Annotated in this window: 77 protein-coding genes; 56 read left to right on the top strand and 21 right to left on the bottom strand. The window is 73.1% G+C overall.

Annotated features, from left to right (window positions below; all coding sequences use genetic code 11):
• Positions 1-670 precede the first annotated feature (670 nt).
• The 5 genes from nrdH to NF338_RS05475 all read left to right on the top strand — a co-directional run bounded on the left by nrdH (position 671) and on the right by NF338_RS05475 (position 6,239).
• A complete protein-coding gene (gene nrdH, locus NF338_RS05495; protein ID WP_264029869.1) occupies positions 671-916 on the top strand; it encodes a glutaredoxin-like protein NrdH in 246 nt (81 codons plus the stop codon).
• Positions 917-997: 81 nt separating this feature from the next.
• Positions 998-1,429 (top strand): class Ib ribonucleoside-diphosphate reductase assembly flavoprotein NrdI, encoded by a 432-nt coding sequence (gene nrdI, locus NF338_RS05490; RefSeq protein WP_021480850.1) that lies wholly within the window; start codon positions 998-1,000, stop codon positions 1,427-1,429.
• Positions 1,399-3,585, top strand: coding sequence for a class 1b ribonucleoside-diphosphate reductase subunit alpha (nrdE, locus tag NF338_RS05485; protein WP_412846172.1), 2,187 nt, complete (start codon positions 1,399-1,401; stop codon positions 3,583-3,585). The genes nrdI and nrdE overlap by 31 nt, the downstream gene beginning before the upstream one ends.
• A gap of 137 nt (positions 3,586-3,722) precedes the next feature.
• Positions 3,723-4,703: a class 1b ribonucleoside-diphosphate reductase subunit beta gene (gene nrdF, locus NF338_RS05480; RefSeq protein WP_047232915.1), complete on the top strand. Its 981-nt coding sequence runs from the start codon at positions 3,723-3,725 to the stop codon at positions 4,701-4,703.
• Between the two features lie 285 nt (positions 4,704-4,988).
• Complete coding sequence (locus NF338_RS05475) at positions 4,989-6,239, top strand: alpha/beta hydrolase (protein WP_264029868.1); 1,251 nt, start codon at positions 4,989-4,991, stop codon at positions 6,237-6,239.
• Here NF338_RS05475 and NF338_RS05470 read toward each other — a convergent pair.
• The gene (locus NF338_RS05470) at positions 6,178-6,738 is read right to left on the bottom strand and encodes a phosphoribosyltransferase (protein WP_264029867.1); all 561 of its coding nucleotides are present in this window, start codon (positions 6,736-6,738) and stop codon (positions 6,178-6,180) included. The genes NF338_RS05475 and NF338_RS05470 overlap by 62 nt on opposite strands.
• A 147-nt stretch (positions 6,739-6,885) precedes the next feature.
• Positions 6,886-7,857 (bottom strand): FKBP-type peptidyl-prolyl cis-trans isomerase, encoded by a 972-nt coding sequence (locus NF338_RS20970; protein ID WP_318782967.1) that lies wholly within the window; start codon positions 7,855-7,857, stop codon positions 6,886-6,888.
• Between the two features lie 252 nt (positions 7,858-8,109).
• Between NF338_RS20970 and NF338_RS05460 the strand changes: the two genes are divergently transcribed.
• The 3 genes from NF338_RS05460 (at position 8,110) to NF338_RS05450 (ending at position 10,167) form a co-directional block, all read left to right on the top strand.
• Entirely contained in the window at positions 8,110-8,415 is a 306-nt protein-coding gene (locus NF338_RS05460) for a hypothetical protein (protein WP_264029866.1), read from the top strand.
• 33 nt (positions 8,416-8,448) lie between these two features.
• Positions 8,449-9,300: an alpha/beta hydrolase gene (locus NF338_RS05455; protein WP_239576727.1), complete on the top strand. Its 852-nt coding sequence runs from the start codon at positions 8,449-8,451 to the stop codon at positions 9,298-9,300.
• 78 nt (positions 9,301-9,378) lie between these two features.
• Complete coding sequence (locus NF338_RS05450) at positions 9,379-10,167, top strand: alpha/beta fold hydrolase (protein WP_264029865.1); 789 nt, start codon at positions 9,379-9,381, stop codon at positions 10,165-10,167.
• Between the two features lie 41 nt (positions 10,168-10,208).
• On the opposite strand, the gene NF338_RS05445 is transcribed toward NF338_RS05450, so the two are convergent.
• Together NF338_RS05445 and NF338_RS05440 are read right to left on the bottom strand one after the other, a co-directional pair.
• Positions 10,209-10,655, bottom strand: a complete 447-nt coding sequence (locus tag NF338_RS05445; protein WP_264029864.1) for a hypothetical protein — start codon at positions 10,653-10,655, stop codon at positions 10,209-10,211.
• 3 nt (positions 10,656-10,658) lie between these two features.
• Positions 10,659-12,083, bottom strand: coding sequence for a hypothetical protein (locus NF338_RS05440; RefSeq protein ID WP_244286222.1), 1,425 nt, complete (start codon positions 12,081-12,083; stop codon positions 10,659-10,661).
• A gap of 377 nt (positions 12,084-12,460) precedes the next feature.
• Between NF338_RS05440 and NF338_RS05435 the strand changes: the two genes are divergently transcribed.
• From NF338_RS05435 to NF338_RS05425, 3 genes are read left to right on the top strand one after another with little or no spacing between them, the layout of a single operon-like run.
• Positions 12,461-13,654: a hypothetical protein gene (locus NF338_RS05435; protein WP_264029863.1), complete on the top strand. Its 1,194-nt coding sequence runs from the start codon at positions 12,461-12,463 to the stop codon at positions 13,652-13,654.
• Positions 13,651-14,688 (top strand): hypothetical protein, encoded by a 1,038-nt coding sequence (locus NF338_RS05430; protein ID WP_264029862.1) that lies wholly within the window; start codon positions 13,651-13,653, stop codon positions 14,686-14,688. The genes NF338_RS05435 and NF338_RS05430 overlap by 4 nt, the downstream gene beginning before the upstream one ends.
• A gap of 20 nt (positions 14,689-14,708) precedes the next feature.
• Positions 14,709-15,659, top strand: coding sequence for a tetratricopeptide repeat protein (locus NF338_RS05425; protein ID WP_264029861.1), 951 nt, complete (start codon positions 14,709-14,711; stop codon positions 15,657-15,659).
• 295 nt (positions 15,660-15,954) lie between these two features.
• Here NF338_RS05425 and glgB read toward each other — a convergent pair whose 3' ends face one another.
• A complete protein-coding gene (glgB, locus tag NF338_RS05420) occupies positions 15,955-18,186 on the bottom strand; it encodes a 1,4-alpha-glucan branching protein GlgB (RefSeq protein WP_264029860.1) in 2,232 nt (743 codons plus the stop codon).
• A gap of 88 nt (positions 18,187-18,274) precedes the next feature.
• On the opposite strand from glgB, the gene NF338_RS05415 reads away from it, so the two are divergent.
• From NF338_RS05415 to NF338_RS05370, 9 genes are all read left to right on the top strand, one after another.
• Entirely contained in the window at positions 18,275-19,291 is a 1,017-nt protein-coding gene (locus NF338_RS05415; protein ID WP_264029859.1) for a LacI family DNA-binding transcriptional regulator, read from the top strand.
• A 169-nt stretch (positions 19,292-19,460) separates the two neighbouring features.
• Positions 19,461-20,768, top strand: coding sequence for an ABC transporter substrate-binding protein (locus NF338_RS05410; RefSeq protein ID WP_264029857.1), 1,308 nt, complete (start codon positions 19,461-19,463; stop codon positions 20,766-20,768).
• 81 nt (positions 20,769-20,849) lie between these two features.
• Positions 20,850-21,788: a carbohydrate ABC transporter permease gene (locus NF338_RS05405; RefSeq protein WP_264029856.1), complete on the top strand. Its 939-nt coding sequence runs from the start codon at positions 20,850-20,852 to the stop codon at positions 21,786-21,788.
• 47 nt (positions 21,789-21,835) lie between these two features.
• Complete coding sequence (locus NF338_RS05400) at positions 21,836-22,702, top strand: carbohydrate ABC transporter permease (protein WP_264030048.1); 867 nt, start codon at positions 21,836-21,838, stop codon at positions 22,700-22,702.
• On the top strand, positions 22,699-25,221 hold the full coding sequence (locus NF338_RS05395; RefSeq protein ID WP_264029855.1) for a glycoside hydrolase family 2 protein: 2,523 nt from the start codon (positions 22,699-22,701) through the stop codon (positions 25,219-25,221). Before NF338_RS05400 ends, NF338_RS05395 begins: the two co-directional genes overlap by 4 nt.
• A gap of 35 nt (positions 25,222-25,256) precedes the next feature.
• A complete protein-coding gene (locus tag NF338_RS05390) occupies positions 25,257-26,498 on the top strand; it encodes an AGE family epimerase/isomerase (protein ID WP_264029854.1) in 1,242 nt (413 codons plus the stop codon).
• Entirely contained in the window at positions 26,495-28,375 is a 1,881-nt protein-coding gene (locus tag NF338_RS20965) for a PfkB family carbohydrate kinase (RefSeq protein WP_318782965.1), read from the top strand. Before NF338_RS05390 ends, NF338_RS20965 begins: the two co-directional genes overlap by 4 nt.
• A gap of 302 nt (positions 28,376-28,677) precedes the next feature.
• Positions 28,678-29,958: a cellulase family glycosylhydrolase gene (locus NF338_RS05375; protein WP_264029853.1), complete on the top strand. Its 1,281-nt coding sequence runs from the start codon at positions 28,678-28,680 to the stop codon at positions 29,956-29,958.
• A gap of 106 nt (positions 29,959-30,064) precedes the next feature.
• The gene (locus NF338_RS05370; protein WP_264029852.1) at positions 30,065-31,411 is read left to right on the top strand and encodes a cellulase family glycosylhydrolase; all 1,347 of its coding nucleotides are present in this window, start codon (positions 30,065-30,067) and stop codon (positions 31,409-31,411) included.
• Between the two features lie 99 nt (positions 31,412-31,510).
• Here NF338_RS05370 and NF338_RS05365 read toward each other — a convergent pair whose 3' ends face one another.
• The 3 genes from NF338_RS05365 to NF338_RS05355 form a co-directional block, all read right to left on the bottom strand.
• Complete coding sequence (locus NF338_RS05365; protein ID WP_264029851.1) at positions 31,511-33,064, bottom strand: aminoglycoside phosphotransferase; 1,554 nt, start codon at positions 33,062-33,064, stop codon at positions 31,511-31,513.
• Between the two features lie 80 nt (positions 33,065-33,144).
• On the bottom strand, positions 33,145-34,938 hold the full coding sequence (gene treS / locus NF338_RS05360; RefSeq protein WP_264029850.1) for a maltose alpha-D-glucosyltransferase: 1,794 nt from the start codon (positions 34,936-34,938) through the stop codon (positions 33,145-33,147).
• Positions 34,935-37,040 (bottom strand): maltotransferase domain-containing protein, encoded by a 2,106-nt coding sequence (locus tag NF338_RS05355; RefSeq protein WP_412846162.1) that lies wholly within the window; start codon positions 37,038-37,040, stop codon positions 34,935-34,937. The genes treS and NF338_RS05355 overlap by 4 nt, the downstream gene beginning before the upstream one ends.
• A gap of 171 nt (positions 37,041-37,211) precedes the next feature.
• On the opposite strand from NF338_RS05355, the gene glgP reads away from it, so the two are divergent.
• Entirely contained in the window at positions 37,212-39,809 is a 2,598-nt protein-coding gene (gene glgP / locus NF338_RS05350; RefSeq protein WP_264029849.1) for an alpha-glucan family phosphorylase, read from the top strand.
• Between the two features lie 52 nt (positions 39,810-39,861).
• Here the strand turns inward: glgP and NF338_RS05345 are convergent, their stop codons facing one another.
• The 3 genes from NF338_RS05345 to glgX all read right to left on the bottom strand — a co-directional run bounded on the left by NF338_RS05345 (position 39,862) and on the right by glgX (position 45,340).
• Positions 39,862-41,118: a hypothetical protein gene (locus NF338_RS05345; RefSeq protein ID WP_264029848.1), complete on the bottom strand. Its 1,257-nt coding sequence runs from the start codon at positions 41,116-41,118 to the stop codon at positions 39,862-39,864.
• 85 nt (positions 41,119-41,203) lie between these two features.
• The gene (locus NF338_RS05340; protein ID WP_264029847.1) at positions 41,204-42,958 is read right to left on the bottom strand and encodes an FAD-binding dehydrogenase; all 1,755 of its coding nucleotides are present in this window, start codon (positions 42,956-42,958) and stop codon (positions 41,204-41,206) included.
• A gap of 126 nt (positions 42,959-43,084) precedes the next feature.
• Positions 43,085-45,340 (bottom strand): glycogen debranching protein GlgX, encoded by a 2,256-nt coding sequence (gene glgX, locus NF338_RS05335; protein WP_264030045.1) that lies wholly within the window; start codon positions 45,338-45,340, stop codon positions 43,085-43,087.
• A 204-nt stretch (positions 45,341-45,544) separates the two neighbouring features.
• On the opposite strand from glgX, the gene NF338_RS05330 reads away from it, so the two are divergent.
• From NF338_RS05330 to NF338_RS05315, 4 genes are all read left to right on the top strand, one after another.
• Entirely contained in the window at positions 45,545-46,360 is an 816-nt protein-coding gene (locus tag NF338_RS05330; protein WP_264029846.1) for an electron transfer flavoprotein subunit beta/FixA family protein, read from the top strand.
• A gap of 13 nt (positions 46,361-46,373) precedes the next feature.
• On the top strand, positions 46,374-47,381 hold the full coding sequence (locus NF338_RS05325) for an electron transfer flavoprotein subunit alpha/FixB family protein (protein ID WP_264029845.1): 1,008 nt from the start codon (positions 46,374-46,376) through the stop codon (positions 47,379-47,381).
• 8 nt (positions 47,382-47,389) lie between these two features.
• Positions 47,390-47,929 carry a hypothetical protein gene (locus NF338_RS05320; RefSeq protein WP_264029844.1) on the top strand — a complete coding sequence of 180 codons (540 nt, stop codon included), beginning with the start codon at positions 47,390-47,392 and terminating at the stop codon, positions 47,927-47,929.
• Positions 47,930-48,103: 174 nt separating this feature from the next.
• Positions 48,104-50,239, top strand: coding sequence for a PhoX family protein (locus NF338_RS05315; protein WP_264029843.1), 2,136 nt, complete (start codon positions 48,104-48,106; stop codon positions 50,237-50,239).
• A 75-nt stretch (positions 50,240-50,314) separates the two neighbouring features.
• Here the strand turns inward: NF338_RS05315 and NF338_RS05310 are convergent, their stop codons facing one another.
• Complete coding sequence (locus NF338_RS05310) at positions 50,315-51,361, bottom strand: aminoglycoside phosphotransferase family protein (protein ID WP_264029842.1); 1,047 nt, start codon at positions 51,359-51,361, stop codon at positions 50,315-50,317.
• Between the two features lie 220 nt (positions 51,362-51,581).
• Here NF338_RS05310 and NF338_RS05305 point away from each other — a divergent pair, with 220 nt between their 5' ends.
• Positions 51,582-52,865: a cysteine desulfurase family protein gene (locus tag NF338_RS05305; protein WP_264029841.1), complete on the top strand. Its 1,284-nt coding sequence runs from the start codon at positions 51,582-51,584 to the stop codon at positions 52,863-52,865.
• On the top strand, positions 52,862-54,040 hold the full coding sequence (gene mnmA / locus NF338_RS05300) for a tRNA 2-thiouridine(34) synthase MnmA (protein ID WP_264029840.1): 1,179 nt from the start codon (positions 52,862-52,864) through the stop codon (positions 54,038-54,040). Before NF338_RS05305 ends, mnmA begins: the two co-directional genes overlap by 4 nt.
• Here the strand turns inward: mnmA and NF338_RS05295 are convergent.
• Positions 54,013-54,441, bottom strand: coding sequence for an ester cyclase (locus NF338_RS05295; protein ID WP_264029839.1), 429 nt, complete (start codon positions 54,439-54,441; stop codon positions 54,013-54,015). The genes mnmA and NF338_RS05295 overlap by 28 nt on opposite strands.
• A 173-nt stretch (positions 54,442-54,614) precedes the next feature.
• Here NF338_RS05295 and NF338_RS05290 point away from each other — a divergent pair, with 173 nt between their 5' ends.
• From NF338_RS05290 to NF338_RS05275, 4 genes are all read left to right on the top strand, one after another.
• Positions 54,615-55,664 carry a hypothetical protein gene (locus tag NF338_RS05290; protein ID WP_264029838.1) on the top strand — a complete coding sequence of 350 codons (1,050 nt, stop codon included), beginning with the start codon at positions 54,615-54,617 and terminating at the stop codon, positions 55,662-55,664.
• A 169-nt stretch (positions 55,665-55,833) separates the two neighbouring features.
• Positions 55,834-56,607, top strand: coding sequence for an HAD family hydrolase (locus NF338_RS05285; RefSeq protein ID WP_264029837.1), 774 nt, complete (start codon positions 55,834-55,836; stop codon positions 56,605-56,607).
• Complete coding sequence (locus NF338_RS05280) at positions 56,604-59,081, top strand: glycoside hydrolase family 65 protein (protein ID WP_264029836.1); 2,478 nt, start codon at positions 56,604-56,606, stop codon at positions 59,079-59,081. Before NF338_RS05285 ends, NF338_RS05280 begins: the two co-directional genes overlap by 4 nt.
• Before the next feature lie 500 nt (positions 59,082-59,581).
• Positions 59,582-59,917 carry a hypothetical protein gene (locus NF338_RS05275; protein WP_264029835.1) on the top strand — a complete coding sequence of 112 codons (336 nt, stop codon included), beginning with the start codon at positions 59,582-59,584 and terminating at the stop codon, positions 59,915-59,917.
• Positions 59,918-59,924: 7 nt separating this feature from the next.
• Here the strand turns inward: NF338_RS05275 and NF338_RS05270 are convergent, their stop codons facing one another.
• Positions 59,925-62,111 (bottom strand): prolyl oligopeptidase family serine peptidase, encoded by a 2,187-nt coding sequence (locus NF338_RS05270; protein WP_264029834.1) that lies wholly within the window; start codon positions 62,109-62,111, stop codon positions 59,925-59,927.
• Positions 62,112-62,319: 208 nt separating this feature from the next.
• Here NF338_RS05270 and adhE point away from each other — a divergent pair, with 208 nt between their 5' ends.
• Together adhE and NF338_RS05260 are read left to right on the top strand one after the other, a co-directional pair.
• The gene (adhE, locus tag NF338_RS05265; RefSeq protein WP_264029833.1) at positions 62,320-65,064 is read left to right on the top strand and encodes a bifunctional acetaldehyde-CoA/alcohol dehydrogenase; all 2,745 of its coding nucleotides are present in this window, start codon (positions 62,320-62,322) and stop codon (positions 65,062-65,064) included.
• A 206-nt stretch (positions 65,065-65,270) separates the two neighbouring features.
• Positions 65,271-67,499, top strand: coding sequence for a hypothetical protein (locus tag NF338_RS05260; protein WP_264029832.1), 2,229 nt, complete (start codon positions 65,271-65,273; stop codon positions 67,497-67,499).
• Here NF338_RS05260 and NF338_RS05255 read toward each other — a convergent pair.
• Positions 67,478-68,254: a response regulator gene (locus NF338_RS05255; protein ID WP_264029831.1), complete on the bottom strand. Its 777-nt coding sequence runs from the start codon at positions 68,252-68,254 to the stop codon at positions 67,478-67,480. The two genes, NF338_RS05260 and NF338_RS05255, sit on opposite strands and share 22 nt — an antisense overlap.
• Complete coding sequence (locus NF338_RS05250) at positions 68,251-69,474, bottom strand: sensor histidine kinase (RefSeq protein WP_264029830.1); 1,224 nt, start codon at positions 69,472-69,474, stop codon at positions 68,251-68,253. Before NF338_RS05250 ends, NF338_RS05255 begins: the two co-directional genes overlap by 4 nt.
• Before the next feature lie 176 nt (positions 69,475-69,650).
• On the opposite strand from NF338_RS05250, the gene NF338_RS05245 reads away from it, so the two are divergent.
• The 3 genes from NF338_RS05245 to NF338_RS05235 all read left to right on the top strand — a co-directional run bounded on the left by NF338_RS05245 (position 69,651) and on the right by NF338_RS05235 (position 71,716).
• On the top strand, positions 69,651-70,076 hold the full coding sequence (locus NF338_RS05245; protein WP_264029829.1) for a hypothetical protein: 426 nt from the start codon (positions 69,651-69,653) through the stop codon (positions 70,074-70,076).
• Between the two features lie 74 nt (positions 70,077-70,150).
• Complete coding sequence (locus NF338_RS05240; protein WP_264029828.1) at positions 70,151-71,029, top strand: hypothetical protein; 879 nt, start codon at positions 70,151-70,153, stop codon at positions 71,027-71,029.
• 114 nt (positions 71,030-71,143) lie between these two features.
• Positions 71,144-71,716 (top strand): M15 family metallopeptidase, encoded by a 573-nt coding sequence (locus NF338_RS05235; protein ID WP_264029827.1) that lies wholly within the window; start codon positions 71,144-71,146, stop codon positions 71,714-71,716.
• A gap of 18 nt (positions 71,717-71,734) precedes the next feature.
• Here NF338_RS05235 and NF338_RS05230 read toward each other — a convergent pair whose 3' ends face one another.
• The gene (locus NF338_RS05230; RefSeq protein WP_264029826.1) at positions 71,735-72,688 is read right to left on the bottom strand and encodes an alpha/beta fold hydrolase; all 954 of its coding nucleotides are present in this window, start codon (positions 72,686-72,688) and stop codon (positions 71,735-71,737) included.
• 114 nt (positions 72,689-72,802) lie between these two features.
• Here NF338_RS05230 and NF338_RS05225 point away from each other — a divergent pair, with 114 nt between their 5' ends.
• Positions 72,803-73,774, top strand: coding sequence for a helix-turn-helix transcriptional regulator (locus NF338_RS05225; RefSeq protein WP_264029825.1), 972 nt, complete (start codon positions 72,803-72,805; stop codon positions 73,772-73,774).
• Between the two features lie 73 nt (positions 73,775-73,847).
• Positions 73,848-76,313 (top strand): NAD-dependent DNA ligase LigA, encoded by a 2,466-nt coding sequence (gene ligA, locus NF338_RS05220; RefSeq protein ID WP_264029824.1) that lies wholly within the window; start codon positions 73,848-73,850, stop codon positions 76,311-76,313.
• 34 nt (positions 76,314-76,347) lie between these two features.
• Here ligA and NF338_RS05215 read toward each other — a convergent pair whose 3' ends face one another.
• From NF338_RS05215 to NF338_RS05205, 3 genes are all read right to left on the bottom strand, one after another.
• On the bottom strand, positions 76,348-77,253 hold the full coding sequence (locus NF338_RS05215; protein WP_264029823.1) for a dihydrodipicolinate synthase family protein: 906 nt from the start codon (positions 77,251-77,253) through the stop codon (positions 76,348-76,350).
• Between the two features lie 40 nt (positions 77,254-77,293).
• Entirely contained in the window at positions 77,294-77,959 is a 666-nt protein-coding gene (locus NF338_RS05210; protein WP_264029822.1) for a ThuA domain-containing protein, read from the bottom strand.
• Positions 77,960-78,029: 70 nt separating this feature from the next.
• The gene (locus tag NF338_RS05205; protein WP_264029821.1) at positions 78,030-79,211 is read right to left on the bottom strand and encodes an ROK family transcriptional regulator; all 1,182 of its coding nucleotides are present in this window, start codon (positions 79,209-79,211) and stop codon (positions 78,030-78,032) included.
• 409 nt (positions 79,212-79,620) lie between these two features.
• On the opposite strand from NF338_RS05205, the gene NF338_RS05200 reads away from it, so the two are divergent.
• The 16 genes from NF338_RS05200 (at position 79,621) to NF338_RS05125 (ending at position 111,622) form a co-directional block, all read left to right on the top strand.
• Positions 79,621-81,141 carry a sugar ABC transporter ATP-binding protein gene (locus tag NF338_RS05200; RefSeq protein ID WP_264029820.1) on the top strand — a complete coding sequence of 507 codons (1,521 nt, stop codon included), beginning with the start codon at positions 79,621-79,623 and terminating at the stop codon, positions 81,139-81,141.
• Complete coding sequence (locus tag NF338_RS05195) at positions 81,138-82,181, top strand: ABC transporter permease (RefSeq protein ID WP_389275917.1); 1,044 nt, start codon at positions 81,138-81,140, stop codon at positions 82,179-82,181. The genes NF338_RS05200 and NF338_RS05195 overlap by 4 nt, the downstream gene beginning before the upstream one ends.
• A gap of 100 nt (positions 82,182-82,281) precedes the next feature.
• Positions 82,282-83,349, top strand: a complete 1,068-nt coding sequence (locus NF338_RS05190) for a substrate-binding domain-containing protein (protein ID WP_264029819.1) — start codon at positions 82,282-82,284, stop codon at positions 83,347-83,349.
• 134 nt (positions 83,350-83,483) lie between these two features.
• Positions 83,484-84,656: a Gfo/Idh/MocA family protein gene (locus tag NF338_RS05185; protein WP_264029818.1), complete on the top strand. Its 1,173-nt coding sequence runs from the start codon at positions 83,484-83,486 to the stop codon at positions 84,654-84,656.
• A gap of 279 nt (positions 84,657-84,935) precedes the next feature.
• Positions 84,936-89,921, top strand: a complete 4,986-nt coding sequence (locus NF338_RS05180; protein ID WP_264029817.1) for a ThuA domain-containing protein — start codon at positions 84,936-84,938, stop codon at positions 89,919-89,921.
• Positions 89,922-90,176: 255 nt separating this feature from the next.
• Positions 90,177-90,908, top strand: a complete 732-nt coding sequence (locus tag NF338_RS05175; RefSeq protein ID WP_264029816.1) for a hypothetical protein — start codon at positions 90,177-90,179, stop codon at positions 90,906-90,908.
• A 41-nt stretch (positions 90,909-90,949) separates the two neighbouring features.
• The gene (locus NF338_RS05170) at positions 90,950-91,951 is read left to right on the top strand and encodes a sugar phosphate isomerase/epimerase family protein (protein WP_053369958.1); all 1,002 of its coding nucleotides are present in this window, start codon (positions 90,950-90,952) and stop codon (positions 91,949-91,951) included.
• Between the two features lie 278 nt (positions 91,952-92,229).
• Positions 92,230-93,477: a Gfo/Idh/MocA family protein gene (locus NF338_RS05165; protein WP_264029815.1), complete on the top strand. Its 1,248-nt coding sequence runs from the start codon at positions 92,230-92,232 to the stop codon at positions 93,475-93,477.
• A complete protein-coding gene (locus tag NF338_RS05160) occupies positions 93,474-95,126 on the top strand; it encodes a sugar ABC transporter ATP-binding protein (RefSeq protein ID WP_264029814.1) in 1,653 nt (550 codons plus the stop codon). Before NF338_RS05165 ends, NF338_RS05160 begins: the two co-directional genes overlap by 4 nt.
• Positions 95,123-96,169: an ABC transporter permease gene (locus NF338_RS05155; RefSeq protein ID WP_047234093.1), complete on the top strand. Its 1,047-nt coding sequence runs from the start codon at positions 95,123-95,125 to the stop codon at positions 96,167-96,169. Before NF338_RS05160 ends, NF338_RS05155 begins: the two co-directional genes overlap by 4 nt.
• Entirely contained in the window at positions 96,166-97,248 is a 1,083-nt protein-coding gene (locus tag NF338_RS05150; protein WP_264029813.1) for an ABC transporter permease, read from the top strand. Before NF338_RS05155 ends, NF338_RS05150 begins: the two co-directional genes overlap by 4 nt.
• Before the next feature lie 148 nt (positions 97,249-97,396).
• Positions 97,397-98,626 (top strand): substrate-binding domain-containing protein, encoded by a 1,230-nt coding sequence (locus tag NF338_RS05145; protein ID WP_264029812.1) that lies wholly within the window; start codon positions 97,397-97,399, stop codon positions 98,624-98,626.
• Between the two features lie 209 nt (positions 98,627-98,835).
• Entirely contained in the window at positions 98,836-99,735 is a 900-nt protein-coding gene (locus tag NF338_RS05140) for a sugar phosphate isomerase/epimerase family protein (RefSeq protein ID WP_264029811.1), read from the top strand.
• A gap of 105 nt (positions 99,736-99,840) precedes the next feature.
• Positions 99,841-105,423, top strand: coding sequence for a ThuA domain-containing protein (locus NF338_RS05135; protein WP_264029810.1), 5,583 nt, complete (start codon positions 99,841-99,843; stop codon positions 105,421-105,423).
• Between the two features lie 110 nt (positions 105,424-105,533).
• Positions 105,534-106,427, top strand: coding sequence for a hypothetical protein (locus NF338_RS05130; RefSeq protein WP_264029809.1), 894 nt, complete (start codon positions 105,534-105,536; stop codon positions 106,425-106,427).
• 203 nt (positions 106,428-106,630) lie between these two features.
• Entirely contained in the window at positions 106,631-111,622 is a 4,992-nt protein-coding gene (locus NF338_RS05125; RefSeq protein WP_264029808.1) for a ThuA domain-containing protein, read from the top strand.
• 70 nt (positions 111,623-111,692) lie between these two features.
• Here the strand turns inward: NF338_RS05125 and NF338_RS05120 are convergent, their stop codons facing one another.
• Positions 111,693-112,298 carry a GNAT family N-acetyltransferase gene (locus tag NF338_RS05120; RefSeq protein WP_264029807.1) on the bottom strand — a complete coding sequence of 202 codons (606 nt, stop codon included), beginning with the start codon at positions 112,296-112,298 and terminating at the stop codon, positions 111,693-111,695.
• An 80-nt stretch (positions 112,299-112,378) separates the two neighbouring features.
• On the opposite strand from NF338_RS05120, the gene NF338_RS05115 reads away from it, so the two are divergent.
• Together NF338_RS05115 and NF338_RS05110 are read left to right on the top strand one after the other, a co-directional pair.
• Positions 112,379-113,173: a LamB/YcsF family protein gene (locus NF338_RS05115; protein WP_264029806.1), complete on the top strand. Its 795-nt coding sequence runs from the start codon at positions 112,379-112,381 to the stop codon at positions 113,171-113,173.
• Positions 113,170-114,786 (top strand): urea amidolyase family protein, encoded by a 1,617-nt coding sequence (locus NF338_RS05110; protein ID WP_264029805.1) that lies wholly within the window; start codon positions 113,170-113,172, stop codon positions 114,784-114,786. The genes NF338_RS05115 and NF338_RS05110 overlap by 4 nt, the downstream gene beginning before the upstream one ends.
• Positions 114,787-115,343: the final 557 nt, after the last annotated feature.

Raw genomic sequence — 115,343 nt, 5'->3', positions numbered from 1 at the left:
ACCGCCTCCTCGGCGCAGTCGTGGACGTCCGACGAGCCGATCGTGCACCGCGCGCTTCGGCGGGCGGATCACCTGCTCCGGGTGACGTGCGAGCACGGCGAACGTGGCGAACGCGGCAAGCCGGGCGAACGGACGCGGAGTACGTCCGACAGGACGTCCGACATGGCGTACGACACGCCGGGGGCGCGACACGCCGACGACTTCACCGGCTTCCGTGTCTGTATTGTCCGCCTTTGCCGTGGGGCTCGGGCCCTTCCGCGCGCCGGCGGAGAGGCGTCCCGAGGGTGCGTCGGCAGGGCGCACAGGGTGTGGACCGACGTCGTCCCCACCCTGTGGACGGTGTGTCCCGGGGCGCGGGAACGAGCCGTTCCGGACACCTCCGGGCGGTGGACGACGGGCTGTGGACGACGCCCTCCCGAGGCGTGTCAGAGGGTGGTGGGAGCATGGGTCCATGGCTCCTAGCACACGCCGATGGGTGAAGTTCGACCACGACATCTAGTGCGGTGGCGCGGTCTCGACCACTAGGTATAGTGGTTGCACACCCAGGGGGCCGGAGGCCTTCTGGCGAATCACACAGACGTAGTTCCACCGGTGTCCTTCGAGGTCAGAGATGTTTCTCCCTCCCCGAGGACCGATCCCGGGCAGAGCGCGAGAGACGAGGAGCCACCCCATGAGCGTCACGGTCTACAGCAAGCCGGCTTGCGTTCAGTGCGACGCGACGTACCGCGCTCTCGACAAGAAGGGCATCGAGTACTCCGTCGTGGACATCAGCCAGGACGCCGAGGCGCTCGAGCTCGTGCGCGGGCTCGGCTACCTGCAGGCGCCCGTGGTCGTCGCGGGTGACGAGCACTGGTCCGGGTTCCGGCCCGACCAGATCAACGCGCTCACGCAGAAGGTCTCGCCGGTCGTCGCCTGACCGGCCTCCCCGGGGCGCCGTGAGGCGCCCCGGAACTCGTACGGAAGCAGGCGGAGCAGGGCAGGACGGAGGTGCGTCCCCGTGGGGTCGCTCGTGTACTTCTCCAGCGTCAGCGAGAACACGCACCGGTTCGTCCAGCGGCTCGACCTGCCGGCCCTCGGCATGGACGTCCAGCGCATCCCGCTGCGTCCGACCGAGGGCTTCCTGCGCGTCGAGGAGCCGTACGTGCTCATGGTCCCGACCTACGGGGGCGGCAACGAGGGCGGTGCCGTCCCGCGCCAGGTCGTGAAGTTCCTCAACGACGTGCACAACCGGTCGTTGATCCGTGGCGTCATCGCCGCGGGCAACACCAACTTCGGCGAGGCCTACTGCATCGCCGGCGACATCATCTCCGCGAAGTGCCAGGTGCCCTACCTGTACGCCTTCGAACTCCTGGGAACAGCCGAGGACGCCGCGCGCGTCCGCGACGGATTGGGACGATTTTGGCAACGACAGTCACGGATTCCGGCGTGAGCGTGGCAGGCGGTGGCACGGTCACCGAGGTGCCGCTGGCCAGCACCCAGCTCGACTACCACGCGCTCAACGCGATGCTGAACCTCTACGGCCCGAACGGCGAGATCCAGTTCGACAAGGACCGCGAGGCCGCGCGCGCGTACTTCCTCCAGCACGTCAACCAGAACACCGTCTTCTTCCACGACCTGCAGGAGAAGCTCGACTACCTCGTCGAGAACAAGTACTACGACCCGGCCGTCCTCGCGAAGTACGACCGCGCGTTCGTGAAGTCCCTCTTCGAGTTCGCGTACGCCAAGAAGTTCCGGTTCGAGACGTTCCTCGGCGCGTTCAAGTACTACACGTCGTACACGCTCAAGACGTTCGACGGGAAGCGGTACCTGGAGCGCTTCGAGGACCGAGTGTGCATGGTCGCGCTCGGCCTCGCGGACGGGAACGAGCAGGCCGCGCTCGACATCGTCGAGGAGGTCATCTCGGGCCGCTTCCAGCCCGCGACCCCGACGTTCCTCAACGTCGGCAAGGCGCAGCGCGGCGAGCCCGTGTCCTGCTTCCTGCTGCGCATCGAGGACAACATGGAGTCCATCGCGCGCGGCATCAACTCCGCGCTGCAGCTCTCCAAGCGCGGCGGCGGCGTCGCCCTGCTCCTGTCGAACATCCGCGAGCACGGCGCGCCCATCAAGCACATCGAGAACCAGTCGTCCGGCGTCATCCCCGTGATGAAGCTGCTCGAGGACTCGTTCTCCTACGCGAACCAGCTCGGCGCGCGCCAGGGCGCCGGCGCCGTGTACCTGCACGCGCACCACCCGGACATCCTGCGGTTCCTCGACACCAAGCGCGAGAACGCGGACGAGAAGATCCGCATCAAGACGCTGTCGCTCGGCGTCGTGATCCCGGACATCACGTTCGAGCTCGCCAAGAAGAACGAGGACATGTACCTCTTCTCGCCGTACGACGTCGAGCGCGTCTACGGCAAGCCGTTCGCCGACATCTCGGTCACGGAGAAGTACGACGAGATGGTCGACGACTCGCGCATCCGCAAGACGAAGATCAAGGCGCGCGACTTCTTCCAGACGATCGCCGAGCTCCAGTTCGAGTCCGGCTACCCGTACATCATGTTCGAGGACACGGTGAACAAGGCGAACCCGATCAAGGGTCGCATCACCCACTCGAACCTGTGCTCGGAGATCCTCCAGGTCTCGACGCCGTCGACGTTCAACGAGGACCTCTCGTACGACCACGTGGGCCGCGACATCTCCTGCAACCTCGGCTCGCTGAACATCGCGAAGACGATGGACTCGCCGGACTTCGCCAAGACGATCGACACCGCGATCCGCGCGCTCACCGCGGTCTCGGACCAGACGAGCATCGAGTCGGTCCCGTCGATCAAGCGGGCGAACGAGGCGGGCCACGCGATCGGCCTCGGCCAGATGAACCTCCACGGCTACCTCGCGCGCGAGCGCATCCACTACGGGTCCACCGAGGGCGTCGACTTCACCAACATCTACTTCTACACGGTCGCCTACCACGCGATCGCGGCGTCGAACCGCCTCGCGATCGAGCGCGGGCGTGCGTTCGGCGGGTTCGAGGACTCGAAGTACGCGAGCGGCGAGTACTTCGACAAGTACACGGACCAGGTGTGGGAGCCCGAGACGGAGCGCGTGCGCCAGCTCTTCGCCGACGCCGGTGTGCACGTGCCGACGCAGGACGACTGGAAGGCGCTCAAGGCCTCGGTCATGGAGCACGGGATCTACAACCAGAACCTCCAGGCCGTCCCGCCGACCGGCTCGATCTCCTACATCAACAACTCGACGTCCTCGATCCACCCGGTGCCGTCGAAGATCGAGATCCGCAAGGAGGGCAAGATCGGGCGCGTCTACTACCCGGCGCCCTACCTGACGAACGACAACCTCGAGTACTACGAGGACGCGTACGAGATCGGCTACGAGAAGATCATCGACACGTACGCCGCCGCGACGCAGCACGTCGACCAGGGCCTGAGCCTCACGCTGTTCTTCAAGGACACGGTCACGACGCGCGACGTCAACCGCGCGCAGATCTACGCGTGGCGCAAGGGCATCAAGACGCTCTACTACATCCGCCTCCGCCAGATGGCCCTGGAGGGCACGGAGGTCGAGGGTTGCGTCAGCTGCATGCTGTAGTCGCCTGAGGCAACCATCGGTTGCCTCGATGCCCGACGCCGTCGGCCACGTCCCGGAGAGGCGTGGCCGACGGCGCAGGGTCCGGTCCCACGAAGTCGTCCCGGTCGGTCCGGGGTCAGCAGGAGAGAAGAAGGCAGATGTCGCCCACGGGGAAGCTCAAGCTCATCGATCGCGTGAGCGCGATCAACTGGAACCGTCTCGAGGACGAGAAGGACCTCGAGGTGTGGGACCGCCTCGTCGGGAACTTCTGGCTGCCGGAGAAGGTGCCGGTGTCGAACGACATCCAGTCGTGGCACACGCTCACCGCCGAGGAGCAGCAGCTCACGATGCGCGTGTTCACGGGTCTCACGCTGCTCGACACGATCCAGGGCACGGTCGGTGCGGTGTCGCTCATCCCCGACGCGATCACGCCGCACGAGGAGGCGGTGTACACCAACATCGCGTTCATGGAGTCGGTGCACGCCAAGAGCTACTCGTCGATCTTCTCGACGCTGTGCTCGACGCGCGAGATCGACGACGCGTTCCGCTGGTCGGAGGAGAACCCGAACCTCCAGCGCAAGGCCGAGATCGTCATGGAGTACTACAAGGGCGACTCGCCGCTCAAGCGCAAGGTCGCGAGCACGCTGCTCGAGTCCTTCCTCTTCTACTCCGGCTTCTACCTGCCGATGTACTGGTCGTCGCGCGCCAAGCTCACGAACACGGCCGACCTCATCCGCCTCATCATCCGCGACGAGGCCGTGCACGGGTACTACATCGGCTACAAGTTCCAGAAGGGCCTCGAGAAGCTCTCTCCGGAGGAGCGCGACGAGCTCAAGGCGTACACGTTCGAGCTGCTCTTCGAGCTCTACGACAACGAGGTGCAGTACACGGAGGACCTCTACGACGGCGTCGGCCTCACCGAGGACGTCAAGAAGTTCCTGCGGTACAACGCCAACAAGGCGCTCATGAACCTCGGCTACGAGGCGCTCTTCCCCAAGGACGAGACCGACGTCAACCCGGCGATCCTCTCGGCCCTGTCGCCCAACGCCGACGAGAACCACGACTTCTTCTCCGGGTCGGGTTCGTCGTACGTCATCGGCAAGGCCGTGAACACCGAGGACGACGACTGGGACTTCTGAGACACGTCTCCAGGAACCCGCGCCACGAGGCGACGACCGGGCCCGGCACCGCAGCTACCTGCGGTGCCGGGCCCTTCGGCGTCTGGACCCCGTACGGACCCTGTACGGGCCCCGCACAGGCCGCGACCTGCCGCGGCGGCGGGGTGCGTCGTGGCGTCCCGGCCGCGGCCGAGCTCGCCGGGCTCTCGTCGACGGCGCGAGAACGGGAGGAACGTCCCGTATTGCCCTGCGGGGGCTCCGGGCCTACGGTTCGGACGAGACGGGCGCGCGACAGGGGGGGCGACGATGACCTGGCCGATCGGGTACGTGGTGGTCGTGGTGGTCGTCGGCTGGTGCACCTTCTTCGCGGCCGTCGCACCTCGTCGACCCCACCTGCTGGCGCGGGCGAGCTGGATCTTCGGCATGGTGGTCAACGAGGTGCCGTTCCTGGCGATGTACCTCCTGGTCGCGTCCACCGCGCTGGCGGCCGCCGAGGGTGACCTGGGGACGACGGGAGGCCGGGTCACGGCCGGAGCGGCCGTCGTCGTCGCCGTGGGGCTGGTGGTCGTCGCGTGGCGGGGAGTGCGCAGCGACCGGTCGGTGCGGCGGGCACTGTCGGAGGGACTCGGCCCGGACTGGCGCGAACGGGTGGACGTGCCGCTCCGGCGGCACCGTCCGTGGGCCCGGATCCTGCTGACGCCGTTCGTGCGGTCGCGCCGGGACGTGGAGCGGATCAGGAACGTCAGCTACGGGGACGCCGGGCGCCGCAACCTCCTCGACCTCTACCGGCGCCGTGACGCGCCGCGGGACGCGCCGGTGCTGCTCTACTTCCACGGTGGCGGGTTCACCGGAGGGGAGAAGAGCCGCGAGGCGCGGCCTCTGCTGACGTGGCTCGCGAGCCGGGGCTGGGTGTGCGTGAGCGCGAACTACCGGCTGCGCCCCCAGGTCACGTTCCCCGACCACCAGATCGATGCCAAGAAAGTCATCGCGTGGGTCCGCGAGCACGGCGGGGAGTACGGTGCCGACCCGGCGAGAGTGTTCGTGGCGGGCAGCTCCACCGGCGCGAACATCGCCGGCCTGTGCGCGCTCACCCCGGGCGACCCGCGGTTCCAGCCAGGCTTCGAGCAGGCCGACACCTCGGTCTCCGGGGCGATCCTCCTCTACGGCTACTACGGTCACTACTTCGGCGCGGAGCCGGCCGGGCCACCGCCCGTCCTCCAGCCCCAGGGGTACGTCCACGGCGAGGCGCCGCCGTTCTTCGTCGCCCACGGGAGCAAGGACGGCTGGGGCACCGTGGAGGGCGCGCGGCACCTCGTCGCACGCCTGCGGCGCGCCGCGACGAACACCGTGGTCTACGCCGAGCTGCCCGGGGGGCAGCACTCGTTCGACGTCTTCCACTCGCCCCGCTTCGAGGCGGTCGTCGACGGGGTCGACGCCTTCACGGCCTGGGTCCTCGCCGAGGCCGGGCGACCCGCGGGCCCGCCGCGCGAGGGCGTCAGTCGGCGGGCCGGGGCTGCGCGCCCTCGACCGGCGGGTCGGCCGACCACGGGAACGTGATCCAGAGGTCGGTGTCCTTCCACGAGTAGTCCGGCTGGATGATCGTGCGCGGCTTGGTGTACAGCACCGCGGACCGCGCCTCGGCGCCGTGGGTGCTCAGCATCTCCATCACCAGGGCGAGCGTGCGGCCGGAGTCCGCGACGTCGTCGACCACGAGCACGTGCGCACCCGGCAGGTCGGACGTGTCCATGAGCGGCGGGAGCACACGCGGGTCGGTGAGGGTCTGGCCGATGTCGGTGTAGAACTCGACGTTGAGCGTCCCGACGCCCTTGGTCCCGAGCGCGTAGGCGACCGCGCCGCCGGGCAGGAGGCCGCCGCGCGCGACGGCGACGACGACCTCGGGCCGGAACCCGCTCGCCACGACCTGCTCGGCGAGCTCGCGCACGGCGACGCCGAACGTCTCCCACGTGAGCACCTCGCGCTCGGGCGGGGCGGCGGGGCTCGGCGACGACGCGTCGTCGGGCACGGCGGGGACCGGGGTCGTGGAGGCGTCCGTCATGGATCGAGAGTACGTCGCGCGACGCGCGGGTCGCGCCCGCCCGGGTCCCGACGAGCCGGGACCCCCGTCCCGGACCCGGACCGGTCGCGGACGCGACGAGGGCCGCACCCCGTGGTGGGGTGCGGCCCTCGTCGGGTCAGGCGGGGATCACTGCGCGTCGAGGATGTCCACGACGAAGACGAGCGGGGAGTCCGCGGGGATCGTGCCGCTGCCCTGCGCGCCGTAGCCCAGCTCCGACGGGATGACGAGCAGCACCTGGCTGCCGACGGTCTGCCCGGCGAGGCCCTGCGTCCAGCCCGGGATCACCTGCTGGAGCGAGAAGCTCGTGGGGGCGCCGCGGTCCCACGACGAGTCGAAGACGGTGCCGTCGAGCAGCATGCCCGTGTAGTGGGCCGTGACGGTCTGGTCCTCGGTGACGACCGGGCCGCTGCCCTTGATGAGCGTCTGCGCGACGAGCTCGGTCGGGGCCTCGTAGCCCTCGGGGATCTCGATGGTCGGCTTGCCGGTGTCGTCGAGCGTCACGGTCGGCAGGCCCTCGGCGGGCGTCACCGCCTCGCCCTCGGCGCGCGACGGGATGGTCTTGACGCCGGTGACCTCACCGATCGTGAGGTAGGTGATCGGCTCGCCGGTCGTCTGGTCTGTCGTCGGGTTGGCGAACAGGAAGCGGGTGCCCACCTTCTTGCCGACGACGACGTCGAGGAGCTGCGGGAAGATCGCGTCGTCGATGATCAGCTGCTCGGGGGAGTCCGTCTCCCACGTCGACCCCATCTTGGAGCCGTCCGTGCCGGAGAACGCGGCCGTGTGCATGGTGATCTGCTGACCCTTGGCGATCTCCTCGCCGTCGCCGTCGTTCAGCGAGATGGCGGCCGCGGCGGAGACCTCGAACGGCTGGTCGAACTCCACGGTCGGCTCGGCGCCCGGGTCGCCGGTGACCGTCACGGCCTCGAGCGCCGCGACGTCCTCGGGCGACGACGTCGCGGCGTCGCTGGCGCCGTCGGTCGCGGACGGGCTCGACGACGTCTCGTCGCCGGAGCCGCCGCCCTCCGAGGCGCAGCCGGAGAGGACGAGGGCGGCGCCCAGGGTGAGCGCGGCGACGCCGCGCAGGGTGCGGTGCTTCACGAGAGGGGGTCCTTCGGGTCGGTGGGACGACGCGGGGCCGTCGGGTCTGGGCCGCACCTGCACGACGGCGGTCGTCGGCGTCCCGGGTCGGGGTCGCCTCGCGGCCGCGCGCCGGGTGCAGCACCGGCGCGGACACTCTAGCGGTCCTGCCTGGACACCCGCTGGGAGCCGTAGTCCCCTCCGCCCCGTCCGCCTGTCGGTCGGTCCCGCACACCAGCCGCCCCGTGCGCGGTGCCGGGGGAGAATGGGCGCATGCCGTCCCGTCGACCGTCCCGCAAGCGACCCTGGGGAGCGGAGCCCGCGCCCCTCGACCTGGACCGTGCCCTCGGCGGCGTGCGCCGCGAGTCCGGGGCCGACGGCGAGTGGCAGGTCCGGACCGTGCGCGGCGGGTCCAAGACGTACCTGTGCCCGGGGTGCAACCAGGAGATCCCGCCCGGGACCGGGCACGTCGTGGCGTGGCAGGAGGACTCGTTCTTCGGCGCCGAGACGGCGCTCGACCACCGCCGGCACTGGCACACGTCGTGCTGGCAGGCGCGCGGGCGCCGTCGTCCGGGGTAGAGGTCCACTGTGGACGAACTAGGCTCGACCACGATGAGCACCGCACCCGAGCCCGCCGGGGCCGACGCGCCGGCCGGCCCCACCCCTATCCGGTCCCTGACGGTCCTGCCCGCGCGGCGCGAGGACGTCGAGCTGCACACCGCGGACGGGCTGACGCTCGTCGGCGAGCTCGCGCTCCCCGCGGACCGCGACCCGGTCGCGACGCTGGTGACTCTCCACCCGCTGCCCACGCACGGCGGCTACATGGACTCGCACGTGTACCGGAAGGCGGCCTGGCGCCTGCCCGCGCTGGCCGACCTCGCGGTGCTGCGGTTCAACACGCGCGGGACGTCGTCGCCGCGCGGCACGAGCGAGGGCTCGTTCGACGGCGGTGAGGCCGAGCGCTTCGACGTCGCCGCGGCCATCGAGCTCGCCGAGTTCCGCGACCTGCCGCATCCCTGGCTCGTGGGGTGGTCGTTCGGGACCGAGCTCGCGCTCAAGCACGGGACCGACCCGGCCGTGGAGGGCGCGATCCTGCTGTCGCCCCCGCTGCACCGTGCGACGGACGAGGACCTCGACCGGTGGGACGCGTTCGGCAAGCCGCTCGTGGTGCTCGTCCCCGAGCTCGACGACTACCTGCGTCCCGACGAGGCGCGCCGACGCTTCGCGCGCGTGCGCAACGCGGAGGTGATCGGCGTCGACGGCGCCAAGCACCTGTGGGTGGGGGAGCCGTCCGTGCGGCGGGTGCTCGACGAGATCGTCGGTCACGTCCGCCCGGGGTTCCCGCTGCCGCTGCCGACCGAGTGGTCCGGCGACACGACCGGGGCCGTGACGGCCGAGCGCGACACCGCCGACTCCGACCAGGCGAGCTACGAGGCGAGCCGGTCGGACGGCGTCGACGACTGACACCCCCGGCGGGACGGTCGCGGCCGTGGCACGGTGGAGCGAGAGTTGACGACGCAAGCACGACCTGAGGAGGACCACGTGACGGCGGCCCCGCTCGAGACCTTCACGCTGCGCGAGGGGTACGGGACCCCGCTCGTGCTGCTGCACGGCTTCCCGCTGGACCACCGCATGTGGGCCGACGTCGCAGCCGCGCTGCCGGGCGAGCCCACCGTCGTCGCCGTCGACCTCCCGGGGCTCGGCGCGAGCCCGTCGGCGGGCGAGCCGGCGTCGATCGATACCGCGGCCGACGCCACCGCCGCCGCGCTCACCGCCGCGGGGATCACGCGCGCGGTCGTCGCGGGGCTGTCGATGGGCGGCTACGTCGCGCTCGCGCTCGCCGAGCGGCACCCCGACCTGGTCGCCGGGCTCGGGCTCGTGGACACCAAGTCGACGGCCGACACCGACGAGGCCCGCGCCAACCGGCTGCGCATCGCGGACGAGGCCGCGCGGTCCCAGACCGTCGACGCCGTCCTCGGTATGCCGGGCGTGATGCTCGGCGAGACGAGCAAGGCCGCGCGCAAGCATCTCACCGCGCGGATCGAGGAATGGATTCGCGGGCAGCGGCCCGACGGCGTCGCGTGGTCGCAGCGCGCGATGGCGGCCCGGCCGGACCGCACCCACGTCCTCGAGGGCTTCTCGGGCCCGGTGGCCGTGGTCGTGGGGGAGGAGGACGCGCTCACCCCCGCGGCGGAGGCCGAGCACATGGCGGCCGCCGCACCCGCGGCGCGGCTGGTCCAGGTGCCGGGTGCCGGGCACATGAGCGCCGTCGAGGACCCGGCCGCGGTCGCGGACGCCCTCGCCGACCTGCTGGCCCGCGCGTCGGTCTGACCCGACGGACCGCGAGCGGTCCCGGTCGCCGTCCGCGGCCCTCAGCGGTCGTCGAGCACGAGCGCGAGCGCGTCGGCGAGGTCGATCGACTCGCCGTCCCGGCCGCCCTTGCCCAGCACGAGCGGCGGGTCCGACGGCTCGACGCTCACCCCGCGCAGCCGGCCCAGCACGGTGCCGGGCACCCCGAGCACGTAGAACTCCCCGTCCTCGCCGACCGCGACGCTGCGGTTGCGGCGCAGGTACCAGCCCTTGAGCGGGGTCCGGTAGGTGGCCGTGCCGTCGAACGAGCGGGCGCGCAGCGGCTCGGGCGCGAGGCCGCGCTCACGGGCGCGCACCACGAACTCGGCGAGGAGCGAGCGGGCCGCGGCGCTCTCCCGCGCGCGCTGGCGGTCGAGCTCGCGCTGCTGGTGCGCGGCGGCCTCGGTCCGCTGCCGACGCCAGTCGTCGGCAGCGGACCCGGTGCGGCCCGAGGGGTCCGCGGAGGACACCGGTCAGGCCGGTGCAGGAGCGTCGGTCTCGGCCTCGACGTCAGCCTGACCGGCGGGGCCGCGCTTGGTCGAGGTGCCCGACCCGCCCTGCTGGTCCGGCTCCTCGGCGACGACCGGGAACTCCGCCGTGAGGAGCTGCGCCGCGCGCGCCTGCTGCGCGGGGGTGCCGGCAGGCACCGCCGCCTTCTTCGCCGGAGCCTTCGCGGGCTCGGCCTCGCCGCCGAGGAGCCCGCGCAGCTCGTCGAGGTAGGTGTTGATCGAGTCGTGCTGGCGCGTGAGGTCCTCGAGCTGGCGCTGGGCCACGTTGCGCTGCTGCTCCGCCTCGGCCTTCGCGTCGCTCACCGTCTGGTCCGCGAACGACCGCGCCTCGGCGACGATCTGGTCCGCGTTGCGACGGGCCGTCGACATGAGGTCCTTGACGTACGAGTCGGACTCCCGGCGGACCTTCTCGGCCTGCTCGAGCGCGAGCGCGACGCGCTTCTCCGCCTCCGCCGCGTGCTCCTCGGCCGTGGAGACGAGCTTCTCCGTCTCGGCCTTGGCCGCGGCGTGCCGCTCCGCGTTCTCGCGCTCCGCTGCCTCGCGGCGGCGCACGACCTCGAGCTCGGCGTCGGCGAGCGCCGTGCGGGCCTTGTCGCGCAGCTCCTCCATCTCCGACGTGACCGCGTTGGCGGCCTCGGTCGCCTTCCGCTGCGCCTCGTCGACCTGGCGCTGCGCCTCCCGGCGCGCGTTCTCCAGGAGCTCCGTGGACTCGCGCTCGGCGGCCTCGCGCTGAGCGGCCGTCTCCGCCGCGACACGGGCACGCAGCTCGGCGGCCTCGCGCTCGGTCGTGACGCGCAGCTCCGTCGTCTCGCGCTCCGCCGTCGCGCTCAGCGTGCCGAGCTCGCGCTCGAGCGACGCGCGCCGCTCGCTCTCCTCCGTGGCGATCGCGCTCTGGATGCGCGCGGCCTCGCGCTCGGCGGAGCCGACGAACTCCTCGGCGCGGCGCTGGGCGCTGAGCAGCGTGCCCTCCGCCTCCGACGCGCTCGTCGCGCGGATCTCCTCGGACTCGAGCCGCGCGCTGTTGAGGAGCTCGGCGACCTCGTTCTCGGCGCGGGACCGGACCTGGCCGGCCGAGAGCTTGGCGCGCGCCATGATGTCGGCGGCCTGGGCGTTGGCCTGGGAGAGGATGTCCGCGGACTGCTCCTCCGCGGAGCGCATGAGCTGCTCGATGCGGGAGCCGAGGCCGGCGTACGAGGGACGGTCCGCCTCGCGGAGCTGACGCTGCGCGTCGGAGAGCTCGCTCGTGAGCTGCATGGCGCGGGCGTCCGCGGCCTCGACGCGCGAGCGCGCGTCCTCCACGGCCTTCTCCAGCTTCGCGAGCTGGGCCTCGACCTGGACGCGGTCGTACCCGCGCATGGTGATGGGGAAGAGCGTGCGCTCGTCGGACACGTCGATGACCTCCGGTGCTGGTTCGTCGCGGCGTCCGCCGCCGGGCGGCGTCCCCTCGCGAGGAGGGAGGGCGCGGCGGTCGTGCCACGGCCCCGCCGTGCTCCGACCAGGATACGGGGATCGGGCTGTCCTGAATACCCGGATTGGAGCAGGTGAGACGATGGTCGCAGTGCTGCGGGACAGACGGCACGCCTGGACGCGGCAGACCGGTCCGACGGCGTCTCGCGAGCCCCTTCCTGAAGACCGGCTGACGAGCGTGGGACCGTGGGGAGAGGGGCTCGTGAACGGATCGTGAGGATCCGCGCACGATTCCCCGCGGTCGATCTACGAGGGGTTTCGCACCTATTCTGGAACGTCGATCGACGAAGGGAAGCTCGGTGCTCCAACGAATCATCGCCGCCCTCCTGCTCGTGGGAGGGCTCGTCGCCGTCGGCCTCGGCGTCGCGTCCGCCACGGTCTGGCGGGACAGCGACACGGTCGTGGCGACCACGGCGTACACGGGGGACGGCACGCTGCTCGTCACCGAGCCCGGGGTCCTGGACCTCGTCGCCGAGGACGTGACGATCCGTGCCACGGCACCGGGCGAGCAGCAGGTCACGCTCGCGATCGGCCGCGAGGTCGACGTGACGGGCTGGGTCGGGGAGGACGCGCACGGCGTGGTCACCGGGCTCAGCGACTGGGACGCGCTCGCGACGCGTGCGGTCGAGCCGGCCGCCGCGGAGGAGACGCCCGCCGAGGGAGAGACCCCTGCGGACGGAGAGTCGCCCGCCGAGGGCGAGACGCCCGCGGCGGAGGAGACCCCGGCGGACGGCGACGCGCCCGCGGAGGAGACCCCGGCCGAGGGCGAGACGGCCGTCGTCGGCGTCGACCCCGCCGGCTCGGACATGTGGTTCGAGGAGTCGACCGGAGCAGGCTCGGCGAGCCTGCGCTGGTCCGACCAGCCCGGCCGCTGGCAGCTTCTCGTGGCCGGCGTGGGTGAGGGCGCGGTCGCCCCGACGCTCGAGCTCTCCTGGCCGCGCGAGGTCGAGACCCCGCTCCTGTGGCCGGGCGTCATCGGCGGTGCGGTGCTGATCCTCCTCGGTCTCGGCATCGGCGCGGCGAGCCTGCGGCCCAAGCGCCGTGGACCGTCGGGGCGTGGCACCGCGACGTCGGCCACCCCCACGGTCGCGCCGGCCGCCTCGCCGCAGACGCCGGCGGGCGAGCACGACCCTGGTGAGAACGGCGGCGAGGCGCCGACCGACACCGCGCAGGTGCGCATGCTCACGCGGCGCGAGCTGCGCGAGCGCGAGGAGTCCGACCGCCTCGCGCAGCAGCAGACGCGCGCGCAGAAGCCGCGGCGCGCCTGGCTCACCGGTCAGATCCCGATCGTCGCGCGGGGCGAGCGGCGCCCCAAGACCGCGGCGCAGCCGGCCGTCGACGCGGCGGACGGCCACCCGACCACCCAGGACAGCGCGACGACACGTGCCGACGCCTGGCGCCGAGCATGGGGATTCACTCCCGGCAGCACGGGGACGAGCGAGGCCCCCGACCCGCAGCGCGACCCGGACGAGACGAAGGACAGCACCCGATGACCAGCACCACCCGCGACACGGCCCGCGCCCGACGCGCCCGCCGTCACCTCGCCGGGGTGGCCGGCGGTCTGGTCGGCGCGCTCCTCCTCGCCGCCTGCTCCACGCCCCTGCCGACGCCGCAGCCGGACCCCACCCAGGACCCGCCCCCTCCCGTCCTCTCCGAGGCGCAGGAGACCGTGGTGCTGGACGCGGTCGCCTCCGCGCTCGCCGCGGCGAGCGAGGCGAACGACCCGGCGCAGCTTGACGCCCGCGTCACCGGCCCGGCGCTCGCGATCCGCACGAGCCAGCTCGCCGTCGCCGCCGCGCGCGGCAACGCGGACCTCGTGACCGAGCTGCCGACCGAGGCGCAGCAGGTCGTCATCCCGACGACGCAGACCTGGCCGCGCACGTCGTACGCCGTGAGCGTCCAGCCCGAGAGCCTGCAGACCCCGCGGCTCTCCGTCCTCGAGCAGGCGGGCGCGCGGGACGTCTACCAGCTCTGGGGGTGGGTCCGCCTGCTCCCCGGCGTGACGATGCCCAGCTTCGCGGACCCGAGCATCGGGAGCGAGGCCGTCGCGCCCGACGACTCGAGTCTCCTCGTCACGCCGACGGACGCCGTCGCGCAGTACGCCGACGTGCTCAACCTCGGGTCCGGTTCCGGGTTCGCCGGGGCGTTCGAGGACGACTCGTTCCGCACGCTGCTCGCCGAGCGCGCCCAGGCCTGGACCACGGCGCTCGAGCCGGCCGCCGGCGCGTACGCGCTGGCGTTCACCCCGAACGCCGACGAGCCGGTCCGCTCGGTGCGGACCGCGGACGGCGGCGCGCTCGTCGTCGGCGCCATGACGTCGCTCGAGTCGATGACGGCCGAGGAGGGCGCGCAGGTCCCGCCCGACACGGAGACGATCAAGGCGCTGTACGGGACGGCCACCCCGACGAACGTGCTCAAGGTCGGGTACCAGGACGTCGTCGCGCTCTACGTCCCGCCCGCCGGGTCGGAGGAAAAGATCCGCGTCGTGGGCAACGAGCACGTCGCGACGTCCGTCGCCAACAGCTGACCCTCCCTAGGATTGCGTCCATGAGCGAACCTACCCAGCAGCCCGCGTTCGACGTGCGCGGAGCGGTCGACCTGTCCGCGCTGACCCGGCCGCAGTCCCCGCCGCCGGGGGAGGAGGGCGGCGCGCCCGCGGCAGGAGGCTACGTCGTCGACGTCACGGACGAGACGTTCGGCCAGCTCGTCCAAGACTCGACGCAGTACCCGGTCGTGGTCCTGCTCTGGATCCCGACCGACCAGGCGAACGCGCAGCTCGGCACCGACCTCGGCGCGCTCGCCGACGAGTACGCCGGCCGCTTCCTCCTGGCCCGCGTCGACGCCCAGGCCTACCCGCAGATCACGGCGGCGTTCCAGGTGCAGGGCGTCCCGACCGTCGTCGCTGTCCTCCAGGGCCAGCCGGTGCCGCTGTTCCAGGGCGCCGCGCCCGCCGAGCAGGTGCGCTCGGTGATCGAGCAGGTGCTCCAGGCCGCGGAGGCGAACGGCGTCACCGGCCGCGCGCCGGCCCAGGGCGGCGACGGAGAGCCGGTGCCCGCCGAGCCCGCCCTGGAGCCCGAGCCCGAGCTGCCGCCGCTGCACCAGGAGGCGTACGACGCGATCGAGCGCGACGACCTCGACGCCGCCATCGCGGCCTACGAGAAGGCGATCAAGCAGGACCCGCGCGACGCGCTCGCCGTCGCCGGGCTCGCGCAGGTCCGCCTCCTCCAGCGCACGCGCGACGCCGACCTCGCCACCGTCCGCGCCGCGGCCGCGGACGCACCGGGGGACGTCGACGCGCAGCTCGCCATCGCCGACCTCGACATCCTCGGCGGCCACGTCGACGACGCGCTCAGCCGCCTGCTCGACCTCCTCCCCGGCGCGGACGCCGACGCCAAGGAGAAGCTCCGCGTGCGGCTCCTCGACTACTTCGAGGTCGTCGGCCCCACCGACCCCCGCGTCGGCAAGGCCCGCCAGCGCCTCGCGATCAGCCTGTACTGACGCACCTGCACCTGCACCTGTACCTGCACCTGCACCCGAACGATCGGCGGCCGGTCACTCACGGTGACCGGCCGCCGTCGCGCTGAGGAGGCAGCGCAGGAGGTGGGACGAAGCCGGGTGGGTGGGGTGGTGGCGCCGGGTCGTGGCGGGCCTGGCGGGAGCCGCGAGGAACGAGCGGCGGATGGTAGACCCGGCGCCACCACCCCACCCACCACCCAAGGTGACCAGACCTCTACGTCAGCAGACCAGACCTCTACGTCAGCAGTCCAGGCCTCTACGTCGGCAGACCAGACCTCTACCTCGGCGACGGGACGAGGTACAGCGCGCCGAGCGGGGGCAGGCGCAGGGTCGCGGAGTGCGCGCGGCCCTTCCACGGGACGGGCTCCGCCTCGACCTCGCCGAGGTTGCCGACACCCGACCCGCCGTACACCTCGGCGTCGGTGTTGAGCACCTCGCGCCACGCTCCGCCCGACGGCAGCGCGACGCGGTAGCCCTCGTGCGGCGTGCCGGCGAAGTTCACGACGACGGCGACCTCGCCCCCGTCGCGCCCACGGCGGAGGTACGCGAGGACGTTGTGGTCGGCGTCGTCGGCGTCGAGCCACTCGAAGCCGGCGGGGTCGTGGTCGAGTTCCCAGAGCGCGGGGGTCGCGCGGTAGAGGGCGTTGAGGTCGCGCACCGCGCGCTGGACGCCCTGCCGGCCGAGGTCGGCCGCGAGGCCGTCCCAGTCGAGCGACCGGCCCTCGTTCCACTCGGAGTGCTGGCCGATCTCGCTGCCCATGAAGAGGAGCTGCTTGCCGGGGTGGGACCACTGGTAGGCGAGGAACGCGCGCACGCCGGCGCGCTTCTGCCAGTCGTCGCCGGGCATCTTCCCGTAGAGCGAGCCCTTGCCGTGCACGACCTCGTCGTGGCTGATCGGCAGGACGAACTGCTCGGAGTAGGCGTAGACCATCGAGAAGGTGATCTCGTGGTGGTGGTAGCGCCGGTTGATGGGCTCCTCCGCGACGTAGCGCAGGGAGTCGTTCATCCAGCCCATGTTCCACTTGAGCCCGAACCCGAGACCTCCGGCCGACGTCGGACGGGTCACGCCGGGCCACGCGGTCGACTCCTCGGCGATCATCATGACGCCGGGTGTGCGCCGGTAGGCCGTGGCGTTGGCCTCCTGGAGGAAGGCGATGGCCTCGAGGTTCTCGCGCCCGCCGTGCACGTTGGGGTGCCACTGCCCGGGGCCGCGGGAGTAGTCGAGGTAGAGCATGGACGCGACGGCGTCGACGCGGAGCGCGTCGACGTGGAACTCCTCGAGCCAGTACGTCGCGTTGGCGACGAGGAAGTTGCGGACCTCGTTGCGCCCGAAGTCGAAGACGAACGTGCCCCAGTCGGGCTGCTCCCCGCGCAGGGGGTCGGCGTGCTCGTAGCAGGGGGTGCCGTCGAAACGCGCGAGGGCCCACTCGTCGCGCGGGAAGTGCGCCGGGACCCAGTCGACGACGACGCCGACGCCCGCGGCGTGGAGGCGGTCGACGAGGTAGCGGAAGTCGTCGGGGTGCCCGAACCGTGACGTCGGCGCGTAGTAGCCGGTGACCTGGTAGCCCCACGACCCGCCGAACGGGTGCTCGGCCACGGGCAGGAGCTCGACGTGCGTGAAGCCCTGCTCGACGACGTACGCGGTGAGCTGCTCGGCCAGGTCGCGGTAGGACAGGCCCTGGCGCCACGAGCCCAGGTGCACCTCGTAGATGCTCAGCGGCTGCGTGTGCGGGTCGTGGGCGGCGCGCGCGGCGAGCCACGCGTCGTCGGTCCACGCGAACTGCGACTCGACGACGATGCTCGCCGTCGCGGGCGGTACCTCCGCCGCCTTGGCGAGCGGGTCGGCCTTCTGGCGCCACGAGCCGTCGGGGCCGAGGATCTCGTACTTGTACCGCGCGCCCGCGCCGACGCCGGGGACGAACAGCTCCCAGACGCCGCTCGAGCCGAGCGAACGCATCGGGTGCGTCGCGCCCCAGCCGTTGAAGTCGCCGATGACGCGGACCGCGCGCGCGTTGGGCGCCCAGACGGCGAACGCGGTGCCGGTGGTGTCGCCGAGCGCGCTGGGGTACGTGCGCAGGTTGGCGCCCAGCACGCGCCACAGCTCCTCGTGCCGGCCCTCGCGGAGGAGGTGCAGGTCGACCTCGCCGAGCGTGGGCAGGAAGCGGTACGGGTCGTCGGTCGTGGTGGCCTCGTGGCCGTAGCGCGCGCGGACGCGGTAGTCGGGAGCGTGCCGGGTGCCGTCGGCGTCCTGGTGCACCGGGACTACGGCGGCCCAGACGCCGTCCTGCTCGTGCGCGGCGGCGTGCTCGCCGTCGGTCGTGACGACGACGACCTCGTCGGCGAGCGGGCGCAGGACCCGGACGACGGCGCGCGCGTCGCCGGCGTCGGGCGCCAGGTGCGGGCCGAGCACGGCGTGCGGGTCGAACGTGCGGCCGGACGCCGCGGCGGCGAGCGCGTCCGCGGGCACGACGACGGGCGGCGGGGTGGGTGATGCGGCGGACCCGGTCATGGGCCAACCTTTCCACGTCCGCGGCACCGGGACGCGACGGGCTCGCCGGATGGTCGCAGTAGGCTCGCGACCTGGAGGAAGGAGTGCCGTGGCGAGGATCACCATCGCAGACATCGCGCGCGAGGCCGGGGTGTCGACAGGTGCGGTGTCGTACGCGCTGAACAACCGGCCGGGGGTGTCGGAGGCGACCCGTGCGCGGATCCTCACGATCGCGTCGGACCTGGGGTGGGCCCCCAGCTCCGCCGCGCGGTCACTCTCGGGTGCGCGGACGGAGACGGTCGGGCTGGTGCTCGCGCGCGACCCGGGGATGCTCGGGGTCGAGTCGTTCTACATGCAGTTCCTCGCCGGCATCGAGTCGGAGCTGTCGCAGCGCTCCTACGCTCTCCTCCTGCAGGTCGTGCCGGACCAGGAGACGGAGCTGCGGGCGTATCGCGCGTGGCGCGCGGCCCGGCGGGTCGACGGCGTGATCCTCGTCGATCCGAGCGTCGACGACCCGCGCATCGCGATGTTCTCGGAGCCGGAGGCGCTCCCGGCGGTCGTCGTCGGGGACCCGGCGCTCGCAGGCGGCCTCACCAACGTCTGGACGGACGACGCCGCGGCGGTCCGCGAGTCGGTGCGGTACCTGCACGCCGTCGGGCACCGCCGGATCGCGCGGGTCGCGGGGCTGGAGGGGTTCGGCCACACGGGGATCCGCGACGAAGCGTTCCGCGACGAGATCGCGACCCTGGGCGCGGAGGGCGTGGTGGTCCGGACCGACTACTCGGCGGTGCAGGGTGCGGTGGCGACCCGCACGCTCCTCACGGGGGCGGAGCCGCCCACGGCGATCATCTACGACAACGACGTCATGGCGGTCGCCGGTCTGGGGGTCGCGAGCGAGATCGGTGTCCGGGTGCCGCAGGACGTGTCGATGATCGCGTGGGACGACTCGCCGCTGTGCGAGGCGACGTTCCCGCGGTTGTCCGCGCTGAGCCACGACGTCACGCGGTACGGCGCGCACGTCGCCCGGCGCCTGTTCGACCGGATCGAGGGAAAGGTCGGGGGCAGCTTCCTCGACTCCACGCCGACGCTGCGCCCGCGCGGCACGACGGCGCGCCGTCCCTCCTGACGCGCTTCACCACACGTCGAGAAGGCGCTCGCTCCGATATCTGTTCGTTATCGAACGGGGTTGGACTTACGTCTACTTAAGCGCTTCACTAGTCGTGTCGCCAGTGATCGCCCGGGCAAGAGGAGCCCGAGGCGCGCGACGTCAACGACGACCAAGGAGTGAAGACGACATGGCAAGGAAGCAGATCGCCGCCGTACTCACCGTGACAGCGCTGACGCTGGCGCTCGGTGCGTGCTCGAGCGGCTCGGGCGAGGGTGGCGGCGAAGAGGACGGCGAGCTCTCGGGCACCATCACGGTCCTGACCAACCGCACCGACATCGTCGACACGACGCTCCAGGACTACGCGGACCAGTTCCAGGCGGAGAACCCGGGCGTGACGGTCGAGTTCGAGGCGATCACCGACTACGAGGGCGACGTCTCGATCCGACTCAACACGCAGGACTACGGGGACGTCCTCCTCGTCCCCAACTCGGTGAGCAAGGACCAGCTCCCGCAGTTCTTCGAGCCGCTCGGCACCGTCGACGAGCTCGCGCAGGAGTACCGCTTCATCAACGAGCAGGCCTACGACGGCGACGTCTACGGCATCGCGACGTTCGGTACCGCGATGGGCTACGTCGTGAACACGAAGGTCTGGGAGGAGGCCGGCATCACCGAGCCGCCCGCGACGCCGGAGGCGTTCGTCGCCGCGCTCCAGCAGATCGGCGAGCAGACCGACGCCGTCCCGTACTACACGAACTACACCGACGGCTGGCCGCTCACGCAGTGGCAGAACAACCAGGGGACGCTCGCCGGGACCGACGCCGTGAGCGTCCGGACCTCGCAGGACGACCCGTGGGCCGAGGGCAACGAGCAGTACGCGATCGACGGCCTGCTGTACGACGTCGTCGCCGCGGGCGTCACGGAGGAGGACCCCACGACGACCAACTGGGAGGAGTCCAAGACCCTCCTCGGCACCGGGAAGGTCGGCGCGATGGTGCTCGGCTCGTGGGCCGTGCCGCAGATGCAGGACGCGGCCGAGGCGGCCGGGGGGTCGGCGGACGACATCGACTTCTGGCCGATGCCGTGGCAGACCGAGGGCACGTTCTCCTCGACCGTCTCGGGTGACTACAAGCTGGCGATCTCGAAGCACTCCGAGAACAAGGCAGCCGCGCGGGCGTGGGTCGACTGGTTCCTGAACGAGTCGACGTTCGCCGCGGAGCAGGGCGGTATCTCGCCGGTCGTCGGCGCGGCGGCGCCGGACAGCCTGGCCACGTTCGACGCCCTCGGCGTCAACCAGGTCGAGCTCTCCCCGGCTCCGGCGGGCGAGGAGACGTGGGACAACGACATCAGCAACGAGGCCGAGATCGACCTGTGGGGCGACAAGTACCGCAAGCAGCTCGTCGACGTCGCCCGCGGCGCCGCCGACGGCGACAAGGAGTCCTTCTTCGCGGACCTCAACTCCCGCTGGGCCGCCGCACGCGCGAACGTCGTCGGCTGACGCAGCTGCCCAGGTACGCGCGAGGTCCCCGGCCCGCCCCGCCGGGGGCCTCGCGCCCGTCTCGACCGAAATGAGCATGACATGGCTGTGACCAGTCCGACCGTGGCGACTCCGACCGAGCCGCGCAAGCGGAGTGCTACGTCCCGACCGCCGAGGCGACGGTCCGGGTCGCTCACCCCGTGGCTGTTCCTCGTCGTCCCGCTCGGGCTGCTGCTCGTGTTCACGTACCTGCCGGTGGCGAACATGATCTGGTACAGCTTCACGTCCTGGGACGGTCTCGACGCGGTGAAGGAAGGCGTCGGGTTCAAGAACTACGTCGACATCTTCACGCGGCCCGAGCTGTTCCGGGTCTTCTTCGTCAGCCTCTACTACCTGGTCGGGGCTCTCGTCCAGCTCGCGCTGGCGCTCTACTTCGCGACGATCCTCAGCTTCAGCACGCGGTTCCGGAACTTCTTCAAGGGCGTCATCTTCTTCCCCTACCTCCTGAACGGCGTGGCGATCGGCCTCGTCTTCCTCTACTTCTTCCGCCCGGACGGCACCCTGGACGCGCTGCTGGGGATCGTGGGCATCCAGGACACGCCGCACTGGCTCGGGGACCCGTCGATCGTCAACTTCTCGCTCGCCGGGACCTCGGTCTGGCGCTACATGGGACTCAACTTCGTGCTGTTCCTCGGTGCCATCCAGGCGATCCCGGGTGACGTGTACGAGGCCGCGGACCTCGACGGCGCGACGTCGTGGCAGAAGTTCCGCTACATCATCTTCCCGGGCATCAAGCAGATCGTCGGGCTGTCGTTGATCCTCGCGGTCTCAGGCGCGCTCTCGGTGTTCGAGATCCCGTTCATCATGACGAAGGGGGCCAACGGGTCCGAGACCTTCGTCATCCAGACCGTCGACACGGCGTTCCGGTACTCCAAGGTCGGTCTCGCGTCCGCGATGGCCGTCGTGCTGCTGATCATCGTCCTCGTGATCAGCGCGATCCAACGAAAGTTCTTCCCGGACGAGAAGGGAGACCTGGTATGAGCGCCTCTACCGCACCCGCGCCGCCCCGGATCACCGCAGCGGACAAGATGCGCGGGGCCGCCGCCCGGTTCTCGAGGGGTGTCGCGCCCGTCGCCGGCCCGCTGGCCACGACGGCGAAGTACATCAGCCTCGTCGTCGCGTGCGCGGCCGCCGTCGTCCCGATCCTGACGATCTTCTTCGCGGCCTTCAAGTCCCGCGAGGAGTACGTGACGACCGGTCCGCTCGACCTCCCCCGGAACTGGTTCAACTTCTCGAACTTCACGCGGGCCTTCACGGACAGCGACATGCTCGCGGGCTTCGTGAACACCATGATCATCCTCGTCGTCGCGCTCGCCGGGACGATCCTCATCGGCACCATGACCGCGTACGCGGTGGACCGGTTCGACTTCCGCGGCAAGAAGGTCGTCATGGCCGGGTTCCTGCTGGCGACTCTCGTCCCTGCGGTCACCACGCAGGTCGCGACGTTCCAGATCATCAACGGCCTGGGGCTCTTCAACACCCGCTGGGCCGCGATCGTGCTCTTCATGGGCACGGACATCATCGCGATCTACATCTTCCTGCAGTTCATGCGCTCCATCCCGCGCTCGCTCGACGAGGCTGCGATGCTGGACGGGGCGAACCGCCTGACGATCTACGCGCGCATCATCTTCCCGCTGCTCAAGCCGGCGATCGCGACCGTCGTCATCATCAAGGGCATCGCGATCTACAACGAGTTCTACATCCCCTTCCTCTACATGCCGTCGAGCAAGCTCGGCGTGATCTCGACGACCCTGTTCCGGTTCAAGGGACCGACAGGGTCGGAGTGGGAGGTCATCGCGGCCGGCACGATCCTCGTGATCGTCCCGACCCTGATCGCCTTCCTCCTCCTCCAGCGACACATCTACAACGGCCTGACCGCAGGAGCCACGAAGTGACCTTCACCGAGACAACCGCCCGCAGGGCGACCCGCCGCGAGCTGCACGACGGCTGGACCGTGAGCGCCGGCGCGGGGCCCGTCCCCGCGGGGACGGTCGTGTCCGACGTCCCGGCGACGGTCCCGGGGAGCGTGCACACGGACCTGCTCGCCGCGGGACTGATCGACGACCCGTACCTCGACGACCACGAGCGTCTCCAGGCGTGGATCGGTCGCACCGACTGGGCGTACACCACGCGCTTCGCGTGGGCCCCGGACGGTCACGAGCGGCACGACCTCGTCTTCGACGGCCTCGACACGGTCGCGGAGGTCCGGCTCAACGGGACCGTGGTGGGCACGACGGCGAACATGCACCGCACCTACCGGTTCGACGTCGGTCCGCTGCTCCTCGAGGGCGAGAACGAGCTCGTGGTCCGGTTCTCCGCCCCCGTCCCGTACGCCGACCGGCAGAGCCTGCTCCTGGGCTACCGGCCGCAGGTCAACCAGCACCCGTTCAACGCCCTGCGCAAGATGGCGTGCAGCTTCGGGTGGGACTGGGGACCCGACACGGCGACGTCCGGGATCTGGCGCCCGGTGCGCCTCGAGTCCTGGTCGGTCGCGCGCCTCGCCCAGGTGCGCGTCCACGCGGCGGTCGCGGGCGAGCCCGGCGAGTCCACGGCACCGACGGCGGGCCGGGTGCGCGTGGTCGTGGAGGTCGAGCGCTCCGGCACAGGTCGCGGTCTCGCGCCGCTCGCCCTCGCGGCGTCCGTCGCCGGGGTGCGGGTCCAGGTGCCCACCGACGCCGACTCGGCGGAGGTCGACGTCGTCGTGCCCCAGGTGGAGCTGTGGTGGCCGCGCACGCACGGCGACCAGCCGCTCTACGACGTCGCCGTCGAGCTGCTGGCCGACGGCGCACCCCTCGACGCGTCCGCCCGCCGCGTCGGCTTCCGCACCGCGACGCTCGAGATGGAGCCGGACGAGGACGGCACGTCCTTCCGGTTCGTCGTGAACGGCGTGCCCGTCTGGGTCCGTGGGGCGAACTGGATCCCGGACGACGCGTTCCCGCACCGCGTCACGCGCGAGCGGTACGCCGCGCGCATCGACCAGGCGGTCTCCGCGAACCTGAACCTCCTGCGCGTGTGGGGCGGCGGGATCTACGAGTCCGACGACTTCTACGACCTGTGCGACGAGCGGGGCGTCCTCACCTGGCAGGACTTCCTCTTCGCCTGCGCGGCCTACGCGGAGGAGGAGCCGCTGCGCTCCGAGGTCGAGGCGGAGGTGCGCGACAACGTCGCCCGCCTCGGGCACCACGCGTCGCTCGTGCTGTGGAACGGCAGCAACGAGAACATCTGGGGCTTCCACGACTGGAGCTGGCAACAGCGTCTCGACGGCCGCACGTGGGGGCTCGGGTACTACACCGACCTGTTCCCGCGCGTCGTCGCTGAGCTCGACCCGGACTGCGCGTACACGCCGTCGAGCCCGTGGTCGGGCAGCCTCGACGTGCACCCCAACGACCCGCGGCACGGTTCGATGCACGAGTGGGAGCTGTGGAACCGCCAGGACTGGCCGCACTACCGCGACACCGTGCCGCGCTTCATGGCCGAGTTCGGTTGGCAGGGGCCTCCCACCTGGTCCACCCTCACGCGCGCGATCAGCGACGACCCCCTGACGCCCGAGTCGCCCGGGATGCTCGTCCACCAGAAGGCGATGCAGGGCAACGACAAGCTCACGGACGGGCTCGTCGCCCACGTCCCGCTGCCCGACGCGATGGAGGACTGGCACTGGGCCATGTCCTGGAACCAGGCCACCGCCGTGCGCACCGCGCTCGAGCACTACCGCTCCTGGAGCCCGCGCTGCATGGGCGCGGTCGTCTGGCAGCTCAACGACTGCTGGCCCGTGACCTCCTGGGCCGCGGTCGACGGCGACGGGCGCGTGAAGCCATTGCTGCACGCGCTGCGCCACGCGTTCGCCGACCGGCTGCTCACCGTCCAGCCGCGGGGTGAGGACGGACATCTCGTCGTGGCGGTCGTCAACGACTCCGCCGAGCAGTGGCGCGGCGACCTCGTCGTCCGGCGCACCCGCTACGACGGGGTCGAGATCGAGGCGGCGAAGATCCCCGTCGACGTCGGGGCGCGCGAGACGGCCACGGTCCCGCTGCCGGCCGACCTCGTCGTCCCGGGTGATGCCGCCGGCGAGCTGCTCGTCGCGTCGCTCGGTCACGAGAGCGCGACGTGGTTCTACGCCGAGCCGCGCGACAGCGCGCTGCGCAGCCCCGCGCTCCACGTCGAGGTGACCTCGACGGAGGACGGGGCGCGGGTGCGCGTCACGACCGACACCGTCGTGCGGGGGCTGTCGCTCCTCGCTGACAAGGTCCACCCGGAGGCCGTGGTCGATGACGCGCTCGTCGACCTGTTGGCGGGGGAGAGCGTCACGTTCCGCGTCACGGCCCCGGTCCCGCTGGACCGCTCGACGCTCGCGGACCCTCAGGTGCTGCGGAGCGTCAACCAGCTCGTCGTGCGCCGGACGGCGGTGCCCGCATGACAGCGCCGGCGATCGACCCCCGGCCACGCGGCGGGGTGAGCGACGAGCTCGCCTGGACCGAGCGCGAGACGCACGTCGCCTGGCTCGACGCGCACACGCGGTCGCTGCTCGGGTTCGGGCGTCATGTCGTCGCGCAGGGGGGAGGGGCGGCCTACCTCGACGAGACCGGGACCCCCGACCCGGAGGCGGGTGTCCAGACGTGGATCACGTGCCGGACCGTCCACGTCTACGCGCTCGGTGCGATGCTGGGCGTGCCCGGGTGCGAGCCGGTCGCGCGCGGGGCCCTCGACGGCCTGCTGGGACCGCTGCACGACGCTGAGCACGGCGGGTGGTTCCACGCCCTCGACGCGCAGGGCCGCCCGGACCGGGCCGCGGGCAAGTCCGCCTACGACCACGCCTTCGTCCTGCTCGCCGCGTCGAGCGCGACGCTCGCCGGGCTGCCGGGTGCGCGTGAGCTGCTCGACGACGCGTGCGCCGTCTTCCTCGCCCGCTTCTGGGACGACGCGGCCGGCCTCGTCGTCGACACCTGGGACGTCGCGTTCGAGGGCCTGGACCCGTACCGCGGGCTGAACGCGAACATGCACGCGGTCGAGGCGATGCTCGCCGTCGCCGACGCCACCGGGGACGTCGCGTGGCGCGACCGCGCCGCGCGCGTGGCCGGGCTCGTCGTGCGGCTCGCCGAGGACCACGACGGCCGGCTGCCCGAGCACTTCGACGCCACGTGGACGCCGGACCTGGAGCTCAACGCCGACCGGCCCGCCGACCCGTTCAAGCCCTACGGGGCGACCGTCGGGCACGGGCTCGAGTGGGCGCGCCTGCTCCTGCACCTGGAGGGCGCGCTGGGCACGCTCGCGCCGTCCGACCTGCGCCCGACGGCGACCGCGCTGTTCGACCGCGCCGTGGCCGACGGCTGGGCCGTGGACGGCGCGGACGGGTTCGTCTACACGACCGACTGGTCCGGTGCGCCCGTCGTGCGCGAGCGCATGCACTGGGTCGTCGCCGAGGCGATCGCCGCTGCCGACGCCCTGCACCGACGGACGGGCGACGCCCGCTACGCGGACCTGTATGCGGCCTGGTGGGACTACGCGGTGACCTTCGTGGTCGACCACGACGGGGGATCGTGGCACCACGAGCTCGACCCGTCGAACAGACCCGCGGGGACCACGTGGCCCGGCAAGCCCGATCTCTACCACGCGGTCCAGGCGACGCTCCTGCCGCGGCTCCCGCTCGGCCCGTCGGTCGCGCGCGCCGTCCACGACGGGCAGGTGGCCTCGTGACGCGCTTCCTCGTGGTCGGCGAGGCTCTCGTCGACGTCGTCCCCGACGGTCCGGGAGCCGCCCGGGACCTGCCCGGCGGGAGCCCCGCGAACGTCGCGCTCACGCTCGGTCGGCTCGGTCGCGAGGTGTCCCTCGCCACGGCGCTCGCGCCGGACGAGCGCGGCGCCCTGGTCCGCGATTGGCTCGCGGCGAGCGACGTGGAGGTGGACGCGCACGTCCCCTCGACGGGCCGGACGTCGGCTGCGACGGTGTCCCTGGACGCCCAGGGGCAGGCGACGTACGCCTTCGACCTCGCGTGGGAGCTCGGGCAGGTGGACCTCGGCGACGCGGAGGTCGTCCACGTCGGCTCCGTCGCGGCGGTGCTGTCCCCGGGCGCCGACGTGGTCCGGGACGTCGTGCGGCGGGCGCGCCCCTCCGCGGTCGTCTCGTACGACCCCAACGTGCGTCCCGCTCTCGTCGACGACCCTGCGGCGGTCCGGGCGCGCGTCGAGGAGATCGTCGCGCTCGCGGACGTGGTCAAGGTGAGCGACGAGGACCTCGCGTGGTTCGCCCCGGGAACCGACCCGCTCGACGTCGCACGCCGCTGGTCGGCGTGGGGCGCGGCGCTCGTCGTCGTGACGCGCGGGGGTGACGGCGCGACGCTCGTCCGCCACGACGGCCGTCTCGTCGAGGTCGGGGGACGTGCGGTCGACGTCGTCGACACGGTCGGCGCAGGTGACACGTTCACGGGGGCGCTGCTCGACGCGCTCGCGGCGCGCGGGGTGCGCGGCCCGGGAGGCGCGGAACTCCTGCGGCGACTGTCGGACGCGGCGGTACGGACGGCGGCACGGTCCGCGTCGGTCGCCGCGTCGGTCACGGTGTCCCGCGCGGGGGCGAACCCGCCGACGCGGGCCGAGCTCCGCGCCGCCGAGGGGCCGGTACGGCCTGAGCCGTTCGCCGGGGCGCCCGTGACGGGCATGACCTGGGGGTGGACGGGCGTGCGCGGGACCTGGACCGGTCCGGGCGCCGAACGTTCCATGGACGCGCTCCAGGGCCTCGGCGTGGACTGGGTGGCCGTGACGTTCTCCGCGAAGCAGGACACGCCGCAGTCGACCGTGGTCCGTTACGGCGACGAGCCGACGGTGACCGACGACGAGGTGCGCGCCGCGATACGCGCGGCGAAGGCGCGAGGCTGGAAGGTGTGCCTCAAGCCGGTGGTCGACTCCGCGGACGGGACGTGGCGAGCGTTCATCGGCTTCTTCGACGAGGACGTCCCGGGCGAGCCCTCGTGGGACGAGTGGTTCGCGTCGTACACGGAGTTCGTCGTGCACCACGCGCGCATCGCCGCCGAGGAGGGGGCGGAGATGTTCTGCGTCGGGTGCGAGATGGTGCGGGCCGACGGGCGCGACGCGCAGTGGCGCGCCCTCGTCGCGGCCGTGCGCGAGGTCTACGACGGCCTGGTGACGTACAACTGCGACAAGTACCAGGAGGACCGCGTCACCTGGTGGGACGCGGTCGACGTGATCGGGAGCTCGGGCTACTACCCGGCCGGGACGTGGGAGCAGCACCTCGACCGGATCGAGGCCGTCGTCGCGCGCGAGGACAAGCCGTTCGTCTTCCTGGAGGCGGGCTGCCCGAGCCGTGAGGGCTCCCCGGCGCGCCCGAACGACTGGAACCTCGTGGGCTCGCCGTCGGGCACGGCGCAGGCCGACTGGCTCGCCGAGATGTTCGCCGCCTGCGCGCGTCGGCCCTGGGTCTCCGGGTACTTCCTCTGGGACTGGCCGTCTCCGCTGTACGCGGAGTCCGAGGCCGCGGCGAACGACGACTATTGCATGTACGGCAAGCCGGGCGCGGAGGTCGTCCGTCGCGCCAACGAGGAGCTGCGCGCACGCGGCTGAGCGTCGCCCACCTCCGCGCGCGACGGTCGGACGCGTGCGATACCGGAGCGGTCCGGGCCGTCCACGAGGGGCGTCCCGGGCCAGCCGGCGCCGTTCCCGTCGGGCCGCCCCGCGGACGACGTCCCGATCGCGTCGAGAACACCCTGGAATTCTCCTCGGGAATGCACTACCTTCGACGTGAAGCGCTTAAGCGCTGGACGGTGTCACGGGGCCGAGTCGGGCCCGGTGAGGGCTCGACGTCGAGCCTGACGAGGACGTCCACCGAGGGCCGGGCGACGACGCCCGGATCGGGAGGAAGATCGATGAGACGACTGTTGGCCATCGCGCTGGGCGCGATGCTCGCCCTGCTGACCGTGCCGGCGCTCGCGCAGGGTGCGACCGCTGCGGGCGACGGGTTCTCCGTCCAGGGCGGGAAGATCTACGACGCGAACGGCAACCAGTTCGTGCCGGTCGGCGTCAACCACGCGCACGCCTGGTACCCGTCCCAGACACAGTCCTTCGCCGACATCCGCGCGGCGGGCGCGAACACGGTGCGCGTGGTGCTGTCGGGCGGACGGTACGGGACGAGCTCGGCCTCCGACGTGAGCGCCGTCGTCGAGCGGTGCAAGCAGAACCAGCTCGTGTGCATCCTCGAGAACCACGACACGACCGGGTACGGCGAGGACGGCAGCGCGCGGTCGCTCGCGAGCGCGGCGCAGTACTGGACCAGCATCGCCTCGGCGCTGCGCGGCCAGGAGCGTTTCGTGATGATCAACATCGGGAACGAGCCCTTCGGCAACTCCGGTTACCAGGGCTGGACGAACGACACGATCGCGGCGATCCAGACCCTGCGCGGCGCAGGGCTCAGCCACACGCTCGTGGTCGACGCCCCCAACTGGGGGCAGGACTGGTCCTTCACGATGCGGGACAACGCCCCGGCCGTCGCGGCCGCGGACGGCAACGTGGTGTTCTCGGTCCACATGTACGGCGTCTTCGACACGGGGGCCGAGGTGCGCGCGTACCTCGACTCCTTCACGAGCCGCGGGCTGCCGATCATGGTCGGCGAGTTCGGCGACAACCACTCGGACGGTAACCCGGACGAGGCCACGATCATGAGCTACACGCGGTCCCAGGGGGTCGGGATGCTCGGCTGGTCGTGGTCCGGCAACGGGAGCGGCGTCGAGTACCTGGACATGGTGAACGGGTTCTCCGCGAGCTCGCTCACCCCGTGGGGCCAGCGCTTCGTCAACGGCGCCGACGGGCTCAAGGCCCGCAACGCGCCCGTGGCCTCCGTGTACGGGGGCGACGGCGGTGGCGACGACGGCGGTGACGGTGGCACGGGCACGGCGCCGAACGGGTACCCGTACTGCGCGAGCGCGTCGTCGGACCCGGACGGGGACGGCTGGGGCTGGGAGAGCAGCGCCTCGTGCGTCGTGCGCGGCTCCTCCGCGGACACGGGTTCCGGTGGTGGCTCCGGGAGTGGGAGCACGGCGCCGAACGGGTACCCGTACTGCGCGAGCGCGTCGTCGGACCCGGACGGGGACGGCTGGGGCTGGGAGAACAGCGCCTCGTGCGTCGTGCGCGGCTCCTCTGCCGACCGCTGAGCCGACCTCCGCTGCGCGATCACGCGCATGAAGCGGTTCATAAAGCAATCCATCCGACGAATGATGGTGAGTGCGCTCGTGAGCGAGCGCAAGACGAAGGAGTTCGATGATCCAGAACAGCACACGACGGGTGCGCACCCGTGCCACGTCCGTCGCGACGTGCGTCGCCGCGCTCGGCCTCGCCGGGTCGGCGGCGCTCGCCCTCGCCTCTCCGGCGGCGGCGGACGAGGCGACCACGGACGGCCTGCACGTCGTCGACGGGCGGCTCGTCGAGGCGGACGGGAGCGACCTCGTCCTCCGCGGGATCAACCACGCCCACACCTGGTACACCCACGAGTTCCAGTCCTTCGAGGACATCAAGGGCACGGGCGCCAACGCGGTGCGCGTCGTCCTGTCCAGCGGCGACCAGTGGACGCGCAACGACCCGCAGGACGTCGCGCGGGTCGTCCGCGAGTGCGACGTGAACCGGCTCGTCTGCGCGCTGGAGGTGCACGACACGACGGGGTACGGCGACGAGTACGCGCCCGCCGCGGTGTCGCTCGACCGCGCGGTCGACTACTGGGAGGACCTGTACCCGACGCTCGCCGGGACGGAGGACAGGATCCTCGTCAACATCGGGAACGAGCCGATCGGCAACGGTCCGATCGCCGACGAGTGGGCGGCGCAGACGTCGGCCGCGATCCAGCGTCTGCGCGACATCGGGTACGAGCACACGATCGTCGTCGACGCCCCGAACTGGGGCCAGGACTGGTCGCGGACGATGTACTCACAGGCGCAGCAGGTGTTCGACGCCGATCCCGACGCGAACGTCGTGTTCTCCGTCCACATGTACGAGGTGTACGGCGACGGTGCGGTGGTCACGGACTACCTGGAGCACTTCGTCGACGCGGGGGTGCCCCTGATCGTCGGCGAGTTCGGCCCCGCGCACTACGGCAACGACGTCGACGAGGACACCATCCTCGCCGAGACGCGGCGCCTCGGCCTCGGGTGGTTCGGGTGGTCCTGGAGCGGCAACAGCGGTGGTGTGGAGGACCTGGACCTCGTCCAGGGCTTCGACCCGGCCTCTCCATCCCCCTGGGGCGAGCGCCTGATCTCCGGCCCGGACGGCATCGCCGAGACGTCGCACGAGGCGTCGGTCTTCGCGAGCCGCACGGACGGATGCTCGGCCGAGCTGGAGGTCCTGTACCGGTGGCCGGGTGGCTACCAGGGTCAGGTCCGGGTGGAGTTCGGCGGCGACCCCGTCTCGACGTGGTCCACCTCGTGGCGCGTGCCCGCGGGCAGCGAGCTCGTGCAGACCTGGCACGGGGCGCTCGCCGTCCACGGCGGCGTCGCGACCGTCGCCGCCGAGTCGTGGAACGCCAACGTCCCGGCCGGCGGGACGATCACCTACGGCTTCTCCGCCCGTGGTGACGCGCCGGTGCTGGCACCGGTCGTCGACTGCTCGGCGGGCTAGGGCCCCGGTCGGCGAGGTGGGGGCGTGGTCACGGTTGCGCCTCCACCTCGCCGTACCCGCCGTCGACCTCGCGGAGCCGTGCCCCTCCTCGCGGACGGGTCAGGCGTTCCCCGCGAGCAGGCGGTCCACCGCGGCGAGGGGGATGGGTTCCCAGTCCGGCCGGTTGCGCGACTCGTACACGACCTCGTAGAGCGCCTTGTCGAGCGTGAGCGCCCGGACGAGCGCCTCGGACGTCGCGCGGTCGACACCGGCCGTGTCCGCACGGTCGTACGCGTCGAGGAACGCGGTGCGCGCCTGGACGGCCCACGCGGCGTCGCGCGCGCGCCCGACGGCCGCCGCGTAGTCGAACGACCGCACGATCCCGGCGACGTCGCGCAGCGCGAGGTCCGGGCGCGTGCGTTCCGCGACGGGGCGCAGGGGCTCGCCCTCGAAGTCGAGCACCTTCCAGCCGAACCGGCGGGCGTGCAGCACCTGGCCGAGGTGCAGGTCGCCGTGGACCGTCTGCAGCCGGGGGAGCGCGTCGGGGACGCGCGTGACGTTCGCGAGGCGCGCGGACGTGCGGTCCCAGAAGGCGGTGACGTCGTGCGCGCGCCGCGCGAGCGCGCGCGACGAGGCGACGGCCTCGTCCGCACGTCGTCGCAGGTCCGCGACGAGCCAGCGCGCGTCGACGGGCGAGCCGACGTCGAACGCGCGCCGGAGCGCGGCGTGCAGGTCGGCGAGCACGCGGCCCAGGTCGGCCGCGAGGTCGGCGAACGACGCCCCCTGGCCCGCGAAGGCGCACGCGAGGTCGAACCCGTCGCGCGCGCCCTCCACGAACTCGCTGAGGATCGCCAGGTGCGCGGAGCGCGGAGCCTCGTCCGGGGTGCTGCCCGACGGCGGTGCCCCGGCCGGTGCGTCCGCGTCGCCCGGTCGGTGGGCCGTGCCCGGACCGACGCGGGCCGGGTCGTCCGCCGCGTCCCAGGTCACCTCGAGCCACGCGAGCGGGCGCGGCACGCCCGTCCAGCCCTGCGCCGCGAGCGCGCGCGGGATCGTCACGTCGGGGTTCGGCCCGATCGCGATGGCCCGCAGCACCTTGAGCATGCTCCCGCCGGCGACGCCCGGGAGCAGCACCGAGCTGTTGGACTGCTCGACGCTCAGCGCACGGCCCCCGGCGAGCTCGCGGTCGGGGGCCGCGACGTCGCCGGCCCCCGCGGCACGGGGCGCCGAGCCCGGCTCCTCCCACGTGACCTCGGCCAGGAGGGCCGCCCAGCAGGTGGGGTGCGCGGCGCCGTCGTGCACGACCCATCCCGGGCCACCCGGGTCGTCCGCGCCGAGGATCCCGATCGACGTCGTGCTCCCGTGCCTCGCCGCACCACCGGGATCCACGCCCCCGGCCGCCGTGCCCGCGGGTTCGAGCACGAGGGGCACCTGCACGACGAGGTCGACGCCGTCCCCGACGAGCCGCAGGAGGTGGAGCTCGACCCGTACGCCCGCCGACGCGGCGTCGGGCCGGCCGGCTGCCGCGGCGGACGCCGGGACGTCGAGCGCGAAGGACAGCCACGGCACGTGCCGCACGGCGACCCCCTTCACGGGGTACCACCGCCGCGCGGGCAGCCAGGCGTCCAGGAGCGCCATGAGCTCCGCCGAGGGCGGGTCCGTCCGCCGTACCGTCACTCGTGCCTCCTCCGTCAGGTCGCCTTCATGCCATCACGCGCCCGTCGCGCCCGCCGCACGAGGACCGGGAGGGGCCGCGCTCAGGCGGGGTCACGCACCACGAGCCAGTAGAAGTCGCGCGAGCCCCACGTCATGACGACGCGCTCGTCGTCGTCGACGGCGGGGAAGTGCGCGCCGCCGAACACGTCGGTGAGCGTCGCCCCGGCGTGGCCGGGCAGGTGCACCGCGGCCGAGCGCGCGGTCGCGGAGAGGTTCGCGACGCACAGGATCGTCTCGGTCGGCGTGCGGCGCAGGAACGCGAGGATCGAGTCGTTGTCGCAGTCGAGCGCGACGAAGTCGCCGGTGCCGAACGCCTTGTGCCGGCGCCGGACCTTGAGCATGCCGTGCACCCAGTGCAGCAACGACGTCGACTGCTCGAGCTGCGCCTCGACGTTGACGTAGCCGTAGTGGTGTACGAGCGACTGGACGAGCGGCAGGTACACCTTGCCGGGGTCGGCGGTGGAGAACCCGGCGTTGCGGTCGGGCGTCCACTGCATGGGCGTGCGCACCGAGTCGCGGTCGGGCAGCCAGATGTTGTCGCCCATGCCGATCTCGTCGCCGTAGTACAGGCAGGGGCTGCCGGGCAGGGAGAGCAGGAGCGCGTGGGCGAGCTCGACCTCCTTGCGCGAGTTGTCGAGCAGGGGAGCGAGCCGACGCCGGATGCCCACGTTCGCGCGCATGCGCGGGTCGGGCGCGTACCAGCCGTACATCGACGCGCGCTCCTCGGTCGAGACCATCTCCAGGGTGAGCTCGTCGTGGTTGCGCAGGAACGTGCTCCACTGCGCGCCGGGCGGGATGTCGGGCGTGTCGGCGAGGATCTCCAGGACCTGGTTGGCGCGCTGGTCCCGGATCGCGTAGTAGATGCGGGGCATCACGGGGAAGTGGAAGCACATGTGGCACTCGGGCTCGTCCGTGGTGCCGAAGTAGTCCACGACCTCGCGCGGCCACTGGTTCGCCTCGGCGAGCAGGATGCGCCCCGGGAACTCCGCGTCGACCATGCGCCGCACGCGCCGCAGGAACTCGTGCGTCTGCGGCAGGTTCTCGCAGTTGGTGCCCTCGGCCTCGTAGAGGTAGGGCACCGCGTCGAGGCGGAACCCGTCGACCCCCATCTGCAGCCAGAACCGCGCGACGTCGAGCATCGCGTCGGCGACGCGCGGGTTCTCGAAGTTGAGGTCGGGCTGGTGGGAGAAGAAGCGGTGCCAGAAGAACTGGCGCCGCACCGGGTCGAAGGTCCAGTTGGACGTCTCGGTGTCGACGAAGATGATGCGCGCGTCCTGGTAGCGCGTGTCGTCGTCGCTCCACACGTAGAAGTCGCCGTACGGGCCCTCGGGGTCGGCGCGCGACGCCTGGAACCAGGGGTGCTGGTCGCTCGTGTGGTTCATGACGAGGTCGATGACGACGCGCATCCCGCGCGCGTGCGCCTCGCTGACGAGCTCCGCGAAGTCGGACGTCGAGCCGTACTGCGGCGCGATCGCGGTGTAGTCGGAGACGTCGTAGCCGCCGTCGCGCAGGGGCGACGGGTAGAACGGCGGCAGCCACAGCGCGTCGATGCCGAGCCACTGGAGGTAGTCGAGGCGGTCGATGAGGCCCCGCAGGTCGCCCGTCCCGCTGCCGTCCGAGTCGGAGAACGCGCGGACGATCACCTCGTAGAAGACCGCGGTCCGGTACCAGTCCGGGTCGTCCGACAGGCCGGGACGCGAGTCGACGGGCGCAGCCGGCTGGCGGCGCGGCGGGAGCGCCGCGACGGGGACCGGCGCGGTGATGGGCGGCACCGGGGCGGGGCCGGCAGCAGGACCGCGCACGGGGACCGGGGCAGCGTCGCGAGGGAACGTCATGCAGGCCTCACGTGCACGACGTGCGCGACCTGGCGCATCGGCTCGAGCCGCACGTACACGTCCTGGCCCCAGCCGTAGCTCTCGCCGGACAGCTCGTCGTGCGCGACGAACGACGGCGCCCACGGGTCCTGCCCGTCGGCGAGCGGAGGCAGCCCGAGGGCCGCGAGGTCGAGGTGCACGTTCGACTCCTGCGGGGAGTGCGGGTCGAGGTTCACCACGACGACGACCGTGTCCGCCTCGCCGGTCGGCGAGTGCTCGGCGGGCAGGTGGCGCGAGAACGCGAGCACCTGGTCGTTCGTCGTCGGGTGCACGGTGAGGTTGCGGAGCTGGCGCAGGGCGGGGTGGTCGCGGCGGACCTCGTTGAGCCGCGCGAGCAGCGTCGAGATCCCGATCTCCTCGGCGAGCGCCCAGTCGCGCGGCTTGTACTCGTACTTCTCGTTGTCGATCTGCTCCTCGACACCCGGGCGGGGCACGTTCTCCACGAGCTCGTACCCGGAGTAGATCCCCCAGGTCGGCGATCCGGTCGCGGCGAGCACCGCGCGCACCGCGAACCCGGCCACCCCGCCGTGCTGGAGGTACGGCGGGAGGATGTCGTGCGTCGTCGGCCAGAAGCTCGGCCGCATGTACGCCCCGGCCTCGCCCGAGACCTCCTCGAGGTACTCGGCGAGCTCGTCGCGGGTGTTGCGCCACGTGAAGTACGTGTACGACTGGTGGAACCCGATCCGCGCGAGCGTGTGCATCATCGCGGGCTTGGTGAACGCCTCCGAGAGGAACACCACCTCGGGGTTCGTCGCACGCACCTCCGCGAGCAGCCACTCCCAGAAGTCGAGCGGCTTGGTGTGAGGGTTGTCGACGCGGAACGCCGTGACGCCCCGGTCGATCCACACCCGGACGACGCGCAGGACCTCGGCGTAGATGCCCGCGGGGTCGTTGTCGAAGTTCAGCGGGTAGATGTCCTGGTACTTCTTGGGCGGGTTCTCGGCGTACGCGATCGAGCCGTCGGCACGCGTCGTGAACCACTCGGGGTGCTCGGTCACCCACGGGTGGTCGGGCGAGCACTGCAGCGCGAGGTCGATCGCGACCTCGAGCCCGTTGCGCCGTGCCTCCTTGACGAACGCGCGGAACGTGCGGTCGCTCCCGAGCTCGGGGTGGATCGCGTCGTGGCCGCCGTCCTTCGAGCCGATCGCGTACGGGCTGCCCGGGTCGCCCGGGAGCGCCGTGAGGGAGTTGTTGCGGCCCTTGCGGTGGGTCGTGCCGATGGGGTGGACGGGCGTGAGGTAGACGACGTCGAACCCCATCGCGGCGATCGCCGGCAGTCGCCGGGCCGCCGCGGTGAACGTCCCGGAGCGCCAGCGCCCGTCCTTGAGCCGGCGCGCGCCCTCCGAGCGCGGGAACATCTCGTACCACGCGCCCGCGAGCGCCAGCGGGCGCTCCACGCGCAGGTCGTACGTGGCCGACGCCGTCACGTGGTCGCGCAGGGGAGCGCGGTCGAGGACGTCGCGCACCTCGGGCGACGTCGCGGCGGCGAGGCGGGCCTCGGCGGGGCGGCTCGCGTCGGCGAGGGCGGCGGCCGCGTCGGCGAGCGTGCGCGCGTCCTCCGGGGAGCGGGTGCCCGGGGTGCCGTCCGCGCCCGGGAGGGGGACGGCGTCGGCCACGACGCGCTCGAAGAGGCGCACGCCCTCGGCGAGCATGAGGTCGACGTCGACGCCCGCGGCGATCTTCACGGTCGCGTCGTGCGCCCACGTGCCGTACGGGTCGCTCCACGCCTCGACGCGCAGCGACCAGTCGCCGACAGCGTCGGGGTGCAGCGTGGCGCGGAACCGGTCGAGGCCGGGCGCGACGTCCACCATGCGCGCGGTGCGCTCGGCCCCGCCGGGGGCGACGAGGACGGCGGTCGCGGCGACGGCGTCGTGCCCCTCGCGGAAGACGGTCGCCTCGACCGGCACCATCTCGCCGACGACGGCCTTCGCGGGCCACCGGCCACCCTCGACGACGGGGGACACGTCCAGCACGGGGATGCGGCCGATCGGGGCGGACGGCGCAGGACGGGGGGCGGTCGCGGGGGCGCGGTGCGGCGCGGGGGCCGGAGGGGTCGACGTCACACGCACAACGTATCGAGGCCCGCGGGGGGCGGGCACCTGGGAGCGCGGGTCGGCGCGTCGCACGTCCGTGCCCGCAGGCGGCGCGCACCCGGGTGAAACTTCATGCAAGCGTTACGTGCGTGTGACGGCGCGAGGGTGTGCAGCGGCCCGAGCCCCCGTAGTCTCGTCCCCGTGAGAGCGATCCGACGGTTCACCGTCCGCACCCTGCTGCCCGCCGAGCTGCGCGACCTGGACGAGCTGGCCCACAACCTGCGCTGGTCCTGGCACGCCCCGACGCGCGACCTGTTCGCCGGCATCGACCCCGAGGCGTGGGCGTCCGTGCACGGCGACCCCGTCGCGCTGCTGGGCGCGCTCGGCCCGGAGCGCCTCGCGGAGCTCGCGGCCGACGGCGCGTTCGTCGAGCGCGTGCGCGCGGCGGCGGCCGACCTGCGCCACTACCTCGACGACGCGCTGTGGTACCAGCAGCGGGCGGCGGAGGAGGAGGGCGGCGCGCTCCCGGCGGCGATCGCCTACTTCTCGCCCGAGTTCGGCATCACGTCCGTGCTGCCGCAGTACTCCGGCGGCCTCGGCATCCTCGCGGGCGACCACCTCAAGAGCGCGAGCGACCTCGGCGTGCCGATCGTCGGCGTCGGGCTCCTGTACGGCGCCGGGTACTTCAAGCAGTCCCTCACGCGCGACGGCTGGCAGGTCGAGACCTACCCGCTGCTCGACCCGGACGGCCTCCCGCTGACCCTGCTGCGCGACGACGACGGCACGCCCGCGCGCGTCTCCCTCGCCCTCCCGGGCGGTCGGACGCTGCACGCGCACGTGTGGGTCGCAGCCGTCGGGCGCGTGCCCCTGCTGCTGCTCGACTCGAACGTGCCCGGCAACGACGAGGCCGCGCGCAAGGTGACCGACCGCCTCTACGGCGGCGGCGGGGAGCACCGCCTCCAGCAGGAGCTGCTGCTGGGCGTGGGCGGCGTGCGCGCGCTGCGCCTGTGGTCGCGCCTCACGGGCGCCCCGGCGCCGGAGGTCTACCACACCAACGAGGGGCACGCCGGCTTCCTCGGCGTGGAGCGCATCCGCGAGCTCGTCGAGCAGGGCCTCACGTTCGACGAGGCACTGGAGGCCGTGCGCGCCGCGACGGTCTTCACGACGCACACGCCCGTCCCGGCCGGCATCGACCGGTTCGGGCGCGACCTCGTCACGCAGTACTTCGGCGGCGACATGGCCGTCGACGGGCTGCCCGTGGAGCGGGTCCTCGCGCTCGGCGCCGAGGACTACGACGGCGGGGACCCCACCGTCTTCAACATGGCCGTCATGGGCCTGCGCCTGGGCGGCCGCGCGAACGGCGTCTCGCTGCTGCACGGCGAGGTGTCGCGCGGCATGTTCGAGGGTCTGTGGCCCGGGTTCGACGCGCGCGAGGTCCCCATCACGTCCGTGACGAACGGCGTGCACTCGCCCACGTGGGTGGACCCCGCTTTCGCGGCCCTCGAGTCCGAGCGGCTCGGGCTCGACGAGCTCACCGCCGCCGACGCGTCGTCGGGCTGGCTGCGCGGCGCCGGGGACGGCGGCGTGAGCGACGGCGACCTGTGGGCGATCCGCCGCGAGATGCGCGGACGCCTCGTCGACGAGGCCCGCCGCCGCGTGCGCAAGTCGTGGCGCGAGCGCGGTGCGACCCCGGCCGAGCTGGGCTGGGTCGACGACGTGCTCTCGCCCGACGTGCTCACGATCGGCTTCGCGCGCCGCGTGCCCACCTACAAGCGGCTCACGCTCATGCTGCGCGACCCCGAGCGGCTCAAGGCGCTGCTCCTGCACCCCGAGCGGCCCGTGCAGCTCGTCGTGGCGGGCAAGTCGCACCCCGCGGACGACCAGGGCAAGCGCCTCATCCAGCAGCTCGTCCGCTTCACCGACGACCCCGAGGTGCGCCACCGCATCGTCTTCCTGCCCAACTACGACATCGCCATGGCGCAGTCGCTCTACCCGGGCTGCGACGTCTGGCTCAACAACCCGCTGCGCCCGCTGGAGGCGTCCGGGACGTCGGGCATGAAGTCGGCGCTCAACGGCGGCCTCAACCTGTCCATCCTCGACGGGTGGTGGGACGAGTGGTTCGACGGCGAGAACGGCTGGGCCATCCCGACCGCCGATGGCGTCGAGGACCCCGACCGCCGCGACGACCTCGAGGCGTCGGCGCTGTACGACCTCGTCGAGCAGCAGGTCGCGCCGCGCTTCTACGACCGTGACACGGACGGCGTGCCCGGCCGGTGGCTCGAGATGGTCCGCCACACGCTCGCGACGCTCGGGCCCAAGGTCCAGGCGACGCGCATGGTCGGCGAGTACGTGACGCGCCTGTACGCGCCCGCCGCCGCCGCCGGGCGGACGCTGGCCGCCGACGGCCTCGCCCCGGCGCGCGAGCTCGCGCACTGGAAGGAGTCCGTGCGGTCCGGGTGGTCGCGGGTGCGCGTCGACCACGTCGACTCGTCCGGCATCGGCGAGGTGCCGCAGGTCGGCGACCGGCTCACCGTGCGCGCGTACGTCTCGCTGGGCGACCTGCGCCCGGAGGACGTGCAGGTGCAGGTCGTGCACGGCCGCGTCAGCGAGGCCGACGTCATCGAGGAGTTCACCGCCGAGCCGCTCGCGCTCGCCGACACGTACGAGGCCGGCCGCTACGCGTTCGCCGGCGACGTCGTGCTCGACGCGTCCGGTCCGTTCGGCTACACGGTGCGCGTCGTCCCGACGCACTCCGGCCTCCCCAGCGTCGCCGAGCTCGGCCTCGTCGCCAACGCCTGACGCACCCCCGCCGAGGTAGAGCCTCCGGTCGCGACGTAGAACACCCGGTGTTCTACGTCGCGGCCGGAGGCTCTACCTCGCGGGTGTCGAGGAGGGTGAGGTAGCGGGTGCGGGTGCGGACGACGTCGGCGAGCTGGGTCTCGATGCCGTCGACGAACTCCTCGCGGTAGACCGCGTCGACCTGCACGGAGATCGCGTAGTAGAGGCCGGTGAAGGTCGCGATGGCGACGGAGACGCGCAGGAGCGTCTGCGTCACGACGAGGTCCGCCCCGCCGACCCCACCCCCGCCCGCGAGCGAGAGCGTCCGCTGCCAGGTGCCGCCGTCGACGTCCCACAGCGCCATGACCTCCGGCGTGACGGTGAGTGTCCCCAGCGCCATGAAGAACACGCCCATGCCGAGGCTCACGACGAGGACCTGCAGGAGCTGGCTGCTCGCGATCATCGTCGCGAGGTTCGCCGTCTGGCCGCGGCTGAAGCGCGTCGCGCGCTCGTGCCCGGGAAGCCGCGCAGCCGTCTCGGCGAGGGCCTCGCGCGCCTCGCCCGGGGAGCGCAGCGCGACGAACAGCACGACGAGCAGCGCGAAGAACGCGCCCAGCACGAGGTCCGCGACGCCGTGCGTGCGGTCGAACACCTGCCAGACCTCGGCGTTGTAGAAGAGGACGAGGGAGAACACCAGCAACAGCGGGAGCAGCCGCACGAGCCGCAGGAGGGCGGCGCCGAGCTCGTCCGTGACGCGCGCGAGGCCCCACCACAGGGACGACAGCACGCCGTACCCCACGACGACGCGCACCACCCCGAGCAGCACCAGGTTCCCCACGACGGTGAGCAGCGCCTCGTCCCACTGCCCGCCGAACACGAGCGGCAGGAGCGCCGGGACGAGCACGAAGAACGCGAGCTCGGGCACGCCGACCGACTGGGGGAGGGTCGACCACGCGCGCCCGCGCAGCACGTTGAGACCTGCGTAGGCGCCGGCGACGATCGCGGCGCCGCCGAGGAGCGCGAGCGCGTTCGCCCAGGCGGGCCAGCCGGAGCGGAGGGCGCCGGTGAGCTCGGCGAGCAGCACGACGAGCAGGAACGGTGCCGACCGGCCGAAGACGTCACGGTCCACGGAGTGACCCTCGACGAGGAGCGGGAGCCCGTTGCGGCGGAAGACACGTTCGCACGCAGCGACGTCGGACGGGCCGGTCTCCGGCTCCGTGCCGGGCTCCTGGTCGACGCCCGGCCCGGCCGGTTCGCCATGCCCGACCGGTCCCGTACCCGGGGCGAGGGCAGGTCGTCCGGGTCGGGACGCGTCGTCGTGCACGCTCATGCTCGGTGACCCTACCGGCCGTGGCACCTCGCGCGACGGACGACGGCAGCCGGCCCCCAGCGACCAGGTGCTGTCTCGCGTGGGTTCAGCCGAGCTCCGCCGCGAGCGAGCGGCCCGCGACACGGCCCGAGTAGAGGCAGCCGCCGAGGAACGTGCCCTCGAGCGCGCGGTGGCCGTGCACGCCGCCGCCGCCGAACCCGGCGGCCTCGCCCGCGGCCCAGAGCCCGGGCAGCACGGAGCCGTCGGCGCGCAGCACGCGCGCGGACGTGTCGGTCCACAGCCCGCCGAGCGTCTTGCGCGTGAGCACCGAGAGGCGGACGGCGAGCAGCGGGCCGTCCTTGGGTGTGGTGAGCGGGCGCGGGGGCGCGACGCGGATGAGGCGGTCGACGCGGTAGCGCCGCGCCATCGCCGTCGCGACGACCTGCGGGTCCTTGCCGAGGCCGGTGCGGACCTGCTCGTCGCGCAGGTGGACGATGCGTGCGAGGGCGTCGCCGTCGACGTGGCCGCGCGAGCCCGGCGTCGCGTCCACGAGCGCGTTCATCCCGGCGGCGAGCTCCTCGGGCGTGTCGGCCCAGACGAACTCGGGCGACTGCTCGGCGAACCGCGCCACCGGCCCGACGGCGCCCGGCAGCACGCGCTGCGCGAGCAGCCGGACGTCCTTGCCGGTGAGGTCGGGGTTCTGCTCGGAGCCCGACAGCGCGAACTCGGTCTCCATGATCGCCTTGTTGAGCACGAACCAGGAGTGGTCGTCGCCGCGCTCGGTGACGTGCTGGAGCGCGCCGAGCGCGTCGAACCCCGGGAACAGCGGCGCGGGCAGCCGGTTGCCGTCGGCGTCGAGCCACAACGAGCTCGGGCCGGGCAGGATGCGGATGCCGTGGTCCGTCCACACGGGGGAGTGGTTCGCGATGCCCTCGGGGTAGTGCCACATGCGGTCCTCGTGGACGAGCGCGGCGCCCGCGTCGGCGGCGACGCCGATCATGAGCCCGTCGGTCGAGTCCGGGACGCCGGAGAGCATCCGCGACGGCAGGCGCCCGGCGGCCTGCGGCCACCGCGAGCGCACGAGGTCGTGATTCGCCCCGATCCCGCCCGACGTCACGACGACGGCGCTCGCGGCGATCTCGACCTCGCCGACGACCTCGCGCGACGACGGCGCGCCGCGCTCGACGTCCGACGGCGCGAGGACCTCCGCGCGCACGCCCGTCACCGCGCCGTCGGTCACGACGAGCGACGTGACCCGGTGCCGGAACCGCAGGTCGAGCAGGCCCGCGGCCCGGGCGTCGAGCGCGGCGCGGACGAACGGCTCGAGGATGCCCGGCCCGGTGCCCCACGTGACGTGGAACCGGGGGACGGAGTTGCCGTGGGCGCCGGCCGCGGACCCGTCGGCGCCCGAGCGCACCGGGTACCCGCCGCGCTCGGCCCACTGCACGAGCGGGAACCACCGCACGCCCTTGTCGTGCAGCCAGCCGCGCATCTCCCCGGCGGCGAAGTCGACGAACCCCTGCGCCCACGCGTACCCGTGGCGGTCGGGACCTTCGCCGCGGTCGGCACCGGGCGCGAACTGCGCGGACCCGAGCCAGTCGTCGAACGCGAGCTCGGCGGAGTCGGTGACGCCCATGCGCCGCTGCTCGGGCGAGCCGACGAGGAACAGGCCGCCGAACGACCACCACGCCTGACCGCCGAGGCTCGCGGCCGGCTCCTGGTCGAGCAGGACGACGCGCCGCCCTGCCGCGGTGAGCTCGGTCGCCGCGACGAGCCCGGCGAGCCCGGCTCCCACGACGACGACCTCGGGGTTCTCGATCGTGGGGGAGCCGACGGAGGAGTCGACCGCGCTGTCACTCATGCGGGAAGAGTAGAGCACGTGTCCAGGCCCCGACAGGCCGGGTGGGCGCGTGCGACCTCGCCTCCATCTCGGCCGACCACGCCTCTCCCTCGGACGACCGGGCCTCGACCTCGCGTGGCCGGGGCCCTACCTCGGCGGGGTGGAGACGTAGACGCGCAGGCTCAGGGCCTCGAGCCCGACGACGTCGCCCGCGCGGGCGGTGCCGTCACCGTTGGTGCGGTCCCGGTCGTTGGGGTGCTCCCAGTCGGAGTCCCACGCGAGGTCCCACAGCTCGTCGCCGCCCGAGGCCGCGCGCACGCCGGGGAGCGTGACGTCGACCGGGTCGAGGGCACCGACGACGACCACGAGGACGTCGGCGTCGCCGGGCTCGGGCGCGGTCCGCAGCATCTGCAGCGTCCGGACGGCGGGGTCGTGCCACGCCGCGTGGTCCAGGAGCTCGCCGTCGGCGTCGAACCAGACGAGGTCGGGCACGCCGGCACCGTCCGTCCCCCGCGGCGTCGCTGCGTCGGTCGGGCGGGGCCGGCCGGTGAAGAACGTGTCGGGGCGCAGCGCGGGGTGCGCGCGGCGCAGGCCGAGCAGGTACCGCGTGGTCGCGAGCAGGTCCTGGCGCCATGGTGACAGGTCCCACGACACCCACGACGTCGCGTCGTCCTGCACGTAGGCGTTGTTGTTGCCGCGCTGGGTGCGACCCATCTCGTCGCCCGCGGTGAGCATCGGGGTGCCGGCGGCGAGGACGAGCGTCGCGAGGAGGTTGCGGATCGACCGGCGGCGCAGGGGCGCGATCTCCACTCCCAGCCCGAGCGCGTCGAGCCCGGCGCCGCCGCCCGCCCGCGCGTCGGGGGCCACGACCGGGCCCTCGAGACCGTGGTTCCAGGACCGGTTGTCGTCGGTCCCGTCGCGGTTGTCCTCGCCGTTCGCGAGGTTGTGCTTGTGGTCGTAGGCGACGAGGTCGGCGAGCGTGAACCCGTCGTGCGCGGTCACGTAGCTCACCGACGCGACGGGCCCGCGCAGCAGCGGCGGGTCGGAGTGGCCGAACAGGTCCGCGGAGCCCGCGAGCCGGGTCGCGAGGTCGCGCACGCCGTGGCCGGGCCGCCCGTGGGACGCCTCGCGCGCGTCGGCGAGCCAGAACTGGCGCGCCGCGTCGCGGAACCGGTCGTTCCACTCGGCGAGCGGCGGCGGGAACTGGCCGGTCCGCCAGCCGCCGGGTCCCACGTCCCACGGCTCGGCGACGAGCTTGAGCCCGCACAGCACCGGGTCGGTCTGGAGCGCGACGAGGAACGGGTGGTCGGGGTCGAACCCGGCCGACCCGCGCCCGAGCGTGACCGCGAGGTCGAACCGGAACCCGTCGACGCCCACGACGTCCGCCCAGTACCGCAGCGAGTCCAGCGCGGCCCGCACCACGGCGGGGCGCCGGAAGTCGAGCGAGTTGCCCGTCCCGGTGACGTCGGCGAGACGCGCGGGCGAGCCGCCGTCGTGCAGGTAGTAGCCGGCGTTGTCGAGGCCGCGCCACGACAGGTGGTAGCCGTCCGCCCCGCCCTCGCACGTGTGGTTGTGCACGACGTCGAGCAGCACCTCGATACCGGCCTCGTGCAGCAGGTGGACCATGCCGCGCACCTCGTCGAGGACGGCGCCGGGACCGGCCTCCTGCGCGGCGCGCGTCGCGTACGCGGCGTGGGGCGCGAAGAACCCGAGCGTCGAGTACCCCCAGTAGTTGGTGCGGCCGCTCGCGAGCAGGTGCGGCTCGGGGACGTTCGCGTGCACGGGCAGGAGCTCGACCGTCGTCACGCCGAGGGTGCGCAGGTGCTCGATCGTCACGGGGTGCGCGACGCCCGCGTACGTGCCGCGCAGGTGCTCGGGCAGCGCCTCGAGCCGCTGCGTGAGGCCGCGCACGTGCGCCTCGTAGACGACGGTGTCGCGCCACGGGACGCGGGGCCGGGGCGCGAGCGCGCCCGCGGGCTCGGCCACGACCACCGCGTGCGGGACGAACGGCAGCGAGTCGCGCGCGTCCGCCGGGCCGTACGGGTCGTCGCCGGCCTGCCCGCGGATCGCAGGGTCGTCGACGAGCTCGCCCACGAGGCCCCGCGCGTACGGGTCGACGAGGAGCTTCGCGGGGTTGTGCCGGAGCCCGGCCGCGGGGTCCCAGGGGCCGTGGACGCGGAACCCGTAGCGCTGCCCGGGGCGGACGCCCGGGACGTGGGCGTGCCAGACGCCGTACGCCGGCCCGGCGAGGGGGACGCGGCGCTCGCGGTAGCGGGCGGGGTCGTGGGCGGGCAGCGCCGCGTCGACGACGTCGACGAGGCACAGCTCGACGGCGGTCGCGTGCGAGGCGAGGACGGCGACGTCGACGCCGCCGCCCGCGACGCGGACGCCGAGCGGCGGCACGAGGGCGTGCCGGTCGACGCGTCCCGGCGCGACCGGGAGCGCGGGATCGCCGCTGGCCGGGGGGACGGGGCTCGGGTCGGGGGGCACGTGCACCCGTCCATTGTGGCGGGTGTCACCGGCTCGTCCCGCCGCCCGCCGGTAGGCTTCCCCGAGCGGGCCGGGAACCTCTCCGGCCGACCGCCCAGCGCACAGGGAGAGCAGCCGATGCGGATCGTCGTCGCCGTGAAGTACGTCCCGGACATCCACGCGGACCGGGGCTTCGAGGGCGGGCGCGTCGTGCGCCGGGCCGACGAGGGGACGCTCAACGAGCTCGACGAGAACGCGGTCGAGGCCGCGTTGCGCCTCAAGGAGGCGCTGCCGGAGGCGGAGCGCGACACCAGCGAGGTCATCGTCCTCACGGTGGCCGGGCCCGACGCCGACGGCGCGGTGCGCCGCGCGTACCAGCTCGGCGCGGACCGTGGGGTGCGCGTGAGCGACGACGCCGTGGCGGGCTCGGACTACTTCGGCACCGCGCGCGTGCTCGCCGCGGCGGTGCGCCGCCTCGCGGACGAGGCGCCGGTGGACGTCGTCGTGACGGGCATGGCCGCGCTCGACGGGCTCGGCTCCGTCGTCCCCGCGCTCCTGTCGGCGGAGCTCGACCTGCCGCAGCTCACGCTCGCCGGGAAGCTCGAGGTCGACGGCGAGCCGGGCGCGCGCACCGCGCGCGTCACGCGCGAGCTCGACGGGGTCGAGGAGGTCCTCGAGGCGCCGCTCCCCGCCGTGGTGTCCGTGACGGACCACGCGAACGACCCGCGCATGCCCAACTTCAAGCTCATCATGGCGGCGCGCACGCGCCCGGTGGAGGCGTGGAGCCTCGCCGACCTCGGCGTCGACCCGGCGCTCGTCGGCGACGCCGGCGCGCGCTCGCGCGTGACCGACGCGTCGCCCCGCCCGCCGCGCCCCGACGCCGAGATCGTCGTCGACAAGGGCGAGGGCGGGCGCGCCCTGGCCGAGTTCCTCATCCGCAACGACCTGGTCTGAGAGGCGTCCGCACATGAGCACCCCCGGGACCCGTACCGTCCTCGTCCTCCTCGACTCCGCCGGCACCGAGCTGCGCTCGCCCGTGCTGGAGCTCATCACCGTCGGCCGCTCGCTGGGGCGCGTCGAGGCCGTCGCCCTCGAGGCACCGAGCGTCGACGTGCTCGCCCAGCTCGGCGCCTACGGCGTCGCGCTCGTGCGCCAGGCCGAGCCGTCGTCGGGCGGGGAGGTCGTGACCGGCGACGCGCTGCACCTGACGCCCGTCGTGGCGGAGGTCCTCGCCGCCGCGACGCGCGCGTCCGACGCGGACGCCGTCCTGCTCACGTCGTCCTTCCCCAACAAGGAGGCGGCCGCGCGCCTCGCGTTCCTCACCGAGGCGGGACTGGTCGTGGACGCGTCGGCGCTGACCGACGGCGGTACGCACCTCGTCGCGGACAAGCGCGTCTTCGCCGGGTCCTGGGACGTGCGCAGCGAGATCGTCACCGACCCCGCCGTGCTCACGCTGCGGGCGAACTCCGTCGTGCCGCAGCCCGCGGAGGTCGCCGTGGCGACCGAGGTCGCTGCGCTGCGCCTCGAGCTCTCGCCCGCCGCGACCGCGACGCGCGTCGTGTCCCGCACGGTCGACGAGTCGGCCGGCGCGGGTCGCCCGGCGCTCGGCGAGGCCGCGATCGTCGTGGCCGGGGGCCGCGGCACCAACGGAGACTTCGGTCCCGTCACCGAGCTCGCCGACGCGCTCGGTGCGGCGGTGGGCGCGACGCGCGACGCCGTCTACGAGGGCTGGCACGACCAGTTCGTCGGGCAGACGGGCGTCACCGTGGCACCCCGCCTGTACATCGGCGCGGGCATCTCCGGCGCCCCGCACCACCGCGGCGGCATGCAGGCGTCGCAGGTGATCGTCGCGGTGAACAACGACCCGGAGTGCCCGCTGTTCGAGATCTCGGACTTCGCGGTCGTGGGCGACCTCGCGGACGTGCTGCCGCAGGCGGCCGAGGTGCTGCGCGAGCACCGGTCGACCCAGGGCTGAGCGCTCTGATGGCCTGGTGGGAGGAGGACAGGTCGCCCCTCGCCGACCAGCTCGCGGACTCGAGCCGCCCGGTGCGGCCGGTGTCGCCGTACGAGGGTGACCACTCGGGGGCGTGGGCGTCCCTGCCGTGGTGGCTGCTGCTCGGAGCCGCCGTCACCGCCGCCGGGATCGCCGTGCTCCGGTTCTCCGGGACGTTCGCGGTCGCCTGCCTCGGGACGACCGTGCTCGCGCTGGGACTCTTCTACCTCAGCCAGTACGGGACCCTCGCCTTCTACGTGCTCCAGGTCGGCCGTCTGCGCGACCGGCGTGCCGCGGCGGCGCTCGCCCACGAGCCCCCGCCGCCCCTGACCGACCACGACGTGCGGCAGTTCCACGTGCCGTTCCGCCGCTCGTCCACCGGCTCCGCGTTCCTCGGGCTCCTGGACCCCGGCGAGGGACCGTCGCCGGCGGCCTTGCGCGTCGCCCGTGTGGTCGGTGGCGCGTGCACCGGGGTCTTCGTGGCGGGCGCCGTCCTGACGGTCGTCGCCGGGACGCTGGCGCGCGCCTGACAGCGCCACCCACCGACCCGGCGCCGCGAGGGCCGGCCGCTCAGCGGGCGGACAGCGGGTGCCGAGAATTCACCCGGTGTCCTCCGGGCGGTGGCCGACCGGTCATCGACCGTTCCTAGCGTCGGGGCCGACTCCCCGGTGACGGGGAAGCCCCCCGACCTGTGGAGACGACCGATGACGATCACGCCTGCCCCCGAGCATCGCCCCCTGCTCTCCGTCGCGCCGCACGCACGCGGCAAGCGCAGCCCCGTCACCTGCCGGCTGAAGTGCGCCGACGCGTGCTCGCACCCGGTCCCCAACGAGAGCGCCAACGAGACGTTCCGCGACGTCGTCGCGGGCGCCATGTCGCGGCGCGCGCTGCTGGGCGGGCTCGCGGTCGGTGCGGCGGCCGTCGTGCTCGGCGCGCAGACCGTCGGCGCGCCGTCCGCAGCCGCCCAGGCGCTGCCCGCCCACGGTGGCGGCCACGGCGGAGGCCGCCCGCAGAAGGGCCTGGCCTTCGGCGCGATCTCGCCCCAGCCCGCGGCGCGCGACGCGTTCGTCGTCCCCGACGGCTACCGGTGGCGGCCCGTGATCCGCTGGGGCGACCCGATCCTGCGCGGCGCCCCGCCGTTCGACGTCGCACGGCAGACGCCCGAGGCCCAGGCCCAGCAGTTCGGCTACAACAACGACTACCTCGACATCCTGCCGTTCGAGCGCCAGCACGCCCTCGCGGGCGCCCAGGGCAAGGGCAAGGGCCCCGGCCGGGGCACGCGCGGCCTGCTGGTCGCGAACCACGAGTACACCAACCCGGCGATCATGTTCGACGCCTCGTACGACGCCCCGACGCGTCGCGCCATCGAGCGCGCCGCGCACGGCATGTCCGTCGTCGAGGTGGGCCGCCGCCGCACGGGCACCCCGTGGGACTACGTCGCGGACAGCCGGTACAACCGCCGCGTCCACCTCTCGACCGAGTTCCGCCTGACAGGCCCGGTCGCGGGCACGGACCTCGTCAAGACCGTCGCGGACCCGTCGGGGACGCGCGTGCTCGGCACGCTCAACAACTGCGCGGGCGGCACGACCCCGTGGGGGACCGTGCTCTCGGGCGAGGAGAACTTCAACGGCTACTTCCGCACGTCGGGCACGGGCCACGACGCGCGCTACGGCCTGCGCGACGCCGCGACGGGGTACGGGTGGGAGCTCGACGACCCGCGCTTCGACGCCCGCAACCCCGGGTACGAGAACGAGCCCCACCGGTTCGGCTGGATCGTGGAGATCGACCCGTACGCGCCGGACGAGCCGCCGGTGAAGCACACTGCGCTCGGCCGCTTCAAGCACGAGGGCGCCAACGTGATCCTCTCGCGGCGCGGCAACGCGGTCGCGTACATGGGCGACGACGAGCGCTTCGACTACGTGTACAAGTTCGTCTCCTCGCGCACGATGCGCCCGGGCAACAGCGAGGGCGCCCGGCGCCACAACAAGACGCTGCTCACCGAGGGCTCGCTGTACGTCGCGCGCTTCACGGGCGACTCCCCGGTGGCCGAGATCGACGGCTCGGGCGCGGTCCCGTCCGACGGCGCGTTCGACGGCCGGGGCGAGTGGGTCCCGCTCGTCCTGGACGGGCGGAGCCAGGTCGCCGGCATGAGCCTCGAGGAGGTGCTCGTCTACACGCGCGTCGCGGCCGACCAGGTCGGGGCCACGAAGATGGACCGCCCGGAGGACGTCGAGCCCAACCCGGTCACGGGCCGCGTCTACGTCGCGTGCACCAACAACACCTCGCGCGGGCCCGCGGCGGTCGAGGCCGCGACCGAGCCGAACCCCCGCAACACCAACCGCGACGGGCACGTCGTGGAGATCGTCGAGGACGGCGACGACGCCGCCGCCCTGACGTTCCGGTGGAACCTGCTGCTCGTCGCGGGCGACCCGGCCACGAACGCCTCGACCTACTTCTCGGGCTACCCGAAGGAGAAGGTCTCCCCGATCTCCTGCCCGGACAACCTCGCGTTCGACGCCGAGGGCAACCTCTGGATCTCGACCGACGGGCAGCCCAGCACGATCCAGAAGTGCGACGGGCTGTTCAAGGTCACGCTCGACGGCCGCGAGCGCGGTCGCGTCGAGCAGTTCCTCTCCGTGCCGCGGGGTGCCGAGACGTGCGGACCGCTGGTCGACTCGACGGACCGCATGGTCTACGTGGCGGTCCAGCACCCGGGCGAGGACGGCACGTTCGACGCGCAGGCGTCGTACTTCCCCGACTACCTGACGCCGGGCACGCCGGTACCGACGGGCGCGTTCGCAGGCCCGCGGCCGTCCGTCGTCCAGGTGTGGCGCGACTGACGCGACTCCCGCACGACCGAGGGGCCCGGCGTCGCGACGGCGCGGGGCCCCTCCGTCGTCCGCTCGGAGGCCCGCTCAGCGACCCAGGTGCTCCAGCCACGCGACGGCGGCGACACCCTGGGCGCGCTGGAACGCGCGCAGGCGGGGGATCGTCGGGACGGCGGGCTTGCGCGCGGAGTGCAGGAAGTATCCCGCGATCCCGGCGACGACCGACCGCAGGTCGGCGGGGTGCACGTCACTCCCGAGGGGGTGCACGGCGAAGGTCGACGCCGCCCACGCGCCGCCGCGCGCGCGTCGGGTCGTGTCGGCGCTCACCGTGACCGGCTCGCAGACGTCCACGACGCCCTGCATGACGACGCTGGGCAGGAACATCGCGAGGTCGAGCCAGGCCGCACCGCGCGACGCGTGCGGCCAGTCCACGAGGTAGACCTTCTCCGGCGTGAGCAGGACGTTGTCGGCACGCAGGTCGCCGTGCACGAACGACTCGCCCTCGCACGCCACGAGCGCCCCGCGCTCGGCCTCCGCGAGCGCGTCGAGGTGCGCGGCGGCCCACGGCGAGACCGCGGCCAGGCGCGGGTCGGGGTCCTCGCGCAGCGCTCGCCACCCGGTCGCCATGTCGGCGAAGTCGGGCCCGGTGGGCGGCAGGCGCATGGCACGGGCCCCCGGGACGGACGCGACGCGGACGAGGGTGGTCAGGACCCGGTCGAGCTCGTCGGGGTCCCAGGGCGTGGCGGGCACGTGCCCGTCCACGACCTCGAAGGCGAGCGCGATCCAGTCGCCGTCCCCGTGCCCCCACGCGAAGCGCGGTGCCGGGACGTCGCGGGGCAGCCGGGTCGCGACCTTCGCCTCGGCGCGGTGCAGGTTGGCCGCCAGGGGCTCGTCCGCGGTCCGCGCCGCCTTGACGAAGAGGCGGGCGCCGTCGTCGAACGTGAGGACGGAGGCGAGGCCCGGGCTGAACCCGGACGAGATCGAGCGCTCCTGCACGACCCGCCCGCCGGCGACGGCCTCCAGCTCGTCGCGCAGCGCGAGCGGCAGGTCGCCCCAGAGCAGGCGGCCGCCGCCCGAGGCGACCGGGACGTCTCCGGCGGCCTCGACGGCGGGCCGTGCGGCGTCGTCGGGCATCGAGATGCCACTTCCCCTGTCGGTGGCTGGACGGTCTCGTCCTCGGCACGTTTCCGTCCCGCGGCGACGTGTGGCGCGCAACGGCGGTCCTGCGACCAGGACGAGCGCCCGGCGACGGCCGGGCGCAGACCTCTGACAACTTAGCGCTTCCTGCCGGGATGTCCAGCGCCGCCCACCCCTCGGAACGGGGGTGCCGCGATGGTTCGTAGACTGGGTGACTGTGACCCACCCATCCGGCCCCGTCCCCGCGACGGCGGCCTACCTCGACCACGCCGCCACGACGCCGCTGTCCGCGGCGGCGCGCGAGGCCTTCGTCGACGAGCTGTCGCGCACCGGCAACCCGTCGTCGCTGCACGCGGCAGGGCGTGCCGCCCGCCGCACGGTCGAGGAGGCGCGCGAGTCGATCGCCGCGGCGCTCGGCGCGCGCCCGAGCGAGGTCGTGTTCACCGCGGGGGGCACCGAGGCCGACAACCTCGCGATCAAGGGCCTGTTCTGGGGCCGGCGCACGACCGACCCGCGCCGCCGCCGGATCGTCGTCTCGGCGGTCGAGCACCACGCGGTGCTCGACCCCGCGTTCTGGATGGCCGAGCACGCCGGCGCCGAGATCGTGCTCCTGCCCGTCGACGGCGACGGCCGCGTGGACCTCGCGGCGCTGCGGGCCGAGGTCGCGGAGCACGCCGACGAGATCGCGCTGATCTCCGTCATGTGGGCGAACAACGAGGTCGGGACGCTCCAGCCCGTCCAGGAGGTCGTGCAGCTCGCGCGCCCGCACGGCATCCCCGTGCACTCCGACGCGGTCCAGGCGGTCGGCCAGGTCCCGGTCGACTTCGCGGCGAGCGGCCTCGACGCGATGACGGTGTCCGGCCACAAGCTCGGCGGCCCGGTCGGGGTCGGCGCGCTCGTCGCCCGGCGCGACGCGCCCCTCACCCCCGTCCTGCACGGCGGGGGGCAGGAGCGCGGCGTACGCTCCGGCACGCTCGACGCGCCCGCGATCCGCGCGTTCGGCGTCGCGGTCGCCGAGGCCGTCGCGCACCGCGAGGAGCGCGCAGCCCACCTGCGGGGCCTGCGCGACGAGCTCGTCGCGGGCGTGCGCGAGCGCGTCCCCGACGCGCTCCTCAGCGGGCCCGAGCCCGGGTCCGGGGGCCCCGCCGCCGTCCGCCTGCCCGGCAACGCGCACTTCACGTTCCCGGGGGCCGAGGGCGACTCGCTCCTCTACCTGCTCGACTCCGCCGGCGTGCAGGCCTCGACCGGCTCCGCGTGCCAGGCCGGCGTGCCGCAGCCGTCCCACGTGCTGCTCGCGATGGGCGTGCCCGAGCAGGACGCGCGCGGCGCGCTCCGGTTCACGCTCGGCGCCACGTCCACGCCCGACGACGTCGCGCGCCTCCTCGACGCCCTGCCCCGCGCCGTCGAGCGTGCGCGGGCCGCGGGGCTCGCGTCCGGTCCGACGCGCGCCGCGGTTCCGACTCGCACCGCGGTCCCGACCCGCGCGGGAGGTGCCGCGTGAGGGTCCTCGCCGCCATGTCGGGCGGCGTCGACTCGGCCGTCGCCGCGGCGCTCGCGGTCGAGGCGGGGCACGAGGTCGTGGGCGTGCACATGGCGCTCTCGCGCAACCGCGACCAGTTCCGGACCGGCTCGCGCGGGTGCTGCTCGATCGAGGACGCGGGCGACGCGCGGCGCGCGGCCGACGTGCTCGGCATCCCGTACTACGTGTGGGACCTCTCGGAGCGGTTCGAGGACACGGTCGTCGCCGACTTCCTCGCGGAGTACGAGGCGGGCCGCACGCCCAACCCGTGCGTGCGCTGCAACGAGCACATCAAGTTCGAGGCGCTGCTCGACAAGGCGACCGCGCTCGGCTTCGACGCCGTCGCGACGGGCCACTACGCGCGCGTCGTGACGCGCGAGGCGGCCGACTCGTCCGCGCCGGGCGGGGTGCGCCCCGTGCAGGAGCTGCACCGCTCCCCGAACACGGCGAAGGACCAGTCCTACGTGCTCGCGGTCATGGGCCCCGAGCGCCTGGCCCGCGCGATGTTCCCGCTCGGGGACTTCGCGTCGAAGGACGAGGTGCGCGCCGAGGCCGCGCGCCGCGGGCTGTCGGTGTCCGCGAAGCCCGACTCGTACGACATCTGCTTCGTCGCCGACGGCGACACCCAGGGCTTCCTCCGCGACCGCCTGGGCGCGCGCCCGGGCGAGATCGTCGACGCCGAGGGGACGGTGCTCGGCGAGCACGACGGCGCCTACGCCTACACCGTCGGCCAGCGCAAGGGCCTGGGCATCGACCGCCCGGCGCCGGACGGCCGCCCGCGGTACGTGCTCGACGTGCAGCCCGCGAGCAACCGCGTGGTCGTCGGGCCGGCCGAGCTGCTGAGCGTCGACCGCGTCGAAGCCGGCGCGGCGGTCTGGTTCGACGACGCGCGCCCGGCGGCGGGGGAGCAGGCCGACGTCGAGGTGCAGGTCCGCGCGCACGGCGCCCCCGTCGCGGCCCGGGTCCGGGCCGTCGGCGACGCGATGGAGGTCGAGCTCACGGGCACGCCGCTCCGGGGCGTCGCGGCCGGGCAGTCGCTCGTCGTCTACGCCGGCGCGCGCGTGCTCGGCCAGGCCACCGTGGACCGTGCCCACCGCTCGGCGGCACGGTCGACAGGTCGGTCAGCCGGTCAGCCGACGCCGACGGGCGCGGGGTGAGCGAGCGCGCGCACGAGCGCGGACTCGTCGCGCACGCACCAGTGCTCGACCTCCTGGCCCTCGGCGAAGCGCAGCACGTGCATCTCGCGCACCTGGAAGCGGCGTCCCGTCGGGGCGACGCCGCGGAAGAACCCGGTGTGGCGCGCGCTGAGCTCGACGTGCAGCGCGACGAGATCGCCCTCCGCGACCGCGTGCAGGACCGCGACGCGCTGGTCCTCGAACGCCTCGTCGTACCAGTGCATCATCGCGAGGAGCGCGTCGGCGCCGCCCTCGCAGCCGGGCGACGTGTCGTGGTTGCGGAACCCGGGTGCGAGCAGCGCCGCGAGCGCGTCGCCGTGGTTGCCGGGGATCGCGCGCGTGTGCACGGCGACCGCCGTGGCCTTGTTCTCGTGCGTGCCCATGTCGTGGCCCTTCCGCACACCCTCGTGCTCGGCGGCCGCGCGGCCCCCGGACCCCGGCGGGGTCGCGGCACGGCTCGGTTTCCCAGTGTGCTCCTGAAGAGAGGTGGACGGCACGTGGTTCGTGACGAGAGGTCGGGCGGCGCCCGGGCCGAGGGCTCGTGCAGGGGCGCGGCGTGACCGCGGTGAGCGGGCTCGGCCCGTGGCCCGGCGGCGAGGGCGCGGACGTGCTGGAGGCGCAGCTCACGGTGCTCGGTGATCTCGCCGAGGTCCCGACGGGCGTGCGCGGGGTGCCGTTCCTCGTCCAGCTCCCGGGGCGCGGTCCCGGCGCGGACGCGACCGGGCGCACGGCCGCGCTGCTGCCCGGCCTCCCGGTCGAGCTGGGGCCGCACGGGTGGAAGCTCGCGGACCACGGCGGGGCGGACCTTCGCCGGGCCGACGCGTACCTGCGTGAGGACCTCGAGGCGCTCGCCATCGCGGGTGCGGGGTACTCGGGGCCGCTCGCCGTGACCGTCACCGGGCCGTGGTCGCTCGCCGCCGACCTCTACCTCGCGCGCGGCGACCGCGTGCTGTCCGACCCGGGAGCGGTGCGCGAGGTCGGGCAGGCGCTCGCCGTGGCCGTGGGGGAGCACGTCGCCGAGGTGCGCCGGCAGGTCCCCGGGGCGGACGTCGTCGTGCAGGTCGACGAGCCGCTGCTCGCCCAGGTCGGGGCGGGCGTGCTCCCGTCGTTCTCGGGCTACTCGCGCCTGCGCGCGGTCCCGGGCCCGGACCTCGTGGACGGGCTGCGGCCCGTGCTGGACGCCGCGCGCGCGGCGTCGGCGTCGACGGTCGTCCACGTGGGACCCGCCTGGGTGGGCGTGGCGCCCGTCGTGCTCGCGGGCGCCGACGCCGTCGGTCTCGCGCTCGGCGCGTGGGACGAGAAGCTGTGGGAGACCGTCGCCCGGGCGGTCGAGCGGGGCGTCGGCCTGTGGGCTGCGCTCCCGCCCGCGAAGGTGTCGCAGTGCGCCGGCCCCGCGCTGGGCGAGCTCGCCGACGCGGTCAGCGTGCCGTGGCGCCGCATCGGGCTCCCGCTCGCCGCGCTCGACGACGTGACGCTCCTGGGCGCCCCGCGCGCGGCCGGGGGAGGGCCGGGCCGCGGCGTCGTGGGCACCCCCGACGAGCACCGCGCGCTGCTCGCGAACCTCGGCCGCGTCGCCGACGTCCTGGCCGAGCGCGCCCACGCCTGAGCGCTACCTGGGCGTCGGCTCGGCGGCTTCCCGCGCACCGCTCGTCGTGCGTACGCTTGACCTCGCGCGGCGGTCACGACGGCGACGTGCGGACGGCCGCGCCCCGGCTCTCCGGACGGCACGGACGTGGTCCGGCGCCGATCCCGTCCCCTCACCGCGAAGGACCCCCATGCCCTTGCTGCGAGCCGTGCTGTTCGACCTCGACGGCGTCCTCACGCCGACCGCCGAGATCCACATGCGCGCCTGGGAACGCCTGTTCGCGCCCTACTGCGCGGCGCACGGGCTCGCCCCCTACACCGCCGCGGACTACTTCGCGTCGATCGACGGCAAGCCCCGGTACGACGGCGTCGCGACCTTCCTCGCGTCGCGCGGCGTCGAGCTGCCCCGCGGGGACGCGTCCGACGCCCCCGGCGAGGACACCGTCGCAGCGCTCGGGAACCGCAAGGACGAGATCGTCAACCGCATGTTCGCCGAGGAGGGCATCGCGCCCTACCCGGGCTCGGTGCGCTTCCTCGATGCCGTGACCGCGGCGGGGGCCGCGGTCGCGGTCGTGTCGTCGTCGCGCAACACGCCCGCGGTCCTCGCCGCGGCGGGGCTCACGCATCGGTTCGCGGTCGTCGTCGACGGGAACGTCGCCGCGCGCGAGCACATCGCCGGCAAGCCGGCCCCCGACACCTACCTGCGGGCGGCCGAGCTCCTCGGCGTCCCGGCCGCGGAGGCGATCGTCGTGGAGGACGCGCTCTCGGGCGTCCAGGCCGGCGCCGCCGGCGGGTTCGGGCTCGTGCTCGGCGTCGACCGGGGCGTGGGCGCGGACGCGCTGCGCGCGCACGGGGCCGACGTCGTCGTCCCCGACCTGGGCGACCTGGACGCGACGGTCCTCGACCGCCCGCGCGCCGCCGCGGCGTCGACCACGACCGCACGACCCGACGAGGAGAGCGCGTGATCCGCAAGACCGCCGACGAGCAGAGCACCGTGGACCGCCTCCGCTTCCCGGCCGAGCCGTGGCGGCTCGTCGAGTCGCAGTTCTCCGCCGAGGACCTCGGCGTGACCGAGACGCTCTTCGCCGTCGCGAACGGCTACCTCGGCATGCGCGGCAACGTCGAGGAGGGGCGGGAGTCCCACTCGCACGGCACGTTCGTCAACGGGTTCCACGAGACCTGGTCGATCCGGCACGCCGAGGAGGCGTACGGGTTCGCGCGCGTCGGGCAGACCATCGTCAACGTCCCCGACGCGAAGGTCATCCGGCTGTACGTCGACGACGAGCCGCTCCTGCTCCCCGTCGCGGACCTCGTCGACTACGAGCGGTCGCTCGACCTGCGCGACGGCGTCCTGCGCCGCGAGCTGCTGTGGCGCACGCCGTCCGGCAAGCGCGTGCAGATCCGCTCCGAGCGCATGGTGTCGTTCGTCGAGCGCCACCTGGCGATCATGACGTTCGAGGTCACGCTGCTCGACGCCGCGGCGCCCGTCGCGATCTCGTCGCAGATCCTCAACCGCCAGGACGGGCAGGACGAGTACCACGTGCGCTCCGCGTCGCTCGGCGAGGGGTTCGACCCGCGCAAGACCGACCAGTTCGCCGGGCGCGTCCTGCAGCCGCAGTCGCAGTGGGGCGACGACGAGCGCCTCGTCCTCTCCTACCGCGCCACCAACTCGGGCATGACGCTCGCCGTCGCGACGGACGACCTGCTCGAGACCGAGAACGAGTGGGACGTGCGCACGCAGGTCGACGAGGACCTCGCCAAGCACGTGTTCCGCATCCACGCGGAGCCGGGTCGGCCCATCCGGCTCACCAAGCTCGTCGCGTACCACACGTCGCGCGGCGTGCCGTCGCGCGAGCTCGTCGACCGTTGCCGCCGCACGCTCGACCGGGCGCAGGAGACCGGGGTCGACGCCCAGATCGCGCTCCAGCGCGAGTGGCTCGACGACTTCTGGGCGCGCTCCGACGTCGAGATCCCCGGCCAGCCCGGCGTCCAGCAGGCCGTGCGGTGGAACCTGTTCCAGCTCGCCCAGGCGACCGCGCGCGCCGAGGGCAACGGCGTCCCCGCCAAGGGCCTCACGGGCTCCGGGTACAGCGGGCACTACTTCTGGGACACCGAGATCTACGTCCTGCCGTTCCTCACGTACACGAGCCCCCGGTACGCGCGCAACGCGCTGCGGTTCCGGTACCAGATGCTCGACGCCGCCCGCCGCCGTGCGGGCGAGCTGTCGCAGAAGGGCGCGCTCTTCCCCTGGCGCACCATCAACGGCGAGGAGGCGTCCGCCTACTACGCGGCGGGCACCGCGCAGTACCACATCGACGCCGACGTCAGCTACGCGCTCGTGCAGTACGTGCGCGCGACGGGGGACGTCGACTTCCTGCGTCGCGAGGGCGTCGACATCCTCGTCGAGACCGCCCGCATGTGGGAGGACCTGGGCTTCTGGCGCGCCAACGGCGACGACAACTTCCACATCCACGGCGTCACCGGCCCCGACGAGTACACGACCGTCGTCAACGACAACCTCTTCACCAACGTCATGGCGCGGTTCAACCTGCGCGCGGCGGCGATCGTCGTCGAGCGCATGAAGGCCGAGCACCCCGACGACTACGCGCTCCTCGTGGACCGGCTCGGGCTCGGCGCCTACGAGGCCGCCGAGTGGGTCCGCGCGGCCGACCACATGTCGATCCCGTACGCCGAGAGCATCGGCATCCACCCGCAGGACTCGCACTTCCTCGAGCGCGAGATCTGGGACCTCGCGCACACCCCCGCGGACAAGCGGCCCCTCCTGCTGCACTACCACCCGCTCGTCATCTACCGCTACCAGGTGCTCAAGCAGGCCGACGTGGTGCTCGCGCTGTTCCTCCAGGGCCAGCACTTCACGGCGGAGGAGAAGCTCGCCGACTTCGAGTACTACGACCCGTTGACCACGGGCGACTCGACGCTGTCCGGCGTCGTGCAGTCGATCGTCGCGGCCGAGGTCGGGTACCACGAGCTCGCGCTCGAGTACTTCGTGTCGTCGCTGTTCGTCGACCTCGCGAACCTCCACGCCAACGCGGCCGACGGCGTGCACGTCGCCTCCGCGGGCGGCACGTGGTCCGCGCTCGCGTGCGGGTTCGGCGGCATGCGCGACTCCGAGGGCGACCTGACCTTCGACCCGCGGCTGCCGCAGGAGTGGGAGTCCCTGACGTTCCGCGTCCAGTGGCACGGCTCGCGCCTGCGCGTCACCGTGCTCCCCGACGCGATCGAGCTCGACGCCGAGACCGGCGACGGCGCGCAGGTCACCGTGCGCGGCGAGCGGGTCAAGGTCGTGCCGGGCGAGGTCACGCGCGTCGCGCTCGACGGCCAGGGCCCCGTGAAGCCCGGACGCCCGAGCCTGCGCGCGCTCTCCGGCAACCGCCGCGACGACGGCACCCTCATCACGGCGACGGTCCCGCACTCCTGATCCCGGTTCCGCGAGGTAGACCGCGGTTGCACGAGGTAGAGCCGTGGTCACCTCGTGCCCGACGGCGGTCTGGTCACCTTGGGTGGTCGGGGTGGGTGGTGGTGCCGCGTCTACCATCCGCCGCTCGTTCCTCGCGGCTCCCGTGTTCTCGGTCGGGATCGTCCTGCGTTCGCAAGCTCACTCCGGACGATCCCTCGTTCCAGGCCCGCCACGACGCGGCACCACCACCCACCCCGCCCTGCTCCGTCTCGCCCTGGTCTTGGCGCACCTCGGGCGACCGCCCGCGGTGTCGGTCTCGCTTCGGGACACCCCCGGCGGACCCGGCCTGCGGGTTTGAGAGCGAGCGCACGCCGCGGGCCCGATAACGCCGGCACCAGCCGGGCAACGCGCCGGGGACGCTCGCGGGAACTGCTCGGAACCTCCTCGCGTCGTCCCAGGTCGCGGTGCGCCGACGGCGGTAGGTTGCCGACGAGAGTGGGTCGGTCGAGCGGGGGGAAGAGATGAACGGTCGTCGGTACGGGCGCGCGTGGACCGTTGCGGTCGCGGTCGTCGGCTTGGGTGCGGTGCTGTCGGCGTGCGACGGCGGTGGGGACCTGGAGGTCGCCAACGACAGCGGGGAGGACGTGACCGTCCGGACCGGGGACGAGGAGTCAGCGGTCGACGGGGGCGGTGGGGTCGTCTTCCTCGACTACGGCTGCACGCCGGGTGACGTGACCGTCGTGCGGGCGTCCGGGGCCGAGGAGGTCGTGGACGGGCCGGTGTGCCCGGACCAGAAGATCGTGGTCCGCGACGACGAGGTGGTGCTGGTCCCCGTCGTCGCGGACGACGACTCCTGAGCGGACGTCAGCCGAGGCGCTCCGCGAGGAAGCGGTAGTGCACGGCGGCCATGTGCGCCGCCTGGGCGTTGTTCGCGGCGCCGCCGTGGCCGCCCTCGATGTTCTCGTAGTACGTGACGTCCTTGCCCTCGCCGAGCATCTTCGCGGCGAGCTTGCGCGCGTGGCCGGGGTGGACGCGGTCGTCCTTGGTCGAGGTCGTGAACAGCACGGGCGGGTACTCGCGCTCGGCGTCGAACAGGTGGTACGGCGAGAACGTGCGGATGAACTCCCACTGCTCGGGGTCGTCCGGGTCGCCGTACTCCGCGGCCCACGACGCCCCGGCGAGGAGCTTCGTGTACCGGCGCATGTCGAGCAGCGGGACGCCGACGATCACGGCGCCGAAGAGCTCGGGGTACTGCGTGAGCATGTTGCCGGCGAGCAGGCCGCCGTTGGAGCGGCCCTCCATGCCGAGGTGCTCGTGGGTCGTGATACCGCGGGCGACGAGGTCGCGCGCGACGGCGGCGAAGTCCTCGTACGCGCGGTGGCGGTTCGCCTTGAGCGCGGCCTGGTGCCAGGCCGGGCCGTACTCGCCGCCGCCGCGGATGTTCGCGACGACGTACACGCCGCCGCGCGAGAGCCACGCCCGTCCCAGCGCGCCCGAGTAGGCCGGGGTCAGGGAGATCTCGAAGCCGCCGTACCCGTACAGCAGCGTCGGCGCGGTGCCCGTGCCGCCGTCGCCCGCGCCCGCGACGAGGTCTGCGCGACCCACGACGAAGTACGGCACGCGCGTGCCGTCGTCGGACGTGGCGAAGTGCTGCGCGACGGTCATGCCCTCGGCGTCGAAGAACGCCGGGTTGGACTTGATGACCTCGGGTGCGCTCGCGTTGCCCGGGTGCTCGCCGAGCGTCAGGAGCGAGAGCGTCGTCGGCGTGAGGTAGTCGGTCGTGACGAGCCACAGGTCGTCGGTGTCGACGGGGTCGACCACGCCGACGGCGACGGTGCCGAGCGCGGGCAGGCCCGGCAGCTCCGAGCGCACCCACGGCGCGCCGTCGGCCTCCGGCGGCGTCAGCACGTGCAGGCGGTTCTTCACGTCGTCGAGCACGTTGACCACGAGGTGGTGGCGCGTCCACGTCGCGCCGGCGAGCGACGTCGTCGCCGTGGGCTCGAACAGCACGGTGAGGCCGCGGTCGCCCGCGAGGAAGTCGTCGAACCGGGCGACGAGGAGCGAGCCCGCACGGTACGTCGCGCCGCCGACGGTCCAGTCGTCGCGCAGCTCGACGAGCATCCACTCTCGCCGCACGCCGACCTCGGCGGAGTCGGGCACGTCGATCTTCGTCAGGCGCTGCTCGGGCGTGCCGGTGCGCTCGGCGAGGTAGAGCTCGTCGGCGTAGAACGCCTTGGAGCGGTGCACGAAGTCGCGCTCGAACCCGGGCGTGTGCGACCGCCAGGCGGAGATGTACATGTCCTCGTCGGTGCCCTCGTAGACGGTCACCGCGTCCTCGAGCGGGGTGCCGCGCGTCCAGCGCTTGACGACGCGCGGGTACCCGGACGGCGTGAGCGTGCCCGCGCCAAAGTCGGTGAAGACGTACACCGTGTCGGCGTCGACCCAGCCTAGCGAGCCCTTCGCCTCGGCGCGGAAGAACCCGCCGTCGCCGGGGGCGACGAACCGCTTCTCGACCAGGTCGAACTCGCGTGTGACGTCGGCGTCGGAGCCGCCGGGGGAGAGCTCGACGAGAGCGTGCCGCCACGGCTCGCCCGCGGCGAGCTGCTCGGGCGTCGGGCGCAGGACGCTCGCGCCGTGCCACACCCACGACTCCTCCTCGGTCGCGGCGAGCGCGTCGAGGTCGAGCACGGTCTCCCACTCGGGGTCGTCCGTGCGGTAGGACTCGAGCGTCGTGCGGCGCCAGAGGCCGCGCTCGTGGTGCGCGTCGCGCCAGAAGTTGTAGTAGCGGTCCCCGATCTTGGAGACCTCGGGGATCTTCGCGTCGGAGTCGAGCACCTCGCGGATCGCGCGCTCGGTGGTCGTGAACTCCTCGGCGACCTCGAGCGTGTCGGCGACCTCGGCGTTGCGTGCGCGGACCCAGGTCAGGGCCTCGTCCCCCTCGACGTCCTCGAGCCAGAGGTACGGGTCGTGGGGCGCGCCGTCGTCGGGGAGCGTGGTCTCGGTGGGGCTCTCGGGCGAGAGCGAGGGGCTCGTCGTCTGCTCGGCGGTCATGGTCACCCACCCTACGGCGGCCGGGTGGGTGGTGCGGAGGTCACGGTGCGGACGGGACCTTGGACCCCGGTACGGGGTGGAGCCTTGCCGCCGCGCGCGGCTTGTGAAAACATTCACAAGTAGAGAGACCGCTGAAGGAGCCGGGGCGATCCGGCCCCGGCAGCACCCACGGCCCGACGCCCGGCCCGCCGGGCACCGGAGGGGACGCATGAGCGCGAAGAGCGCCGGCACGAAGGTCGAGAACCGCACCGAGGACACCCGCACGACGCACGAGATCGACGTCCTCGTCGAGCGGGCCCGCAAGGCGCTCGACCAGTACATGAGCCTCACGCAGGAGGACGTCGACCGCATCGTCCTCAAGGCCTCGGTCGCGGGCCTGCACCAGCACGGCCACCTCGCGCAGATGGCCGTCGCGGAGACCGGGCGCGGCGTGTTCGAGGACAAGGCGACCAAGAACATCTTCGCGTGCGAGCACGTGCCCAACTCGATGGCGAACCTCAAGACGGTCGGCGTCATCGGCCGCGACGAGCTCACGGGCGTCGTCGAGATCGCCGAGCCCGTCGGCGTGGTGTGCGCCGTGACGCCGGTGACCAACCCGACGTCGACCACCATCTTCAAGTCCCTCATCGCGCTCAAGACGCGCAACCCCGTCGTCTTCGCCTTCCACCCGAGCGCCCAGCGCTCGTCGGTCGAGGCGGCCCGCATCGTGCGCGACGCCGCGGTGGCGGCGGGAGCGCCCGACGACTGCATCCAGTGGGTCGAGCACCCGTCGATCGAGGCGACCAACACGCTCATGCACCACCCGGGCGTCGCGCTCATCCTCGCCACGGGCGGCAACGGCATGGTGCGCGCGGCCTACTCGGCCGGGAAGCCGGCGCTCGGCGTCGGGGCGGGCAACGTCCCGGCCTACGTCGAGAAGAGCGCCGACCTCGGCCGCGCGATCAACGACGTCGTCATGTCGAAGGCATTCGACAACGGCATGGTGTGCGCGTCGGAGCAGGCGCTCATCCTCGACGACGTGATCTACGACGCCGCGATGCGCGAGCTGGCCCGCCTGCACGCCTACCGTGCGACGCCCGCCGAGAAGGCGATGCTCGAGCGCCTCATCTTCGGCGTCGAGGCGAGCGGCACCAACTGCGCGGGCGCCAAGCTCAACCCGAAGGTCGTCGGCAAGTCGCCCGTGTGGATCGCGCGCGAGGCCGGCTTCGAGGTCCCCGACGACACGTCGATCATCCTCGCGGAGATCGACGACGTCGGCCCGCAGGAGCCGTTGAGCCGCGAGAAGCTCACGCCGGTCCTCGCGGTGCTGCGCGCGCGCGACACCGAGCACGGCGTCCGCCTCGCGGAGCGCATGGTCGAGCTCGACGGCCTGGGCCACTCGGCGGCCATCCACACGGCGGACGCGGACCTCGTCGAGCGCTACGGCTCGCGGGTCAAGGCCGTGCGCGTGCTGTGGAACAGCCCGACGTCGCTCGGCGGCATCGGCGACATCTACAACGCGCTGCTCCCGTCGCTCACGCTCGGGTGCGGCAGCTACGGCGCGAACTCGGTCTCGAACAACGTGTCGGCGGTCAACCTCATCAACGTCAAGCGGATCGGGCGGCGCAACAACAACATGCAGTGGTTCAAGGTGCCCGCCAAGACGTACTTCGAGCCCAACTCGATCCAGTACCTCGCGCAGATGCGTGACGTGCACCGCGTCACGATCGTCACCGACAAGGTCATGAGCCGCATCGGCGTCGTGGACCGCGTGCTCGACGTCCTCGCCCGCCGCGAGGAGAAGGTCGCGATCCAGATCATCGACGCGGTCGAGCCGGAGCCGAGCGTCGGCACCGTGAACCGCGGCGCCGAGTCGATGCGCGACTTCGAGCCGGACACGATCATCGCGATCGGCGGCGGCTCGCCCATGGACGCCGCCAAGGTCATGTGGCTGCGCTACGAGCACCCGGAGATCGAGTTCTCCGACATGCGCGAGAAGTTCTTCGACGTCCGCAAGCGCGCGTACAAGTTCCCCGAGCTCGGGGGCAAGGCCAAGCTCGTGTGCATCCCGACGTCGTCGGGCACCGGTGCGGAGGTGACGCCGTTCGCGGTCATCACCGACCCGGAGACGGGCTTCAAGTACCCGCTCGCGGACTACGCGCTCACCCCGACGGTCGCGATCGTCGACCCCGTGCTCACGGACACCATGCCCGCCAAGCTCGCGGCCGACTCGGGCTTCGACGCCCTCACGCACGCGACCGAGGCGTTCGTGTCCGTGTACGCGAACGACTTCACCGACGGGCTGTGCCTCCAGGCGATCAAGATGGTCTTCGAGCACATCGAGGACTCGGTCACGCAGGGTGCGGCGGCCCCGAAGGCGCGCGAGAAGATGCACAACGCGGCGACCATCGCGGGCATGGCGTTCGGCTCGGCGATGCTCGGCATCGTGCACGCCATGGCGCACACCGTGGGCTCGACGTTCCACCTCGTGCACGGGCGCACCAACGCGGTGCTCCTGCCGCACGTGATCCGCTACAACGGCCAGGTGCCCACCAAGCTCACGAGCTGGCCCAAGTACGAGCGCTACGTGGCTCCCGAGCGGTTCCAGGAGATCGCGAAGCACCTCGGTCTGCCGGCCTCCACCCCGGAGGAGGGCGTCGAGTCGTACGCGAAGGCGGTCGAGGAGCTGCGCGCCAAGGTCGGCATCGAGCCCACGTTCGCCGCGCAGGGCGTCGACGAGACGGCGTTCCTGAGCCGCCTGGACGACCTCGCGCTCCGGTCGTTCGAGGACCAGTGCGCCCCCGCGAACCCGCGGATGCCGGTCCTGGAGGACATGCGCGACATCCTCGTCGCGGCCTACCGCGGCAGCAGCCGCGAGGTCGTTCGTGCGGAGCGTCTCGCGGCCCACGAGGCCGCGAGCGCCGAGGACGGGCAGACGGCGACCCCGTCTGCCGAGACCGTGGCGGCCGGCTGACCCTTCCCGGCCCCACGAAACCCGGAGCCCGACGGCGCGAGTCCCCTTCCGCCGTCGGGCTCCGTCGTGCGTGGCTGTGGAAAACCCTCGAGGGGCGTCAGAACCTCGGTAGGTTCTCCGCTCGCGGGACGTCGGTCCCGCGGCTCGCGACGACGCGGGTCGTGACGACGGCAGGGGGCCTCATGGTGCACGGACGTGGACGACGCGTGGCGAGGGCTTTCGCCACGGTGCTGGCGGGAGCGCTCGTGGTGACGCTCGCGGCGTGCATCCCGGACGCGGAGCCGGAGCGGCGCGCCCCCGCGGCGTTCGCCGCGATCGACGTGCCACCCGAGCTCGCCCCGCAGGAGGCCGTCGTCGACCAGGTCGGGATCGTGCCCGCCGCGTCCGGCCTGCCGTGGATCGTGAGCGGTGTGCGGACGGGGCCGGGCGGTGTGCCGGAGGGCGTGGTCTGGACCCTCGGTGAGAGCGGCGCGGTCGCGGGGGAGCCGGCGGTCCTCGACCTTCCGGGCGTGGTGCGCGACCTGGCGGTCGCGGGCGGTGCGGCTCGCACCGTCCTCGTGGGGAGCACGTGGCAGGGCGGACGGACGAGCGGCTTCCTGCTGACGTCGGCGGACCGTGCGGACTGGGTGCCGGTCGGGCTTCCTCCGGAGATCGAGGGCGTCCCGTTGACGCACGTCGCCGAGACGGGCGGCTCGGTCGTCGCACTCGGCGTCGATCCCGACGCGAGGGTCGTGCGCGGCGTGCTCGTGCCGCCGTCGGGCGACCCGGTGCCGCTGGCGCTTCCGGAGGGCGAGGGGCGGCCGACGATCCAGGGGGTGGCCGGACGCGAGGCGATGTCGGTCGTCGCGGTGTCCTGGGACGACGAGGTGGGGGACGACGTCGTCGTCACCTATCGTTCCGCGGACTCGGGGACCACCTGGACCGCGTCCGAGCTGCCCGGTGACGCGCCGCGCGTCGCGGGTGCGGCGGCGACCGCGACAGGGTTCGTCCTGACGGGCTCCGTGCGCGAGCCCGGGCTCGGTGGCCCGGTGTCGGACGCGGCCGCGTGGTACTGGGAACCGAGCGACGGCGACGCCTGGGAGTACCTGGACCTCCGCCGGGACGACGCCGGGACGGACGACCAGTCGACCGGGCTCTCGGCGCCCGCCGTGGGCGGCGACGACCTCGCGGCCGTCTACTGGGGCGACGAGCTCAGCGCGAGCAGCCTGGTGATCGAGGACGAGTCGGGAGACATCCTGTCCCAGGGCATGTCCGACGACAACGGAGGGATCGGCTTCGGCGGTCCGTCCGCCTGGGACCCGGACGAGCGTGCGGTGCGGGCCGTCCTCGCCGGGGACGGCGGCGCGTACGTGACCGAGCTCCGCGACGGGCGGTGGCGTCGGCTCGCGACCCTCGCGACGCCGCGGCGCTGGTTCCGGCCGACGGAGGTCGACGCGGGCGACGGGGCTCTCGTCGTGCGGCGCGCGGAGGTCTCGACCGCGGGGGACGGCTGGCGGAGGTGGGTCTCCTCAGCGGTGTACACCGCAGGTGGTCGCGGCCTCGCCGAGAGGTCGGTGGACGCCCCCTGGACCGGGGAGGACCTCGCACTGGTCCGGGCTGCGGCGTCCGACGGGAGCGAGGTGACGATCACGTTCGGTTGGGAGGAGGGCGAGGACGCCGTCACGGTGCGGTCGTGGTTCCGTCCCGCGGGCGGTGAGTGGGCGGAGGGCTCCGGCTGGCCGTCCTCCGGGCACGCGGAGATCCATGACGTCCGCGCGGTCGACGGGGGCTGGGTCGCCGTCGGGGTGCGGGCGGACAGTCCTGAGGGCGCGAGCGTGCGGCACGCCGCGGCCTGGCGGTCCGAGGACGGCCTCGTCTGGACCCTCGACGAGGGGTTCGAAGGGGGTGACGGTCGGTCCTCCGCACGGCACGTGTGCCTCCTCGCCGACGGTCGTCCCTGGGTGCTGGGCACGGTCGTCGACGGCGACCGGGAGGTCGACGCGTCCTGGGTCGGCGAGAGCACCGGCTGGGAGCGCGCGGTGATCGACGCGGAGGAGGCGTTCGAGGTCGACGGGTGCGTCCAGGGAGACGGCGACGCTCGCCCCCTGCTCCAGGTGCAGGTCGACGGGCGCACCGAGCTGCGCGGGACCACGGACGGCACGACCTTCGAGCTCGTCGGCGCGACGGGCCGAGGCGAGACGTTCGGTCGCGTCGTCCGGGTCGACGGGACCTACGCCGCCGTGGGCACGGTCGTCGCGACGGGCGTGGAACGGTCGGTCCTGTGGCTGTCCGCCGACGCGGAGGAGTGGCAGCATCTCGTGCTCCCGACGCCTGAACCGGGAGACCAGGGGACCGTCCACCCGGACGGGTCGGACGCCGTCGTGACGCTCGCAGGAGAGGGCGGCGTCCGGGCCTGGCGCGTGAGCGACGTCGCTCAGCTCGTCGACGCCGGATGATCGTCGCGTCCTGGACGGACGATGCCTGCCTCGTAGGCGAGGATGACGAGCTGCACGCGGTTGGTCAGCCCGACCTTCGTGAGCAGCGAGCGCACGTGGCTCTTCACGGTCGCCTCGGTGAGGTGCAGCTCGGCGCCGATCTCGCGGTTCGACAGCCCGCGCGCGACGGCGAGCAGCACCTCGCGCTCGCGCGGTGTGGCGGCGTCCAGCCCGGTCCGGGGCTCACCGTTCCCGTCGGCGCCGTTCCCGTCGGCGTCGTGCGCGAGCGGCGCGTGCCGCGCGAGCTCGACGTAGGTCGAGATGATGCGTCCGGTGACGGCCGGGTCGAGCAGCGAGTCGCCCGCGCGGACGCGGTGCACCGCGTCGACGAGGGTCTGCGGGTCGGCGTCCTTGAGCAGGAACCCGGCCGCCCCGGCGCGCAGCGCGCCGTACACGTACTCGTCGTCGTCGAAGGTCGTGAGGACGAGCGTGCGCACCGCGGCGAGGTCGGGGTCCGCGACGATGCGAGCGGTCGCCTCGATGCCGTCGAGGCGCGGCATGCGCACGTCCATGAGCACGACGTCGGGGCGCAGCGCGCGCGCCATCGTCACCGCGGTCTCGCCGTCCCCGGCCTCGCCCACGACGGTCACGTCCGGTTCGTTCTCGAGGATCATGCGCAGGCCGAGGCGGATCGTGGACTGGTCGTCGACGACGACGACGCGGACCGGGGCGAGCGCGGCGCCGCTCCCGTCCGCGCCTGGCACGGGGGCGGTCACGCGGTCTCCCGCGGGATGCGCGCCTCGACGGTCCAGCCGCCGCGCCCGTCCGGTCCGGCGGACAGCTCGCCCCCGGCGGCGAGCGCGCGCTCGCGCATGGAGGTCAGGCCGTGGCCCTGGCGCCCCCCGGCGCTCGGGAGGGGCGGACCTGGGTCGTGGACGCGCAGGCGCATGTCGGCGGCGTCCTCGGTGACGGTGACGGTGACGTCGGGGGCGAGCGAGTGGAGCAGCACGTTGGTCAGGGCCTCCTGGGTGATGCGGACGACGGCCAGCCCGGACTCGGCGTCCGTCGCCGGCCAGGGGCGGGGGAGCGTGAGGTCGACGGCGCGGCCTGCGTCGCGCAGGCGGCGTGCGGCCGCGCGCAGCTCGTCGGGGGCGCGGGTGCCGTCCGGCGTCGGGGCGAGGGCCGCGGTCCCGCCGTCGGCCTCGCTCCCGCGGCGCAGCACCTGCACGACCGACCGCATCGCGGTCAGCGCCTGCTTGCCCTCGTCGCTGATCCAGCGCACCGCCTCGGCGGGAGCCTCGGTGCGGTTCGCCGCGACGCGGTCCGCGGCCTGGGCCCGCACGACGATCGCGGACATGTGGTGCGCGACGACGTCGTGCAGCTCGCGCGCGATGCGCGTGCGCTCGGCGAGCACCGCGCGCTCGGCGAGCTCGGCCTGCAGTGCCTGGAGCTCGGCGTTGCGCTCGCGCAGCCGCTCGGACGTCACCGCGAGGCGGCGGAAGAAGTAGCCGGCCGCGACCGCGCCCAGGACGAGCGCGAGGGCGAGGAGCACGTCCGACGGCGACCGGCCGAGCCCGATCCACCGCGGGGAGAACGGGGTCGGGGGGAACGTCAGGTGCGGCCGGGACCAGAGCTGCATCGCGAACGCCGAGAGGCCGCCGGCGAGGCCGGCGAGCGCCCACGGGACGGCGCCCGAGCGGGTCGCGGCGAACCCCGCGACCAGGAGCGGGAGGAGCTCGAACGGCGTCTGCATGGTCCACGGCAGGGCGAGGGGGTAGAGCATCGCCGTCGCCCAGAAGAGCGGGCCCGGCAGGACCCGGCGCAGGGCGAGGGTCAGGACGATCCACAGCCCCGCCACGCGGTACGACTCGGGGGTGCGGGGGTACCAGTAGTCGCCGCTCTCCATCACGGTGATGACCGCGAACCACACGAAGCCCGCGGCGAGCGCGGTCGCGAGATCCTGCGCCCACACGGGCAGACGGGTGAGCTGGGGCACCCGTCCACGGTAGCGGGACGTCCCGTGCCGGAGGACCGTCCCCGGGCGGGCAGGTTGGGGCCCGCCTCCGCCCCAGGGCGGAGGTCACCCGGTGCGACCTGCCCGCCCTCGGGCGGGGCGCGTCCCCGCCACCGGGCCGATGCGGCGGCGCGCGAGAGCACGGGACGCTCGCCGCCATGCGGAGAATCCCCGAACCAGCCCGCGCACGGGTGGTCACCTACGGCGTCGTCGGCCTGCTCCTGGCGACCGCGGCCACGGGCACCGAGGCGTGGCCGCTCACCTCGTTCCGGCTGTTCAGCACGGTACGGACGAGCACGGCCACCGGGCTCGAGCTCGTCGCCCTCCGTCCCGACGGGACCTGGTCCCTCGTGCGCTTCGATGCGGGCAACCCCGTCCTCGCGACGACGGCCGACCTCCTCGACGACGTCGCCGACCAGGAGCCGGAGCGGCAGCGCGCCATGGTGCGCGCCTGGCTCGACGCCGCGCACCTGACGCCCGACGACGTCGACGTCGTCCGCGTCGAGCGCGTCGTGCGGACGGTGGGCGCCGACCTGTCGCGGACCGAGGTGTCGCGCGAGGTCGTGGTGGAGGTACGGCCGTGAGGTCCCGTCCGATCGACCCGCCCGTCGCGAGGTCGACCCTCCGCGGGTCGGTCTCGACCGCTCGGGTCGATCTCGTGGCCGCCGTCGTCCGGCGCGCGCGGGGGATCGACTCCGCACTGCTGAGGCCCGTGCCCGAACGCACGCTCGTCCTCGTCCACGTCCTCGTCGCCGTCGTGATCGGGCTGCGGCTGCTCGGCCGGGACTGGACCCTCGTGGCCGCCCGGCCCGCAGTCCTCACCGGCGGCCCGACGCCGTTCGGCTGGCTCCCGTTCGCCGTGCCCGTGGCCCTTCTCGTCGGGTTGCAGATCGTGGGTCTCCTCGGCGTGGCGCTCGTGCTCGCCCGGGTGCGCGCGCGCGTCGGGTTCGCCGTCGCGTGGGGCGCGTACGTGCTGCTCACGGCCCTGTGGGGCAGCTCGGGCAAGGTGCTGCACAACGACGTCCTCACCATCACGGTGGGCGTCGTGCTGCTCGCGGCCACCGTGCCGGCGCGACCCGGGCCCGGTACCGTCGCGCGGTCCGGATGGGCGGTCCACGGTGCGCTCGCGGTCGTGGGTTGCGTCTACCTCCTCACGGGCGCGCAGAAGCTCGTCCACAGCGGACCGGCCTGGGCGTTCGGCGACAGCATGGCGTGGGTCCTGCGCCAGGGGACGTCCCCGCTCGGGGAAGGGCTCACCCGTGTCGTCGCCGACCAGCCGGTCCTGACGCGCGCGCTCGCGACAGGTGCGCTCGTCCTCGAGCTCACCGCGCCACTCTGGCTCGCCGTTCGCGTCACGAGGATCCCGTTCGCGGCCGCGGTGGCGGCGATGCACACGAGCATCTGGGTGTTCCTCGGCCTGGACTACTCTGCGTGGGTCCTCACGGTCGCCGCGGTCGCGGTGCCGACCGGGCTGCGGGCCGCCTCGCGCGCGACACCTCCCGCGGACGGCAGGGTCGGGACCCCGCCCGCGGGCTGAGAGGGCGTCGGACCCCGGGTGGACCGGCCCGAGGGAGGTGCGCCGGACGGCGGGGGCCAGGTGCCGCCGTCGGGTCGATGTGGCGAGGGGTCGCGGCGGGCGAGCCTCGGAGGCATGACCACGACACCCCTCCGTCCCGCCCGCCACGTCCCGGGCCGTCCCGGCCCCCGTCGCGGCGCTCGCGCCGTGGCCGGCGTCCTCGTCGTCGGGGCGCTCGGCGCGGTGGGCGCGATCACGTACCTCACCGTGTCGACGCCCGACGGCGGCGCCGTCGCCGACCCGTCGCCCACGCTGCGCCCGCAGACCGCGACGGGCCTCGACCCGGAGCTCGAGCGGCGTTTCGACGCGGCACGGGCGGCGGCGGACGCCGACGGCGTCGAGCTCACCCTCACGTCCGGGTGGCGTACCGCGGCCGAGCAGCAGGAGCTCGTGGACGCCGCGCTCGAGCGCTACGGGTCGGCCGAGGAGGCGCACCGGTGGGTGCTCCCGCCCGAGTCGTCCGAGCACGTCGCGGGGCTCGCGATCGACGTCGGGCCGACGGACGGCGCGCTGTGGCTCGAGCAGCACGGCGCGGAGTTCGGCCTGTGCCGCACCTACGCGAACGAGCTGTGGCACTTCGAGGCCGCGACCGAGCCCGGCGGCACGTGCCCGCCGATGCACGACGACGCGTCCCACGGCTGGGGGTGACCGCCCGCCGGCCGGGGGTCACGACCTGACGGCGTCCTCCTGTCGCTGGAGCCACGCGAGGATCAGGCGGCTGGTCTCCTCCGGCAGCTCTTGCTGGATCCAGTGGCCGCAGTCCAGCTCCACGACCTCGACGCGTGGCACGAACGCCTCGAGGTTCGGCGCCCTCGTGACCGTGTCCCGTGCGCCGTAGATCATGAGCGCGTCCTGGCGGACGACCGGGTCGACCTCCGTCATCAGCTCCCAGTTGCGGTCCACGTTCCGGTACCAGTTCACGCCGGGGGTGAATCCCGACGCCTCGAACGCGGCGACGAACACCGCGAGCTCGGCGTCGCTCAGCACCGGCTCTCCGCGCGGCGTCTCGGCGTGGGCGAGGTCGAGGAGCCACGTGCCCGACGCCGGCTCGGCCTCGGGCTCGGCCTTGCGGTACAGGTTGCGCAGGAACCGGTGGGCGTTCGCGTCGAACAGGGCGTCCGCCACGCCGGGCCGGCGGTTGAAGTGGACGAAGTACGAGTCGCTGCCGACCGCCGCCTCGATGAACGCGAGGGGCGGCACCTCGCCGCGCTCCAGGTACGGCACGCTGAGCGCGACCACCGAGCGCACCCGGGTCGGGTGCAGCACCGCGGCGCTCCACACCACGTTCGCCCCCCAGTCGTGGCCCACGAACGTGGCGTCCTCGTACCCGTAGTGGTCCAGGAGCCCGACGAGGTCGCCGGTCAGGTGCACGACGTCGTAGTCGGAGACGTCGGCGGGGCGGGACGACCCGCCGAAGCCGCGCTGGTTGGGCGCGATGACGTGGTACCCGGCGGCGGCGAGCGCGGCCATCTGGTGGCGCCACGAGAAGGCCAGCTCGGGCCAGCCGTGGCAGAGGACGACGGGTCTGCCGGCGTTCTCCTGCCCCGCCTCGAAGACCTCGAGCTCGATGCCGTTGACGGTGACCATGGTCGGTCCGGGAAAGTCGATGGTGTGTGACACGGGTGCTTGTCCTTCCGGTGACGTGCCGATGCGCGCGGTGCGGCGATCGATCGGCGCGACCGTAGAGACCATCGCGGACAGGAGCTGTCCGCGGTGCGCGGGAGGCTGGGAAACATGTCGACGGATCCCACCGGCCGCGCGCTCACGCTGCTCTCGCTGCTCCAGACCCACCGGTTCTGGCCCTGTGCGGAGCTCGCCCGGAGACTCGGCGTGACCGAGCGGACGGTGCGCCGCGACGTGGACCGTCTCCGGGGGCTCGGGTATCCCGTCGCCGCCACCGCGGGCAGGTACGGGGGCTACCGCCTCGAGTCCGGAGCGCACCTGCCGCCGCTCGTGGTCGACGACGACGAGGCCGTCGCGCTCGCCGTCGGGCTCGGGTGTGCGGCTGTCGCCGCCGTCGACGGGATGGAGGAGATCTCGCTGCGTGCCTTCGCGAAGGTCGAGAGCCTGCTGCCGCACCGCCTGCGCCGGCGGGTGGCGGCGCTGCGCTCGAGCATGACGCCCGTGACGTCGCCGACCGACCAGGACCTGGTCGACCCGGGGTCGCTCAGCGTGCTCGCGGCCGCGTGCCGCGACCACGAGCTCGTGCGCTTCCCCTACCGTGCCGGCGACGGCACCCTCACCAGGCGCCTGGTCGAGCCGCACCGGCTCGTCGCCGCCGACCGCCGCTGGTACCTCGTCGCGTGGGACCGGGACCGCGGTGACTGGCGGACCTTCCGGATCGACCGGCTCGCACGTCCGTACGCGACCGGGGGCCGCTTCGCGCCCCGCGAGATCCCCCGTGGTGGCGCGTCCGCGTTCGTCGCCCACGCCCTCGGCGCGGTCCCCCGAGAACGGGTCGCCACCCTCGTCCTGGACGCCGAGCCCGACCACCTCGCCGACGTGCTCCGGTGGGTGGACCACGACCTGGTCGACGCCGCGTCGGGGGCCGTGGTGGTCCGGGTCCGTGGCGAGGACGTCGGGCGGCTGGCCATGACGGTCGCACGGTTGGCTCTCAGCGCCCCCGTGCGCGTGGTCGAGCCCGACGACCTCGCGGACGCCGTCGAGCGCCTCGGGGCCCGGCTCGCGCACCGACGTCGGCCCTGAGCGCGACGACGTCGCGGTGGCCGTGCCCGACGGGAGGGCGGCGGATGTCGGCGGTCCGCGCGATGATGTGCGGGTGAGCGAGAGCACCCCCGCGACGTCCGCCCCGACCACCCCGACCGCGACGGACCAGGAGGTCCCCACGGCCACGTCCGCCGCCGAGCTCGACGAGGCCGCCGCGCAGAGGCGCTGGGCCGAGCTCGTCGCGCAGGTCGAGGCCGACCAGCGCGCGTACTACGAGGAGGACCAGCCCGTCTCCTCGGACGCCGAGTACGACGCCCGGATGCACGAGCTCCAGGCCCTCGAGGCCGCTCACCCCGCGCTCCAGTCGCCCGAGTCGCCCACCCAGCGCGTCGGTGGTCGCGCCGCCGCGGGGTTCGCGACGGTGCAGCACCTCGAGCCCATGCTCTCGCTCGACAACGCGTTCAGCGAGGAGGACCTCGCGGCGTGGGCGGCGCGCGTGCACCGCGACCTCGGCGTGGCCGCCGACGCGGAGGTGGGCTACCTGTGCGAGGTGAAGATCGACGGCCTCGCCATCGCGCTGCTCTACGAGAAGGGCCGGCTCGTGCGAGCCGCCACGCGCGGCGACGGGCGCACGGGCGAGGACGTCACGGCCAACGTCCGCACCATCACGAGCATCCCGCAGCAGCTCGCGGGCGACCCGGCCACGCACCCGGACGTCATCGAGGTCCGCGGCGAGGTCTTCATGGGGGTCGCGGACTTCGCCGCGCTCAACGAGAAGCTCGTCGCCGCCGGGCAGGACCCGTACGCCAACCCGCGCAACACCGCGGCCGGGTCGCTGCGCCAGAAGGACCCGGCCGTCACCGCGAGCCGCAACCTGCGCATGTACGCGCACGGCGTCGGAGCGCTCCAGTGGGAGGCGGGCGAGCACGCCGAGCTCGCACGGCAGTCCGACGCGTACGCGCTCTTCGAGCGGTGGGGCGTGCCCGTGTCGCCGCACAACCGGGTGGTGCACGGCCTCGACGAGGTGATGGAGCGCATCGCGTACTTCGGCGAGCACCGCCACGACATCGAGCACGAGCTCGACGGGATCGTCGTCAAGGTCGACGAGCTCGCGCTCCAGCGCCGGCTCGGCGCCACGAGCCGTGCGCCCCGGTGGGCCATCGCCTACAAGTACCCGCCGGAGGAGGTCAACACGCGCCTGCTCGCGATCCAGGTCGGCGTGGGCCGCACCGGCCGCGCGACCCCGTACGCCGTCATGGAGCCGGTCAAGGTCGCGGGCAGCACCGTGCGCCAGGCGACCCTCCACAACCAGGACGTCGTCCGGGCCAAGGGCGTGCGCATCGGCGACATGGTCGTGCTGCGCAAGGCCGGCGACGTCATCCCGGAGATCCTCGGCCCCGTCGCGGCGCTCGCGGACGACGGCTACCCGCGCGAGGACTTCGTCATGCCGGCCGAGTGCCCCGAGTGCGGCACACCGCTGCGCCCCATGAAGGAGGGCGACGTCGACCTGCGCTGCCCCAACGCCGAGTCGTGCCCCGCCCAGGTGCGTGGCCGCGTCGAGCACATCGGGTCGCGCGGCGGCCTCGACGTCGAGGCGCTCGGCGAGGTCACGGCCGCCGCGCTCACCCAGCCGTACGAGCCGGCCGAGCCGCCGCTGCGCACGGAGAAGAACCTCTTCGGGCTCACCGTCGAGCAGCTCGCGCCGATCAAGGTCGTCGTGCGCGACCCGGAGACCGGCCTGCCCCGGCCGTACGAGGGCGTGGGGGAGTCGGGCGAGGTCGCGATGTCCGACGGCTCGGTGCTGCTCGCCAAGGTCGTCCGGCCGTTCCAGAAGGTCGCCGCGCGCACCTATCCGCCGGGGTTCGAGGACGCGACGCCCGCCGAGCGCCGCGCGGCGGGGGTCCGCAAGGACTACCCGGTGTACGGGCCGTCGAGCACGGCGCAGACCCTCGTCGACGAGCTGGGGCTCGCGAAGACGAAGGACCTCTGGCGCATCCTCGTGAGCCTCAACATCCGGCACGTCGGCCCGGTCGCGGCCCGAGCGCTCGCGGACTGGTTCGGGTCCCTGGACGCCATCGAGGAGGCGATCCGTGACGGGGGCCGCGAGGCGCTCGCGGCGGTCGAGGGCGTCGGGCCGGTGATCGCGGACGAGGTGATCGCGTGGCTCGAGGTCGGTTGGCACCAGGAGATCGTCGACCAGTGGAAGCGGGACGGGGTGCGGTTCTCCATCCCGGGGCATCCTGGTCCGGGCGCCCGGCAGGCACCCACCGGACCGCTCGCGGGACTCACCGTCGTCGTCACGGGGTCGCTCGAGGGCTTCAGCCGCGACGGCGCCAAGGAGGCGGTGATCGCCGCGGGCGGCAAGTCGTCGGGGTCGGTCTCGAAGAAGACCGACTACGTCGTCGTCGGAGCGAGCGCGGGCTCGAAGGAGACCAAGGCCCGCGACCTCGGCTTGCCGATCCTCGACGAGGACGGCTTCGTCGCGCTGCTCGCGGGCGGGCCCGACGCCGTCGCGGACCGGGTCGGTGGCGACGTGCCCGGCGCGGACGACGAGGCGGGCGCCGGTACGGACGGCTGAGTCGTCCGACGCTCCGCGGCGCCGCACGGGTGGATCAGGGCGCCGAGGGGCGCCGCCCCACGACCTCGCGCAGCCGCACGACGCCGTCGGGCGGGACGGGCAGGGACGGACCGCGTGGGGGAGCGGTCGGTACGCCGAGGAGGTTCGCGAGCGCGTGGAACCCGCTCACCGGGCGTAGCGACCCCAGGACGTCCGTGAGCGCGCGCAGCCAGTCCAGGACCTGGGCGTCGGGTGCGGTGCCCGCGGCCCGGGCGCGCCGGAGCGCCGCGTACTCGGCGGGCACGAGCGCGGCGAGCCCGGTGTGCCAGGCGTCAGCGGTCTCGGCGCCGCCGACGATCGCCGCGTCGCCGCTGAGCCCGACGCTCACGCCGAGCCCGGCGGTCGCCGCACGCAGCGACCCGACCCGGCCCGCCGGCCGCGCGGGCGTCGACGCCGGGTCCTTGACGGCCGCGACGGTCGCGGTGCGCGCGAGCCGGGCGAGCGCGTCGGGCGTGACGTCGTACGCCGTCTGCATGCTGCGGTTGTAGTAGCAGACCGGCAGGTCGACGGCCGCCGCCACGGCCTCGAACACGGCTACGACCTCGTCCTCGTCGAGCGGGAGGTAGGAGAACGGCGCGAGCACGAGCCCGTCGGCCCCGCCGTCCCGCGCCGCGCGGGCGCGGGCGACGACCTCGCGCGTGGACGCACCGCTCACGGCGACGTGCACGGGGACGCGCGGCGAACCGGTCGCGGAGCCCGCCGCGACGGCGGCGCGGATGACGGCGTCGCGCTCGTCGGGCGCGAACGTCACCCCGGCGCCCGATGACGCGAGGACGACGACGCCGTCGACCCCCGCGCGTGCGGCGTCGGCCACGAGGGCGGCGAGCGCGTCGAGGTCGGGCGCGTCGGCGGGGGTGAGCGGCGTGATCGGGTAGGCGAGGAGGCCGTGGAACGAGGTCACGCGCCGAGTGTAGGGAACCGCACGCGCGGGTCGCTGCGTGTCAGCGGCTCGCCCAGAGCATGCCGCGCTCCACGATCGTGCGGACGGGCGGGACCTCGAGGTCGGCGAGCTGGTGACCCGCCGCGCACACGAAGATGCGGCCGGCGCCCCAGCGGCGCGTCCACACGGCGGGGGAGACGACGGGCTCGTGCCACGGGTCGCCGTCGCGCGGGACGATGGTCGTCGTCGCGAGGACGTCGTTGTACGAGTCGGCGAGCACCCAGTACTGCTCGGAGTGCAGCGCGATCGGGCCGATGCCCGCGACGATCGGGTGGTCCGCGTGCTCCGGCGCGATGTCGATCGTGTGGTCGATGAGGTCGTGCGCGTGCGCGGCGAACTGCCCGCCCACCATCTGCAGGTAGTCGGTCGCGAGGCGGAACGAGTCCACGATCCCGCCGTGCCAGCCCGCGAAGCCGGTGCCGTTCGCGATCGCCGTGCGCAGCCCGCGCATCTCGTCAGGGAGGATCTCGCCCATCGTCCAGCACTGGACGACGAGGTCCAGGCTCGCCATGAACTCCTCGTCGGCGTACGACTCCAACGATCCCTCGAGCGTCACGTCGTATCCGGACGCCTCCAGGAACGGGACGAACAGCTCCGCCGCCTCCTCGGGTGCGTGCCCGGGCCAACCGCCCCGGACCACGAGCGCTCGACGGTCCCGCTCGGTCATGACTCCTCCTCGTGCCTCGTCACACTCGTCACGTCCGCGTATCGCGGACAGCGGCCCCCGGCGACCGCGCTCAGGCGATGAGCGCGTCGATCGCTGCGGGCGAGAGTACGTGATCCACGGCCATGGCGCTCGCACCGAGCACGCCGGCCTGGCCACGCGCCTGCGACGTGACGATGCGCAGGTGCTGCGTCGCGAGGGGGAGCGACCGCTGGTACACGATCTCGCGGATGCCCGCGATGAGGTGCTCGCCGGCCTCGGCGACGATGCCGCCGATGACGATGAGCGACGGGTTGAGGAGGCTCACGCACGCCGCCAGCACCGAGCCGATGTCGCGTCCGGCCTGGCGGACGGCCTGGCTCGCGGTGAGGTCCCCACCGCGGACGAGGGTGACGACGTCGGCGCTGTTCGTCGCGTCGAGGCCCGCGGCGGCGAGCGCGGCGGCGACCGCCTGTCCGCTCGCGACGGCCTCGAGGCACCCGACGTTCCCGCAGCGGCAGGGGACGTCGGCCGCGCTCGGGACGGCGACGTGGCCGATGTCCCCGGCGGCGCCCTGCGCGCCGCGCCGCAGCTCGCCGTCGGCGATGATGCCGGACCCGATGCCGGTGGCGACCTTCACGAACAGCATGTCCGTCACGGTGGGCCAGGCGGTGCGGTGCTCTCCGAGCGCCATGATGTTCACGTCGTTGTCCACGAGGACCGACGCGTTGAACCGCTTCTGGAGGATGCCGGCGACGTCGACGTCGTCCCACGCGGGCATGATCGGCGGGTTGATGGGCCGGCCGGACGAGTGCTCGACGGGCCCGGGCAGGCCGACGCCGACGCTCACGAGGTCGTCGAGGCTGCGCCCGGTCGTCGCGACCAGCTTTTCGCCCGTGTCCGCGACCCACGACAGGACGACGTCGGGCCCGTCGGCGATCGCGAGCGCGGCGTCGGTCTCGGCGAGCACGTTCGACGCGAGGTCCGTCACGGCCAGGCGCGCGTGGGTCGCTCCGAGATCGACGGCGAGGACGATGCGTGCCTCAGGGCTGAAGGCGAAGGTCACGGGCGGTCGCCCGCCGGTCGAGCTCGCCTCTCCCGCGGGGGCGATGAGGCCCGCGGACATGAGGAGGTCGATCCGGGCGGCGATCGTGGACCGCGCCTGCCCCGTGATCGCTGCGAGGTCCGCGCGCGTGCGCGGCTGACCGTCCCGGAGCAGCTGGAACATGTCGCCGCCGCCGGTCGGGCGCGGCGCGAACTTCAGCAGTTCCTCCATGGGCACAGTGAATCACGGGGCCTCTCGTCGGTCGTCCGTACGTGCCGGACGAGTCATCGGCTTTTGCTTGACGATCGCCAAAAGGTACCCTACTGTCCCCTCCCAAGGCGACACGGACGTCGTCGGAAGTTGTGGAGACCCGAGGAAGGGCCTCCCGTCCGGGCGAACACCCGCCCCACCCGCTCGTGCAGACCCCGACCCCAGGCCGACTTCTCGGTGGTTCGGCTCGTCAGCCGGCCGCCGCGCCACCTGTCGACCCGCCTCGTCGATCACTGCCCGTTCGCGTCGTGGGAGCGTTCCCTCGCCCTGACAGCGCTTGTCCACTTTTGCTGGTAACGAAGTTGTAACAGCAGCAAAAGCCCGCGATCTTATGATTGACCGTCGTCAAAAGGTCGGCTAGGTTCACCGCATGGTCACCGCAGACCCTCCCCAGCCGCTCCTGCAGATGCAGGGCATCGTCAAGGTCTTCCCCGGGGCTCGAGCGCTCGACGGCGTCGATCTCGAGATCCTCCCCGGCGAGGTCCACTGCCTCCTCGGGCAGAACGGCGCCGGCAAGTCCACCCTCATCAAGGTGCTCGCCGGTGCCCACCAGCCGACGGAAGGGCAGATCCTGCTCGACGGCGAGCCCATCACCATCTCCGACCCCGTCGCCGCGCTGCGCCACGGCGTCGCGACCATGTACCAGGAGCTCGACGTCGTCGACGGTCTCACCGTCGCGGAGAACGTCTACCTCGGCCACGAGCTCTCGACCCTCGGGTTCTCCCAGCGTCGCGAGGCCGTGCGCCAGACGCGGGCGATCCTCAAGCGGCTCGGCCACAGCGAGATCTCCCCGAACCAGGAGGTCGAGCACCTCTCGGCCGCGGGCAAGCAGATCGTCTCCATGGCTCGGGCGCTGTCGCACGACGCGCGCGTCATCGTCATGGACGAGCCGTCCGCCGTGCTCGACTCCGAGGAGGTGGGCAACCTCTTCCGCGTCGTCGAGGAGCTGACCAAGGCCGGCGTGGCCGTCGTGTACATCTCGCACCGCCTCGAGGAGATCCGCGAGATCGGGGACCGGATCACGGTGCTCAAGGACGGCCGGACCGTCGCGCAGAACCTCCCGGTCTCCGAGACGCCGACGGCGAAGCTCATCACCCTGATGACCGGGCGTTCCGTGGAGTACGTCTTCCCGGAGACCGACGGTCCCGCCGCCGACGCGCCGGTCGTGCTCGACGTCCAGGGCCTCGGCCTGCGCGGGGTGTTCGAGGATGTGTCGCTCCAGGTGCGGGCCGGGGAGATCGTGGGTCTCGCCGGCCTCGTGGGGGCGGGCCGCTCGGAGATCATCGAGACGATCTACGGGGCGCGCCGGGCGACCGCGGGCACTGTGACGGTCGACTCCAAGAAGCTGCGCGCCGGGTCCGTGGCCGCCGCCGTGGACGCCGGAATCGGGCTCGCGCCCGAGGAGCGCAAGAGCCAGGGCCTGCTCCTCGACGAGCCCGTCTACCGCAACGTCACGCTGTCGACGTTCGCCCGGTTCGCGCGCGGTGGCTTCCTCGACGAGCGTGCCGAGCGTCGTGCCGCCAAGGAGCAGGCCGAGTCGCTCGAGCTCCGCCCCACGGGCGTGGACCGCGCGATCCGCACCCTCTCGGGCGGCAACCAGCAGAAGGCGATGCTCGCCCGCTGGCTCGTCCACGGCTGCCGCGTCCTGCTCCTCGACGAGCCGACGCGCGGCGTCGACGTCGGGGCGCGCGCCGAGATCTATGCGCTCATCCGCCGCCTGGCCGACGAGGGCGCCGCCGTCGTCGTCGTCTCCAGCGAGATCCCCGAGGTCCTGGGTCTCGCCGACCGCGTGCTCGTCGTCTCCGAGGGCCGCGTCGTGCACCAGGGACCCGCAGATTCGATCGACGAGCACGGAGTGCTCGACCTCGTCATGGAAGGAAGTGTCGCGTGAGCGAGCACAAGGTGGGCGACGACAAGGTCGCCGTCGCGCCGAGCGACGAGACCGCTCGGGTGGAGAAGGCGAGCGCGGCCGCCGCATCGCGCAGGAGCGGGCTGTTCAGCGGTCCGGCAGGACGCAACCTCGGCCTCGTGGTCGCGCTCCTGCTCCTGTGCGTCGTGGGCTTCGCGACGGCCGGCGAGCGGTTCGCGAGCCTCAGCAACCTCATGACCATCCTCAGCCTGGGCGCGGTCGTGGGCGTCGTGAGCATCGGCATGACGTTCGTCATCACGACAGGTGGCATCGACCTCTCCGTCGGATCGGTGCTCGGGCTGGCGTCCGTGTGGGCGACGACGCTCGCGACCCAGCAGTACGGCTGGGTCGTGATGGTCATCTGCGCGCTCGCGGTCGGCCTCGGTGCCGGGCTCATCAACGGCGTGATCATCGCCTACGGCAACGTCGTGGCCTTCATCGCGACGCTCGCCATGCTCGTCGCCGCCCGCGGCGTCGCGGAGCTCATCGCCCAGCGCCGGACGCAGATCGTCGACGTCCCGGAGTTCAAGGACGTCTTCGGCGGCAACCTCCTGGGCATCCCGAAGATCGTCTGGATCTTCGCCCTCGTTGCGGTGCTCGCCTGGTTCCTCCTCAACCGGACGACGTTCGGCCGACGCACGATCGCCGTCGGCGGGAACCCCGAGGCCGCGCGCCTCGCCGGTATCAAGGTCAAGCGGCACCTCATGTACGTGTACGCGCTGTGCGGGCTCACCGCCGGCATCGCCGGGGTCATGATGCTCGCCCGCACGGGCGCCGGCTCCTCGACCAACGGCTCGCTGTACGAGCTCGACGCGATCGCCGCGGTCGTCGTCGGCGGCACGCTCCTCGCCGGTGGTCGCGGCACGATCGTGGGCACCGTCCTGGGCGTCCTCATCTTCCAGACCCTCACGAACGTCTTCATCCTCAACAACCTCGACAGCTCCGTCCAGGCCGTCGCCAAGGGCGCCATCATCGTCATCGCGGTCCTGCTCCAGCAGCGCCTCGCCCGGCGGACCACGTAGCTCCCCCCTGAACACCTCGGCGCCCCGCGCCAGGCACGACCCGCACCACCCGGCAGTTCCCCCGAAGTTCCTCCCGCAGGACAGCATCGAAGGAGATCCCATGTCCGCACGCACCACCCTGCGCCGCCGCTTCATGATCGCCACGGTCTCGGCCGCGTCGATCGCACTGATCGCCACGGCGTGCACGTCGAACACCCCGACCACCGAGAACACCACGGAGGCGGACGGCGGCGGCAGCAGCAACGAGGCCGTCTCGGACAACGACGCCCCGGGCGAGAAGGTCGTCATCGGCTTCTCGGCCCCCGCGGCCGACCACGGCTGGATGGGTGCCATCTCGTCGGCGGCCAAGGCCGAGGCGGACAGCTACGAGGACGTCGAGCTCCGGGTCGCGGAGGGCACGAACGACGTCAACGTCCAGATCAGCCAGATCGAGGGCTTCATCAACGACGGCGTCGACGCGATCGTGCTCCTGCCGTTCGACGGCGCGGCCCTCACCGACGTCGCGACCAAGGCGATGGAGGCCGGGATCCCGGTCATCAACGTCGACCGCGAGTTCTCCAGCCCGTTCGCCGCCCGCACCACGGTGCTCGGCGACAACTACGGCATGGGCGTGAGCGCCGGCCAGTACATCTGCGAGCAGCTCGGGGACAACCCGGACGCGGTCGTCGCGGAGATCGCCGGCATCGACTCGCTCCCGCTCACGCAGGACCGCAGCCAGGGCTTCGAGGACGCGCTGTCCGACTGCGGCCTCGACGTCGACAACCGCGTCGCGGCCGACTTCACGGTCCAGGGTGGCGAGGCCGCGACGGCCAACCTGCTCCAGGCCGCCCCGAAGATCGACGCCATCTGGAACCACGACGACGACCAGGGCGTCGGCGTCCTCCAGGCGATCGAGAACGCGGGCCGCGACGAGTTCTTCATGGTCGGCGGTGCCGGCTCGGCGAACGTCATGGAGCACATCAAGGCCGGGGACTCGGTCCTCCAGGCGACGGTCGTCTACCCGTCGACCCAGGCCGCGGACGGCATCAAGCTCGCGCGCCTCATCGCCCACGGGAACAACATGAGCGACCTCGCGTCGTCGGGCGTGCCGCGCACGGTCCAGCTCTTCGCGCCGGTCGTCACGAAGGACAACGTCGACGAGTACCTGCCCACGGCGTTCCAGTCCTGACGGACCGCTGACGCCCGTCGTCAGCACGCAGCAGGCAAGCACGCGGACCACGTCCACGGTCCGCCCGGGAGAACCCGGCCGGACCGTGGACGTGCTCACGTCACGCGCACAAGAAGGCGCACGGAAGGAACGTCATGGCAGGAAACGACGGCGCGCAGCTCGGCGTCGGCATGGTCGGGTACTCGTTCATGGGGGCAGCGCACTCGCAGGCATGGCGGACCGCCCCCCGGTTCTTCGACCTCCCCCTCGACCCGCGCATGCGGGTGCTCGGCGGCCGCAACCCGGAGGCGTTGGCCGCCGCCGCCCAGCGGCTCGGCTGGGAGTCCACCGAGACCAGCTGGCAGGCGCTCGTCGCGCGGGACGACGTCGACCTCGTCGACGTCTGCACGCCCGGTGACACGCACGCCGAGATCGCGATCGCGGCGCTCGAGGCCGGCAAGCACGTGCTGTGCGAGAAGCCGCTCGCCAACACGGTCGCGGAGGCCGAGAAGATGGTCGCGGTGGCCGAGGCCGCGGCCGCGCGCGGCCAGGTCGCGATGGTGGGCTTCACCTACCGCCGCGTGCCGGCCATCCAGCTCGCGCGCCAGCTCGTCGTCGACGGGCGCATCGGGACTGTGCGCCACGTCCGCGCGCAGTACCTGCAGGACTGGATCGCGGACGAGGACGCGCCGCTGTCGTGGCGGCTCGACAAGTCGAAGGCCGGCAGCGGGGCGCTCGGCGACATCGGCGCCCACGTCATCGACCTCGCGCAGTTCATCACCGGCGAGAAGATCACGAGCGTCTCGGGGCTGCTCGAGACCTTCGTGACCGAGCGCCCCGTCGCGACGGAGTTCGCGGGGCTGTCCGGCCAGGGCGGTGCCGAGCGGGGGCCCGTCACCGTGGACGACGCGGCGGTCTTCCTCGCCCGGCTGTCCGGCGGGGGCATCGGGACGTTCGAGGCCACGCGCTTCGCCTACGGCCGCAAGAACGCGATCCGGCTCGAGATCAACGGCTCGAAGGGCTCGGTCGCGTTCGACTTCGAGGACATGAACGTCCTGCACTTCTTCGACGCCGCGGACGACGCGGTCGTCGCCGGCTTCCGACGCATCGTCGTCACGGAGCCGGAGCACGCGTACGTCGCGCACTGGTGGCCCGCGGGCCACGGGCTCGGGTACGAGCACGCCTTCACGCACCAGGCGGTCGACCTCGTCGAGGGGATCGCCGCCGGGACGCACCCGGCGCCGACCTTCGCGGACGGCCTCGTGGTGCAGCGCGTGCTCGACGCGGTCGAGCGGAGCGCGGCGTCGGGCGGCTGGGTCCAACCGTAGTATCGAGTCCGGGTCGGCCCGCGCGGCGGAGGGTCGACCCGGACGCCGGCCAGACGGTGTCGGCCGTTGCAGCGCAGCACGGCCGACCGGAACCGGTGTGGAGGAGAGGAGGCTGGACGCGCCACGATGGCGCGCATTTAGTACGACGGGCAATCAAAATTGTCGGTCGAAGATCCCGGGACGGCAGCCGGCCGATGGCGGCACCCGGCGGAGCGCAGCACTGATTCCCCATCTCGACGAGGAGACCTTGTGAGAAACGTGCTAGGAGGATCGCTCGCCTTGAGGCGGACGGTCGCGGCAGCTGCCGCGGCAGCGGTCGCTCTCCCCCTGACCATGGCGGCGGCGACGTCGGCGACGGCCGCGACGGCGCCTACCGGCGCCGTGGCGGCGCCCATCGTCACGGCCGCGGACACCGTCCCGTTCGACGTGCTCGTCTTCAGCAAGACCGGTGGCTTCCGCCACGGGTCGATCCCCGCGGGCATCGCGGCGATCCAGCAGCTCGGTACCGAGAACAACTTCGAGGTCACCGCGACCGAGGACGCGGGAGCGTTCACGGACGAGAACCTCGCGCAGTACGACGCCGTCGTGTGGCTGTCCACGACCGGTGACGTCCTCAACGACGACCAGCAGGCCGCGTTCGAGCGATACATCCAGAACGGGGGCGGGTACGCGGGCATCCACGCGGCGTCCGACACCGAGTACGACTGGCCCTGGTACGGCGGGCTGGTCGGCGCGTACTTCAGCGCTCACCCCCAGAACCAGGACGCGACCGTCAAGGTCGAGGACCACGCCCACGAGTCGACGGCGCACCTTCCCGCGCGGTGGGACCGCTACGACGAGTGGTACAACTTCCGCACCAACCCGCGCGACACGGTGCACGTGCTCGCGAGCCTCGACGAGACGTCGTACTCGGCAGGCTCGGGCGCGATGGGCGCCGACCACCCGACGGCCTGGTGCCAGGTCTACGACGGCGGCCGGTCCTGGTACACCGGCGGTGGCCACACCGACGAGTCGTACCAGGAGCCGGAGTTCCTCCAGCACCTCCTCGGCGGCATCCAGACCGCCGCGGGCGTCGTGCCGTCCGACTGCAACGCGACGCAGTCCGACAGCTTCGAGATGGTGCCGCTCGACGAGAACACCGCGAACCCGATGACGCTGGACATCGCTCCCGACGGCACCGTGTTCTACGCGGAGCGTGACGGGCGTGTGCGGGTCATCGACCCCGCGACGAGCCAGACCACCACCGCGGCGACCCTCCCCGTCACGCAGGCGAACGAGGACGGCCTGCTGGGCCTCGTCCTCGACCCCGACTTCGCGGACAACGGTTGGGTGTACCTGTACTGGTCGCCCTCGAACGAGGGCGCGGACGGGCCGCACAACCGGCTCTCGCGCTACGTCTACGACGCGGCGTCGAAGTCGATCTCGCTCGCGACGGAGTCGACGCTCCTCAAGGTCACGACGCAGCGCGAGACCTGCTGCCACGCGGGCGGCGACATGGAGTTCGACGTCGAGGGCAACCTGGTCCTCGCCACCGGCGACAACACCAACCCGTTCGAGTCGGCCGGCTTCACGCCGATCGACGAGCGCGCGGGCCGGCAGAACTACGACGCGCAGCGCACGTCGGCCAACACGAACGACCTGCGGGGCAAGGTCCTGCGGATCCACCCGGAGGCCGACGGCACGTACTCGATCCCCGAGGGGAACCTCTTCGCGGAGGGCACGGACAAGACGCGTCCGGAGATCTTCGCGATGGGCTTCCGCAACCCGTTCCGGATCGGGATCGACCCCGCCACGAACAACGTGCTCGTCGGTGACTACGGTCCCGACTCGGGCGCGGCCGACCCGGCCCGCGGGCCGCGCGGCGCGGTCGAGTGGAACGTCGTGAGCGACGCCGGGTTCTACGGCTGGCCGTACTGCACGGGCTCGAACAACAACTACGTCGACTACAACTTCGCGACGGGCCAGTCCGGCGCGGCGTTCGACTGCGGCGCGGGCATCGTCAACAACTCGCCCAACAACACCGGTCTCCAGCAGCTCCCCCCGGCCATCGCCGCGGAGGTCTGGTACACCGGCGCCACGAACCCCGAGTTCCCGGAGATCGGTGGCGGCGGGGCGCCCATGGGCGGCCCGGTCTACCAGTACGACGCCGACCTCGACTCGGACGTCAAGTGGCCCGAGTACTGGGACGGCAAGGCCCTGTTCGGCGAGTGGAACCAGGGCAAGATGTACTCGTTCCAGCTCGACGGCGAGAAGCGTGACGACCTCGTCGACATCAACCGCGTCATGCCGAAGATCTTCGACCCGTCGGCCGGCTTCGACCGCCCGATGGACTTCCAGTTCGGTCCCGACGGCGCGCTGTACGTCATCGACTGGGGCTCCGGCTTCGGCGGCAACAACGACTCGAGCGGTGTCTACAAGGTCAACTACGTCCAGGGCGACCCCGCCCCGATCGCCCGCGCGAGCGCGGACGTGACGAGCGGCGCCGCGCCGCTGACGGTGCAGTTCTCGTCCGAGGGCACCCGCCACCCGGCGGGCGACCCCATCACGCTCCAGTGGACGTTCGGCGACGGCTCGGCGCCGTCGACGGAGGCCAACCCGGTGCACACGTACACCGAGAACGGCAGCTACACCGCCCAGCTCGTCGCGACCGACGAGGACGGCGCCGTGGGAGTGGCGAACGTGTCGGTCGTCGTGGGCAACCAGGCCCCGACCGTCTCGATCACGTTCCCCGAGAACGGTGGCTTCTTCGAGTGGGGCGACCAGGTGAAGTACGAGATCGCCGTGGACGACCCGGACGGGGAGGTCACGTGCGACAACGTCACGCTGTACACGTCGCTCGGCCACGACTCGCACGCTCACCCCATGGAGGAGCTCTCGGGCTGCGAGGGCACGCTCCAGACGGCGCGTGACGAGGGCCACGGCATCGAGTCGAACATCTTCTGGGTGGTCGAGGCGATGTACACCGACGACGGTGGCGAGGTCGGCGTGCCGCTCTCGGCCAACGACCTCCAGATCCTCCAGCCGAAGCTCGTCCAGTCGGAGTTCTTCACGTCGACCGGGCGTCTCGCCGGGTCGACGAGCACCGGCGACCCCGGCGTCCAGACCGAGACCACGGGTGACACCGCGGGCGGCGGCCTGAACATCGGCTTCATCGAGCCCGACGACTGGTGGGCGCACTCCCCGGTGTCGCTCGCGAACGTCGACTCCATCACCCTGCGCGCGGCCTCGCCGGGCGGCGGCGGTCCGATCTCGCTGCGGTGGGACGACCCCGAGGGCCCGGAGATCGGTAGCGTCACGGTCCCGTCGACGGGCGACTGGCAGGTCTACACCGACGTCACCGCCGAGCTGCACGATGTCCCGTCGGGCAGCGGCACGCTGTACTTCGTCCAGACGGCCGGCCAGTCGAACGTCAACTGGATGGTCATCAACGGGCGCGGCGTGACGGACAACGTCCGACCCTCGATCGACACGTTCACGGTCACGCCGGAGAGCGGCGACGCGCCGCTCGAGGTGACCGCGACGGTCGAGGCGAGCGACGTCGAGGGCGACGCGATCACGTTCGCGTGGGACGCCGGCCTCGGTGACGGGTTCGTCGACGGTGGCGACACCTTCACGTTCACGTACGACCAGCCGGGCACGTACCGCCTCCAGGTCCGCGCGACGGACGCCAAGGGTGCGTACACGACCGAGTACAAGACGGTGACGGTGAAGGCGCCGCAGACCGGACCGGGGATGTGCTTCTCGGGCCGTTCGGACGACTTCCTCGGTGCCGACGTCGACACGAACCGCTGGACCGTCCAGAACCGCAACCAGGACCTCGTCGTGCGCGACGGGAAGCTGGTCATCCCGACCGCGGCGACGGACTTCTACGGGACCGACAACAAGGCGACCCCGAACCTGGTGCTCCAGGACCTGCCGGACGGGCCGTTCACGGCCACGGCCAAGCTCACGCTGCCGGCTCGCCAGCAGTACCAGCAGGCCGGTCTGGTGATCTGGGAGGACCAGGACAACTACGCGAAGATGGTCGTCCAGGGCCGCTCGCAGTCGGCCGACCCGGCGGCGCGCATCTTCCAGTTCATCCGTGAGGAGAACGCCACCCCGAACGAGGTCGCGGCGTCCAACTCCCCGGCCCTCGGCGCCGACTACCCCGACACGGTCTTCGTGCGGTTCGTCAGCAACGGGGAGAACCTCCAGGCGGCGTACTCGGCCGACGGCGTCGACTTCACGACGATGTCGGAGACCAAGTCGATCGCCGACCTGGAGAACGCGAAGATCGGCCTCGTGTCGTTCAAGGGGAACAACACCGCGTCCCCCGTGATCAACGCGGAGTTCGACTGGTTCTCCATCACGCCCGACGACACGGCGTCCGCCCCCGGGCCGGACGACGAGTTCGACGGCACCGCCCTCGACGCGTGCCGCTGGTCCATCGTCCGCGAGGACGCGACCGGCTACCGCGTGGCGGACGGCTCGCTGCAGATCGACACGACCCCGACCGACATCTACGGGACGGGCAACACGGACGTGCCGAACATCCTGCTCCAGGAGCAGCCGGGCGACGAGTGGACGATCGAGACCAAGGTCGACGGCTCCGCGTTCGACCGCCAGTACCAGCAGGGTGGTCTGATCGCCTACGCCGACGACGACAACTACGTCAAGCTCGACTACGTGGTCGACAACCAGGCGGGTCAGGCCAAGAACGCCCGGATCGAGCTGCGCAGCGAGGTCGGCGGCGTGGTCCAGAACCCGCAGCCGCAGACGGCGAGCCTCGCCGAGTCGGTCTGGCACCTGCGCCTGACCCGCTCCGGTGACACGTTCACCGGTGCGTACAGCGCCGACGGCGAGACGTGGACGACGTTCGACCAGAGCGTGACGAACGCGGCCGCGGCGGACGCCCAGGTCGGGCTCTTCGCGCTCGGTGCGTCGGCCGCCACGGGTGCGCCCGCGTCGTTCGACTACTTCCGGGTGGTCGGCGACGAGGTCGAGCCGATCGCGGTGACCATCACCGCGGAGACGCGCTGCATGGCCGGCAAGGTGTTCGTCGCGGTCCGCGCGACGAACGACGACGCGGTCCCGGTCGCGATCACTCTCGAGACCCCGTACGGGTCGAAGGAGTTCGCGGCCGTGGCACCGGGTGCGAACGCGTACCAGTCGTTCGCGTCGCGTGCCGCAGGGGTGGACGCGGGCACCGTGACGGTGACCGCGACCGACGCCGAGGGGAGGACGTTCTCCGGGACGGCGGACTACGCCGCCCGGGCCTGCTCCTGACAGGTTCCGGCGGGCCGGTGCTCTGAGCACCGGCCCGCCGGGCACCGCGCTCGGCGTGCGGGCGCTCGGCGGACGGGCGGCCCATCGGCCGGGCCGACCGTACGCTGCCCGCACGACGAGCACCACGGGGACCTCCGGGTCTCCGGCCCCGGCGCCCGGGAACGGGCGCTCCGGCCCGGCGCCGGGGCACCCCGGGGACCGACGACCGCCGTCGGCCCCGGAGCCACCCACAGACCACGACGAGGTGATGACCCGATGTCCCGAACGTCTGCGCAGCCCAGCGGCACCCGCAGCGGCAGCAGCACCCGCACCCGACCCCGCGTCGGGGTGCGCGCTCTTCTCACCGCGGCGCTCGGCGTGCTGCTCGGCGCCGCCGTCGGGCTGCTGGGCGTCGCGGCCCCCGCGGCCGCGCACGGCGGCGACGTCGTGATCTCCCTCGGCACCGACGGGGAGGGCGGCATCTCCGCCAACCTCACCTACAAGATCGACGGGCACCCGGTCGAGGAGTCTGCCGACGTCTCCGTGACCGCGGAGTCCGCCGACGGCGAGACCGTCGGACCGCTCACGCTCTCCTCGGCGTCGGAGGGCGTCGGCTGGTACACGTCCGAGCCCGGCGTCCTCGCCGAGGGCAACTGGACCCTCACCGCCACGATCACCCACCCGGCCGAGGCGACCGCCACCGCGCAGGTCGACGTCGTGCCGCTGCCCGAGCTCGCTCCGGATGCGGCCGACGAGGCTGCGGCCGACGCCGAGGACGGCGCCGCGGACGGGGCCGACGAGGACGCCGACGCCGCGGCGGAGGGGTCCGGTACCGCGGACGACGAGTCGAGCGGGAGCGGCGCGGGCGTGTGGATCGCCGTCGCCGTGGTCGCCGCGCTCCTCCTCGTCGGCGGGTACGTCGTCGTCCGCCGCCGCTCGCGCGCTGCCGCCGACGACGAGTCGTCGGACGGCAAGCCCCGATCCCTGTCCAGCACGTCCGCCCGGTGACCCCGGGCGCGATACCGAGAACGACCGAAGGAGACACGACCATGGCACGACCGATCACCCTCTTCACCGGGCAGTGGGCCGACCTGCCGTTCGAGGAGGTGGCGCGGCTCGCGTCCGGCTGGGGCTACGACGGCCTGGAGATCGCCTGCTGGGGAGACCACCTCGACCCGTGGCGCTGGGACGACGACGAGTACGTCCAGGGCAAGCTCGACCTGCTGGCCAAGTACGACCTCAAGGTCTACGCGATCTCGAACCACCTCAAGGGCCAGGCCGTCTGCGACGACCCGATCGACCAGCGCCACCGCGACATCCTGCCGGACGTCGTGTGGGGCGACGGCGACCCCGAGGGCGTGCGCCAGCGCGCCGCCGAGGAGATGAAGCACACCGCGCGCCTCGCGGCGAAGCTGGGCGTGAAGACCGTCGTGGGCTTCACGGGCTCGGCGATCTGGAAGTACGTCGCGATGTTCCCGCCCGTCTCGCAGGAGGCGATCGACGCCGGCTACCAGGACTTCGCCGACCGCTGGAACCCGATCCTCGACGTCTTCGACGAGGTCGGCGTGAAGTTCGCCCACGAGGTGCACCCGAGCGAGATCGCGTACGACTACTGGACGACCGTCCGCACGCTCGAGGCGATCGGGCACCGCGAGGCGTTCGGCCTCAACTGGGACCCGAGCCACATGGTGTGGCAGGACCTCGACCCGGTGAGCTTCCTCTGGGACTTCAAGGACCGCATCTACCACGTGGACTGCAAGGACACGAAGAAGCGGATGCACAACGGGCGCAACGGCCGCATGGGCTCTCACCTGGCCTGGGCGGACCCGCGCCGCGGCTGGGACTTCATCTCCACGGGCCACGGCGACGTGCCGTGGGAGGACGCGTTCCGCATGCTCAACACGATCGGCTACGAGGGCCCCATCTCCGTGGAGTGGGAGGACGCCGGCATGGACCGCCTGGTCGGCGCGCCCGAGGCCCTCGAGTTCGTCAAGAAGTACGCCTTCGACGCTCCGGACGCGGCGTTCGACGCCGCGTTCTCGACCAAGTAGCACGCGCAGTCTCCCGCCGGCCGGCTCTGCCGGCCGGCGGGTGGGAAGAACAGTCCGACACGCCACCGCCCCCGGCCCCTCGACGGCCGGGGGCGGTGGCGTGCCTGCGTCCGGGGCATCGTCGCCTGTCGTCTCGCCCCTTCGTCACCGCGCGCGTCACCCCGGACCGAGGTCGTGTGATCCTTCACATTTGTTTTGCGGTTTGGGTTATATAACTGTGACGATCAATGTTCGGCTTTTGCTTGACGCTCGACAGAAGTGCCCCTACGTTGTCATCCATGCGAGCCGACGACGTCGCGCAGGACGTGCGTACCCCGGTGCTGGACCCGGGTGCCCACCTCCCCGGAGCGACCACGACAGGGGCCCCCGCCGCCCAGACGACCTTCCCCGCCAGCGCGCCCGACGAGGGCGGCCTGCCCGCCTCCGGCTACCGTGCGGGGATCCTCGGCGCGGGCTTCATGGGCGGCGTCCACGCGCGCGCCGTGCGCACCGGGGGCGGTCGGGTCGTGAGCGTCGCGGCCGCGGACCTCGCGATCGCCCGCGCGGCGGCGCCTGGCCTCGGTGCCGAGCGCGCGGTCGCCAGCGCGGAGGAGCTGCTCGCCGACCCCGAGGTCGACGTCGTGCACGTATGCACGCCCAACCACCTGCACGTCCCCCTCGCCCGCGCGGCGCTCGCGGCGGGGAAGCACGTGGTGTGCGAGAAGCCGCTCGCGACCGACGTCGAGGGAGCGGTCGAGCTCGCGGGGCTGGCCGCCGAGGCGCGCGCCGCCGACGGCCGGGTCGCCGTCGTGCCCTTCACCTACCGGTTCCACGCGATGGTGCGCGAGGCGCGCGAGCGCGTGCGCCAGGGCGAGGTCGGCACCATCTCGCTCGTGCACGGCTCGTACCTGCAGGACTGGCTCCTGCGGGAGTCGGACGACAACTGGCGCGTCGACCCCGCGCTCGGTGGCGCGAGCCGGGCCTTCGGCGACATCGGCTCCCACTTTTGCGACCTGCTCGAGTTCACCACCGGCCACCGCATCGCCCGGCTCGTCGCGCAGTCGGCCACCGTCAACCCGCGCCGCAGGGGTGCGGACGGCGTCGTGCACGAGGTCGCGACCGAGGACGCCGTCACGCTCCAGTACGCGACGGACGGCGGGGCGCTCGGGACCGCGGTCATCTCCCAGGTGTCGGCGGGCCGCAAGAACCGCCTGTTCCTGGAGATCTCGGGCTCGGAGTCGACGCTGTCGTTCGACCAGGAGCAGCCCGAGACGCTGTGGGAGGGTCGCCGTGACGTGTCGCGCCTCCTCGTGCGCGACCCCGAGGCGCTCTCCCCGGCCGCGGCCCGCTACTCGCGCCTGCCCGCCGGGCACGCGCAGGGCTACCAGGACTGCTTCGACGCGCTCGTCGCCGACACGGCGACGGCGATCCGCGGCAGCGTCCCGGACGGCCTGCCCACGTTCGACGACGGCCTGCGCGCCGCCCGCCTCGCCGCCGCGGTGGCCGAGTCGGTGCGCTCGGGCGGCTGGGTGGAGGTGCCGGCATGACCGCGACGACCACGCGCGAGCCCCGGCCGCCGGCCACGGGGGAGGGCGGCGACGGGCCGATCCTGCGGCTGCGCGGCATCGGCAAGGAGTTCTTCGGCAACTCCGTGCTGCGCGGCATCGACCTCGACGTGCGTCCGGGCGAGGTCCACGCGCTCGTCGGCGAGAACGGTGCCGGCAAGTCGACCCTCATGAAGATCATCGCGGGCGTGCACCGCCCCGACGCGGGCACGATCGAGCTCGACGGCGAGACCACGACGTTCGCGTCGCCGCTCGCGGCGCAGCACGCGGGCGTCTCGACCGTCTTCCAGGAGTTCAACCTCCTGCCCGAGCGCTCGCTCGCCGAGAACGTCTACCTCGGTCGCGAGCCGCGCCGCGCGGGCCTCGTCGACCGGCGGCGGATGCACGCCGACACGACGGCGCTCCTCGCCGACCTGGGCCTCACCGGCCTCGCGTCGTGGACGCGTGTCGGCTCGCTCTCGGTCGCGCAGCAGCAGATCGTCGAGATCGTCAAGGCCGTGTCCTACGACGCGCGCATCATCTCGATGGACGAGCCGACGGCCGCCCTCGCCGACCAGGAGGTCGAGCTGCTCTACGAGCTCGTCCACCGGCTCAAGGAGCGCGGCGTCGCGATCCTCTACGTGTCGCACCGCCTCAAGGAGATCTTCGACCTCTGCGACACCATCACGGTGCTCAAGGACGGCAACCACGTCCTGACGACCCCGACGGCGGACATCGACCCCGACCGGCTCGTGCGCACCATGGTCGGCCGCGACTTCGCCGGGTACTTCCCGGACAAGGACGCCTCGACCGTCCCGGGTGAGGTGCGCCTCGCGCTCGAGGGCGTCGGCAACACGCAGGTCGACGACGTGTCGCTCGAGGTGCGGGCGGGCGAGATCGTCGCGCTCGCCGGCCTCCAGGGCTCGGGCCGCACCGAGATCGCGCACGGCATCTTCGGCATCGCGGGCTTCACGCGCGGCCGCGTGCTCGTCGGCGGCAAGCCGGTGGACGTGCGCTCGCCGCGCCAGGCGGTACGTGCCGGGCTCGCGCTCGTGACCGAGGACCGCAAGGCGGAGGGCCTGGCGCTCGGGCAGTCGATCCTCGCGAACGCGCGGCTCGTGCTCGACGCCGTCGTGCCCGGCCAGGCGGACCGGCGCGCGAAGCGCATCCCCGGCATCCTCTCCTCGCTCGAGCTCGTCGCGAGCTCGCAGGAGGCCGAGGTCCAGTACCTGTCGGGCGGCAACCAGCAGAAGGTCGTCCTCGCGAAGTGGCTGGTCACCGACCCGCAGGTCATCGTCCTCGACGAGCCGACGCGCGGCATCGACGTGGGCGCCAAGCGCGCCGTCTACGACCTCATGCGCGAGCTCACCGCGAGCGGCGTCGCCGTCCTGTTCATCTCCTCCGAGCTCCCCGAGGTCGTCGCGATGGCCGACCGCGTGCTCGTCATGCGCGACGGCCGCCTCGCGGGCGAGCTCCCCGCCGGCAGCGACGAGGAGACCGTGATGGCCCTCGCCACCGGTGCGGGGGAGGACACGTCCGGCGAGCACGTCCAGGTCGACCTCGACGCCCTCGCCGACGCGGACGACCTCCCCGGCGCCGAGCCCGGCACCTCGCACGACACCGACACCGACGGCCCGCAGGAGGACCGATGAGCACCGCGGTCGCGACCGCCGCCCCCACCGCGCGCCGCGCCCCCGCGCGCCGGCGCCGCCTGGGGTCGACGGAGATCGTCTATCTCGCCCTCGTCGGGATCCTCGTGATCGCCGGCGTCCTCGTCGCCGTCGGCGGCGGCAACCTGTTCAGCACCGCGAACACGGCGTACATGCTCACGCAGACGAGCCTCCTCGGGTTCGTCGCGATCGGGCAGACGTTCGCGATCCTGTGCAAGTCGCTCGACCTGTCGGTCGGCTACGTCGTGGCGCTCAGCTCGATCGTCGGCGCGACGACCATGGCGGGCGACCCCTCGCGCGTCTGGCTCGGCGTCCTCGCGGCGGTGGGCGTCGCGGCGGTCGTCGGCCTGGTCAACGGGCTCGTGATCGCGAAGCTCCGCGTCAACGCCTTCATCGCGACGCTCGGCGTCGGCCTCATCATCAAGGGCTACCTGGACACGCAGTTCAAGGGCCCGGCGGGCGAGGTGCCCGCCTCGTTCCAGATGTTCGGGTACACACGCGTCGGCCCGGTGCCGGTCTCGACGATCGTCATGCTGCTCGTCGCGGCCGTGGGCGTCGTGCTCCTGACGCGCACCCGCCCCGGCTACCACATGTTCGCCGTCGGGGGGAACACCGACGTCGCGCGGCTCTCGGGCATCCGGACCGACCGGACGCTCATCCTCGCGCACGTGCTGTGCTCGGTCTGCGCGGGCGTCGCGGGCCTCCTCATCGCCGCGCGCTTCGGCACGGGCAACGCGCTCGTGTACTCCTACGGCCTCGACCTCGACTCGATCGCGGCCGTCGTGCTGGGCGGCACGCTCCTCATGGGCGGGCGCGGCTCGATCGTCGGGACCGTGGGCGGCGTCCTCATCCTCGCCGTGCTCGACACGGTGTTCAACGTGCTCGACGTCGACCCGTTCTTCAAGGACGTCCTGCGCGGCGTCATCATCATCGCCGCCGTCGCGCTGTACGCCCGGCGCCAGATCGACCCGGCGAGCAGCCGGGCCCGCTTCCGCCCGACCCGCACCGGAGGTGCGTCCGCATGACCACCGACACCACGCGCCGGACGATCCCGGCGCGCGCACCGCGGGCCGGCTGGCTCGAGCGTCTCACCGCGGGCGGGAGCTGGACCGTGTTCGCGCTGCTCGTGCTCGTCTTCGCGGTCATCCTCGTGATGAACCCGTCGTTCGGCGAGCCCATGTCGCTCATGGCCTTCGTCAAGAAGGCGGCACCGCTGGTCATCCTCGCGATCGGCCAGTACTTCGTCATCGTCTCGGGCGAGTTCGACCTCTCGGTCGGCTCCCTCGTCGGCGCCCAGGTCGTCATCGCCGCGAAGCTCATGGACGGCGAGGACTCGATGACCTGGCCCGTCATGGCGCTCATGATCGTGTTCGGCCTCGCGGTCGGGCTCGTCAACGGCCTCGTGACGACGCTGCTCAAGGTGCCGTCGTTCATCACGACGCTCGGCATGATGCTCGTGCTCTACGGCGCGATCCGGCTCTGGACGGGCGGCGCTCCCACGGGCGCGCTGACCGACGGCTTCCGGCAGTGGGGGCGCGGGGGCATCCCCGACACGCCCGGCCAGTTCCAGGTGCCGTACGCGCTGATGATCGTCGTGGTGCTCGGCGTCCTCGCCGCGCTGCTCATGCGCCGCCCGTTCGGCCGCACCCTCGTCGCCACGGGCGACAACGACGTCGCGGCCGGCTATGCCGGGAGCTCGGTCTGGTGGGTGCGCACGCGCGCGTTCCTCCTCTCGGGCTTCATGGCGACCGTCGCGGCGATCCTCATCGGCGGCTACGCCGGCGTCACCGCACAGGTCGGGCAGGGCCTGGAGTTCATGGCCATCACGGCCGTCGTGCTCGGGGGCGTCGTGCTCGGCGGCGGGCGGGGCACCGTGATCGCCGCGATGGCCGGTGCGCTGACCCTGGAGGCGCTGTTCACGCTGTTCAACCAGCTCAGCCTCCCGTCGACGATCCGGCCCGCGATCCAGGGCGTGATCATCATCGCGGCCGTCGCCTACGCCGCGCTGCCGCGCCGGTCGCGGCGCCGCGCGTCCACCCCGGACGGCCCGCCTGCCGCGGGCCCGACCACCGCACCGAAGGAGCCCGCCCCCGCGAACGCCTAGCCCTCGCGCCGGCGGGACCTGCACCCGCGCGACGTCGACCCCATCCGAAGAAGACCCCTCAGAAGAAGTCCCCACCCTTTCGAGCTGTACCCCCCCTTCCCCCGCACGCTGCGGGACGACGACGTCTCACCCCCAAGGAGAGAAGGACATGCGACGTACACGAGCACTCCTGGCCGGCGCGGCGGTGGCCACGCTGTTCCTCACGGCCGCCTGCACGACCGACACCCCCACCGACACCGGCGAGGGTGGCGAGACCTCGGCCGAGGAGAGCCCCGCGAGCGAGGAGTCCGGCGGCGCCGACTCCGAGTGGTTCGTCCAGGCGGACTACGACCGTCAGCTCGCCCAGCGCGAGGTCGTGCCCGAGGGCCCGGCGGACCAGCCGTGGCTGCAGGCGATCGAGCCCGAGTACGTGGACACGGCCGAGTACGCGAACGCGGAGGGCGGCAACACGCTGTGCTTCTCGAACGCGTCGGTGTCCAACCCGTGGCGCGTGACGGGCTGGATCACGATGCAGCAGCAGGTCGACGTGCTCAAGTCCGAGGGCGTCATCGGCGAGTTCCGCGTCTCGGACGCGGCGGACGACGACAACAAGCAGATCTCCGACATCCAGGCGTTCGTCGAGGCGGGCGACTGCGACGCGATCGTCATCTCCCCGTCCACGACGGCGACCCTGACGCCCGCGGTCGAGGCCGCGTGCGAGTCGGGCAAGCCGGTCATCGTGTTCGACCGTGGCGTGAACACCGACTGCATGGTCACCTTCATCCACCCGATCGGCGGCTACGCCTACGGCGCCGACGGCGCCGAGTTCCTCGTCGAGAACCTCGACCCGGGCTCGAAGGTGCTCGCGCTGCGCATCCTGCCCGGCGTGGACGTGCTGGAGAACCGCTGGGCCGCGGCCGACAAGATCTTCTCCGAGTCCGAGCTCGAGGTCGTGGGCGCGGAGTTCACCGGTGGTGACGGCGCGAAGATCAAGGACATCGTCACGCAGTACCTGCAGCGCGGTGACGTGGACGGCATCTGGATGGACGCCGGTGACGGCGCCGTCGCGGCGGTCGAGGCGTTCGAGGACGCCGGCAAGCCCTACCCGGTCTTCATGGGCGAGGACGAGATGAGCTTCCTGCGCAAGTGGAAGGACACGGACATGACCGCCCTCGGCGCCGTGTACTCGAACTTCCAGTGGCGCACCCCGATCCTCGCGGCGCAGATGATCTGGGCCGGCGAGCAGGTGCCCTCGGAGTGGGTCCTGCCGCAGTCGCCGATCGAGGCCGAGGAGCTGGACGCGTACCTCGAGGCGAACAAGGACATGCCGTCGCTGCACTACGCGAAGTTCGGCGGCGAGGACCTGCCGGGCTTCCCGGAGGCGTGGACGGACCGCTGACCGGTCGTCCGCACCGGACCTGAGAGGTCCGCAGAACCACCCGGTCCGACCCTCGCGGTCGGGCCAGCAGGGGCCGCCCGGTCGTCGTCCGACCGGCCGGGCGCCCCGCCCGCCCGACGACGCGGCGCACCTCCCGTGCGGAGGTGCTCCGCGGCGTCGGGCCCGCGGGCGGGACGGCCGAGCGCTCGGACCCGACGAGAGAGAGCGACGTGGCTCTTCCTTCCCCGACCCCGCCGCTGCGCCGTCGCGCGCTCGGCGTCAACACGTGGGTCTGGACCTCCCCGCTCACCGACGACGCGCTGCGCGCCATCGCGCCCCGCGTCGCGGCGTGGGGCTTCGACGTGCTCGAGCTGCCCGTCGAGAACCCGGGGGACTGGGACCCGGGGACCGCGGCGACGGTCCTCGCCGACCACGGCCTCGGCGCGAGCGTCTCGCTCGTCATGGGCGAGGGACGCGAGCTCGTCGCCGCAGACACCGAGACGGTGCGCGCCACGCAGGACTACCTGCGCCACGTCGTCGACGTCGCGCGCACGGTCGGCGCCCCGGTGATCGGCGGTCCGGCGTACGCGTCGGTCGGGCGCACGTGGCGTCTGACCCCCGCCGAGCGCGCGGCGGCGTACGAGGAACTCGCCGAGAACCTCGCTCCGGTCGTCGAGCACGCGATCGCCGCGGGCGTCGTCGTCGGGCTCGAACCGCTGAACCGCTACGAGACGAGTCTCGTCAACACCGTCGACCAGGGGCTGGAGGTCGTGCGGCGCCTGCCCGCGGCCGGCATCGGCCTCATGCTCGACGTCTACCACATGAACATCGAGGAGACGGACCTGCCCGCGGCGGTCGCGCGCGCGGGCGAGCGCATCGCGCACGTCCAGGTGTGCGGCAACGACCGGGGCGCACCCGGCAACGACCACCTGGACTGGCCTGCCCTCCTCGCCGCGCTCGACGCGACCGGCTACGACGGACCCCTCGTCATCGAGTCCTTCACGGCCGACAACGCGACGATCGCCACGGCCGCCTCCATCTGGCGGCCGCTGGCGCCGACCCAGGACGCCATCGCGGTCGATGGCCTCGCCCACCTGAAGGGACTGATGCCCACGCCGGAGCACTTGTAGCCGTAGTCGACCCACGACCGCAGCGCCGGCACGCCGCGGGATGACGACCACCCTGCCCGGACGACGACGTCCGGGTCCGCACGTCATGCCCCTGGAGGCAGCACGATGACCGCACGACGCCCACGTAGGGCGAGGTCCGTCGCGGCTCTGACCATCGGAGCGCTCGCGTTCACGCTCGCGCCCGTCACGATGGCCAGCGCCGCCGACGACCCCGTCCCCGCGGCCGAAGAGCACAAGGTGCTCATCTTCACCAAGACGACCCAGTTCCGACACAGCGAGGCGATCACGCAGGGCACCCCGGTGCTCGAGGCGGCGTTCGCGGAGGTCGGCATCGCGTCCGACCACACCGAGGACTCGACGGTCTTCAACGACGAGTCCCTCGCGCAGTACGACGCCCTGGTCATGTTCCAGACGTCGGGCGACCCGTGGAACGCCGACGAGAAGGCGGCGCTCGAGCGCTACCAGCAGGCAGGCGGCGGTATCGTCGCGATCCACAACGCCACGGACATGCGCGGCAGCTACGGCTGGTGGGACGACATGATCGGGGCGCTCATGCCCGGTCACGCCGCCACCGGCAACAGCCCCGGCTTGCCGGGCACGGTCCGGGTGGAGGACCGCACGCACCCGTCGACCGAGCACCTCTCCCAGCGCTGGACGCGCGCGGACGAGTGGTACAACTACTCGGCCAACGTCCGCGGCAGCGCGCACGTGCTCGCCACGATGGACGAGTCCACGTACGACGCGGGCAGCAACAAGATGGGCTACGACCACCCGATCTCGTGGTGCAAGCCCTACGACGGCGGTCGCGCCTGGATGACCGGCATGGGCCACTTCGGGGTGCACTACACCGACGAGCCCGACCTCGTGCAGCACATCGTCGGCGGCGTGCAGTGGGCCGCGGGCCTCGTCGAGGGCGACTGCGGCGGCACCGACTGGGGCTCGTTCGAGAAGATCGCGCTCGACTCCAACACGAGCGCGCCCTTCGGCATGGACGTCGCGCCCGACGGCCGCGTGTTCTACACCGAGCTCGTGCGCGGGCAGATCCGCGTGTACGACCCGCGGACGCAGAACACCACGACCGCCATCACGATCCCCGTGTACTCGGGCGGCGAGGACGGCCTGCTCGGCATCGCGCTCGACAAGGACTTCGCCGAGAACGGGTACCTGTACCAGTACTACTCGCCGGCGAGCTCGAACGACTCCGACCCGGCGAACTTCTTCAGCCGCGTCTCGCGGTTCACGGTCTCCTCCGAGGGGCCCGGCTCCACGGTGATCGACCCGGCGTCGGAGAAGGTGCTGATGGAGATCCCGGCCGGGCGCCTGCCCGACGAGCCGGGGCACACCGGTGGCGGCCTCCTCGTCGACCACGAGACCGGTGACCTGTACATCGGCGTCGGCGACGACGTGAACCCGCACTCCGAGCCGTCGGGCGGCTACGCGCCGATCTCGGAGCGGGACGGCACGTGGCACGACGCGCGCGCGACGTCCGCGAACACGAACGACCTGCGCGGCAAGGTCCTGCGCGTCCACCCGGAGGCCGACGGCACGTACTCGATCCCCGAGGGCAACCTGTTCGCCCCGGGCACCGAGAAGACGCTGCCCGAGATCTACGCGATGGGCTTCCGCAACCCGTTCCGGTTCACGATCGACGCGAAGACCGGCAACCTCGGCGTCGCCGACTACTCGCCCGACAACGGGTCGGACAACCCGGCCACCCGCGGCCCGGCCGGCATCGCCGAGTGGAACCTCATCAAGGAGCCCGGCTTCTTCGGCTGGCCCCTGTGCATGGGCAACAACGAGCCGTTCCGCGACGTGGACTACCGGACGAGCCCCGTCACCGTGGGTGACTTCTTCGACTGCGACAACCCCGTCAACGACTCCGTGAAGAACACGGGCCTCACCGAGCTTCCCCCGGCCCAGCCGGCTGACCTGTGGTACGGCTACCAGCGCTCGTCCGTCCCCGGCGCGATCAACGCCGGCGGCGGCCTCGCGCCCATGGGTGGCCCGTTCTACCAGTTCGACCCGGAGCTCGACTCGGACACGAAGTTCCCGGAGTCCTACGACGGCAAGGCCTTCTTCTACGAGTGGGCCCGCAACAAGATGTACACGATCGACCTCAAGGACCCCGAGGCCGCGCCCGGCGCGACCGACGTCGAGAAGGTCAACCCGTTCCTCCCGCAGGAGCAGTTCCTCGCGCCGATCGACTCCAAGTTCGGCCCCGACGGCGCGATGTACGTGCTCGACTGGGGCGGCGGCTTCGGCCGTGACAACCCGAACTCGGGCCTGCACCGCATCGACTACCTGTCGGGCTCGCGCTCGCCGGTGTCGAAGCCGGTCGCGACGCCGGACTCCGGCATCGCGCCCCTCGAGGTGACGTTCGACGGCACCGGGAGCACCGACCCCGAGGGCGAGGAGCTCACGTACGCGTGGGACTTCGACGGTGACGGCACGACGGACTCCGAGTCCGCCGCGCCCAGCCACACGTACACCGAGAACGGCGTCTACGACGCGCGCCTCACGGTGACCGACCCCGCCGGCAAGGTGGGCACGGCGACCGTGCCGATCACGGTGGGCAACACGCGGCCCGAGGTCGACTTCGGCCTGCCGCCCACCGGCTCGTTCTTCAACTTCGGCGACGACATCACGTGGGACGTGTCGGTGACGGACGCGGAGGACTCGCCCGACGGCGAGGCGATCGACGACGAGCAGGTCATCATCCAGCCGGCGCTCGGGCACGACGCGCACGCGCACCCCGCCGAGCCGCTGCACGGCCGCACGGGCACCGTGGCGACGAGCCTCGGCGGTGGCCACGGCGAGGACATGAACGTGTTCTACGTGATCGACGCGCGCTACACCGACCGCGGCGGCGAGGGCGACGTGCCCGCGCTGACCGGGTCGGACACCACGCTGATCTTCCCGAAGAAGCGCGAGGCGGAGTTCCACGCGGCCTCCGACGGCACCACGACCGTCCCGAGCCGGGACGTCGAGGGCGGTGGCTCCGTCATCACGGGGTCCAACGGTTCCTGGGCGTCGTACGACCCCGTGAGCCTCTACGGCGTGCAGGCGCTGAACCTGCGCGTCGCGGCTGCGGCCGAGGGCACGATCGAGCTGCGTCGTGACGCGGCCGACGGCGAGCTCCTCGGCACGGCCGAGATCCCGCAGACCGGGCTCGGCACGTTCACGGACGTGACCGTCGAGGTCACCGACCCGATGGAGCCGTTCACGCTCTACGTCGTCTTCCCGGGCGAGGGCGAGCGTCGGCTCAACTTCATCGAGGCCGACGGCAAGGGCGTCTCGGGTACGACCCGTCCCAAGGTCCGCATCACGTCCCCCGAGGCGGGCGTCCGTCTCGAGCAGGGCGAGATGACGGTCACCGCGGAGGCGGACGACGCCGAGAACACCGTGACGCAGGTCGAGTTCTTCGTCGACGGCGAGTCCCTCGGCGTCGACGACACGGCTCCGTACGAGGCCACGTGGAACCCCACGGCGGACAACTACTACGAGCTGACCGCCGTCGCCACGAACGACAAGGGCCTGTACACGCGCTCGCGCGTCGTCCTCGCCCAGGTCGGTGACCTCTTCGCGGGGATGAAGACCTTCACCAACGCGAACGGCACGTTCGAGCAGCTCGCCGAGGGCAAGTACCTCGTCACGTCGGGCGGCGCGAACATGTGGCAGGGCACCAACGAGTACTCGACCATCTACCGTGAGCAGGGCGCCGACGAGAACTGGTCGGCGACCGTGAAGATCAACAGCCAGGGCAACTCCAACGGGTCCGCCAAGGCGGGGATCATCGTCCGCAACGACGTCACGCAGACGGCGAACTCGCAGGGCTACGCGGCCCTCGGCATGCGCCCGAGCGGCGGCTTCGAGTGGCTGCGCGGCAACGCCAGCGGGCAGCTCACGACGTCGTCCGCCGCGAGCTCGACGAGCTACCCCGCGTGGGTGCGGATCGTGCGCGACGGCGACCTGTACACGGCCTCCTGGAGCAAGGACGGAGTGAACTTCACGCAGATCGGCGAGCCGCAGGCCCTGCCGGGTGCGGCGTCCGTCCAGGACGTGGGTCTCTTCGTCACGGCGCACAGCACGACGGCGACGAGCGCGGTCGAGTTCCAGGACTTCGTGTTCGACGACGACCCGCAGACCGAGGAGCCCGGCGGGGAGAACCCGCCGCAGTGCCTCGCGGACTCGTCCGACGAGTTCGACGGCGACGCGCTCGACCCGCGGTGGACGGTCGTCCGCCAGGCCGAGGGCCAGCCGATCACCGTCGCCGACGGCCACGCCGTCCTGCCGGTCGTGCAGGGCGACATCAACGAGGCCGTGACCGGGCCGATCAGCTACCTCGGTCAGCCCGCACCCGCCGGGGCGTGGACGCTCGAGACCAAGCTCGACGTCCCGCTCGCCCGGCACTGGCAGCACGCCGGCCTCCTGGTCCACGTGAACGACGACGAGTACACCAAGCTCGCGTTCACCAAGAACCAGAGCGGCGCCCGCTTCCTCGAGTTCCAGACCGAGACCGGCGGGTCCCGGACGTGGCACGGCCAGACGGACGTCGCGACGGGCTTCCCGTCGACGATCCACCTGCGCCTCGTCTCGGACGGCTCCGCGATCACGGCGGCGTACTCGGCCGACGGACAGGCGTGGACGGCGCTCGCGGGCTCCGCGCCCGTGAAGCCCGACGCGACGTTCGGCGTCATGGCGGGCGGCGACACGGCGACCGCGAACACGGTCGCGAAGGTCGACTACGTCCACGTCACGGGCGCCGAGCCCGACGACGGCGTCCGCGAGCCGAGCGACGAGTTCGAGGGCGACGCCCTCGACGGCTGCCGCTGGGACGCGATCGTCCGGTACGACGGGTCGAAGGTCGCCGTCGCCGACGGCGAGCTGCGCATCACGACCCAGCCGGGCGACATCAACGCCGGGAACAACGGCGACCCGCGCAACTTCGTCCTCCAGACCGCTCCGGAGGGTGACTGGGTCGTGGAGACGCGGTTCAAGGCGCCGCTCGTGCACCGGTGGCAGCTCGCGGGCCTCATCGCGTACGGCGACGACGACAACTACGTCAAGGCCGACGTGCTCGCGAAGAACGCCCCGGGCGCGGCGCTGAACCTCGGCGCCGAGCTCGTCTCGGAGAAGGGCGGCCAGTTCGGCAACGGCGGCAACCGCCAGCTCGAGCTCGCCGACTCGACCGAGTCGGGCTACTGGTACGTGCGCCTCGAGAAGGTGGGGAGCACGTACCAGGGCTGGGTCAGCGACGGCGGGGTGAACTGGACGCCGCTGGGCGCGCCGGTGACCAACGACGCGCCGCTGACCAAGGTCGGCCTCATGGCGATCGGCCCGGAGCAGGAGACGCCGGTCACCGTGGCGTTCGACTGGTTCCGTCTCACGACGGAGTCCGAGCCGGAGCCGACGGTCGACGTCGAGGTCACCGCGTCCGCCCGCTGCCTCGCGGGCAAGGCGTACCTCGCGATCCGTGCGACGAACGTCGACGAGGCGCCCGTCGCGATCACCCTGACCACGCCGTTCGGCTCCAAGGAGTTCGGCGCGGTCGAGGTGGGCGGCAACGCGTACCAGTCGTTCGCGTCGCGTGCGACGTCGTTCGACGCGGGCACGGCCACGGTCACGGCGACGCTCGGCGACGTCACGACCGAGATCGAGGTGCCGTACGACGCCGTGAGCTGCGGCTGACGGCGGGCCGGTGACGGGCGACCCGCTCCCGTCACCGGCCACCGCGCCGGCCCGGCCTCGCGGCCGGGCCGGCGCACACCGAGCGGGACGACCAGGGACAGGAGCGACAGGTGGCACAGCGCACCGCAGGACGGACGTCTGCGACCCGGACCCCCGCGGCGAAGGACGCCCGGAAGGGCTCCGGCCGCACGGGGGGCCCGACGACGGCGCCCGTCCGCTCCCGCCCCGCAGACCGGGGCGGTGCCGGCCGCCCCGAGCCCCGACCGCCGGCGCGCGTCCGCGCGCGCCGGTGGTTCGCGGGCCTCGACCCCTGGCGCCGGGTGCTGCTCGCCCTCGCCGCGCTCGCCGTCGTCGCCGTGGTGGTCGCGCTCGTCGTGTCGCTCACGCGGGGGACGTCGTCCGCACCCGACGAAGGGTTCGTCGTCGACCCCGCGCGCGTCGCCGAGCTCGAGGCGGCCGAGGAGGCGCGCGACGCCGACAACCTCGTCGCCTCGATCGAGCACGCCGAGCACGTGCAGACGGAGCTCGTCCCCGTCCTGCACGGGCTGCACGCGGTGCTCCCCGTGGACGGCTCGACCGCGGTCCCGGCCGACCCGGCCGAGATCGCGGAGTGGCGAGCGACCGTCGACGGCCTCGTGGCCGAGACCGAGTCGCTCCAGAGCGGCTCGTCCGAGCACAACATCGTCCGCAACGGGATGCTCACGTCGCTCCAGCTCGTCGGCGACACGCTCGACACCGTCGGCCTCGCGGCCGCCGCGGACGCGAACGACCCGGCCAGCGCCACGGACCTCTACGCCCTCGCCGGCGAGCTGCGCACGCGCGCCGTCGACACGTGGGGCCTCGCCGCGATCCAGCTCGACCTCCGGTCGACCGCCGGGGGACAGGGGCACGTCCACGTGTTCCTGCCCGTGCACCCGGACGACTCGCTCGACGGCGGCACGGACCTCGGGCACGAGGGCGGTTCCGCGGACGACGAGGACGCGCACGAGGACCACGACCACTGACCGACGGCGGCCCCGGGAGGGGCCGCCCCACCGACCTCCCGGTCGGGCGCCCTCCGGGGTGCAGGCCGAGCCCGACCGGGACCTGACCGGAGCGCCCCGCGCGACGACGCGCGGAAACCTACGACGCACCACGAGGAAGGAGAGCACGACCTGCGGCACGGCGACGTCGCCGAGCCGCACCGCTCAGTTCTCAAGGAGGAGAAGTGACAGCACGACCTTCGAGAGGTCGGCGCCAGGGGGTCGCGGCGGTCACCGCCGCGGCCCTCGTCGCGCCGGCGCTCACCCTCGCCACGGCGGCCCCCGCCGCCGCGCACGACGAGTTCTCCGTCATGGTCTTCAGCAAGACCGCCGGGTTCCGGCACGGCTCGATCCCCGCGGGCGTCGCGGCGATCCAGCAGCTCGGCACCGACCACCACTTCGCCGTCACCCCGACGGAGGACGCGGGAGCGTTCACGGACGCGAACCTCGCGCAGTACGACGCCGTCGTCTGGCTGTCCACCACGGGCGACGTCCTGAACGACGAGCAGCAGGCCGCGTTCGAGCGGTACATCGCCGACGGCGGCGGGTACGCCGGCGTCCACGCGGCGTCCGACACCGAGTACGACTGGCCCTGGTACGGCGAGCTCGTCGGGGCGTACTTCAACAGCCACCCCCAGAACCAGGACGCGACGGTCGTCGTGGCCGACGACGAGCACCCCTCGACCGCCCACCTCCCGGCCTCCTGGGACCGGTACGACGAGTGGTACAACTACCGCGAGAACCCGCGCGGCCAGGTCCACGTGCTCGCGAGCCTCGACGAGTCCTCGTACTCCCCGGGGTCGGGCGCCATGGGCGCCGACCACCCGATCGCGTGGTGCCAGGAGTACGACGGCGGGCGCTCCTGGTACACGGGCGGCGGCCACACCGACGAGTCGTACACCGACCCGGCGTTCGTCCAGCACCTGCTCGGCGGCATCCAGACCGCCGCGGGCGCGGTCGACGCCGACTGCGGCGCGACGGTCGACGCCTCGTTCGAGCAGGTGACGCTCGCGAAGGGCGCGGCCAAGACGGGCGAGCCGATCGCCATGGCCGTCCTGCCCGACGGCGACGTCCTGCACACCTCGCGCGACGGGCGCGTCTGGTTCACGACCGCCGACGCGACGACGGCGCTCGCGGGCACCGTCCCCGTGTACACCCACGACGAGGACGGCCTCCAGGGCGTCGCGATCGACCCGGGCTTCGCCGAGAACCGCTGGGTCTACCTCTACTACGCGCCCAAGCTCGACACGCCGCCCGGCGACGCGCCCGAGACGTCGGCCGACCCGGCCGCGTTCGAGGCGTTCGAGGGGTACAACCAGCTCTCGCGGTTCCGGCTCACGGAGCAGAACCTGCTGGACCTCGCGAGCGAGCAGAAGATCCTCGAGGTCCCGGCCGACCGCGGGCTGTGCTGCCACGCGGGCGGCGAGATCGACTTCGACGCCGAGGGCAACCTCTACCTGTCGACGGGGGACGACACGAACCCGTTCGCCTCGGACGGCTACGCGCCGATCGACGAGCGGGCGACCCGCAACCCGGCGTTCGACGCCCGCCGCAGCTCGGGCAACACGAACGACCTGCGGGGCAAGCTCCTGCGCATCACGGTCGCCGAGGACGGGTCGTACACCGTCCCCGAGGGCAACCTCTTCCCCGAGGGTGAGTACGAGGCCGGCAAGACCCGGCCCGAGATCTACGCGATGGGGTTCCGCAACCCGTTCCGCTTCGGGGTCGACAAGGCGACGGGCGAGGTCCACCTCGGCGACTACGGTCCCGACGCGGGCGGCGCGAACGCGAACCGTGGCCCCGGCGGCACGGTCGAGTTCAACGTCATCTCCGAGGCGGGCAACTACGGCTGGCCGTACTGCATCGGCGACAACCTCGCGTACAACGACTACGACTTCGAGACCAAGGTCTCCGGGCCGAAGTTCGACTGCGCGGCGCCGAAGAACACGAGCCCGCACAACACGGGCCTCGTCGACCTCCCGCCCGCCGTGCCGGCGTGGCAGCCGTACGACGGCGGGTCCGTGCCCGCGTTCGGGACGGGCGGCGAGTCCCCGATGGGCGCCGTCGTCTACGACTACGACCCCGAGCTCGAGTCCGAGACCAAGTTCCCCGCCTACTACGACGGCAAGCCGCTGCTCTACGAGTGGGACCGCGCGTGGATCAAGGAGGCGATCCGGAACGAGGACGGCAGCCCCGCGGGCTTCGTGCCGGCGCTGGACTTCATGGACCTCCGCCGGCCGATGAACCTCGAGTTCGGCCCGGACGGCTCGCTCTACGTGCTCGACTACGGTGGCGGCTACTTCGGGGGCGACGCGCTCTCGGCCGTCTACCGGATCGACTACGTGCGCGGGGGCCGCTCGCCCGTCGCGCAGATCGACGCGACGCCGACGAACGGCCAGGCACCGCTCGCCGTGTCGTTCGACGGCACCGGGTCCTCCCACCCGGACGGCAAGGAGTTCACGTACGCCTGGGACCTCGACGGTGACGGCCAGACCGACGCCACCGACGCCCAGGTCTCGCGGACGTTCACCGAGAACGGCCAGCACGAGGTGCGGCTCACCGTCACCGACGCCGACGGCAAGCAGGGCGTGGCGACCACGACCATCACCGTGGGCAACACCGCGCCCGAGGTGACGCTCGAGCTCCCGGCCGACGGCCAGTTCTTCGACTTCGGCGACCAGGTCCCGTTCCGGGTCACGGTCACCGACGCCGAGGACGGCACGCAGGTCGACTGCAGCCGCGTCGTGGTCGAGTACATCCTCGGCCACGACAACCACGGCCACCCGCTGTCCAGCGCCACGGGCTGCGAGGGCGTCCTCACGACCGCCAAGGACGAGGGGCACGGCCTCGACGCGAACATCTTCGGCGTCGTCAACGCGACGTACACCGACGGCGGGGGCGCCGACGGCGTGCCCGCGCTCGCGTCCGACGACGAGGCCGTCCTGCACACGCGCACCAAGCAGGCCGAGTACTTCACCGACAGCCAGGGCGTCCAGGTCGTCGCGAAGGACGTCTCCGAGGGCGGCAAGCAGCTCGGGTACATCGCGGCCGGCGACTGGTTCGCGTTCGACCGGATGAACCTCGCGGGCATCGACTCGATCTCCGCGCGGTACAGCTCGGGCGGCTCCGGGGGCGTGCTCGACGTGCGGGACGGTGCCGTGGACGGCCCGCTCCTCGCGACGCTCACGCTGTCGCCGACCGGGAGCTGGGAGACACCGGCGCGCACGCAGGCGGTCCCGGTCGCCGACCCGGGCGGCACGCGCACGCTCTACTTCGTCGCGCGCTCGACGACGGGTGCGACGGGCGACATGTTCGACGTCGACTCGGTCACCTTCACGGGTCGGGGCGCGGCGAACAACGTGGCCCCGGTGGTCACCTCCGTGACGGCCACGCCCGCCACCGGCGACGCCCCGCTCGACGTCGCGTTCGCCGCGCAGGCCTCCGACGCCGACGGCGACGCGCTCACGTACGCGTGGGACTTCGGCGACGGCGGCACGGCGACGGGCGCGACCGCGCAGCACACGTACACGGCGGCCGGGAGCTACACGGCCAAGGTCACCGTGAGCGACCCGTCGGGCGCACGCGCGACCGGCACCGTCGCGGTGTCGGTGTACGGCACGCTCGAGTGCACCGAGCCCGACCCGCAGCGCGGGCCCGTGGACGAGTTCGAGGGCGAGGCGCTCGACGGCTGCCGCTGGGACGTCGTCGACCTCCGCCCCGACCTCGCCCAGGTGCGGGACGGGAAGTGGGTCGTGCGCACGACCGACGCCGACTTCGCGGGCACCGGCAACGAGCGCGTGCCGAACATCATCACGACCGACCAGCCGGGCGACTCCTGGACGGTCGAGACGAAGATGACGGCCGCGTTCGCGAACCAGTACCAGCAGGGCGGTCTCATCGTGCGCGCCTCGGAGTCCGACTACGTCAAGCTCGCCGTGGTCCAGCACCCCGGCGGCCTGCGCGTCGAGCTCCGCAGCGAGATCGGCGACGTCGTCCAGTCCACGAACGGCGACGTCCTCGACATCGCGAAGCCGGTCTACGGCGAGTACCTGCTGCGCCTGTCGCGCGACGGCGACACCTTCACCGGGTCGTACTCGCTCGACAACGGGCAGACCTGGGTCCCGACCACGCGCGCCGTCACGCACGCGGGGCTCGGCGACGCGGGCGTCGGCGTGTTCGCGCTCGGCAAGGGCGCGGGCGCGAACCAGATCGACGTCGCGTTCGACCACGTGCGCGAGGTCGACGGCAGCGGCGTCCCCGTGTGCGAGGACGTCACCGCGAGCGACACGTTCGACGGCAGCGGCTCCGGCCTCGGCCTCGACCCGTGCCGCTGGTACGTCGTCAACGCCGACCCGTCGCGGCTCGCCGTCGCGGACGGCGCGCTGCAGCTCACCACGACCGACGACGACGTGTACGGCGCGACGAACTCCACCGTGCCGAACATCGTCCGCTCGAAGGTCGTGACGGGCGACGAGTGGACCGTCGAGACGACGGTGCGCGCGGACCTCACGCAGAACTACCACCAGGGCGGCCTCATGGTCTACAAGGACCAGGCCAACTACGTGAAGGTCGGCGTGATCCACAACGGCGGCACCGCCGGGACGGTCGGGTTCGAGCTCCGCAGCGAGAAGGGCGACGTCGTGCTCCAGCCGCAGCCCGGCGTCGGCTCGCTGCCCCGCGAGGCGGACGGGACGTACCACGTGCGTCTCGCCCGCTCCGGCGACACGTTCGTCGGCTCGTGGTCGCTCGACGGCGAGCAGTGGACCGCGCTCGCCGCGGTGACGAACGACCAGCTCGACGGGATCGGGGTCGGGCCGTTCGCGCTCGGCAAGAACCAGACCCAGCCCACGGTCGTCGCGTTCGAGGACTTCGTCCTCGCGGGCGAGGTGGTCGAGCAGCCGCTCGACGTCACGACCGAGGTCCAGGTCCGGTGCCTCGCCGGCAAGGCGTACGTCGCGGTGCGCGCGACGAACGCCGACGGCGTCCCGGTCGACGTCACCGTGACGACGCCGTTCGGCACCAAGGCGTTCACCGGCGTCCAGCCGGGCGCCTCGGCCTACCAGTCGTTCGCGGCCCGCGCGACGTCCGTCGAGGCGGGCGTCGTGGGGATCGCCGCGACCGGTGACGGCCGCACGTTCGCGGCCGACGTCGCGTACGACGCCAAGAGCTGCGGCTGACGCGGCAGCTCGGTAGCAGGCCGAGGGCCGGTCGGGGAACGTCTCCCCGACCGGCCCTCGGTCGTTCGCGTCAGCCCTGGCGGAGGGCCATGACGACGTCGGAGTGCGTCTCGCCACCGACCACGTAGGTACGGCCCCCGACGGCGTCGAACCCGTGCTTGCGGTAGAACCTCTGCGCCCGCGCGTTGAGCACGTTCGTGCCGAGCCACACGGGCCGGCCGGGGCCGAGCCGCCCGGCCGCCTCGGCCGCCGCGGTCATGAGCACACCCGCCACGCCCGTGCCCTGGGCCGCGGGGTGCACGTAGATCTTCGAGAGCTCGACCGCCTCGCCGGGCCCGACGGCCGCCGCAACGTCGGGGTCGTCGGGCTCGCCGCGGACGAGGAGCGCGTACCCGAGGAGCCCCGAGGCGTCGTGCGCGTCGGGGACGTCGTCCGTGACGTCGTCGGCCACCGGCTCGACGAGGAGGAGCGCGTGCGCGGCGCTCGCGGCCCACGCGTGGAACCGCTCGGGCGAGAGCTGCGTCGCGACGTGCTCGGAGATCGCCTCGGGCGACGTGCCCGGCGGGCACGCGAGCGGGAACGTCAGGGCCGCGAGCCCGGCGAGCGCGGGCGCGTCCTCGGTCGTGGCGCGACGGACGCGCACGGTCGCGGGAGCGGTGGGGAGGTCGTCGGGCATGCCCGCGAATCTACGCCCCGCCGCTGAGGACGCGGTCGGCCCGCGCCCGGGCGCCGGCCCGTTCCGGGCATGATGGTCCGGTGACGCGCATCGACCTCAACGCCGACCTCGGCGAGGGCTTCGGCCGCTGGACCCTCGCCGACGACGAGGCCCTGCTCGGCCTCGTGACCAGCGCGAACGTCGCGTGCGGGTTCCACGCGGGCGACCCGGCCACGATGCGCGCCGTGACGCGCGACGCCGTCGCGCGCGGCGTGCGCGTCGGGGCGCACGTGAGCTACCGCGACCTCGCCGGCTTCGGGCGCCGCTTCATGGAGGTCGACCCCGTCGAGCTCGCCGCCGACGTCCTCTACCAGCTCGCCGCGCTCGACGGCTTCGCGCGCCTGGCGGGGGACCGGGTCCGCTACGTCAAGCCGCACGGCGCGCTCTACAACGCGATCGTCCACCACGAGGCGCAGGCCCGCGCGGTCGTCGACGCCGTCCGCGCCTACGACCCCGCGCTCCCCGTGGTCGGCCTGCCGGGGTCCGCGGTGCTGCGCCTCGCGGACGCCGCGGGGCTGCCGACGGTTCGCGAGGCCTTCGCCGACCGGGGCTACCTCCCCACGGGCGAGCTGGTCCCGCGCGGCCTGCCGGGCGCCGTCGTGCACGACGCCGAGCAGGTCGCTCGGCGCGTCGTGGAGCTCGCCGCGGCGGGCACCGTGCTCGCGGCGGACGGCTCCGTGCTCCGGGTCGACGCCGACTCGGTGTGCGTCCACTCCGACACGCCGGGCGCCGTCGGGCTCCTGGGCTCCGTGCGCGCCGCGCTCGAGGCCGCGGGCGTCGAGCTGCGACCCTTCGTCGACGCCGGGCCGGGGCCGCGCGAGGGCACCGTGCCGTGACGGGCGCCGTGCACGGGTTCGGGGAGTCGGCGCTGCTCGTCGACCTGCCCGACCTGGCGGCCGTGCGGTCGCTGCACCGGGCGCTCGCGGTCGACGTCCCGCCCGGGGTCGTCGACGTCGTCCCGGCCGCGCGCACGGTCCTGGTCCGGTGCGCGGCGCGCGGCGACGTCGCGGACGCCCGGGCCTGGGTCCAGGAGGCCCTGCTCCGCGCGTCGTCCGACGACGCGCGTCCGCCCACCGGTCCCGTGGTGGAGATCCCGGTGCGCTACGACGGGCCGGACCTGGACGACGTTGCCCGCTGGGCGGGGGTGAGCGTCGAGGAGGTCGTCGCGCGGCACTCCGGTCGGGTGTACGAGGCCGCGTTCGGCGGCTTCGCCCCGGGGTTCACCTACCTCGTCGGCGTCGACCCCCTCATCGCGGCCCCGCGCCTCGCGACGCCGCGCACGCGCGTCCCCGCGGGGTCCGTCGCGCTCGCGGGCGAGCTCACCGCGGTGTACCCCGGCGAGTCCCCGGGCGGGTGGCGCCTGCTCGGCCGCACCGACGTCGAGATGTTCGACGTCGACCGCGACCCGCCCGCGCTCGTCGCACCCGGAACGCGAGTCCGGTTCGTGCCCTCCCGGTCCGCCGTCGCGGCGGCACCCGCGCGGCACGGCGGCGAGCCGTCGACCGGGGCGGCGGACGCGAGCGGCGAACCGTCTCCCGGGGCGGTCGTGCCGGGCCCCGGGAGCGGCCCTGCGCTCGAGGTGGTCGCGACGGGTCCGCTCGTGCTCGTCGAGGACGCCGGCCGTCCCGGCCTGGCGGCGGTCGGCGTCGGCCCGTCGGGGGCGGCGGACCGCTCCTCGCACGCGCTCGCGAACCGACTCGTCGGCAACCCGGGGAGCGCCGCGACGCTCGAGGTCGCCCTCGGCGGGCTCGCGCTCCGGTCCCGGGGGACCGCGACGGTGGCACTCGCCGGGGCGGCGGTCCCCGCCACGGTCGACGGAACGCCCGTGGGCATGAACGCGCCCGTCCGGGTGCCGGACGGCGCCGTGCTGCGGCTCGGCCAGGCAGCGCGGGGACTGCGGACGTACGTCGCGGTCCGGGGCGGAATGGTCCCGGGAGCGGTGCTCGGGTCGCGGTCCCGCGACGTCCTGTCCGGGCTCGGACCGGCCCCGCTACACCCGGGCGACCGCGTGCCGGTCGGTCCGCCGCCGTCGGGCACGTGGCCGCTCGTCGACGTCGCACCGGTGCGCCACGTCCCCGGCGCGCTACGCCCGGGCGAGCGGGCGGGGGCGCTGCTCGAGGTCCTCCCGGCGCCCCGGGACGGCTGGTTCCTGCCGGGCGCCTGGCAGGCGCTGCGGGCGTTGCGGACCGTGAGCGCGGACAGCGACCGCGTCGCCCTGCGCCTCGACGGGCAGGCGGTCCCGCGCCGCGCGGGGGAGCTGCCGTCGGAGGGGCTCGTCCGCGGGGCGGTCCAGATCCCGCCCGACGGCCGACCGGTCGTCTTTCTCGCGGACCGTCCCGTCACCGGTGGCTACCCCGTCATCGGTGTGCTGCGCGAGGACGACGTCGACCGCGCGGCCCAGCTCCGCCCGGGGGACAGGGTCGTGCTCCGCGCGACGCGGCTTGCGTGACCTGCGTCGAGGCGGTGTGCGGACGACAGCGACGAAGCTCCGCAGGTCGTTCCTGTCCGCCCCGACCTGGGCCGGGACCGGGGAGGACGGCACGACCGGCCTGTGTGGCGGGTCACCCGGAGCCGGCTTGACCCCGACGCGACGGGCCACGTAATGTTCTGGATGTCGGCCCGACAGGGAGGAACAGACACCGCCTCGAACGATCGAGGGTGGCTGGTCCCGGGGTCGAAACCCTTCCACCGCATGGCGTAGGATGTTCTCCTGCCCGCGACGAGGAAGACCACGGTGACTGGACCACGGCGAACAGCCGGGGTTGAGGAGCCGGGGAAGACCTGGTAAGGTTGAAGGGTTGCCCCAAGCGAGGTTCTGCCCGGTCGGGTGGTGCTGAGTTGGTGTGTGTCGGTTGTTTGAGAACTCAACAGTGTGCTTGTTAGTCAATGCCAATTATTTTGTCCCTGTGGCATGGCTGACTGTTCCCATCCGTCGGGTGGGGTGGTTGGTTGTGTCTGGGATTCCTTTGGTTGATTTCGGAAGATGATGTCATCTTTCGTGTTGAT

Source organism: Cellulosimicrobium sp. SH8 (assembly GCF_025818875.1).
In the GTDB taxonomy this organism is placed as follows: domain Bacteria; phylum Actinomycetota; class Actinomycetes; order Actinomycetales; family Cellulomonadaceae; genus Cellulosimicrobium; species Cellulosimicrobium cellulans_D.
The sequence above is the reverse complement of the archived record's forward strand: the minus strand, read 5'-3'. Positions and strand labels throughout refer to the sequence as shown.

Excerpts from the sequence above, each read along its gene's own strand:
- NF338_RS05310 (WP_264029842.1), bottom strand. The coding sequence starts at position 51,361 with ATGCCCGACGACGCCGCACGGCCCGCCGTCGAGGCCGCCGGAGACGTC.
- NF338_RS05205 (WP_264029821.1), bottom strand. The coding sequence starts at position 79,211 with ATGGAGGAACTGCTGAAGTTCGCGCCGCGCCCGACCGGCGGCGGCGAC.
- NF338_RS05185 (WP_264029818.1), top strand. The coding sequence starts at position 83,484 with ATGGCAGGAAACGACGGCGCGCAGCTCGGCGTCGGCATGGTCGGGTAC.
- nrdF (WP_047232915.1), top strand. The coding sequence starts at position 3,723 with ATGTCGCCCACGGGGAAGCTCAAGCTCATCGATCGCGTGAGCGCGATC.
- NF338_RS05145 (WP_264029812.1), top strand. The coding sequence starts at position 97,397 with ATGCGACGTACACGAGCACTCCTGGCCGGCGCGGCGGTGGCCACGCTG.
- NF338_RS05375 (WP_264029853.1), top strand. The coding sequence starts at position 28,678 with ATGAGACGACTGTTGGCCATCGCGCTGGGCGCGATGCTCGCCCTGCTG.
- NF338_RS05270 (WP_264029834.1), bottom strand. The coding sequence starts at position 62,111 with ATGACCGCCGAGCAGACGACGAGCCCCTCGCTCTCGCCCGAGAGCCCC.
- NF338_RS05405 (WP_264029856.1), top strand. The coding sequence starts at position 20,850 with ATGGCTGTGACCAGTCCGACCGTGGCGACTCCGACCGAGCCGCGCAAG.
- NF338_RS05245 (WP_264029829.1), top strand. The coding sequence starts at position 69,651 with ATGCGGAGAATCCCCGAACCAGCCCGCGCACGGGTGGTCACCTACGGC.
- NF338_RS05330 (WP_264029846.1), top strand. The coding sequence starts at position 45,545 with ATGCGGATCGTCGTCGCCGTGAAGTACGTCCCGGACATCCACGCGGAC.
- NF338_RS05275 (WP_264029835.1), top strand. The coding sequence starts at position 59,582 with ATGAACGGTCGTCGGTACGGGCGCGCGTGGACCGTTGCGGTCGCGGTC.
- NF338_RS05325 (WP_264029845.1), top strand. The coding sequence starts at position 46,374 with ATGAGCACCCCCGGGACCCGTACCGTCCTCGTCCTCCTCGACTCCGCC.
- nrdH (WP_264029869.1), top strand. The coding sequence starts at position 671 with ATGAGCGTCACGGTCTACAGCAAGCCGGCTTGCGTTCAGTGCGACGCG.
- NF338_RS05120 (WP_264029807.1), bottom strand. The coding sequence starts at position 112,298 with ATGCCCGACGACCTCCCCACCGCTCCCGCGACCGTGCGCGTCCGTCGC.
- NF338_RS05430 (WP_264029862.1), top strand. The coding sequence starts at position 13,651 with ATGACCAGCACCACCCGCGACACGGCCCGCGCCCGACGCGCCCGCCGT.
- NF338_RS05225 (WP_264029825.1), top strand. The coding sequence starts at position 72,803 with ATGTCGACGGATCCCACCGGCCGCGCGCTCACGCTGCTCTCGCTGCTC.
- NF338_RS05315 (WP_264029843.1), top strand. The coding sequence starts at position 48,104 with ATGACGATCACGCCTGCCCCCGAGCATCGCCCCCTGCTCTCCGTCGCG.
- NF338_RS05190 (WP_264029819.1), top strand. The coding sequence starts at position 82,282 with ATGTCCGCACGCACCACCCTGCGCCGCCGCTTCATGATCGCCACGGTC.
- NF338_RS05410 (WP_264029857.1), top strand. The coding sequence starts at position 19,461 with ATGGCAAGGAAGCAGATCGCCGCCGTACTCACCGTGACAGCGCTGACG.
- NF338_RS05285 (WP_264029837.1), top strand. The coding sequence starts at position 55,834 with ATGCCCTTGCTGCGAGCCGTGCTGTTCGACCTCGACGGCGTCCTCACG.
- NF338_RS05455 (WP_239576727.1), top strand. The coding sequence starts at position 8,449 with ATGAGCACCGCACCCGAGCCCGCCGGGGCCGACGCGCCGGCCGGCCCC.
- NF338_RS05200 (WP_264029820.1), top strand. The coding sequence starts at position 79,621 with ATGGTCACCGCAGACCCTCCCCAGCCGCTCCTGCAGATGCAGGGCATC.
- NF338_RS05475 (WP_264029868.1), top strand. The coding sequence starts at position 4,989 with ATGACCTGGCCGATCGGGTACGTGGTGGTCGTGGTGGTCGTCGGCTGG.
- NF338_RS05135 (WP_264029810.1), top strand. The coding sequence starts at position 99,841 with ATGACCGCACGACGCCCACGTAGGGCGAGGTCCGTCGCGGCTCTGACC.
- NF338_RS05155 (WP_047234093.1), top strand. The coding sequence starts at position 95,123 with ATGAGCACCGCGGTCGCGACCGCCGCCCCCACCGCGCGCCGCGCCCCC.
- NF338_RS05425 (WP_264029861.1), top strand. The coding sequence starts at position 14,709 with ATGAGCGAACCTACCCAGCAGCCCGCGTTCGACGTGCGCGGAGCGGTC.
- NF338_RS05175 (WP_264029816.1), top strand. The coding sequence starts at position 90,177 with ATGTCCCGAACGTCTGCGCAGCCCAGCGGCACCCGCAGCGGCAGCAGC.
- adhE (WP_264029833.1), top strand. The coding sequence starts at position 62,320 with ATGAGCGCGAAGAGCGCCGGCACGAAGGTCGAGAACCGCACCGAGGAC.
- NF338_RS05370 (WP_264029852.1), top strand. The coding sequence starts at position 30,065 with ATGATCCAGAACAGCACACGACGGGTGCGCACCCGTGCCACGTCCGTC.
- glgB (WP_264029860.1), bottom strand. The coding sequence starts at position 18,186 with ATGACCGGGTCCGCCGCATCACCCACCCCGCCGCCCGTCGTCGTGCCC.
- NF338_RS05170 (WP_053369958.1), top strand. The coding sequence starts at position 90,950 with ATGGCACGACCGATCACCCTCTTCACCGGGCAGTGGGCCGACCTGCCG.
- NF338_RS05150 (WP_264029813.1), top strand. The coding sequence starts at position 96,166 with ATGACCACCGACACCACGCGCCGGACGATCCCGGCGCGCGCACCGCGG.
- NF338_RS05165 (WP_264029815.1), top strand. The coding sequence starts at position 92,230 with ATGCGAGCCGACGACGTCGCGCAGGACGTGCGTACCCCGGTGCTGGAC.
- NF338_RS05400 (WP_264030048.1), top strand. The coding sequence starts at position 21,836 with ATGCGCGGGGCCGCCGCCCGGTTCTCGAGGGGTGTCGCGCCCGTCGCC.
- treS (WP_264029850.1), bottom strand. The coding sequence starts at position 34,938 with ATGACGTTCCCTCGCGACGCTGCCCCGGTCCCCGTGCGCGGTCCTGCT.
- NF338_RS05345 (WP_264029848.1), bottom strand. The coding sequence starts at position 41,118 with ATGAGCGTGCACGACGACGCGTCCCGACCCGGACGACCTGCCCTCGCC.
- NF338_RS05295 (WP_264029839.1), bottom strand. The coding sequence starts at position 54,441 with ATGGGCACGCACGAGAACAAGGCCACGGCGGTCGCCGTGCACACGCGC.
- NF338_RS05470 (WP_264029867.1), bottom strand. The coding sequence starts at position 6,738 with ATGACGGACGCCTCCACGACCCCGGTCCCCGCCGTGCCCGACGACGCG.
- NF338_RS05160 (WP_264029814.1), top strand. The coding sequence starts at position 93,474 with ATGACCGCGACGACCACGCGCGAGCCCCGGCCGCCGGCCACGGGGGAG.
- NF338_RS05460 (WP_264029866.1), top strand. The coding sequence starts at position 8,110 with ATGCCGTCCCGTCGACCGTCCCGCAAGCGACCCTGGGGAGCGGAGCCC.
- NF338_RS05235 (WP_264029827.1), top strand. The coding sequence starts at position 71,144 with ATGACCACGACACCCCTCCGTCCCGCCCGCCACGTCCCGGGCCGTCCC.
- NF338_RS05320 (WP_264029844.1), top strand. The coding sequence starts at position 47,390 with ATGGCCTGGTGGGAGGAGGACAGGTCGCCCCTCGCCGACCAGCTCGCG.
- NF338_RS05340 (WP_264029847.1), bottom strand. The coding sequence starts at position 42,958 with ATGAGTGACAGCGCGGTCGACTCCTCCGTCGGCTCCCCCACGATCGAG.
- NF338_RS05210 (WP_264029822.1), bottom strand. The coding sequence starts at position 77,959 with ATGACCGAGCGGGACCGTCGAGCGCTCGTGGTCCGGGGCGGTTGGCCC.